The 111,455-nt window shown below is 72.5% G+C and carries 104 protein-coding genes, 1 tRNA gene and 1 pseudogene (1 of these 106 running past the window's edge); 52 read left to right on the top strand and 54 right to left on the bottom strand.

Annotated features, from left to right (window positions below; genetic code table 11):
• Positions 1-271, top strand: the final stretch of a protein-coding gene (locus ACZ7BZ_RS14435; protein WP_380451738.1) for an ABC transporter permease. Its footprint begins 632 nt before the window's first position; the window shows 271 of its 903 coding nt (coding positions 633-903); the start codon falls outside the window, past its left edge; its stop codon occupies positions 269-271.
• An 11-nt stretch (positions 272-282) separates the two neighbouring features.
• A complete protein-coding gene (locus tag ACZ7BZ_RS14430) occupies positions 283-1,014 on the top strand; it encodes a sirohydrochlorin chelatase (RefSeq protein ID WP_470358583.1) in 732 nt (243 codons plus the stop codon).
• A gap of 145 nt (positions 1,015-1,159) precedes the next feature.
• Here ACZ7BZ_RS14430 and ACZ7BZ_RS14425 read toward each other — a convergent pair whose 3' ends face one another.
• Positions 1,160-2,176 carry a hypothetical protein gene (locus ACZ7BZ_RS14425; RefSeq protein ID WP_470358582.1) on the bottom strand — a complete coding sequence of 339 codons (1,017 nt, stop codon included), beginning with the start codon at positions 2,174-2,176 and terminating at the stop codon, positions 1,160-1,162.
• A gap of 115 nt (positions 2,177-2,291) precedes the next feature.
• Between ACZ7BZ_RS14425 and ACZ7BZ_RS14420 the strand changes: the two genes are divergently transcribed.
• The gene (locus ACZ7BZ_RS14420) at positions 2,292-3,164 is read left to right on the top strand and encodes a helix-turn-helix transcriptional regulator (RefSeq protein ID WP_470358581.1); all 873 of its coding nucleotides are present in this window, start codon (positions 2,292-2,294) and stop codon (positions 3,162-3,164) included.
• A gap of 76 nt (positions 3,165-3,240) precedes the next feature.
• Here the strand turns inward: ACZ7BZ_RS14420 and ACZ7BZ_RS14415 are convergent, their stop codons facing one another.
• The 4 genes from ACZ7BZ_RS14415 to ACZ7BZ_RS14400 form a co-directional block, all read right to left on the bottom strand.
• A complete protein-coding gene (locus ACZ7BZ_RS14415) occupies positions 3,241-3,954 on the bottom strand; it encodes a ricin-type beta-trefoil lectin domain protein (RefSeq protein ID WP_380451748.1) in 714 nt (237 codons plus the stop codon).
• Between the two features lie 293 nt (positions 3,955-4,247).
• Positions 4,248-5,981, bottom strand: a complete 1,734-nt coding sequence (locus ACZ7BZ_RS14410) for a DEAD/DEAH box helicase (RefSeq protein ID WP_470358580.1) — start codon at positions 5,979-5,981, stop codon at positions 4,248-4,250.
• 168 nt (positions 5,982-6,149) lie between these two features.
• Entirely contained in the window at positions 6,150-6,356 is a 207-nt protein-coding gene (locus ACZ7BZ_RS14405) for a cold-shock protein (protein WP_196949043.1), read from the bottom strand.
• A gap of 302 nt (positions 6,357-6,658) precedes the next feature.
• A complete protein-coding gene (locus ACZ7BZ_RS14400; RefSeq protein ID WP_470358579.1) occupies positions 6,659-8,797 on the bottom strand; it encodes an MMPL family transporter in 2,139 nt (712 codons plus the stop codon).
• 506 nt (positions 8,798-9,303) lie between these two features.
• Between ACZ7BZ_RS14400 and ACZ7BZ_RS14395 the strand changes: the two genes are divergently transcribed.
• The 3 genes from ACZ7BZ_RS14395 to ACZ7BZ_RS14385 all read left to right on the top strand — a co-directional run bounded on the left by ACZ7BZ_RS14395 (position 9,304) and on the right by ACZ7BZ_RS14385 (position 12,246).
• Entirely contained in the window at positions 9,304-10,197 is an 894-nt protein-coding gene (locus ACZ7BZ_RS14395; RefSeq protein WP_470358578.1) for a phosphotransferase enzyme family protein, read from the top strand.
• Positions 10,198-10,367: 170 nt separating this feature from the next.
• A complete protein-coding gene (locus ACZ7BZ_RS14390; RefSeq protein WP_470358577.1) occupies positions 10,368-11,390 on the top strand; it encodes a polysaccharide deacetylase family protein in 1,023 nt (340 codons plus the stop codon).
• A gap of 52 nt (positions 11,391-11,442) precedes the next feature.
• The gene (locus ACZ7BZ_RS14385; protein WP_470358576.1) at positions 11,443-12,246 is read left to right on the top strand and encodes a YwqG family protein; all 804 of its coding nucleotides are present in this window, start codon (positions 11,443-11,445) and stop codon (positions 12,244-12,246) included.
• A 51-nt stretch (positions 12,247-12,297) separates the two neighbouring features.
• Here the strand turns inward: ACZ7BZ_RS14385 and ACZ7BZ_RS14380 are convergent, their stop codons facing one another.
• The 6 genes from ACZ7BZ_RS14380 to ACZ7BZ_RS14355 form a co-directional block, all read right to left on the bottom strand.
• Positions 12,298-12,810 (bottom strand): GNAT family N-acetyltransferase, encoded by a 513-nt coding sequence (locus ACZ7BZ_RS14380; RefSeq protein WP_470358575.1) that lies wholly within the window; start codon positions 12,808-12,810, stop codon positions 12,298-12,300.
• Positions 12,807-13,526 (bottom strand): exonuclease domain-containing protein, encoded by a 720-nt coding sequence (locus ACZ7BZ_RS14375; protein WP_470358574.1) that lies wholly within the window; start codon positions 13,524-13,526, stop codon positions 12,807-12,809. The genes ACZ7BZ_RS14380 and ACZ7BZ_RS14375 overlap by 4 nt, the downstream gene beginning before the upstream one ends.
• Before the next feature lie 149 nt (positions 13,527-13,675).
• Positions 13,676-15,622, bottom strand: coding sequence for an FtsX-like permease family protein (locus ACZ7BZ_RS14370; protein ID WP_470358573.1), 1,947 nt, complete (start codon positions 15,620-15,622; stop codon positions 13,676-13,678).
• Positions 15,619-16,371: an ABC transporter ATP-binding protein gene (locus ACZ7BZ_RS14365; RefSeq protein WP_470358771.1), complete on the bottom strand. Its 753-nt coding sequence runs from the start codon at positions 16,369-16,371 to the stop codon at positions 15,619-15,621. The genes ACZ7BZ_RS14370 and ACZ7BZ_RS14365 overlap by 4 nt, the downstream gene beginning before the upstream one ends.
• 154 nt (positions 16,372-16,525) lie before the next feature.
• Positions 16,526-16,981 carry a GNAT family N-acetyltransferase gene (locus tag ACZ7BZ_RS14360; protein ID WP_470358572.1) on the bottom strand — a complete coding sequence of 152 codons (456 nt, stop codon included), beginning with the start codon at positions 16,979-16,981 and terminating at the stop codon, positions 16,526-16,528.
• A 61-nt stretch (positions 16,982-17,042) separates the two neighbouring features.
• Positions 17,043-18,320 (bottom strand): SAV2148 family HEPN domain-containing protein, encoded by a 1,278-nt coding sequence (locus tag ACZ7BZ_RS14355; RefSeq protein WP_470358571.1) that lies wholly within the window; start codon positions 18,318-18,320, stop codon positions 17,043-17,045.
• Positions 18,321-18,764: 444 nt separating this feature from the next.
• Between ACZ7BZ_RS14355 and glgX the strand changes: the two genes are divergently transcribed.
• The 3 genes from glgX to treZ all read left to right on the top strand — a co-directional run bounded on the left by glgX (position 18,765) and on the right by treZ (position 25,165).
• Positions 18,765-20,879 carry a glycogen debranching protein GlgX gene (gene glgX / locus ACZ7BZ_RS14350; RefSeq protein ID WP_470358570.1) on the top strand — a complete coding sequence of 705 codons (2,115 nt, stop codon included), beginning with the start codon at positions 18,765-18,767 and terminating at the stop codon, positions 20,877-20,879.
• A gap of 72 nt (positions 20,880-20,951) precedes the next feature.
• A complete protein-coding gene (treY, locus tag ACZ7BZ_RS14345) occupies positions 20,952-23,414 on the top strand; it encodes a malto-oligosyltrehalose synthase (protein WP_470358569.1) in 2,463 nt (820 codons plus the stop codon).
• 2 nt (positions 23,415-23,416) lie between these two features.
• Positions 23,417-25,165, top strand: coding sequence for a malto-oligosyltrehalose trehalohydrolase (gene treZ / locus ACZ7BZ_RS14340; protein ID WP_470358568.1), 1,749 nt, complete (start codon positions 23,417-23,419; stop codon positions 25,163-25,165).
• A gap of 52 nt (positions 25,166-25,217) precedes the next feature.
• Here the strand turns inward: treZ and ACZ7BZ_RS14335 are convergent, their stop codons facing one another.
• On the bottom strand, positions 25,218-26,111 hold the full coding sequence (locus ACZ7BZ_RS14335; protein WP_470358567.1) for a transketolase family protein: 894 nt from the start codon (positions 26,109-26,111) through the stop codon (positions 25,218-25,220).
• Between the two features lie 44 nt (positions 26,112-26,155).
• Positions 26,156-26,881, bottom strand: a complete 726-nt coding sequence (locus tag ACZ7BZ_RS14330) for a thiamine pyrophosphate-dependent enzyme (RefSeq protein WP_380451776.1) — start codon at positions 26,879-26,881, stop codon at positions 26,156-26,158.
• Positions 26,882-26,937: 56 nt separating this feature from the next.
• Between ACZ7BZ_RS14330 and soxR the strand changes: the two genes are divergently transcribed.
• Positions 26,938-27,489, top strand: coding sequence for a redox-sensitive transcriptional activator SoxR (gene soxR, locus ACZ7BZ_RS14325; RefSeq protein ID WP_470358566.1), 552 nt, complete (start codon positions 26,938-26,940; stop codon positions 27,487-27,489).
• A 43-nt stretch (positions 27,490-27,532) separates the two neighbouring features.
• A complete protein-coding gene (locus ACZ7BZ_RS14320; protein ID WP_470358565.1) occupies positions 27,533-28,501 on the top strand; it encodes an aminoglycoside phosphotransferase family protein in 969 nt (322 codons plus the stop codon).
• Here ACZ7BZ_RS14320 and ACZ7BZ_RS14315 read toward each other — a convergent pair.
• From ACZ7BZ_RS14315 to ACZ7BZ_RS14300, 4 genes and pseudogenes are all read right to left on the bottom strand, one after another.
• The gene (locus tag ACZ7BZ_RS14315; RefSeq protein WP_470358564.1) at positions 28,468-28,989 is read right to left on the bottom strand and encodes a GNAT family N-acetyltransferase; all 522 of its coding nucleotides are present in this window, start codon (positions 28,987-28,989) and stop codon (positions 28,468-28,470) included. The genes ACZ7BZ_RS14320 and ACZ7BZ_RS14315 overlap by 34 nt on opposite strands.
• A gap of 64 nt (positions 28,990-29,053) precedes the next feature.
• A pseudogene (locus ACZ7BZ_RS14310) lies at positions 29,054-29,425 on the bottom strand (formylglycine-generating enzyme family protein); the annotation flags it as partial.
• 157 nt (positions 29,426-29,582) lie between these two features.
• Positions 29,583-29,780, bottom strand: coding sequence for a hypothetical protein (locus ACZ7BZ_RS14305; protein WP_470358563.1), 198 nt, complete (start codon positions 29,778-29,780; stop codon positions 29,583-29,585).
• A complete protein-coding gene (locus ACZ7BZ_RS14300) occupies positions 29,777-30,169 on the bottom strand; it encodes an ATP-binding protein (RefSeq protein ID WP_470358562.1) in 393 nt (130 codons plus the stop codon). Before ACZ7BZ_RS14300 ends, ACZ7BZ_RS14305 begins: the two co-directional genes overlap by 4 nt.
• Before the next feature lie 313 nt (positions 30,170-30,482).
• Here ACZ7BZ_RS14300 and ACZ7BZ_RS14295 point away from each other — a divergent pair, with 313 nt between their 5' ends.
• From ACZ7BZ_RS14295 to ACZ7BZ_RS14260, 8 genes are all read left to right on the top strand, one after another.
• Positions 30,483-31,328: a helix-turn-helix domain-containing protein gene (locus ACZ7BZ_RS14295; RefSeq protein ID WP_470358561.1), complete on the top strand. Its 846-nt coding sequence runs from the start codon at positions 30,483-30,485 to the stop codon at positions 31,326-31,328.
• On the top strand, positions 31,325-31,546 hold the full coding sequence (locus ACZ7BZ_RS14290) for a DUF397 domain-containing protein (RefSeq protein WP_470358560.1): 222 nt from the start codon (positions 31,325-31,327) through the stop codon (positions 31,544-31,546). The genes ACZ7BZ_RS14295 and ACZ7BZ_RS14290 overlap by 4 nt, the downstream gene beginning before the upstream one ends.
• Positions 31,547-31,689: 143 nt before the next feature.
• Positions 31,690-31,917 (top strand): hypothetical protein, encoded by a 228-nt coding sequence (locus ACZ7BZ_RS14285; RefSeq protein ID WP_470358559.1) that lies wholly within the window; start codon positions 31,690-31,692, stop codon positions 31,915-31,917.
• Between the two features lie 4 nt (positions 31,918-31,921).
• Positions 31,922-32,413, top strand: a complete 492-nt coding sequence (locus ACZ7BZ_RS14280) for a DUF6879 family protein (RefSeq protein ID WP_470358558.1) — start codon at positions 31,922-31,924, stop codon at positions 32,411-32,413.
• Positions 32,414-32,416: 3 nt separating this feature from the next.
• A complete protein-coding gene (locus tag ACZ7BZ_RS14275) occupies positions 32,417-33,262 on the top strand; it encodes a helix-turn-helix domain-containing protein (RefSeq protein WP_470358557.1) in 846 nt (281 codons plus the stop codon).
• A 133-nt stretch (positions 33,263-33,395) separates the two neighbouring features.
• Complete coding sequence (tgmA, locus tag ACZ7BZ_RS14270; protein WP_470358556.1) at positions 33,396-33,614, top strand: putative ATP-grasp-modified RiPP; 219 nt, start codon at positions 33,396-33,398, stop codon at positions 33,612-33,614.
• A gap of 10 nt (positions 33,615-33,624) precedes the next feature.
• Positions 33,625-34,569 carry an ATP-grasp ribosomal peptide maturase gene (gene tgmB, locus ACZ7BZ_RS14265; protein WP_470358555.1) on the top strand — a complete coding sequence of 315 codons (945 nt, stop codon included), beginning with the start codon at positions 33,625-33,627 and terminating at the stop codon, positions 34,567-34,569.
• Positions 34,562-35,755: a methyltransferase domain-containing protein gene (locus ACZ7BZ_RS14260; RefSeq protein WP_470358554.1), complete on the top strand. Its 1,194-nt coding sequence runs from the start codon at positions 34,562-34,564 to the stop codon at positions 35,753-35,755. The genes tgmB and ACZ7BZ_RS14260 overlap by 8 nt, the downstream gene beginning before the upstream one ends.
• A gap of 63 nt (positions 35,756-35,818) precedes the next feature.
• On the opposite strand, the gene ACZ7BZ_RS14255 is transcribed toward ACZ7BZ_RS14260, so the two are convergent.
• Positions 35,819-36,595, bottom strand: a complete 777-nt coding sequence (locus tag ACZ7BZ_RS14255; RefSeq protein WP_470358553.1) for an SDR family oxidoreductase — start codon at positions 36,593-36,595, stop codon at positions 35,819-35,821.
• A 172-nt stretch (positions 36,596-36,767) separates the two neighbouring features.
• On the opposite strand from ACZ7BZ_RS14255, the gene ACZ7BZ_RS14250 reads away from it, so the two are divergent.
• The 6 genes from ACZ7BZ_RS14250 (at position 36,768) to ACZ7BZ_RS14225 (ending at position 43,294) form a co-directional block, all read left to right on the top strand.
• Positions 36,768-37,625: a helix-turn-helix transcriptional regulator gene (locus tag ACZ7BZ_RS14250; protein ID WP_470358552.1), complete on the top strand. Its 858-nt coding sequence runs from the start codon at positions 36,768-36,770 to the stop codon at positions 37,623-37,625.
• A gap of 28 nt (positions 37,626-37,653) precedes the next feature.
• Positions 37,654-38,586 carry an aminoglycoside phosphotransferase family protein gene (locus ACZ7BZ_RS14245; RefSeq protein WP_470358551.1) on the top strand — a complete coding sequence of 311 codons (933 nt, stop codon included), beginning with the start codon at positions 37,654-37,656 and terminating at the stop codon, positions 38,584-38,586.
• A gap of 102 nt (positions 38,587-38,688) precedes the next feature.
• Positions 38,689-39,213, top strand: a complete 525-nt coding sequence (locus ACZ7BZ_RS14240; RefSeq protein WP_470358550.1) for a DUF6879 family protein — start codon at positions 38,689-38,691, stop codon at positions 39,211-39,213.
• A gap of 281 nt (positions 39,214-39,494) precedes the next feature.
• Complete coding sequence (locus ACZ7BZ_RS14235) at positions 39,495-40,382, top strand: LysR family transcriptional regulator (RefSeq protein ID WP_470358549.1); 888 nt, start codon at positions 39,495-39,497, stop codon at positions 40,380-40,382.
• Between the two features lie 145 nt (positions 40,383-40,527).
• Positions 40,528-41,787: an alpha/beta hydrolase gene (locus tag ACZ7BZ_RS14230; protein WP_470358548.1), complete on the top strand. Its 1,260-nt coding sequence runs from the start codon at positions 40,528-40,530 to the stop codon at positions 41,785-41,787.
• Positions 41,788-42,475: 688 nt separating this feature from the next.
• Positions 42,476-43,294, top strand: coding sequence for a hypothetical protein (locus ACZ7BZ_RS14225; protein WP_470358547.1), 819 nt, complete (start codon positions 42,476-42,478; stop codon positions 43,292-43,294).
• Between the two features lie 145 nt (positions 43,295-43,439).
• Here the strand turns inward: ACZ7BZ_RS14225 and ACZ7BZ_RS14220 are convergent, their stop codons facing one another.
• A complete protein-coding gene (locus ACZ7BZ_RS14220; protein ID WP_470358546.1) occupies positions 43,440-44,048 on the bottom strand; it encodes a hypothetical protein in 609 nt (202 codons plus the stop codon).
• 117 nt (positions 44,049-44,165) lie between these two features.
• Positions 44,166-45,056: a LysR family transcriptional regulator gene (locus ACZ7BZ_RS14215; RefSeq protein ID WP_470358545.1), complete on the bottom strand. Its 891-nt coding sequence runs from the start codon at positions 45,054-45,056 to the stop codon at positions 44,166-44,168.
• Positions 45,057-45,126: 70 nt separating this feature from the next.
• Between ACZ7BZ_RS14215 and ACZ7BZ_RS14210 the strand changes: the two genes are divergently transcribed.
• Complete coding sequence (locus ACZ7BZ_RS14210; RefSeq protein ID WP_470358544.1) at positions 45,127-45,855, top strand: CTP synthase C-terminal region-related (seleno)protein; 729 nt, start codon at positions 45,127-45,129, stop codon at positions 45,853-45,855.
• A 34-nt stretch (positions 45,856-45,889) separates the two neighbouring features.
• On the opposite strand, the gene ACZ7BZ_RS14205 is transcribed toward ACZ7BZ_RS14210, so the two are convergent.
• From ACZ7BZ_RS14205 to ACZ7BZ_RS14195, 3 genes are all read right to left on the bottom strand, one after another.
• Positions 45,890-46,429, bottom strand: coding sequence for a GNAT family N-acetyltransferase (locus ACZ7BZ_RS14205; protein WP_470358543.1), 540 nt, complete (start codon positions 46,427-46,429; stop codon positions 45,890-45,892).
• Positions 46,430-46,504: 75 nt separating this feature from the next.
• Complete coding sequence (gene coaE, locus ACZ7BZ_RS14200) at positions 46,505-47,104, bottom strand: dephospho-CoA kinase (RefSeq protein ID WP_470358542.1); 600 nt, start codon at positions 47,102-47,104, stop codon at positions 46,505-46,507.
• Positions 47,105-47,136: 32 nt separating this feature from the next.
• Positions 47,137-47,778 (bottom strand): MBL fold metallo-hydrolase, encoded by a 642-nt coding sequence (locus tag ACZ7BZ_RS14195; protein WP_470358541.1) that lies wholly within the window; start codon positions 47,776-47,778, stop codon positions 47,137-47,139.
• A gap of 62 nt (positions 47,779-47,840) precedes the next feature.
• On the opposite strand from ACZ7BZ_RS14195, the gene ACZ7BZ_RS14190 reads away from it, so the two are divergent.
• The gene (locus ACZ7BZ_RS14190) at positions 47,841-48,272 is read left to right on the top strand and encodes a MarR family winged helix-turn-helix transcriptional regulator (protein WP_380451807.1); all 432 of its coding nucleotides are present in this window, start codon (positions 47,841-47,843) and stop codon (positions 48,270-48,272) included.
• Positions 48,273-48,304: 32 nt separating this feature from the next.
• On the opposite strand, the gene ACZ7BZ_RS14185 is transcribed toward ACZ7BZ_RS14190, so the two are convergent.
• Both ACZ7BZ_RS14185 and rpsA read right to left on the bottom strand, forming a co-directional pair.
• A complete protein-coding gene (locus tag ACZ7BZ_RS14185) occupies positions 48,305-50,509 on the bottom strand; it encodes an MMPL family transporter (RefSeq protein ID WP_470358540.1) in 2,205 nt (734 codons plus the stop codon).
• Between the two features lie 239 nt (positions 50,510-50,748).
• On the bottom strand, positions 50,749-52,239 hold the full coding sequence (gene rpsA / locus ACZ7BZ_RS14180) for a 30S ribosomal protein S1 (RefSeq protein ID WP_153460312.1): 1,491 nt from the start codon (positions 52,237-52,239) through the stop codon (positions 50,749-50,751).
• A gap of 416 nt (positions 52,240-52,655) precedes the next feature.
• On the opposite strand from rpsA, the gene ACZ7BZ_RS14175 reads away from it, so the two are divergent.
• Positions 52,656-53,558, top strand: a complete 903-nt coding sequence (locus ACZ7BZ_RS14175; protein ID WP_470358539.1) for a class I SAM-dependent methyltransferase — start codon at positions 52,656-52,658, stop codon at positions 53,556-53,558.
• A gap of 4 nt (positions 53,559-53,562) precedes the next feature.
• The gene (hrpB, locus tag ACZ7BZ_RS14170) at positions 53,563-56,073 is read left to right on the top strand and encodes an ATP-dependent helicase HrpB (protein ID WP_470358538.1); all 2,511 of its coding nucleotides are present in this window, start codon (positions 53,563-53,565) and stop codon (positions 56,071-56,073) included.
• Here the strand turns inward: hrpB and ACZ7BZ_RS14165 are convergent.
• Entirely contained in the window at positions 56,001-56,210 is a 210-nt protein-coding gene (locus ACZ7BZ_RS14165) for a DUF397 domain-containing protein (protein ID WP_470358770.1), read from the bottom strand. The genes hrpB and ACZ7BZ_RS14165 overlap by 73 nt on opposite strands.
• 135 nt (positions 56,211-56,345) lie before the next feature.
• Here ACZ7BZ_RS14165 and ACZ7BZ_RS14160 point away from each other — a divergent pair, with 135 nt between their 5' ends.
• On the top strand, positions 56,346-57,383 hold the full coding sequence (locus ACZ7BZ_RS14160; RefSeq protein WP_470358537.1) for a S66 peptidase family protein: 1,038 nt from the start codon (positions 56,346-56,348) through the stop codon (positions 57,381-57,383).
• A 205-nt stretch (positions 57,384-57,588) separates the two neighbouring features.
• Here ACZ7BZ_RS14160 and ACZ7BZ_RS14155 read toward each other — a convergent pair whose 3' ends face one another.
• Complete coding sequence (locus tag ACZ7BZ_RS14155) at positions 57,589-58,245, bottom strand: hypothetical protein (RefSeq protein ID WP_470358536.1); 657 nt, start codon at positions 58,243-58,245, stop codon at positions 57,589-57,591.
• 219 nt (positions 58,246-58,464) lie between these two features.
• Between ACZ7BZ_RS14155 and ACZ7BZ_RS14150 the strand changes: the two genes are divergently transcribed.
• Both ACZ7BZ_RS14150 and ACZ7BZ_RS14145 read left to right on the top strand, forming a co-directional pair.
• A complete protein-coding gene (locus ACZ7BZ_RS14150; protein WP_470358535.1) occupies positions 58,465-59,106 on the top strand; it encodes a dihydrofolate reductase family protein in 642 nt (213 codons plus the stop codon).
• 4 nt (positions 59,107-59,110) lie between these two features.
• Entirely contained in the window at positions 59,111-59,971 is an 861-nt protein-coding gene (locus ACZ7BZ_RS14145; protein WP_470358534.1) for an alpha/beta fold hydrolase, read from the top strand.
• Positions 59,972-60,065: 94 nt separating this feature from the next.
• Here ACZ7BZ_RS14145 and ACZ7BZ_RS14140 read toward each other — a convergent pair whose 3' ends face one another.
• Positions 60,066-60,644 carry a TetR/AcrR family transcriptional regulator gene (locus tag ACZ7BZ_RS14140; protein ID WP_470358533.1) on the bottom strand — a complete coding sequence of 193 codons (579 nt, stop codon included), beginning with the start codon at positions 60,642-60,644 and terminating at the stop codon, positions 60,066-60,068.
• 90 nt (positions 60,645-60,734) lie between these two features.
• Here ACZ7BZ_RS14140 and ACZ7BZ_RS14135 point away from each other — a divergent pair, with 90 nt between their 5' ends.
• Positions 60,735-61,181, top strand: a complete 447-nt coding sequence (locus ACZ7BZ_RS14135; RefSeq protein WP_470358532.1) for an anthrone oxygenase family protein — start codon at positions 60,735-60,737, stop codon at positions 61,179-61,181.
• 147 nt (positions 61,182-61,328) lie between these two features.
• Here the strand turns inward: ACZ7BZ_RS14135 and ACZ7BZ_RS14130 are convergent, their stop codons facing one another.
• Positions 61,329-61,670, bottom strand: a complete 342-nt coding sequence (locus ACZ7BZ_RS14130; protein WP_470358531.1) for a hypothetical protein — start codon at positions 61,668-61,670, stop codon at positions 61,329-61,331.
• 189 nt (positions 61,671-61,859) lie between these two features.
• On the opposite strand from ACZ7BZ_RS14130, the gene ACZ7BZ_RS14125 reads away from it, so the two are divergent.
• Both ACZ7BZ_RS14125 and ACZ7BZ_RS14120 read left to right on the top strand, forming a co-directional pair.
• Positions 61,860-62,567 carry an SDR family oxidoreductase gene (locus ACZ7BZ_RS14125; protein WP_470358530.1) on the top strand — a complete coding sequence of 236 codons (708 nt, stop codon included), beginning with the start codon at positions 61,860-61,862 and terminating at the stop codon, positions 62,565-62,567.
• A gap of 6 nt (positions 62,568-62,573) precedes the next feature.
• A complete protein-coding gene (locus ACZ7BZ_RS14120) occupies positions 62,574-63,149 on the top strand; it encodes a GNAT family N-acetyltransferase (protein ID WP_470358529.1) in 576 nt (191 codons plus the stop codon).
• Here the strand turns inward: ACZ7BZ_RS14120 and ACZ7BZ_RS14115 are convergent.
• Positions 63,103-64,119: a helix-turn-helix domain-containing protein gene (locus ACZ7BZ_RS14115; RefSeq protein ID WP_470358528.1), complete on the bottom strand. Its 1,017-nt coding sequence runs from the start codon at positions 64,117-64,119 to the stop codon at positions 63,103-63,105. The genes ACZ7BZ_RS14120 and ACZ7BZ_RS14115 overlap by 47 nt on opposite strands.
• A gap of 83 nt (positions 64,120-64,202) precedes the next feature.
• On the opposite strand from ACZ7BZ_RS14115, the gene ACZ7BZ_RS14110 reads away from it, so the two are divergent.
• Positions 64,203-65,039, top strand: coding sequence for an NAD(P)H-binding protein (locus tag ACZ7BZ_RS14110; RefSeq protein ID WP_470358527.1), 837 nt, complete (start codon positions 64,203-64,205; stop codon positions 65,037-65,039).
• Between the two features lie 76 nt (positions 65,040-65,115).
• On the opposite strand, the gene ACZ7BZ_RS14105 is transcribed toward ACZ7BZ_RS14110, so the two are convergent.
• A complete protein-coding gene (locus tag ACZ7BZ_RS14105; protein WP_470358526.1) occupies positions 65,116-65,736 on the bottom strand; it encodes a hypothetical protein in 621 nt (206 codons plus the stop codon).
• A 140-nt stretch (positions 65,737-65,876) separates the two neighbouring features.
• The gene (gene polA / locus ACZ7BZ_RS14100; protein ID WP_470358769.1) at positions 65,877-68,561 is read right to left on the bottom strand and encodes a DNA polymerase I; all 2,685 of its coding nucleotides are present in this window, start codon (positions 68,559-68,561) and stop codon (positions 65,877-65,879) included.
• Between the two features lie 233 nt (positions 68,562-68,794).
• Here polA and ACZ7BZ_RS14095 point away from each other — a divergent pair, with 233 nt between their 5' ends.
• The 6 genes from ACZ7BZ_RS14095 (at position 68,795) to ACZ7BZ_RS14070 (ending at position 75,713) form a co-directional block, all read left to right on the top strand.
• A complete protein-coding gene (locus tag ACZ7BZ_RS14095) occupies positions 68,795-69,283 on the top strand; it encodes a PaaI family thioesterase (protein WP_470358525.1) in 489 nt (162 codons plus the stop codon).
• A gap of 626 nt (positions 69,284-69,909) precedes the next feature.
• Positions 69,910-71,154 carry a branched-chain amino acid ABC transporter substrate-binding protein gene (locus ACZ7BZ_RS14090; RefSeq protein WP_380451837.1) on the top strand — a complete coding sequence of 415 codons (1,245 nt, stop codon included), beginning with the start codon at positions 69,910-69,912 and terminating at the stop codon, positions 71,152-71,154.
• A 170-nt stretch (positions 71,155-71,324) separates the two neighbouring features.
• The gene (locus ACZ7BZ_RS14085; RefSeq protein ID WP_380451839.1) at positions 71,325-72,254 is read left to right on the top strand and encodes a branched-chain amino acid ABC transporter permease; all 930 of its coding nucleotides are present in this window, start codon (positions 71,325-71,327) and stop codon (positions 72,252-72,254) included.
• 5 nt (positions 72,255-72,259) lie between these two features.
• On the top strand, positions 72,260-74,191 hold the full coding sequence (locus tag ACZ7BZ_RS14080; protein ID WP_470358768.1) for a branched-chain amino acid ABC transporter permease: 1,932 nt from the start codon (positions 72,260-72,262) through the stop codon (positions 74,189-74,191).
• Between the two features lie 8 nt (positions 74,192-74,199).
• Positions 74,200-75,000: an ABC transporter ATP-binding protein gene (locus ACZ7BZ_RS14075; protein ID WP_380451889.1), complete on the top strand. Its 801-nt coding sequence runs from the start codon at positions 74,200-74,202 to the stop codon at positions 74,998-75,000.
• Complete coding sequence (locus ACZ7BZ_RS14070) at positions 74,997-75,713, top strand: ABC transporter ATP-binding protein (RefSeq protein ID WP_380451843.1); 717 nt, start codon at positions 74,997-74,999, stop codon at positions 75,711-75,713. Before ACZ7BZ_RS14075 ends, ACZ7BZ_RS14070 begins: the two co-directional genes overlap by 4 nt.
• 55 nt (positions 75,714-75,768) lie before the next feature.
• Here the strand turns inward: ACZ7BZ_RS14070 and ACZ7BZ_RS14065 are convergent, their stop codons facing one another.
• On the bottom strand, positions 75,769-76,428 hold the full coding sequence (locus ACZ7BZ_RS14065; RefSeq protein ID WP_470358524.1) for an ANTAR domain-containing response regulator: 660 nt from the start codon (positions 76,426-76,428) through the stop codon (positions 75,769-75,771).
• A 99-nt stretch (positions 76,429-76,527) separates the two neighbouring features.
• Here ACZ7BZ_RS14065 and ACZ7BZ_RS14060 point away from each other — a divergent pair.
• Positions 76,528-76,601 (top strand) — tRNA-Leu (locus ACZ7BZ_RS14060).
• Between the two features lie 51 nt (positions 76,602-76,652).
• Here the strand turns inward: ACZ7BZ_RS14060 and ACZ7BZ_RS14055 are convergent.
• Positions 76,653-76,976 (bottom strand): hypothetical protein, encoded by a 324-nt coding sequence (locus tag ACZ7BZ_RS14055; RefSeq protein WP_470358523.1) that lies wholly within the window; start codon positions 76,974-76,976, stop codon positions 76,653-76,655.
• 102 nt (positions 76,977-77,078) lie between these two features.
• Positions 77,079-78,509, bottom strand: coding sequence for a pyruvate kinase (gene pyk, locus ACZ7BZ_RS14050; protein ID WP_470358522.1), 1,431 nt, complete (start codon positions 78,507-78,509; stop codon positions 77,079-77,081).
• A 337-nt stretch (positions 78,510-78,846) separates the two neighbouring features.
• Between pyk and ACZ7BZ_RS14045 the strand changes: the two genes are divergently transcribed.
• From ACZ7BZ_RS14045 to ACZ7BZ_RS14015, 7 genes are all read left to right on the top strand, one after another.
• Positions 78,847-79,941, top strand: a complete 1,095-nt coding sequence (locus tag ACZ7BZ_RS14045; protein WP_470358521.1) for a hypothetical protein — start codon at positions 78,847-78,849, stop codon at positions 79,939-79,941.
• Entirely contained in the window at positions 79,938-81,593 is a 1,656-nt protein-coding gene (locus ACZ7BZ_RS14040; protein ID WP_470358520.1) for a VWA domain-containing protein, read from the top strand. The genes ACZ7BZ_RS14045 and ACZ7BZ_RS14040 overlap by 4 nt, the downstream gene beginning before the upstream one ends.
• Positions 81,580-82,131 carry a hypothetical protein gene (locus ACZ7BZ_RS14035; RefSeq protein ID WP_470358519.1) on the top strand — a complete coding sequence of 184 codons (552 nt, stop codon included), beginning with the start codon at positions 81,580-81,582 and terminating at the stop codon, positions 82,129-82,131. Before ACZ7BZ_RS14040 ends, ACZ7BZ_RS14035 begins: the two co-directional genes overlap by 14 nt.
• Before the next feature lie 255 nt (positions 82,132-82,386).
• Complete coding sequence (locus ACZ7BZ_RS14030; protein WP_470358518.1) at positions 82,387-84,222, top strand: bifunctional metallophosphatase/5'-nucleotidase; 1,836 nt, start codon at positions 82,387-82,389, stop codon at positions 84,220-84,222.
• Between the two features lie 74 nt (positions 84,223-84,296).
• A complete protein-coding gene (locus ACZ7BZ_RS14025) occupies positions 84,297-84,857 on the top strand; it encodes a Uma2 family endonuclease (protein ID WP_470358517.1) in 561 nt (186 codons plus the stop codon).
• A gap of 137 nt (positions 84,858-84,994) precedes the next feature.
• On the top strand, positions 84,995-85,921 hold the full coding sequence (locus ACZ7BZ_RS14020; RefSeq protein WP_470358516.1) for an NADP-dependent oxidoreductase: 927 nt from the start codon (positions 84,995-84,997) through the stop codon (positions 85,919-85,921).
• A gap of 33 nt (positions 85,922-85,954) precedes the next feature.
• Entirely contained in the window at positions 85,955-86,887 is a 933-nt protein-coding gene (locus ACZ7BZ_RS14015) for an AraC family transcriptional regulator (protein WP_470358515.1), read from the top strand.
• Between the two features lie 63 nt (positions 86,888-86,950).
• On the opposite strand, the gene ACZ7BZ_RS14010 is transcribed toward ACZ7BZ_RS14015, so the two are convergent.
• From ACZ7BZ_RS14010 to hisI, 18 genes are all read right to left on the bottom strand, one after another.
• Complete coding sequence (locus tag ACZ7BZ_RS14010; protein ID WP_380451865.1) at positions 86,951-88,408, bottom strand: aldehyde dehydrogenase family protein; 1,458 nt, start codon at positions 88,406-88,408, stop codon at positions 86,951-86,953.
• A 48-nt stretch (positions 88,409-88,456) separates the two neighbouring features.
• A complete protein-coding gene (locus tag ACZ7BZ_RS14005; protein ID WP_470358514.1) occupies positions 88,457-89,323 on the bottom strand; it encodes a helix-turn-helix domain-containing protein in 867 nt (288 codons plus the stop codon).
• 433 nt (positions 89,324-89,756) lie between these two features.
• Entirely contained in the window at positions 89,757-91,217 is a 1,461-nt protein-coding gene (locus ACZ7BZ_RS14000) for a glutamate synthase subunit beta (RefSeq protein WP_380451868.1), read from the bottom strand.
• Positions 91,210-95,838 (bottom strand): glutamate synthase large subunit, encoded by a 4,629-nt coding sequence (gene gltB / locus ACZ7BZ_RS13995; protein WP_470358767.1) that lies wholly within the window; start codon positions 95,836-95,838, stop codon positions 91,210-91,212. The genes ACZ7BZ_RS14000 and gltB overlap by 8 nt, the downstream gene beginning before the upstream one ends.
• A 444-nt stretch (positions 95,839-96,282) precedes the next feature.
• Complete coding sequence (locus ACZ7BZ_RS13990) at positions 96,283-97,005, bottom strand: VIT1/CCC1 transporter family protein (RefSeq protein ID WP_470358766.1); 723 nt, start codon at positions 97,003-97,005, stop codon at positions 96,283-96,285.
• A 162-nt stretch (positions 97,006-97,167) separates the two neighbouring features.
• Positions 97,168-98,163: a prolipoprotein diacylglyceryl transferase gene (gene lgt / locus ACZ7BZ_RS13985; RefSeq protein WP_470358513.1), complete on the bottom strand. Its 996-nt coding sequence runs from the start codon at positions 98,161-98,163 to the stop codon at positions 97,168-97,170.
• A gap of 120 nt (positions 98,164-98,283) precedes the next feature.
• Positions 98,284-99,147, bottom strand: a complete 864-nt coding sequence (locus tag ACZ7BZ_RS13980) for a DsbA family protein (protein ID WP_470358512.1) — start codon at positions 99,145-99,147, stop codon at positions 98,284-98,286.
• Between the two features lie 58 nt (positions 99,148-99,205).
• Positions 99,206-99,715, bottom strand: a complete 510-nt coding sequence (locus tag ACZ7BZ_RS13975; protein WP_470358511.1) for a MauE/DoxX family redox-associated membrane protein — start codon at positions 99,713-99,715, stop codon at positions 99,206-99,208.
• Positions 99,716-100,747: 1,032 nt separating this feature from the next.
• On the bottom strand, positions 100,748-101,557 hold the full coding sequence (gene trpA / locus ACZ7BZ_RS13970; protein WP_470358510.1) for a tryptophan synthase subunit alpha: 810 nt from the start codon (positions 101,555-101,557) through the stop codon (positions 100,748-100,750).
• 2 nt (positions 101,558-101,559) lie between these two features.
• Positions 101,560-102,810, bottom strand: a complete 1,251-nt coding sequence (trpB, locus tag ACZ7BZ_RS13965) for a tryptophan synthase subunit beta (protein WP_465747591.1) — start codon at positions 102,808-102,810, stop codon at positions 101,560-101,562.
• Between the two features lie 88 nt (positions 102,811-102,898).
• The gene (gene trpM, locus ACZ7BZ_RS13960) at positions 102,899-103,048 is read right to left on the bottom strand and encodes a tryptophan biosynthesis modulator TrpM (protein ID WP_167395798.1); all 150 of its coding nucleotides are present in this window, start codon (positions 103,046-103,048) and stop codon (positions 102,899-102,901) included.
• A 10-nt stretch (positions 103,049-103,058) separates the two neighbouring features.
• Positions 103,059-103,865, bottom strand: coding sequence for an indole-3-glycerol phosphate synthase TrpC (trpC, locus tag ACZ7BZ_RS13955; RefSeq protein ID WP_470358509.1), 807 nt, complete (start codon positions 103,863-103,865; stop codon positions 103,059-103,061).
• Between the two features lie 212 nt (positions 103,866-104,077).
• On the bottom strand, positions 104,078-104,518 hold the full coding sequence (locus ACZ7BZ_RS13950; protein ID WP_470358508.1) for a DUF2752 domain-containing protein: 441 nt from the start codon (positions 104,516-104,518) through the stop codon (positions 104,078-104,080).
• An 86-nt stretch (positions 104,519-104,604) separates the two neighbouring features.
• On the bottom strand, positions 104,605-104,880 hold the full coding sequence (locus ACZ7BZ_RS13945) for an HGxxPAAW family protein (RefSeq protein ID WP_380461678.1): 276 nt from the start codon (positions 104,878-104,880) through the stop codon (positions 104,605-104,607).
• Positions 104,881-105,032: 152 nt separating this feature from the next.
• The gene (locus tag ACZ7BZ_RS13940; protein ID WP_470358507.1) at positions 105,033-105,638 is read right to left on the bottom strand and encodes a TIGR02234 family membrane protein; all 606 of its coding nucleotides are present in this window, start codon (positions 105,636-105,638) and stop codon (positions 105,033-105,035) included.
• A gap of 26 nt (positions 105,639-105,664) precedes the next feature.
• On the bottom strand, positions 105,665-106,126 hold the full coding sequence (locus ACZ7BZ_RS13935; protein WP_470358506.1) for a Uma2 family endonuclease: 462 nt from the start codon (positions 106,124-106,126) through the stop codon (positions 105,665-105,667).
• Between the two features lie 20 nt (positions 106,127-106,146).
• Complete coding sequence (locus tag ACZ7BZ_RS13930) at positions 106,147-107,667, bottom strand: anthranilate synthase component I (RefSeq protein WP_470358505.1); 1,521 nt, start codon at positions 107,665-107,667, stop codon at positions 106,147-106,149.
• A 61-nt stretch (positions 107,668-107,728) separates the two neighbouring features.
• Positions 107,729-108,103 carry a phosphoribosyl-AMP cyclohydrolase gene (gene hisI, locus ACZ7BZ_RS13925; protein ID WP_380461682.1) on the bottom strand — a complete coding sequence of 125 codons (375 nt, stop codon included), beginning with the start codon at positions 108,101-108,103 and terminating at the stop codon, positions 107,729-107,731.
• Positions 108,104-108,225: 122 nt separating this feature from the next.
• Here hisI and ACZ7BZ_RS13920 point away from each other — a divergent pair, with 122 nt between their 5' ends.
• Positions 108,226-108,804, top strand: coding sequence for a hypothetical protein (locus ACZ7BZ_RS13920; protein ID WP_380461683.1), 579 nt, complete (start codon positions 108,226-108,228; stop codon positions 108,802-108,804).
• Between the two features lie 89 nt (positions 108,805-108,893).
• Here the strand turns inward: ACZ7BZ_RS13920 and aspS are convergent, their stop codons facing one another.
• Entirely contained in the window at positions 108,894-110,204 is a 1,311-nt protein-coding gene (gene aspS, locus ACZ7BZ_RS13915; protein ID WP_470358504.1) for an aspartate--tRNA(Asn) ligase, read from the bottom strand.
• A 364-nt stretch (positions 110,205-110,568) separates the two neighbouring features.
• Between aspS and ACZ7BZ_RS13910 the strand changes: the two genes are divergently transcribed.
• Positions 110,569-111,207 (top strand): TIGR03085 family metal-binding protein, encoded by a 639-nt coding sequence (locus ACZ7BZ_RS13910; protein WP_380461685.1) that lies wholly within the window; start codon positions 110,569-110,571, stop codon positions 111,205-111,207.
• The last annotated feature ends 248 nt before the right edge of the window (positions 111,208-111,455 follow it).

The following is a 111,455-nucleotide window of genomic DNA, read 5'->3' as shown; positions in this document are numbered from 1 at the left end:
CGCGCTGCCCGGCTACCTGGCCGGGCTCAAGCAGGGCTGGGCGTTCTCCTGGCGCTCGCTGATGGCCGCCGAACTGGTCGCCTCCTCCCCCGACCTCGGCCGCGGCCTGGGCCGGTTCCTGGAGGACCAGCGCGAGTTCTCCGACATGTCCGGGGTGCTGCTCGGCATCATCCTCATCCTGTTCGTCGGCATCGCCATCGAGCTGCTGGTGTTCACCCCGGTCGAGCGCCGGGTGCTGCGCAACCGCGGCCTGCTGGCCTCCGGCAAGTGAGGCGGCCGCCGGTGCCCGCCCTCCTGCTGATCGCCCACGGCAGCCGCGACCCGCGGCACGCCGCGACCGTGGCCGCGCTGGTCCGGGAGGTGCGGGCACAGCGGCCCGCCCTGGAGGTCGCCACCGCCTACCTGGACCACTGCGCGCCGCGGATCCCCCAGGTGGTCGGCCGGCTCCCGGACGCGGTGGCCGTCCCGCTGCTGCTCAACCGGGCCTTCCACGCCAAGCACGACATCCCCGCCGCGCTGCGCGCCACCGGCGCCGGGCTGCCGGTCGCCGACGTGCTGGGGCCCTCCCCGCTACTGCTCGCCGCCCTGGACCGCCGGCTGGCCGAGGCCGGGCTGGACGTCCGCTCGGCCGAGGCCCGCGCCCGGACCGGCGTGGTGCTGGCCGCCGCGGGTTCCTCCGACCCGGCCGCCGACGCCGCCACCCGCGCCGTCGCCGCCGACTGGTGCCGCACCCGCGGCTGGGCCGCCGTCGAGGTCGCCTACGCCTCGGCGGCCGGCCCGCGCGTCCCCGACGCCCTCGCCGCCCTGCGAGCGGCCGGCGCCGAGCACACGGCCGTCGCCCCGTACCTGCTGGCCCCGGGCCTGCTGCCGGACCGCATCGTGGCGGCGGCCTCGGACGAGGCCGACTTGGTCGCCGGCGTCCTCGGCCCCGCCCCCGAACTGGCCACCCTGCTGCTCCAGCGCTACGACCGGGCCCGCCACGCGGCGCAGGCGCTCCCGGCCCTCACCGCCTGAGCCGTCACGAGGCCTTGCGGTGCTGGTAGGCCCTGCGGTGCTGGTATTCGGCAAGCCAGTTGCGTTCACTCCCTCGAGTGACGGCGCGCGGACGCACCGGCGGCGCGCACGGCCGGGGCCGTGCGCGCCGCCGGGCCGGAGGGTGTCAGACCCGCCGCAGGGTGAAGCTGTCCCCCGGGTGGCCGGCGTTGGCGGCCGCCAGGCCGCCGGAGAGCTGGTAGAGGGCGCCGCCGGGGCCGGTGGTGACGGCGGTGGGGGTGGGGTCGGCGGAGGGGTGGACGGCGGTGAGGCGGGCGGTGTGCCAGTGGTCGTCGGAGCGCAGTTCGACCTCGGCGTCGCGGCCACTGCCGAAGAAGGCGTTGGTGGCGCCCGCGAGGGCGCCGTCGGGGCGGGCGGTGATGCCGTCGAGGTGGAGCAGGGCGCCGCCGTCGGCAATCTCGACGCGGCGCACGGCGGACGGGTCCCGGAGCGGGAGCTGCCACAGGGTGCCGTCGTCCCACTTGCCGAGGACGAGCCGACCGTCGCGGTAGGCGATGCCGTTGAGGCCGTAGGCGCCGGGGGCGGGGGTGAGGCGGTCGTCGCGCAGCAGGACCGAGCCGGTGCCGTCGGGGTCGACCCGGTAGACGACGGGGGCGAAGGAGTCGGTGACGTAGGCGGTGCCGTCGGGGGCGACGGCGATGTCGTTGGCCAGGTGGCTACCGCCGTCGCCGGCGACGGCGGCGAGGTCGGTGTAGTAGAGGCGGCGGCCGGTGTCGAGGTCGTAGGCGGCGATGCCGGCGACCCGGCCGGCGGTGGCGGGGCCGCTGCGTTCGCCGACGCCGTTGTCGAGGTTGGTGACCAGGATGCGGCGGCGGGCCTGGTCGATCCGCAGGCCGGCGATCTCGATCAGGGTGCCGGGGTCGTCGATCAGGGTGCGGACGCCGCCGTCGAGGCCGACGGCGGAGACGGTGCCGTGGCGCAGCGAGCCGACCAGGAAGCGGTGGTGGGCCTGGTCCCAGACCGCGCTCTCGGGGACGAGGGTGGGGGCGTGGCCGTTGATCACGGCCGGGGCCGGGCAGTGGGCGGCCGCGGCGGCGGGTAGCGTGCCGGCGGTGCCGAGCAGGGCGGCGGCCGCCGCGAGGGCGACCACGGTACGGCGGACGGTGTGGTTCTGACGATTCATCTGGCGTTCCTCGGAGCCGGCGCGTTCGGTGACGTGATCAAGCCTCTCTCGGGCGCCGGGGCGGCGGCAGTGCGTGGCGATACTGGTAGTTCGACCACCAGGAAGGACGGGGGAGATGGACGAGTCGGAGGAGCGCCGCACGGAGCTGTCGGGCTTTCTGCGCAGCCGGCGGGCCCGGTTGACGCCGCAGCAGGTGGGGCTGGCGCCGGGGGTGCGGCGGCGGACGCCGGGGCTGCGGCGGGAGGAGCTGGCGCTGCTGGCCGGGGTGGGGGTGACCTGGTACACGTGGCTGGAGCAGGGGCGGGACATCCACCCGTCGCCGGAGGTGCTGGCGAGTCTGGCCCGGACGCTGCGGCTGGACCGGGCGGAGACGGCGTACCTGTTCCGGCTGGCGGGCGGCCACCCGATGGACGGGGAGGTGAGCGCGCCCGCGGAGGTCCCGGCCGCGCTGCTGCGGCTGATGAACGCGCAGTGGCCGGCGCCGGCCTGGGTGATGGACGCCAACTGGGACCTGCGGGCGTGGAATCCGGGCGCGGACGCGCTGTTCGGGCTGACCGGGCGGCCACCGCAGGAGTGCAACCTGGCCTGGGTGGTCTTCGGCAACGCCCTGCACCGCGACCGGGTGGAGCACTGGGAGGAGCACGCCCGGCGGTTCCTGGCCCAGTTGCGTTCGGCCTACGCGGAGCGCGGCGGCGAGGCCACGGCGGTGGGCCGGCACCTGGGCCGGACGATCCAGCAGGTGCGGGACGAGCATCCGGAGGCGGACCGCTGGCTGGACGAGCACCAGGTGGCGGAGCGTTCGGGGGCCGAGAAGGTGGTGCGGCACGAGGAGTTGGGCGAGTTGCGGATCGACCAGCACGTGCTGTTGGCGGCCGAAGGGCTGCAGTTGATCGTGATGGCGCCGCGGGACGCGGAGACGGCGGAGCGGCTGCGCCTGCTGGCCCCGAAGGCAACGGCCACGGCGCCCCCGACGGCGGCGACGGTGTAGCGCGGGGCGTGAGCAGCCCGGTCCGCCGCCCGACGGGGGCGCGGGCGGCGGACCGGGACGCGTTCCTGATGCTCCGTCAGGCAGGCAGCTGCCACTTCTGGTTGGCGGCGCCGTTGCAGTCCCAGATGCCGAGCTGGTTGCCGTTGGCGGTGGAGAAGCCGAGGTCGTCCAGGCAGCGGCCGGACTGCGGGTTGTACAGCGAGCCGTCGGAGCGGGCCTGCCACTGCTGGGCGCCGGTTCCGTTGCAGTCGTAGAGCTGGACCATGGTGTGGTTGGCGGTGCCGCCGCCGGCGACGTCCATGCACTTGCCGAGGGCGCGGACGGTGCCGTCGACGCCGATCCGCCACTTCTGCGCCAGGCTGCCGTTGCAGTCGTAGATCTGGACGGGGGTGCCGTTGCCGAGGTTGGCGCCCTTCACGTCGACGCACTTGCCGACGTAGCCGGTGATCTGGCCGGTCGGGCCGGCCGGCGGGGTGGCGCCCAGGATGACGCGCGGGAACATGACGCTGTCGCCGACGCCGCAGGCCGCGGAGAGGCTGCCGTCCCCGATCGCGATGCCGCCGATGGCCGGGCGGGTGAACTGCACGGTGTGGGTGGAGTTCCAGTAGTAGCAGGTGGCGGTGACGGTCCAGGTCTGCATCGGGTCGAGGCCGCTGCAGCTGCCGATCGCGCTCCAGCCCGCGACGTAGGCGCCGCAGGAGGGCGCGGCCTGGGCGACGGTGGCGGGTGCGGCCAGGGCGGCGGCCCCTGCGAGCAGGGCGGTGGTCAGCAGGGCGGAGGTTCGGCGCATCGGGACGGTGGTCCTTCCGGTTCGGCGAATCACGTCAACTCGACAGCTGTGCACGGATGGTGACTGTGCGACAGTTGTGTGGGCCGTGTAGAAGAATCCGGGTTCGCCGGGGCACCGTCAAGCTCTCGTTCAAGGCGAGCTTCGGCGGATTCACGCCAGCTGTTTGACCACCGGCCGGTCGGACGGGCCCGCGAACGCGGAACGGGCCCCGCGCCCCCCTCGTACGGGGAGGTCGCGGGGCCCGTCCTTCGGGACCGGGATCCGGGAGTCGGGACCGGGAGCCGGGGCGGCCGTCAGTCGAACTTGCGGCGCTGGCGGCCCGTCCCGTAGTTGCCGCCGGACTGGGAGCCGCTGCCCGGCCGGGCCCGGCCGGAGGAGCGCCCGATGAACCCGGCGGCCTGCGGACGCTCGCCCTGGGCGGCGGCGCCGAGGCGCTGCTTGGGGCGCGGGCGGCGCGGGTTGCCGTTCATGTCGACGTCGGTGGGCAGCCCGGAGCGCTTGCCGGAGCGGCGGCGCGCGTTGCCGGACTTGCCGTCGGCGGAGCCGGCCGGGGCGGCGGGCTGGGCGACGACGGGGACGGCCAGCGCGACCGGGACGCCACTGGGGGTGCGGGCGCCGGTGATCCGGGTCAGGTCGGCGTCGCCGGGGCGGATCTTGGTGACGGTCGGGCGGATCCCGGCGACCGTCATCAGCCGGTTGACCTCGCGGCGCTGCTCGGGCAGCACCAGGGTGACGACCGTGCCGGACTCGCCGGCCCGGGCGGTGCGCCCGCCCCGGTGCAGGTAGTCCTTGTGGTCGATCGGCGGGTCCACGTTGACGACCAGGTCGAGGCCGTCGATGTGGATGCCGCGGGCGGCCACGTTGGTGGCGATCAGCGCGGTGACCTCGCCCTCGCGGAACTGGTCCAGGACCCGGTTGCGCTGCGGCTGGGACTTGCCGCCGTGCAGGGCGGCGGCCATCACGCCGGTGGCGCGCAGCTGCTTGGCGAGCCGGTCGGCGCCGTGCTTGGTGTGCACGAACATGATCACCCGGCCGTCGCGGGAGGCGATGTGGGCGGTGGCGGAGGCCTTGTCGGCGGGCTCCAGCTGCAGGACGTGGTGGTCCATGGTGGTGACCGCGCCGGCCGAGGGGTCGACCGAGTGGGTGACCGGGTCGGTCAGGAAGCGCTTGACCAGCCGGTCCACGTTGCGGTCCAGGGTCGCGGAGAACAGCATCCGCTGCCCGCCCTCGGCGACCTGCTCCAGCAGCTTGCTGACCTGCGGGAGGAAGCCCATGTCGGCCATCTGGTCGGCCTCGTCCAGGACGGTGATGGCCACGTCGGACAGGTTGACGTCACCGCGCCCGATCAGGTCGTCCAGTCGGCCGGGGGTGGCGACCAGGACCTCGGTGCCGCGGCGCACCGCGTTGGCCTGCCGGCTGATGCCCATGCCGCCGACGACGGTGGTGATCCGCAGGTTGACGGCGGTGGCGTACGGGGTGAGCGCGTCGGTGACCTGCTGGGCCAGCTCGCGGGTGGGCACCAGGACGAGCGCCAGCGGGTGCCGGGAGTCGGCGCGGCGCCCGGCGGTGCGGGCGAGCAGCGGCAGGCCGAAGGCCAGGGTCTTGCCGGAGCCGGTACGGCCGCGGCCGAGGACGTCGCGCCCGGCGATCGAGTCGGGCAGGGTGGCGCCCTGGATCGGGAACGGCTCGGTGACGCCCTCGCGGGTGAGCGCGGACAGGATCGCCTTGGGCAGGTCGAGCTCGGCGAAGGAGGCCGCCGGGGGCCGGGCCGGGGTGCCCTCGACGACGGTGAAGTCGGTGGGCTCCGGGGTGGCGGTGCGGGTGGCCTTCGGGGCACCGGCGCGGTTGCGGGGCTTGCGCGCGCGGTCCGCGCCCTCGCCGTCGCGGCGGGGGCGCTCGGGGTTGTCCCCGCTGCGGCGGGGGCGGCCGGTGCGGCCCTCGGCGGTGCGCTCGGCCGAACGGGCGGTCGAGCGGTCGCCGGTGGTGCGGTCGCCACGGTCGCGGGGCGTGCGGGCAGGGGTGGTCAAGGGGTCTCCGTACGTCGGTCGGCAGCCCGCGGTCGCGGACTGGTCGGCCGTCGTCTCGAAGTGCGCCGCCCCGGCCGTACGGCGGCATGAACGAGGGCCCGCACCGTGCTCGGTGCGGGCCCCCGCTTCACGAGATCACAAGATCACGCGTCAGCTCGGAGGCTGACGTCAGGCGATGACCTGGATGTTCTCGCCCTGCGGGCCCTTCTGGCCCTGGGTGACGTCGAACTCCACGCGCTGGCCCTCGACGAGCTCACGGAAGCCGTTCGCCTGGATGTTCGAGTAGTGGGCGAACACGTCCGGGCCGCCGCCGTCCTGCTCGATGAAGCCGAAGCCCTTTTCGCTGTTGAACCACTTCACGGTGCCGGTAGCCATAACCGTCTCCTCCTATTGGGGCATCAGGGATCCACACCTCGTGAATCCCCAAGTAGCCGCGATCCCCATCCGGAGACTGAAACACCGGACAAAACAAATGCGCCTGTTGGTTGGAACCAGCAGGCGCACACAAGCGTTCATGGGAACCAAAACTGCAACTGACTCGACTGTAGCACGGCGACACCCCGATTGACCGGGGACTTTTCTGCCCGACAGATCACGTTTGACGCCCCGGGAAAACGGGGACGGCGCCCCGCCGGAGCGGGGCGCCGCCTGGTGTTCGGCCCGTGTTCAGCCCACGATCAACGCCGGCCGACAGGCTCCGGCGACATCGTGGCGCCGACCCGCGGGGCGTGGCCCGCACCCGGACGGGCGTCGCCGCCGTGGCCGGGCCACCACGCGCGCCGGCCGAGCAGCGCCGTGACGGACGGGGTGAAGAACATCGCCATCACGAAGGCCGCCAGCACGATGCCGAAGGCCAGCGAGAAGCCCAGCTCCATGAAGAGGACGTTGCCCGCGAGCATGAAGGTCGCGAACGAGGCCGCCAGGATGAAGCCGGCCGCCGCCACCGTCGGGCCGCCGTGCTTGACGGCCTCGCGGGCCGCCTCGCGCGGGCTGCGGCCCTCCCGGGCCTCCTCCCGGAGGCGGGCGATGATCAGGATGTTGTAGTCGGTGCCGATCGCCACCACGAAGAGGTAGATGAAGATCGGCAGCATGAACATCAGCCCCTCCTCACCCTTGATGTTCTGGAACAGCAGGGTGGTGGCGCCGAGGGTGGCTCCGAAGCCGAGGCCGACCGAGGCCATCAGGTACCACGGTGCGACGAGGCTGCGCAGCTGGAGACCCAGGATGATCATGATGAGCAGCGCGGCGATCGGGAAGACCAGCTTGTAGTCGTGGGCCATCGCGGCGTTGATGTCCTTGAAGACGGACGTCATGCCGCCGACCAGGGCCTTGGTGTCGGCCGGGGCCGCCGCGTGCGCGGCGTCGCGCAGCTTCACCACGGTGTCGATGGCCTCGTTGGTGGCCGGCGCGTCCTTCAGCTCCACGGAGAAGTCGGCGGTGGCGCCGTCCTTGCTGAGGCCGCGCTCCTTGGTGGGCATGACCACGTTGGCCACCCCGGCGACGCCGCCGATCCGGCCGGCGAAGTCCTTCAGCTCGGCGTCGTTCAGCTTGGCGCCGTTGGTGCTGGTCAGGAAGACGTGGCTGGGGTCGGTGGCACCGGCCGAGAAGGCCGTCATCAGCTTGTCCTGGACGACCATCGACTCCTTGTCCTTGGGCATGGAGCTGCCGGCCAGGTCGTAGGTCCCGGTGTAGTTGATGCCGGCCAGGGCGAGGACGACCAGCAGCCCGCCGGAGACCAGGGCGACCAGGCCGGGCTTCTTGCCGGTCATCCGACCGAGCGCGGCGAAGCGGGCGTTCTGGGGCTCCCGCATCCACTTCCGGCCGGGCCAGAACACGGCCCTGGAGGGGATCACGGCGAGCACGGCCGGGGCCAGCGTGAGCATCACGAGCGCGGTGGCGAGGACGGCGATGGCCAGCGCCGGGCCGAGCGCGGTGAACATGCCGAGGCTGGAGAGGATCAGCACCGCGAAGGCGACCGCGACGGCACCGGCGGCGGAGGCGATCGCCTCGCCGACCCGGCCGACCGCGCTGGCCACGGCCTGCTTGCGGTCGTCACCGGCCCGCAGTCGCTCCCGGTAGCGGAACGCCAGGAAGAGGAAGTAGTCGGTGCCGACTCCGAGCACCACGATGATGAGGATCGCCGAGGTCATCGGCGTGGTCTGCAGGTCGAACGCGCTGATCGCGTCGTTGATCAGCCCCTTGGAGACCGGCATCGCGACCACCAGCGAGAGCAGCACCGGCAGCAGGCCGGCCAGGATGCTGCGGAAGATGATGCCGACGATCACGATGACCAGCACCAGACCGCCGAACAGCACGATGGCGTCGGTCGAGCCCGAGGAGTCCTTCTGGTCCAGCTGACTCGCCGCGTCACCGCCGACCCGGAACTTCAGCCCGGTGCCCTCGGCGAGCTTGGTGCCGTCGTCACGCAGCTTCTTGGCCGCGTCGGTGAACTGCGGGTCCTGCTGCTTGGTCTGGTCGATGGCGACCTGGGACAGCGCGTACTTGCCGTCCTTGGACTTCGACTGGTCGAGCACCGGCAGGATCTGCTGGACCAGCGGGATCTGCGCGTCCGTCAGGCCCTTGACGACCTTGTCCATCGAGGCCTGGTCGTCCTTGGTCAGCTGGCCGCCGTCGTTGCGCTCGAAGAGCAGCAGGGCGGACGGCGTGAAGCTGGACGGGAAGGCCCGTGACTGGAGTTCCGAGGCCTGGATGGACTCGTAGTGGGTGGGCAGGAACTTCGACTGGTCGGTCTGGTCGACGACCTTCGCAGCGCTGATCGATATGACGACCGCCCCGACGATCCACGCGGCGATCACCCACCAGGCGCGGCGAACGACGAATTGTCCTAGTCGGTGGAACATGCTCGATGCCTCCTGGGCATGGTTCACCGCAGCCCTTGGGGGACGGGACACTGGGCGACGGCAGGACCGGCGGGTCACACGCGTCGGCGCGCCCTTGCCGGTCGGCAGGTAAGTAGGTCTGGGCGTCGTCCTACGAGTACGTGCTCGCCCTCGGCAAGGCGCCCCCGTGGTCCAACCCCCGTTGCGGGCCGCCCCGAAGCAGCCCCGACCCAGTCTCTCCCGGGCCGTACCCCGTTGACCTCGTACTCCGGGTGGAGTCTCCTCCCCCTCAGGGTGGAGCCGACCCCCTACCTCCGAGGAGGATGGCTCAGGGTCCCGAGTGAGGGATGACCCCGCCCCGCCCCGCCCCGACCCCGGATCGCCGCGGGCCCCGGGGTCCGTCCGTCATCGTGTGCGTCATGATGATCACCGTCCGGAGTCCCCGGACGAGCGGATGAACGACGGCGGAACGGAGCCCAGCCATGATCCCCTTCGACGAGGGCCGCGCCCGACTGCTGCTCACCCGGGCCTGCGAGACCGCCGGACTGCCCTCCCCGGACGGGGCCCGGCTGCTCGCGCTCGGCGAGAACGCCGTCTTCGACCTCGGCGGCCCGGCCGTGGTCGCCAAGGTCGGCCGCGGCCCCGAACTGTACGAGCGGGCGCAGCGCGAACTGGCCTTCGCCCACTGGCTGGCCGACCAGGGCCTCCCGGTGGTCCACCCGTACCGGGCGGTGGCGCCCGGGCCGCAGTCGGCGCACGGGCACCCGGTCACTTTCTGGCACCGGCTCGCCCCCGCCGTCCGCCCGGCCCGCCCGGCCGACCTCGCCCCGCTGCTGCGCACCCTGCACGCGCTGCCGCTGCCGCCGTTCCCGCTCGGCCGGCGTGACCTGCTGGCGCCGGTCGAGCGCTGGCTGGCCTCCGCCGAGGGTCAGGTGGACCCGGCGGACGTCGCCTTCCTGCGTGAGCGCCGGGACGCCTTCGCGGCCGCCCTGCCCGGCCTGGAGCCGCGGCTGCGGCCCGGGGTGATCCACGGCGACGCGCTGCCGCGCAATGTGCACGTCGGCCCGGACGGGCCGGTGCTGCTCGACCTGGAGACCTTCTCGCAGGACCTGCGCGAGCACGACCTGGTGGTCCTCGCGCTCGCCCACGACCGCTACGGCGTGCCCGGCGAGGAGTACCGGGCGTTCACCGAGGCGTACGGCTGGGACGTCCGCGACTGGCCCGGCTTCGCGGTGCTGCGCGGGGCCCGGGAGACCGCCAGCGCCTCCTGGGTCGCCCAGCAGGCGGCCGGGAACCCGGCGGCGCTCGCGGAGTTCCGGCGCCGGGTCGACTCGCTCCGCGACGGGGCGACCGGGGTGCGCTGGTACCCGTTCTGACGGGGCGGCCCTACCCGGCCCGAGCGACGGCCGCCAAGCCGGTCGGGTGTGAGAAGACTCTTAAGCGGGATCGGTCCGGCGCGCAACCGGGACACGTACGATCGGCGTCCTATCGCACAGTCATCCTGACCGATGGATCGGCACCCCTCTCGCCCTCAGGAGCCGCCGCCATGCACCGGACCGCCCCTCGCCACCCCTCCCACCCGGCCCGTTCGGCCACCGGTCGCCGCCGGCTGATCGCGGGCTGCGTCGCGGTGGCCGCCGTCCTGGGGCTGGCCGCCTGCGGCACCGCCAGCGGGGCGCTCCAGCCGAGCAGTTCCAGCAGCGCCACCGGGGCCGCCGGCAGCACCGCGTCGGGCACCGGCACGGGCAGCCCCGCCCCGCAGCAGCCGACCGGCACGGGTGCCGGCGGCGGCGCGCCCACCGCCGGCTCGGACGCCGTCGGCACCGGCACCGACACCGGCAATGGCACCGACCACGCCGCCCCGCCGGCCGGCGCCAAGGCGCGCACCCCCGCGGCCCCGCCGGCGTCCGGCCGGCCCCAGCCCACCGGCACGCCCGCACCGCCCGCACCGCCCGCCCATCCCGGATCGGCCACCAAGGTGATCGGCTCCACCGCCTCCGGCGGCCGCACCGTCGCGCTCACCTTCGACGACGGCCCCGGCCCGGCCACCGGGCAGGTCCTCGACCTGCTCGCCCAGTACCACGTCAAGGCCACCTTCTGCGAGATCGGCCAGAACGCCGCCGCCAACCCGGCCCTGGTCAAGCGGATCCTGGCCGAGGGCCACCGGCTCTGCGACCACAGCGTCCACCACCCGCAGCCGTTCGAGAAGCTCCCGCACGACAAGGCGGTGTACGAGATCGGCGCCGCCCGCGACATGATCGTCAAGGCCGGCGGGCCGGGCACCCGGATCGACTGGTTCCGTGCCCCGGGCGGCGGCTTCAACGCCGACAACGAGCACATCGCGGCCGGCCTCGGGATGGACTCGCTCGGCTGGTCCGTCGACCCTCGCGACTGGTCCCGCCCGGGCGTGTCGGCGATCGTCTCCACCGTGCAGAAGCAGCTCAAGCCCGGCGGGGTGATCCTGATGCACGACGGCGGCGGCGACCGCAGCCAGACCGTGGCCGCGCTCAAGCAGCTGCTGCCCTGGCTGGTCTCCCAGGGGTACACCTTCGACTTCCCCGCCTCCTGAGGCAGTCGGGCCGCCCGACGGAGTCCGGGGCGGCGACCGTAGGGTGGGCGCCGTGACCGCCACCGCGCCCAGCGCCGCCGACCTCGTGGCCGCCGTCCCCGGCCTCGCCCGCTACCTGCGGCCGGCCACCCTGCTGCACCCCCAGCCCGGCCGGCCGCTGCCCGGGGCGAGCCGGATCGGCGGCCCGGCCGAGTGGCCGGCCGGAGCCCCTTGGCCGCACTGCACCGCGCACCACCCGGACGACGACTTCGGATACCCCCGGCCGGCCCCCGTGGAGTCCCCGGCCACCGCCCTCGTCCCGCTCGCCCTGATCCGCGCGGAGGACGCCCCGCACCTGCCCTGGCCGGAGGGCACCGACCTGCTCCAGGTGCTCTGGTGCCCCAACGACCACGACGACCTCCAGGGCGAGCGCTACTACTACGGCCCCGCCGTCGAACTCCACTGGCAGCGCGCCGCCGCACTCGCCCCGGCCGCTCCCCCGCCGCCGCTGCGCAGCGCCGGGGAGTACCTGCCCGAGCCCTGCGCGGTGCGCCCCGAACAGCTCCTCGACCTGCCCGACCGGGACGAACTGCCCGGGGAACTCGCCCGCGCCATCGCGGATTTCGCCGAGCGGCGGGGCGTCGAGTACGAGCGCGACCACGGCCGCGCGGACGGCTGGAAGCTGGGCGGCTGGCCGTCCTGGCACCTCACCGACCTGGTCCCGGTCGACTGCGGCCGCTGCGGCGAGCGGATGACGCACCTGCTGACCGTGGAGAGCGGTGGCGGCCCGGACCTGTCGGTCGGGCGGCACGGCGAACTGCACGTGTTCGTCTGCCCGGTGGACGTGGCGCACCCGGTGGGGCTGGACCTCCAGTAGGACCGGCCGCCCTGATGCCGCCGGTCCGGAGAGCGCCCCCGGGCCGTCAGGTCAGGTCAGGTCGGCTGAGGCCGGGCCGGGCCGGGCCGGGCCGGGTGAGCTCAGACGCAGCCGGTAGACCTGGCGGGAGCCGCCCTCCGGGCCGGGGTCGGTGGGTTCGGCCGGGGTGAAGCCCAGCCGTTCGTAGAACACCCGGGCACCGCTGGTCACCGCCCCCGGGTGGTCCGGGCCGAAGGTGACCACCTCGACGGTGGCCGGGGCGTGGACGTGGCGGCGCAGCACGTCCTCGACCAGTGCCCGGCCGACGCCGGTGCCCCGGGCGCGTTCGGCGACCACCAGCCAGTGCAGGTGGTGCGGTCCGTCCGGCGCGGTGCCGAACAGCAGGCCGCCGAGCGGGCCCCGCTCGTCCTCCGCCACAGTGGCGAGGCCCCGGGCGGCGGTCCTCCGCACCGCGCGGTGGAAGCCGGGCTCGGCCACCATCGGGCCGAACCAGTGCTCGACCTCGGCGGCGAGCGCGAGGAAGCCGGGCAGGTCCTCGGGGCGGGCGAGGCGTACGGCCGTCACCCGTCCCCCGGGTCCGGCCTGGACGGCCAGCGCGGGTCGACCACCGCGAGCGGGTCCTTGCCGCGGCGCAGCCAGTCCTGGAGGCCCTGGGCCCACTCCCGGTACCAGCCGATCTGCCGCCGGTGCAGTTCGTCCGGGGCCACCTCCCCCACCTCGGCCGGGTAGCGGGCGGCCAGCGCGACGGCGACCCGGACGGCGGCCAGTGCGTCGCTGCCCGCCTCGTGGGCATCCGTCAGCTCCACCCCGTACACCTCGCACACCCGCTGGAGGGTGCGGGAGCCCTTGCGGTACTTGTCCACGGTCCGGTCGATCACCAGGGCGTCCAGCACCGGCCCGACCGGGGCGCCGAGGCGCTCGGCGAGCGTGGGCAGCCCGTAGCGGCGCAGCTCGGCGTCGAGCAGTGAGAGGTCGAACGGCGCGTTGAACGCCACCACCGGCCGACCGTCCGCGATCCGCGCGCACAGCGCGGCGGCTATCTCCTCCACCGCCTCCTTGGGCTGCCGGCCCCTGCTGCGCGCGACCGCGTCGCCGATGCCGTGGATCGCCTCCGCCTCGGCGGGGATCGGCACTCCGGGATCGATCAGCCAGTGGGCGGCCTCCACCCGGACGGCGCCGACGGTGTCCACGAGGGCGGCCGTGACGATGCGGTCCACGGCCGGGTCGGTGCCCGTGGTCTCCAGGTCGAAGCCGACCAGTGGCTGCTGCCACCAGGTCATCAGGTCTGTCCTTCCGTCCGCCAGCGAAACAGCCCCTATCATCACCCGCCCCACCGACAACCCGGCCGTCAGGGCGGCCGTCACGGTCCCGGCCGACCGGCCAGGGTCAGGGGCGCGTCTGACAACTCCCGCTGATCCGACGCGAATTGTCAGACACGCCCCGGCCGCCCGGCCAGCGCGAGCCGGCTGGGCAGCACACTGGCCGCCACGGCGAGCAGCAGGCACACGGCCGCGCCCGCGCCCAGCGGCAGCCAGGGCAGCCGCAGCGCCACGCTCGCCTGCCCGGCCAGGATGCGGTGGTTGAGCAGCGCGGTGGTGCCGTACTGGGTGAGGGCGGTGACGGCGAGGGCCAGCACGGCGGCGGTGGCCACCACCAGGACGGCCTCCAGGGCGACCATCTGGAGCACCTGGCGGCGCACCGTCCCGGTCAGCCGCAGCACGGTGAAGTCGCGGCGGCGGTCGGCGGCGCTCATCACCATGGTGTTGACGATGGCGATCAGCGCGTAGAGCAGGGCGGGGCCGAGGATCGTCGTGGTGGCGATCCAGGCGTAGTGGGCGTTGGGGTCGGGCCCGGGGTCGTGGGCGTCGGTGAGGGCGCCGCCGAGCCGGTCGGCGGGCTCGGCGCTGAGGTGGACGGCGCCGGGGCGGGCGCCGCCCAGGTGGCCGGCGACGGCCTCGCCGCTGAGCAGGACCTCGTCCAGGCCGAGCTGGGTGCGGTAGACCAGGGCGAGCCGCAGGCCGGTGACGGTGCCGTCGGCGAGGCGCAGGTTGACCTGGTCGCCGAGCTTCCAGCCGTGGCCGCGGGCCTGGTCGGTGGAGGCGGCGAGGGTGGCGCCGTGCAGGTCGGCGGGGCTGCCCTGGACGGCGGGCAGGGTCCAGGCGGTGGCGAGGTCCCCGTCGACGACGGTGGCGGCGGACGGCACGGTGGCGGGCGAATCCTCGCCGTGGTCGTCGAAGGCGGGCCGGTCGGCGCCGAGCCCGGTGACCACGGTGGCGGTGGTGGCGGTGGCGCGCAGACCGGGCTGGGCGGCGGTGAGCCGGTGGGCGGCGTCGGCGGGCAGCGGCTGGCCGCCGGGGCGCAGCACGTACCGGGCGGCGGCGGTGGCCCCGGCCTGGGCGGTCATGGCGTCGGCGAAGGCGGCGGTGGAGCCGACGACGGTGCCGGCGAGCGCGATGGTGAGGAAGGCCGGGGTGGCGGTGGAGACGGTGCGACGCACCGCGGTGAGCGCGTTCTGCCGGGCGAGCAGCGGGGCGGCGGCGGTGAGCCGGGCCAGCGGGGCGCTGAGCAGCCGGACCAGGGCGGGGACGACCACGGGCGCGAACAGGGCGAGCGTGGTGATGGTGATCAGGTCGGCGCCGAGCACCCACTGGGAGGCGAGTTGGGGGTCGTCCGGCTGGTCGCCGGGGGCGGGCGGCATGGTGGCCGCGGACAGGTAGTAGGCGACTGCCCCGGCCAGGGCGAGCAGCGAGAGCAGGGCGAAGGCCCAGCGCGGCTTGGTCATCACCGTGCGGTCGACGGCGGCGTCACCGAGCGCCTCGACGGCCCGCACCCGCCCGGCCCGGACCGCCGCGGTGACCGCGCCGAGCAGGGCGACCAGCAGGCCGACGGCGGCGGCCAGCAGCATCGGCCCGACGGCGGGCCGGGCGCTGAACCCCTCGGGGGCGGCGCCGCGGGCGACCAGCCAGGCGGCCAGCGCGGGTGCGCCGGGCAGCGAGAGCAGGCAACCGCTGACGGCGGAGACCAGGGCGACGACGGCGGCCTCGCCGGTGATCAGCCAGACGATCTGGCGGGGCGTGGCGCCGACGGCGCGCAGCATCGCGATCTCCTGGCGGCGCTGGGCGACGGCGAAGGCGAAGGTGCCGGCGACGACGAAGACGGCGACGAACGCGGCCATCGCCGAGGTGAACTGGAGCACCTTGTGCAGGGAGGGGGCCCCGAGCGGGGAGTCGTCCCCGGCGGTGTCGCCCAGCAGGGTGCCGGTGGTGGCGACCAGGGTGACGCCGAGGGTGAGGGCGACGTAGGAGCCGGCGAAGGCGGCCTTGCGGCGGCGCAGGCTCGCGGCGGCGACGGGCAGCAGGGTGCCGAGGGACGTCATGCCGGCGTCCCCGCCGTCTCCAGGGCGGTCATCCGCTCGGCGATCCGCTGGGCGCTCGGGCTGGTCAGGTCGTCGACGATCCGGCCGTCGGCGAGGAAGAGCACCCGGTCGGCGCGGGAGGCGGCGACCGGGTCGTGGGTGACCATGACGGTGCTCTGGCCCTCACGGTCGACCAGTTCGCGCAGCAGGGCGAGCACGTCGCGGCTGCTGGAGCTGTCCAGGGCGCCGGTCGGCTCGTCGGCGAACAGCACCCGGGGCCGGGTGATCAGGGCGCGGGCGATGGCGACGCGCTGCTGCTGGCCGCCGGAGAGCTGGGACGGCAGGTGGCCGGTGCGCTCGCCGAGGCCGACCTGGGCGAGCGCGCGGTGGACCTCGGCGCGGTCCGGCCGGCGCCCGGCCAGGCGCAGCGGCAGGCCGACGTTCTGCTCGGCGGTGAGCGAGCCGACCAGGTTGAACGCCTGGAAGACGAAGCCGAGTCGCTGCCGGCGCAGGACGGTCAGCTGGGTCTCGGTCAGCCCGGCGAGGTCGGTGCCGTCCAGGACGACCCGGCCGCTGTCGGGGCGGTCGAGGCCGGCGCCGCACTGCAGCAGGGTGCTCTTGCCGGAGCCGGAGGGGCCCATCACGGCGGTGAAGGTGCCCCGCTCGAAGGTGACGTCCACCCCCCTGAGCGCTCGCACGGCCTCCGGGCCGGTGCCGTAGGTGCGGTGTACGTCTTCGAGGCGCAGTACGGCCCCGTCATCCCCCGTGATCTTCACGGGGCCTACACCTACCACGGCCGTGACCGCGTCGACCAGGGGCTTTGGGAGAATCGTTACTCCACGTGATGAGCCCGCGTCGGCCGGCGGGCCTCGGCGCGGACGTCCTCGTCCCGTTGGTCCCGGCTCCGGCGGGCTTCGGCGGGGGTCACCCGGCCGGCTCCCGGAGCATGAAGACGTCGATCGGGTCCTCGTGGACGACCGTGAAGCCGTGCCGCTGGTACAGCCGCTGGGCGGCGCTGCCCTGCAGGACGTTCAGGCGGACCGGTTCGCCCGCCGCGTCCGCCTCGGCGAGGAGGTGGCGCAGGACGGCGGTGCCGAGGCCGCGGCCCTGGAGGTGCGGGGCCAGGTAGAACAGCTCCAGGTGGCGCCCGCCGTGCTCGTCGGGTCGGATCGTCACCGAGCCCGCGAAGGCTCCTCCGACCCGCAGCACGGACGTGTGCCGGGTGGAGAAGGACTTCCGCACGCGGTCCCGGGAGCGGTCCGGGTCCCAGCGCCCGAGGCGTTCCAGGTCGGTGCGCATGACCTGGGCCTTGAGCTCGACGATGGGTTCGAGGTCCTTGGGTCCGGCGGGTTCCAGGGTCCAGGCGGGGAGGCTGTTCACGGTGCGCAGTGTTCCACCGCCCGCACGGCCTCCACCAGCGGTTATCTCATGATGCGGACCGTCAGGAGACGTTCCGGGCGTCCGCCCAGACCCCCTCGAACTCCTCCCGGTACACCTCCAGCAGCCCCGGCTCGGTGCCGCCCGGCTGCTGGCCGGCGCCGCCGCGCAGGATGAGTGCCGGGGACTCCATGCCCCGGGAGCGGCGCAGGTAGGGCTGGATGACGCCGAGGTCGCGGCTCTGCCGGCGGCCGGCCACCGGGCCGGTGGGGCGGGGGCCCTCGACCAGGTAGGCGGTGAAGCGCGGAGTCTCGTCGAAGACCCGGATCTCGAATCCGCCCTGGTCCCGCAGCCGGGCCCGGACCCGTCGCACGTGCATGATGTTCATCTCGATCGAACGGGACAACTCGCCGCGCGAGAGCCCGAGTTCGCGTTCGCGGCGGCGCACCGCGCTGCTCGCCGGATTGAGGAACAGCAGCCGGACCCGGCAGCCCTCGCCGGCGAGGCGGACCAGCCGTTTGCCGGTGTAGTTCTGGCAGAGCATGCCGAGGCCGATGCCGAGCGCGTCCAGGCGTCGGGCGCCGTCCAGCAGGTCCTCCACCGGCAGGTCGCGCTGCAGCCGGACCCGGTCGGCGTGCACCGCGACCACGTCCGCGTAGCGTCCGGCGACCAGTGACTCCACCACGTCGGCGGGCACCCCGCCCGCGCCGCCGTCCAGGACGGCGAGCAGCCGGGCGGCGGCGCGTTCGGTCTGGGCCAGCACGGTCTGGGTGAGCACCCGGTTGCGGGAGACCACGTGCCGGGCCACCTCCAGTTCGTCCAGGGCGAGTTCGATCTCGCGCCGGTCGGCGAGGAAGGGCTCGAAGCAGGGCCAGTGCTGGACCATCAGTTCGCGCAGCTGGGGCAGGGTGAGGAAGACCAGCGGGTCGTCGTCGGCCGGGTCGAGGAGGTAGCCCTTGCGGCGGCTGACCTCGCGCACCGCACCGGCCCGGTGGGCCCACTCCTCGCCGGCCGGACCGGCGGCGGCGGTGACCCAGTCCTCGCCGTGGGCGGGGGCGTAGATGGGGTGCAGCACCTCGTCGACCAGGGAGCGCAGCCGCTGCTCGACCAGGTTGAGCCAGACGTACGCGCGGCCGGACAGCCGGACCCGCTGGTAGGCGTCCTCCCACTCGCCGGCCGACCAGGCGAGCGCGGGGACCTCCACCGGGCCGCTCTGGGCCGGGACGAGCGCGCGGCCGGTCATGGCGGGGCGCATGACCACCGTGGGCGCCTCGCTGCGGGCACCGCCCCGGTCGGGGCCGTCGGGCCCGGAACCACGGCCGCCGCCAGCGGGGAACACCATGCGCCACCTCATCTGCGGCTGACCCCCCGCGGGCGCGGGGACCATTGACGGGCCGTTGACTAGCACCGGTCGGCCGGGGCGGCCGGACGATCAAGGGTACTGCCCGCCGCGAGCCGCCCGCAGCCGGATGGCCGACGGGCTCCCGCGCACCACCGGCCCGGCTCCCGCGCACCACTGCCGCCGGACGGGCCCCGACCCCACTCTTCACACGAATGCCCGCCGGACACCCGTTCGGCCCAACCCCGGCGGTACCTCCCGGCCGTCGGGGAAGGGCTCGGGGAGTATCTCCGGGAGTGTGCGGGCTGTGCCGCGCGTCACGGCGCGCGGGCGCCGCACATGCCCGGCCGCCCGGCCGGGAAGAGAGCGTCCGGGTCCGGGCAGTTTGTCGGACCACCTGTCGGACCACACATCAGTTTCCGCATGTCACAAGGAAGTTGAGGACTCATGCAGGTCTGGCCCGGAAAGCCCTACCCCCTCGGCGCCACCTACGACGGGGCCGGTACCAACTTCGCGGTGTTCTCGGAGAGTGCCGACCGGATCGAGCTGTGCCTGATCGACGAGGACGGCTCGGAGACCGCCGTCGAACTGCGCGAGACGGACGCCTTCGTCCGGCACGCCTACCTCCCCGGCGTCCAGCCCGGCCGGCGCTACGGCTTCCGGGTGCACGGCCCGCACAACCCGGGCCTGGGCCAGCGGCACAACAGCGCCAAACTGCTGCTGGACCCGTACGCCAAGGCGATGAGCGGCCACATCGACTGGGACGAGTCCGTCTACGGCTACCACTTCGGCGCCCCCGAGCGCCGCAACGACCTCGACTCCGCCCCGCACACCATGCACTCGGTGGTGATCAACCCGTACTTCGACTGGGGCACCGACCGCCCGCCGCGCACCGACTACCACCGCACCGTCATCTACGAGGCCCACGTCAAGGGCCTCACCCGGCTGCACCCCGGCATCCCCGAGGAGATCCGCGGCAGCTACGCGGCGCTGGCCCACCCGGCGGTGATCGAGCACCTGGCCAAGCTCGGCGTCACCGCGATCGAGCTGATGCCGGTGCACCAGTTCGTCCGCGACCATCGACTGCGCGACCTCGGCCTGGCCAACTACTGGGGCTACAACACCATCGGCTTCTTCGCCCCGCACTCCTCCTACTCCTCCACCGGCGACCGCGGCCAGCAGGTGCAGGAGTTCAAGTCCATGGTGAAGGCGCTGCACGCGGCCGGGATCGAGGTGATCCTGGACGTCGTCTACAACCACACCGCCGAGGGCAACCACCTCGGGCCGACGCTGTCGCTGCGCGGCCTGGACAACGTCTCCTACTACCGCCTCGCCAAGGACCAGCGCTTCTACGAGGACACCACCGGCACCGGCAACAGCCTGCTGATGCGCAGCCCCCACGTGCTCCAGCTGATCATGGACTCGCTGCGCTACTGGGTCACCGAGATGCACGTGGACGGCTTCCGCTTCGACCTCGCCGCCACCCTGGCCCGGCAGTTCCACGAGGTCGACCGGCTGTCCTCGTTCTTCGACCTGGTCCAGCAGGACCCGGTGGTCTCCCAGGCCAAGCTGATCGCCGAGCCCTGGGACCTCGGCGAGGGCGGCTACCAGGTCGGCAACTTCCCGCCGCTGTGGACGGAGTGGAACGGCATGTACCGGGACACCGTGCGGGACCTGTGGCGCGGCGAGAACGCCACCCTCGCCGAGTTCGGCTCCCGGCTCACCGGCTCCTCCGACCTCTACCAGGACGACGGCCGCCGCCCCATCGCCTCCATCAACTTCGTGACCTGCCACGACGGCTTCACCCTGCGCGACCTGGTCTCCTACAACGACAAGCACAACCAGGCCAACGGCGAGGACAACCGGGACGGCGAGTCCTTCAACCGCTCCTGGAACTGCGGCGTCGAGGGCCCCACCACCGACCCGGCCGTAGAGGAGCTGCGGGCCCGCCAGCAGCGCAACTTCATCGCCACCCTGATGCTCTCCCAGGGCGTGCCGATGCTCTCCCACGGCGACGAACTCGGCCGCACCCAGCTCGGCAACAACAACACCTACTGCCAGGACAACGAGCTGTCCTGGGTGCACTGGCCCGACGGCGACGGGCCGGCCGCCCGACTGCTGGAGTTCACCCAGGGGATGATCTGGCTGCGCCGCGACCACCCGGTGTTCCGGCGCCGGCGGTTCTTCCACGGGCGGGCGGTGAGCGGCTACGACGACCTCACCGACATCGCCTGGTTCACCCCCGCCGGGGAGGAGATGACCAAGCGCAACTGGGGCGCCAGCTACGCCAAGTCGCTGACCGTCTTCCTCAACGGCTACGCCATCTCCGAACCGGACCGGCGCGGCGGGCGGATCGTCGACGACTCCTTCCTGCTGATGTTCAACGCCCACTTCGAACCGCTGGAGTTCACCGTGCCCGCCGACCACGGGCAGGAGTGGCAGGTCGTGGTCGACACCGCCCAGCCCCGGCTGCCCGCCCCCGGCACCGGCACCCGGGTCAAGGCCGGGGACGCGCTGTGGCTCACCGACCGCTCGCTGCTGGTGCTGCAGCGGCCCGCCTGATCCCCCGGGCGCTCACCTGTTCGGATCAGCAGCGGGTCTTGGCGGCGGGCCGGGCCGGGTACCTATGGACCTATGACCTCCGCCGCCGAGCCCGCGCAGCCCCGCCCGGCCGCTACCCACCCCACCGCCACCCACCCCACCGCTCCTCACCCCACCGCCAGCTACCGCCTCCAGCTCCAGCCCGGCTTCACCCTCCACCACGCCACCGCCGCCGTCCCCTACCTGGCCGCACTCGGCGTCTCCCACCTGCACCTCTCCCCGCTGCTGGAGGCCACCCCCGGCTCCACCCACGGCTACGACACCGTCGACCACACCCGGATCAGCGAGCAGCTCGGCGGCGAGAGCGCACTGCGCGCCCTGGCCGCCGAGGCCCACCGGCACGGCCTGCGGCTGATCGCCGACGTGGTGCCCAACCACATGGCCGTGCCCGTCCCCGAGCGGCTCAACCGGCCGCTCTGGCAGGTGCTGCGGGACGGGCCCGACTCCCCGTACGCGCGCTGGTTCGACATCGACTGGACGGCGCAGCCCGGCCCCGCCGACGCCCCCGGCCGCGGGCGGGTGCTGCTGCCGCTGCTCGGCGACCGGCTCGGCGCCGTCCTCGACCAGCTGGTGGTGGACGGCGAGGTGCTGCGCTACCACCGGCACGAGCTGCCGCTGCGCCCCGGGACGGCCGGGCTGCCGCTCGCCGACCTGCTCGCCCGGCAGTGGTACCGGCTGGCCTGGTGGCAGCTGGCCCGCACCGAGCTCAACTACCGGCGGTTCTTCACCGTCAACGAGCTGATCGCCGTCCGGGTCGAGGACCCGGAGGTCTTCGCCGCCACCCACGCCGTACTGCTGCGACTGCACGCCGACGGCGTCCTGGACGGCTTCCGGATCGACCACCCGGACGGGCTCGCCGACCCGCGCGGCTACCTGCGCCGCCTGGCCGACGTCACCGGCGGCGCCTACACGGTGGTCGAGAAGATCCTCACCGGCGCGGAGCGGCTGCCCGAGGACTGGCCGGTGGCCGGGACCACCGGCTACGACGCGCTGCGCCGGATCGACGGCGTGCTCACCGACCACGCGGGCGCCTGCCGGCTCGCCGGGGCGTACGAGGCCTTCCGGCACGGCGGGCCCGCCGCCGGGCTCTGCGCCGACCCGCACCCGGCGGTGGCCGCCGCCCGGCGCGGCCGGGCCGACATGACCGGGCCCGGGGGCGAGCTGGCCGCCGAGATCGAACGGCTGGTCCGGATCGCGCTGCGGATCGGCGCCGCCGACCCCGCGCACGCCGACCACGCGCCCTGGCAGCTGCGCGCGGCGCTGCGCCGACTGCTCACGGACTACCCGGTGTACCGGCCGTACGCGCGGCCCGGGGAGGCGGCGCTCGACTTCGGCGGGGTGCTGGGGGCGGATTTCGAGGATCCGACCGAACGCCTGATCGCCGCCCTCGCCCTCGGCCGGCTGGGGCCCGGCCCCGACCGGGACGAGTTCTGCGCCCGGTTCGCCCAGACCGCCGCCGCGGTGGCCGCGAAAGGGGTCGAGGACACCGCCTTCTACCGCTGGAACGCGCTGCCCGGCCTCAACGAGGTCGGCGGCGAGCCGGGCCGGCCCGGACTGCCTCCGGCCGAGTTCCACGACTGGTGCCGCCACCTGGAGCGCACCTGGCCGCACAGCATGACGGTGCTCTCCACCCACGACACCAAGCGCAGCGCCGACGCCCGGGCCCGGCTCGCCGTCCTCGCCGAGCAGCCGGAGGCCTGGGCCGCCGAGGCCGCCGCCTGGTCCGCGGCCGCCGGGCCGCCCGCGCCCGGCCTCGACCGGGACGCCGACTGGCTGCTCTGGCACACCCTGGTCGCCGGCTGGCCGATCGGCCCCGACCGGCTGGTCGCCGCCCTGCTCAAGGCCGTCCGCGAGGCCAAGCTGCACACCTCCTGGACCGCCCCCGACGCCCGGTACGAGCAGGCCCTGGAGCAGCGGGCCCGCGCCGTCTTCGGCAACGCCGGACTGCTCCCCCGGATCGAGGGCCTGGTGCACGCCCTCACCCCGTACGCCCGCTCCAACACCCTGGCCGCCGCGCTGCTGCACCTGACCGTCCCGGGCGTGCCCGACCTCTACCAGGGCAGCGAGGAGCCGCTGTACACCCTGGTGGACCCGGACAACCGGGGCGTGGTCGACTTCGGCGCACTCGCCGTCCGGCTCACCGACGCGGCCACCGCGCGCCCCGGCGACCTCGCCCGGGAGAAGCTCCACCTGACCGCCACCGCCCTGCACCTGCGCCGCTCCGGCCCGCTCGGCGCCTACCGGCCGCTGGCCGCCGTGGACCTCTCCGGTGACCACCTGCTGGCCTTCGCCCGGGGGGAGGACGTGGTCACCGCCGTCACCCGGCTGCCGTACGGGCTGGCCAAGGCCGGCGGCTGGCGGGACACCGTACTGGACCTGCCGGCCGGCGGCCCCTGGACGGACCGGCTGTCGCTGCGCACCTTCCCGGCGGGCCCGGTGCCGGTGGCGGAGCTGCTGGCGACGTACCCGGTGGCACTGCTGACGAGGAGGGGTTGAGGGTGTCGCACTACGAGGTGTGGGCGCCGAGCGCCGCCAGCCAGGTCGCCGTCGAAGTCGACGGCGTGGCCCATGAGTTGGCCCGCTGTCCGGACCGGGACGGGTGGTGGGCCGGCGAGGCCCCGGAGGGGGACTACGCCTTCCGGCTCGACGGCGGCCCGCCGCTGCCCGACCCGCGCTCGCCCCGGCAGCCGCACGGCCCCGATGGCCCCAGCCGGGCGGTGGACCACGGCGCCTTCCGCTGGTCGCGGACCGGCTGGCACGGCCGCGCACTGCCCGGCGCGGTGCTCTACGAGCTGCACATCGGCACCTTCACCGCGCGCGGCACCTTCGACGCGGCCGCCGAACAGCTTGACCACCTGGTCGAGTTGGGCGTGGACTTCGTCGAGCTGATGCCGGTCTGCCCGTTCCCCGGCCGGCACGGCTGGGGCTACGACGGAGTCTCCCTGTGGGCCGTGCACGAGCCCTACGGCGGACCGGAGGGCCTCAAGCGCTTCGTGGACACCGCGCACCGCAAGGGCCTCGGGGTGGTGCTCGACGTGGTGCACAACCACCTCGGCCCGTCCGGCAACCACCTCCCCGCGTACGGCCCGTACTTCACCGACCGGCACCACACCCCGTGGGGCTCGGCGGTCAACCTGGACGCGCCCGGCTCGGACGAGGTGCGCGACTACCTGATCGGCAGCGCGCTGGCCTGGCTGCGCGACTACCGGATCGACGGCCTGCGGCTGGACGCCGTGCACGCCCTCGCGGACGACCGGGCCGTCCACTTCCTGGAGGAACTGTCGTACGAGGTCGAGAAGTTGGCGGTATCGGTGAACCGTCCGCTGTTCCTGATCGCCGAGTCCGACCTCAACAGCCCGCGCACCACCGCCGCCCGGGAGGCCGGCGGCCAGGGCCTCACCGCCCAGTGGAGCGACGACTTCCACCACGCCCTGCACTGCGCGCTCACCGGCGAATCCCAGGGCTACTACGGGGACTTCGCGCGCCGGCCGCTCGCCGCACTCGCCAAGGCGCTGCGGCACGGGTTCTTCCACGACGGCGGCTGGTCCTCCTTCCGGGGCCGCAGCCACGGGCGGCCGTTCGACTCGGGCGAGGGCCACCGGCTGCTCGGCTACCTCCAGACCCACGACCAGGTCGGCAACCGGGCGCTCGGCGACCGGATCTCCACCTCGCTGCCCCCCGGCCGGCTCGCCTGCGGCGCGGCCCTGGTGCTCACGTCGCCGTTCACCCCGATGCTGTTCATGGGCGAGGAGTGGGGCGCCGCCACCCCCTGGCAGTACTTCACCGACCACACCGACCCGGCCCTGGCGGAGGCCGTCCGGCGGGGCCGGCGGCGGGAGTTCGCCGAGCACGGCTGGGCCGCCGAGGCCGTCCCGGACCCGCAGGAGCCGGCCACCCTGCTGCGGTCGGTGCTCGACTGGACCGAGCTCCGGCGTGGCCCGCACCGCGAACTCCTCGACTGGTACCGGACGTTGATCCGGCTGCGGCGCGAGCGGCCGGAGCTCGCCGACCCGGACCTCGGCGCGGTGCGGGTCGAGTACGACGAGGCCGCGGGCCAACTGGTGGTGCACCGGGGGCCGTACCGGGTCGCCGTCAACCTCGGCCCGGCCGAAGCGGCGCTGCCGCTGGGGGGCGCCGGGCAGGAGGTGGTGACGGCCTTCGGGGCGGCCGCGCTGGAGGGCGCGGCGGTGCGGCTGGCGGCGGACTCGGTGGCGGTGGTGCTGGTCGCCCGAGGGATCACGGGCTGAAGGCGAGGGCTCACCGGAGGTGCCTGGGGGCCCACCCGAGGAACCGGAGGGATCACCAGAGGAAGGTGCCGATCCGCTCCTTGAGCGAGCCGGCGTCCAGGCCGTAGGCGGCCAGGTGCTCGGCCATCGAGCCGTACTGCCGGTGCTCGCCGCGCGGCACGCCCAGGCCCAGCACCCGGTGCGGGCGGTCGGCCAGCGCCGCGTGCGCCTCGTTCGCCGATGTGCCCGCCAGGTACGGCTCCACCAGCACCACGTCCGCCCGGTCGCCCAGCGCGGCACGCAGCCCGGCGGCGTCGAAGGGCCGCACCGTCGCCGCGTACAGCACGGTGACGTCCAGGCCCTCGGTGGCCGCCAGCACCGCGTCCAGCGTCGGGCCGACGGCCAGCACCACGCCGCGCGCGCCGGTGCGCACGGTGGTGAAGCGGCCGGGCTCGACGGCGAGCGGCGCGGTGTTCTGGTGGTTGGAGAGCCGGACGTACACATTGCGGTCGCCGTCGGCGACGGCGTGGCGCAGCAGTTGCTCGGCCTCGTCCGGGTGGCCGGGGACGTGCACCGTCCAGTCGGGGAGGGTGTCCAGCAGGGCGACGTCGCCCGGGGACATGTGGGTGCGCCCGGCCGCCGGGTTGTCGTAGGAGCCGCCCGCGCTCACCAGGACGGCGCCGACACCCTGGTGGACCAGACTCAACTTGATCTGCTCGAAGGGCCGTTCGACCAGGAAGCTGGCGAAGGTGTGGGCGATCGGGCGCATCCCGCTGAGCGCCAGCCCGCCGGCCGCGCCGACCAGCAGCTGCTCCCGGATGCCGACGTTGACCACCCGGTCGGGGTGGCGCTCGTGGGCGGGCTCGAAGGCGGCGGCGCTGATGTCGGCGAGCACCACGGCCAGCCGGGGGTCCTCGTCCAGCAGGCGGGTGGTGACGTCGACGAAGCGCTCGCGCATGGTGTCCATCGGTGAAGTGCCTTTCGTGTGCGCTGACTCGGGGGGGGTGTGGTTCAGGAGTTCTTCGGCTCGACCCGGGCGACGACCACGTGCGGGCGGCCCGGGTGCGCGGTGGTGTAGGCCCGGTGCAGCGCCTCGTGGTCGCGGCCGTCCACTGTCGCGGTCGACCAGCCCGCGGCGGCGAAGCGCTGGGCGATCCCGCCCTGCCAGCCGTGGGTGGCCGAGGAGTTGTCGATCACCACCGCGTGCAGCCGGTCCAGCCCGTAGGCGCCGGCGAAGGCCACCGCCTCGTGGTTGGAGCCCTCGTCGAACTCGGCGTCGCCGACCAGCACCCACACCGCCGGGTCGGTCAGCCCCTGGGCCCGCAGGCCGAGCGCGGTGCCGACGGCCAGCGGCAGGCCGTGCCCGAGCGAGCCGGAGGAGATCTCCACGCCGGACAGCAGGGTGCGGTCCGGGTGGTAGCCGAGCGGCGAGTCGTAGCCGCCGAAGCTCGGCAGCACGGCCGGGTCGAGGAAGCCCTTGGCGGCCAGCACGGCGTAGTAGGCCATCGGGCCGTGGCCCTTGGAGAGCAGGAAGCGGTCGCGGTCCTGGGCCTCGGCGGTGTCCGGGGCGACCCGCAGCACCCGGTCGTACAGCACCCAGAGCGCGTCCAGGGTGGAGGTGGCCGCGACGTCGTGCTTCTCGTCGCCGGTCATCAGGGCCATCAGCGGCTGGAGGTCCTCGAAGCGGGCCGGAGCTGCGGTTTCCGCCGGGGCTTCGATGTCGGTGTGCGTCGTCATGCGTCGATCGTGCAACTTGAAGCCGACTTGAGGTCAAGCGGCTACAGTGAGTTCCCATGACCGCGATACCCGACGCCGGCCGCACCCGCGGCCCGCGCCCCGGCGACCTCCTCACCATCGGCCAGCTCGCCGCCCGCAGCGGACTCGCCGCCTCCGCGCTGCGCTACTACGAGAGCCTCGGGCTGATCCACGCCACCCGCACCGCCGGCGGCCAACGCCGCTACCCGCGCGGCACCCTGCGCCGGATCGCCTTCGTCCGGGCCGCCCAGCGGGTCGGCCTCTCCCTGGACGAGGCCCGGGTCGCCCTCGACCGGCTGCCCGAGCGCCCCGCCCCCAGCGGCACCGAGTGGGACGACGTCGCCGCGTCCTGGCAGCACCGGATCGACGAGCAGATCGCCGAACTCGAGCGGCTCAAGGCCAAGCTCAGCGGCTGCATCGGCTGCGGCTGCCTCTCGCTCACCCGCTGCGCCCTCTACAACGCCGACGACCGGGCCGCCCAGGCCGGCCCCGGCGCCCGCTACCTGCTCACCCGCGACCCGGACACCGGCCCGGAGCCCGTCCCGGCGGACCTCCCGAGCGGCTGCGGCACCCGGCGGGAGACACGCTGAAAAGCCTTTGCCACCGTGCTGTTGGCGTGCCTACGGTGCAGGCATGCTGCCCCTGGTGGAGACGGACGATCAGTGGGACGCGGTCGTGCCCGACGAGTCGGTGATGCGCCCGGGCGCCGAGGCCCTGTGCGCGCGCCTCGGCGTCGGCGGGCTGCCGCTGGAGCGCTTCGCGGAGGGGTCCGTCCCGGTCTACGCGGTCGGCCCCGAGCACGTGCTCAAGCTGTTCCCGGCGTCCTCCGCCCGGGACGGCCTGGCCGAGCAGCGCGTCCTGGCCTTCCTGGACGGCGCGCTGCCGATCCCCACCCCCGCGGTCCGGGCGGCCGGCGAGTACGTCAACGGCTGGCGATACGTGCTGATGTCCCGCCTGCACGGCGAGGGCCTGGCCCCCGCCTGGCCGCGCGTCCCGCAGGCCGAGCGCGAGCGGATCGCCCACGACTGCGGCGAGGCGCTCGCCGCCCTGCACGCCCTGGACGCGGAGCCGCTCGCCGCCGCCCTCGCGCCCGGTGACTGGCCGGCCTTCCTGGCCCGGCAGCGCGCGGGCGCCGTCGCCCGCCAGCGCGGACACGGCCTGCCGGAGGCCTGGTCGGAGCAGATCCCGGACTTCCTCGCCGCCGCCCCGCTCCCGTTCACCCCACAACGCTCCCTGCTGCACACCGAGTTCATGCGCGAGCACCTGATCACCGACCCGACCCGCGGCTGGCGGCTCACCGGCCTGATCGACTTCGAGCCCGCGATGGTCGGCGACCCGGCCTACGACCTGGTCGCCGTCGGCCTGTTCACCACCCGCGCCGACCCGCACCTGCTCGGGCGGCTGCTCACCGGCTACGGCCGCCCCTTCGAGCCGCGCCTGCTGATGGCGTACACGCTGCTGCACGTCTACAGCAATCTGCCTTGGTACCTACGGGAGTTGAAGCCATCGGCACGGACGCTGGACGACCTCGCCGAGGAGTGGTTCGGGGTCGACCGAGGGGCCTCGCGTCAGGGCCTCGGGTCGGTGCGCAGCAGGCCGTAGAGCACCGCGTCCCGCCATCGCCCGGCCCGGAAGGTCACCGCGCGGTGAACACCCTCACGAATGAAGCCGGCCTTCTCCAGGGCGCGCTGCTCCGCGATGTTGTCGACGTCGGTGTCCGCCTCCAGCCGCATCACCGGCGTGTGCGCGAACAGGTAGTTCACCAGCAGGCGTTGGGCCTGGGTGCCGATGCCCCGTCCGCGCGCCTGCGGCATCAGCTGGATGCCGATGCTCCAGTACGGCGCCGTCGGCACGGCCGCCTTGCGCCTGGCGGCGACGAAGCCGCAGAACTCGCCGCCCGCGACGACCGCGAAGATCCACTGGTCGTCCCCGAGCAGTCCGTTCTCCGCCCAGGTGCGCCGGAACCGCTCCGGGTCCCGCCAGCCGAACCACTGGAACTCGCCGCTCTCTTCGGGGTCGTTGACCAGCCGGCCGAACGCGGGGAGGTCGGCTTCGGCTATCGGACGCAGGGATACCTCTTCATCGCTCATGCAGGCGCCAACGCGCGGCCCGTCGCGGGGGTTCCACCAGTGTTCACCTGGGTGTTCACCCGGATCAGGGGCCGATCGAGCGGGCGAGCCGGAAGCCGACGTCGTCGATCCGCAGGGTCGGGTGGCTGCGGCGGCGGACGGAGGCGCGGCAGCTCCAGTGCTCGTCGAACCAGCCGCCGCCGCGCAGGACGCGGTAACTGCCGTACACCTCGGGGTCGTAGAGCTCCCAGCACCACTCCCACACGTTGCCGAGCAGGTCGTACAGCCCGTATCCGTTGGGCCGCAGCCCGCCGACGGCGTGCGGGCGCTCGCCGGAGTTGCCGCGGTGCCAGGCGATCTCGTCCAGCGGGCCGTAGCGCGGACCGTCCGTCCCGGCGCGGCAGGCGTGCTCCCACTCGGCCTCGGTGGGCAGCCGGTAGCCGTGGGCGGCGTCCTCACCACCGGCCCGGCCGCCCTGCGGGAGCGCTTCGCGGGCTGAGCCGGGCGGACGGGCAGACGGGCAGACGGGCAGACGGGCAGACAGCAGGGACTGCACGAGAAGTCGACCCGGTCGACTTCTCGTGCGCAGGCCGCCCGCCCGGCAAGCCCCCGCCCTACGCCAGCGGCGCGTCCTCACCCGTCGCGGTCCGGCGGTGCCGGGCCGCGGCGAGCAGCTGACGACGGACGGCGGCGGCTTCGGGCCGGCGTCTGGCCAGCTCGACTTCGAGGCGGCGGCGTTCGGTTCGGAGAAGGCGGGCGACGGGGGCGCGGGAGCAGCGCAGGAACCACCAGTCACGGAGCCGGTCGATCACGCGGCCACCTCGCCCCACACGATCTTGCCGATGGGCCGACGCGGGCAGCAGCCCCAGCGCTTGGTGAGGGAGTCGACGAGTTGGAGTCCTCGCCCGGTCTCGCCGTCGAGACCGGGCGAGGAGAGGGAGGGGAGGCGGTCACCCCGGGCGTCGTGGACCTCGATGCGGAGGCGGATGGGGTCGACGTCGAGGGCGAAGTAGATGAGGTGGCCGATGGGGGTGCCGTGCAGGACGGCGTTGGTGACGAACTCGGTGGTCACGACGAGCCCGGAGTCGAGGAAGCGGTCCCCGTGCAAGGTGGAGGAGAGGAGGGCCGCGAGCCGCTGGCGCGCGATCGCGGGCGAGCGGCGGCTGCGCGGGAGCCAGATGGTGGAGGAGGTTCGAGACATGGCGAAGTCACCTTCCAGGCACACGAAATGAGTGGAGAAGGCCGGGCAGCCGCGACGGCAGCCCGTACACGTCCAACACGAAGCGCCCCCATGAGAGGGCAGGACAGTCTTACGCCATGCATGTCACACACAGCCAGCGCTTCGTTACGCACAGCATGGAGCACCATCGCCAGAGATAGCAAGGCAAGTCGCTGAAATATGAAAACTTTCAGATCTGACGGCAAGGTGCGCCCTCTAGGCTGCTGTCGATGGTGGCGAACCGTCACCACTCGCATGCACACTGGTCCCTGAACGTCCTGGAGGGGTTACGTAGATGGCAGTCGCAGTGCCAGCCGTGCGGTACCGGCGCATCGCCGCCGAGCTGAGAAGGCTTCGCGAGTTGAAGAACCTCTCCGCCGAAGAGGTCGCCGCCCAGGTCGACGGCATCAACCTGGTGAAGCTCAGCCGGTACGAGAACGCCCGCGTCCAACTGAAGCCGGATGTCGTCCGTGCCCTACTCGACTTCTACGAGTGCGATGAGGAGCTCAAGGAGGTCCTCGTCGAGATCCTCCGGGACAAGCGTCGTCCGGGCTGGATTGCGGGCTACGAGCAACTGAACCCGCTCTACACGGACCTGATCCGCCTTGAAGAGACGGCTGTTGGCAACAAGTCGTACCAGTCCGCCTACATCCCGGGTCTCCTCCAGACCCGCCAGTACGCGCACGCCATCATCTCCAGCGGCGTGATAGACAAGCCCAGCGTCGAAGAGCGCGTAGAAGTCCGGATCAACCGGCAATCCGTCCTCACCCGATCCGAGAACCCACTGAAACTGTGGGCCGTGATCCACGAGGCGGCCCTGACCATGAGCGCCGCCCCAGGCGCCATGGCCGACCAGTTGGACAAACTGCTGCAGTTCAGCCAGCTCCCCAACATCAGGGTTCAGATCATGCCGTCCATGGCTCCGCCGCACCCTGGAATGACCGGCTCGTTCGCACTGCTGGAGTTCCGGCAGCGAGATCTCGATCTGGTCCTACTCAGCGGCATGCTCAGCAGCGATTGGGTTGAAGACCCGGGCCAAGTCGATATCTATCGAGCGGCGTTCGACGAAATCATGGCAACCGCCTTGGACCTCGACCAGTCTCGTAGCCTCATCGCACAGAAGAGAGACACGCTCAAGTGACCCATTTTCCTGTCGCCTCCGCACTCCCCGTCCAGTGGAGGAAGGCAAGCGCCAGCAACCCCAACGACGACTGCATCGAAGTAGCCAACGCCATCACCGGCATCGTCCCGGTGCGCGATAGCAAGGACCCCAATGGACCGGCCCTCGCGTTCAGCCCTACGGCCTGGCACGCGTTCATCGCCGGGATCCGCTCCGACGACTTCCCCGCCACCCCCTGAAACACCACGGGCGGCCCCGCGCACCACACGGGGCCGCCCGAGCAGAGCACTTGGGAGCAAGTTCGGGCACGTTTGTCGTCCGAGGATCCGTCCGTGCGGAACGATCGTTCAAGGCAATCATCTCCGGCCGCCAGGAGGCCACCATGGCACTGCACAAGCTGGGTCAGGACCCGGACAGTCCCGAGGGCAAGTCCCCGACCGTCTACTTCGACGACGTGACGGGCAACTACGTCCTCCAGGGCTGGAAGGTGCTCGACCCGGAGCGACTCGCGCACATGGACATCCCCGAGCACGAAACCGTGATCGAATTCCCCAGGCGCATGATGCAGTTCTTCCCGGAGGTGAACGGTGTCGGCGGCACCCACTCTTGAGGACTTGCTGCGGAACTCCACCCGCTCCGCTCTCCATCTGGAGATGCGCGACGGCTACATGCGCGACGACCCGATGTTCCTCCGATGGCTCAGCGGGCACCGAGACGACCGGGCCGACCGGTCGTCCTGGTGGAGCCCCTGGCTGCAGCTGATCGAGGAGACCACCAGCCGCGGAGTGGACGTACGGCGGGCCCGCATCGTCTCCGAACCGGCCAGCGAGTACATCCGGTTCGAGCACGAGATCACCTTCCGGAACACCGGCTCAGGCGAGCGCGTCAGATGGCTCCCCCGCCGGCAGGCAACCGACCTGGCCCTTCCCGGCAACGACTTCTGGCTCGTCGACGGAGAACGTCTCCTCGTCCACCACTTCAGCGGCGAGGGCGACTTCGTGGAGCACGAACTCGTCACCGACCCGCACACCATCGCCCTCTGCGCCTCGGCGTTCGAGGCCGTCTGGGCGCGTGCCCTCCCCCACGAGGACTTCCGGCTCACCTGACCCATGTCCGCGTCAAACAGCGTCCAGCAAGCCAAGCAGGCTCTCGGCCAGCGTCTGCGCGACATCCGGCGGGATTCCGGACTCAGCGCGCGGGCACTGGCCGAAGCTGCCGGCTGGCACGAGTCGAAGTGCTCCAAACTCCAGAGCGGTCGCGTGATGCCGTCGGAAGCCGACATAAGGACCTGGACTGCCATCTGCGGCGTTCCCGGTCAGGCGGCGGACCTCATTGCGACCGCACGGAACATCGACGGCATGTACGTCGAATGGCGCCGACTCGAGAGGTCAGGCCTCAGGCGGGCGCAGGAGTCCGTTCTCCCGCTCTTCGAGCGAACACGCCGGTTCCGCATGTACCAGTCGTGGGTGGTCCCCGGCCTGCTCCAGACAGCGGCCTACACGCGCGCCGTGCTCAACACGATCGTGGCACTGCGCAGCACTCCCGACGACGTCGACGACTCCGTCGCGGTTCGGATGGAGCGGCAGAAAGCGCTACACGCCGGGGATCACCGCTTCGCCGTCCTGGTCGAGGAGTGGGTGCTTCGAACGGTCATCGGCACCCCGGACGTCCTGATCGGTCAGCTCGGCCATCTGATCACCGCCAGTGCCTTGCCGTCCGTCAGTCTCGGAGTGATTCCGCTCGGCTCAACCAGAGGTCCGGGCTGGCCCGTTGAGTCGTTCACGATGTACGACGACGCCCAGGTGAACGTCGAACTCGTCTCCGCTCACCTGACCATCACCCAGCCGGCTGAGATCGCCGAGTACAGCCGTACCTTCGCCGAACTCGCAGGCATCGCGGTCCATGGGGCCGCGGCGAGATCACTGATCGCCAGCGCCATCAACGCGCTCGGGTGAATTCGAGCAAGCTCAAGCAAGTTGGTCGACCGCATACGCACTCGCTCCCTACCGTCTCAATGCGCCACCACCGCCGCCCTCGCTCTTCCAGCCAGGGCGGCCGCATCCACTTCAAGCACGGGAGGAGACCACCATGACCACCACCGCCCCGGCGGACCGGCAGCCGTTCGCCATGCGCTACGCCGCGCGCCAGACCAGCGAGCCGGCCGACACCACCGGCGTCACGTACGACCGCGAGTTGCAGATCGCCGTCACCTCCGACGGCAACCCGTGGGCGCACACCGCCCACGGCGAGACCAGCAGCAACACCAACTCCGACAGCAAGAACGACGAAGGCACCGACTTCTACTAGGAGTGCCGAGGTGACGGAACCTCACGGCGAGGCGGTGCTGGTTCTCACGAGCCAGCTCGACTCCACTGCGGATCTGGTGGTCGAGCACCTCAACGACCGGGGCGTCCCGGTGTTCCGGTGCGACACCGCCGAGTTCCCGATCGAACTCAGCCTGACCGCAACGCTGGAGAACAGGTGGGCCGGTCTGCTCGACAACGGGCGCCACACGCTCGACCTGGCCCGTGTCCGGTCGGTGTACTTCCGCAGGCCCGAGGAATTTCGGCTGCCTGACGGCATGTCCGAGGCTGGGCGGCGGTTCGCCGCCGCCCAGTCCCGGGCCGGCTTCGTCGGCGTCGCCGTCGCTCTCCCCTGCCTGTGGATCAACCACCCGGCGCGGGAACTGGACGCCAACCACAAGCCCTGGCAACTCGCTGCCGCCCGACGCCTGGGGTTGGCTCCACCACGCAGCATCATCACCAACGACCCGCACGCGGCAAGGAAGTTCGCCGCCGACCTCGGCAGCCCGGTCATCACCAAGAGCCTGGGCGCGCCCGTGGACACGGTCGTCATCGACCCCGCGGACCTGGACGACTCCGTACGCCTGTGCGCCCACCTCTTCCAGGAGTGGATCGACAAAGCCCACGAGGTCCGGCTGACCGTGGTCGGCGACCGCTTCTTCCCCGTCGAGATCCACGCCGGGTCGGAGGCCGCCCGCGTCGACTGGCGCACCGACTACCGGAGCCTCACGTACCGGCCGACGGCCATCCCCGACCTGGTACGCGAGCGCGTGTCCACGTTCATGCGCGAGTTCGGACTCGTCTTCGGGGCCTTCGACTTCATCGTGACGCCGGCCGGGGACTGGCGTTTCCTCGAGGTGAACCCCAACGGCCAATGGTCGTGGATCGAGCACAGGACCGGCGTGCCCATCTCGCGCGCCATCGCGGATCTTCTGGAGAAGGGCAGCACAGGTGAGTGACATCCTGGCCGGGACCGGGGAAGCTGCGCGCGGACTTCGCGCCGCACTGGCCGAGGAGCTGGAGCGCGACGGCTCACTGCGCACCCCGCAGTGGCGGGACGCGGTGTTGGCGGTGCCCCGCCATGTCTTCCTGCCGACCTTCTACACCACCGTGGACGCTCCGGACGGCATCACCCGGTACACAGCCGTCAGCCAGGACACCCACGCACAGCAGTGGCTACGGCTCGCCTACGACAACACGACGTGGGTCACCCAGCTCGACCGGGGCGCCACCCTGCCGAACAGCGAACCCTGCCCCGGGACGCCCACCAGTTCCTCGACACGACCCGGCGCCGTGGTGCGGATGCTCGAAGACCTCGACGTCCCGGACGGCGTGAACGTGCTCGAAGTCGGAACCGGCACCGGCTACTCCACAGCGCTGCTGTGCGCCCGCCTCGGCGACCGCTACGTCACCAGCGTGGAGCACGACGCCGCCCTGTCCGCCGCAGACGGCGAACGGCTCGCCGCCATCGGCTACCGGCCCCGCCTGATCGTCGGCGACGGCGCCGAGGGCAGCCCCGACGGCGGACCGTACGGCCGGATCATCGCCACGTACTCGCCCAGCCGTGTTCCGTCCGCATGGCTGGCCCAGGCGCTACCCGGCGCGATCATCCTGGTGTCGTTGGTCGGCAGCCTCGACGCCTACGGCTACGTAAAACTGCACGTCGTCGACGGCGAAGCGCAAGGTCGGTTCCTCAACTCCGAGGTCTCGTTCATGCTCTCCCGCGAGACCCGGCGCCCGGCGATCGGACCCCTCATGCGCGCCGCCGTCCAAGCCCGCGACAACACCGCCAGCCTCGACACGGCCGTCCACCCCGACCTCCTGGACGACCCGGCGTTCCTGTGGAGCGCCCAACTCGCCATGCCGGGCACGACCCGGCTGCACCTGACAGCCGACCGCGCCGCAGGCCAGTGGTTCCTCCACCCAGACGGCTCCTGGGCCGTACTGGAGAGCTGGAACGACGGCACCACACGCGCCTTCCAGGGCGGCTCGCGCGCCCTCTGGACCGAGCTGGAGGCGACCGCTTCGACGTGGTTGTCCAACGGGCGCCCCGGGCTGGAGCGTTATGGGCTCACGGTGACCCCGGGGGCCAACACGGTCTGGCTGGACGACCCCGGCAACCCGGTCGGCGTTCTTGGGGAGTGATCACCGTCCGTCCGGCCCTGCGCAGCGCGCGGGGCCGGACGTTTCCATCACCTGCACCCCCGGTCAGCTGGGCTGGCCGGTCGGCATGATGGTGACCTGCTGGAGGTTGACCCGGGGCGGGAGGGTGGCGACGAAGCCGACGGTCTCCGCCACGTCCTCCGGCGTCAGCCACTCCATGGCGTCCTTCGAGCCCTCCAGCCACTCCAGCGCGCCCTGATCGGTCACGTGGCTCTGCAGCTCCGTCGCGACGATGCCGGGCTCGACCGCCGACACCCGGACCTTCTTCGGCCCCAGCTCCGCCCGCAGGGTCCGCGACAGGTGGCTGACGTACGCCTTCGTGCCGGAGTACACCGCGAAGGTGGGGAAGATGTTCTGCGCCGCGATGGACGAGGTGTTGATCAGGTCGGCCACGCCGCGCTCGGCGGCCGCCTTCACCAGCTGCGGGGTGAACACACCGATCGCGTTCATCAGGCCGGTGATGTTGAGGTCGATCTGCTGCTTCCACTGGGCCGTCGCCAGTTCCTCGATCGGGGCGGGCAGCATGACGCCGGCGTTGTTCAGCAGCAGGTCGGTGCCGCCGAGTTCGGCCGCCACCCGGTCGGCGGCGGCCTGCATCGCCTCGACGTCAGTCACGTCGGCGGCGATGGCGACCGCGCTGCCGCCGTTCTTCTCGATCCGCTCGACCAGCTCCGCCAGCCGCTCCGCCCGCCGGGCCAGGACGACGACCCGGGCGCCCAGCGACGCCAGCTTCTCGGCGGACGCCGCACCGATGCCGCTCGACGCACCGGTGACGACGGCGACGCGACCGGCGAGGGGCAGGGACGTGGTGTTCGTGGACATGTCTCTTACGCTCCAAGGGTGTTGGTTCCGGCCTCCGATCCCCGTCGGCCGCAGATCCAGTACAACCCCCGCGCCACCCCTTCGGGACGCCATAACTGGCCCTGCCCAGGCAGGTACTGCCAGGGCCACCCAGGACCGCCCGCCACCCCGCTCCCGCGACGACAATGGAGCCATGGACCGCACCAAGGAGATCGCCGGCTTCCTCCGCTCCCGCCGAGCCCGGGTCACCCCGGAGGAGGCCGGACTGCCCGCCGACGGGCGCGTCCGCCGGGTGCCCGGCCTGCGCCGGGACGAGGTGGCCCGGCTCGCCGGCGTCAGTACGGAGTACTACACCCGACTGGAGCAGGGCCGGGCCCTCAACCCCTCCACCGAGGTGGTGGAGGCGATCACCCGCGCCCTGCGCCTGGACGGCACCGAGCGCGAGCACCTCACCGACCTCCTCCGCTCCGACACCCGCCCCGCCGCCCGCCGCGCCCCGGCGAGGGCCCAACGGGTGCGCCCGGGACTGTACTTGATGCTGGAGACGCTCGACCACGTGCCGGCCTTCATCCTCGGCCGGCGCACCGACGTGCTGGCGTCCAACCGGCTCGCCCGGGAGGTCCTCACCGACTTCGACGCCCTGCCCGCCAACCGCCGCAACCTGGCCCGCTTCTACCTCCTGGACCCCAAGGCCCGGGAGACCGTGGGTGATTGGGAGAGGATCGCCGCCGAGACGGTGGCCATGCTCCGGTTCGAGGCGGGCCGCTACCCCCAGGACCGCCGACTCGCCGACCTGGTCGGCGAACTCACTCTCCAGTCACCGGAGTTCACCGACTGGTGGAACGACCACAAGGTACTGCGGCGCACCCACGGCGCCAAGCACTACCACCACCCCCTGGTCGGGGAGCTGCACTTCTCCTACGAGTCCTTCCAGGTGCCGGGCGACGCGGAACAGACCCTGTGCGTCTACAACGTCGAGCCGAACTCCCCGACCGCCGAGGCCCTCCGGGTCCTGGCCAGCTGGACGGCGCCCACGATCCCGGCGCCTTAGTCCACGGCGCCCAACTAGCCTTCCCTCCATGACCCATACCGCGATCGAGATCACCGAGGACCTGGTCCGGCAGCTCCTGCGCGACCAGCACCCCGACCTGGCCGACCTCCCGCTCCGGCTCGGCGCGCGCGGCTGGGACAACCAGATGTGGCGGCTCGGCGACGACCTCGCCGTCCGGCTGCCCTGGGCGACGGAAGCCGCAAGTGCGCTGCTGCGCAAGGAACATGCCTGGCTGCCCGCCCTCCCACGACCCCTCCCCCTGCCGATCCCGGCACCCCGGCGCCTCGGTGAGCCGTCCGAGCGTTTCCCCCACCCCTGGATGGTCACCACCTGGGTGCCGGGCACGCCCGCCGACCGCGCCCCCGTCACCCGCGCCGCAGCGTCAGCCGAAACCCTGGCCGCCTTCCTGACCGCCCTCCACCGGCCCGCCCCGGGCTCGGCGCCCACCGGCGCCAGGGGCGGGCCGCTGTCCGGCCAGGCCGAGCACGTCATCCAGGGGCTCGCCTCGGCCGCCGCCCTGGGGCTGGTCCCCGACCCGGAGGCCGTCCGCGCCGTCTGGGACGACGCCGTCACGGCGCCCGCCTGGACCGGCCCGGCGCTGTGGATCCACGGCGACCTCCACCCGGCCAACGTCCTCACCGCCGAGGGCACCCTCTGCGGCATCATCGACTTCGGCGAACTCTGCGCGGGCGACCCGGCCGGCGACCTCGCCGCCGCCTGGTCCCTGCTCCCGGAAGGCGGCGCCGACCTCTTCCACCGGGCCTACCGGCCCACCCAGGACCCGGCGACCCTGCGCCGCGCCCGCGGCTGGGCCGTCGTGCGCGCCCTCGGTGGCATCCACATCGGCGAGGCCGGCCGCCACGGCCGCCCGGGCGGCAAGGCCACCTGGGGCCCGCCCGCCTACGCCGCCCTCCGCCGCCTCACCGCCGACGCCCGCGCCCGCGCCCGCGCCCGGCTGTAGCCAACGCCCACACCCGACGCCCGACGCCCGACGCCCACACCCGACACGCGCGCCCGACACGCAGCCGACGCCCGTAGCCGACCACCCCACGAAAGGCCCGCGATGACCGAGCACCTGCCCGACTTCTCCGCCCTGCTGAGGGGCGCCCGCCGTACGGCCGTCCACCTGGAGATGCGGGACGCCTACGGAGTCGGCGGCGAGGCCGCCGAGTTCGCGGAGTTCAAGCGCTCCGGCGCGGTCGACACCGACCCGGACTCCGGCTGGTGGGCCGGCTGGGTGCCGCTGGTCCGGGAGACCGTCGGCCGGGGCGTGCGGATGCGCCGGGCCCGGATCGTCTCCGAGCCGGTCACCGACTACATCCGCTGGGAGCACGCGCTCACCCCGGTGAACCTCGCGGCCGGCGAGCAGGTGCGCTGGCTGCCGCGGCGGCTGGCCTCGGACATCCCGCTGCCCGGCAACGACCTGTGGCTGATCGACGACCGCCTGGTGCTGTTCCACTGGTTCACCGGCGACGGAGACTGGGCCGGGCACGAGTACTGCGAGGACCCGGCCGTGGTGAAGCAGGTGTCCGACGCCTTCGAGACCGTCTGGGAGCGCGGCACCCCGCACGCCGAGTACACCGTCTGAGCCCGACCCCGCTCCCAGCCGCCTCCCGGGCCGTCCGCCCGAAGACGCGCGCCGCCGAGGATTCCCGTCCCGCCCCACCCGCCGACTGACGGGGCGGCGGGTGGGGCCGGAACGGCATCGGCCAAGCGCACACAGAAGGCCGAATGACGTGCACGCCGAGACGTCACTCGGCATACCCCCGTCGCCATTCGCGATGGCCCGTTGCACCGCGCCCACTCTGGGTTCGATCACCGGGAAGCACAAGTGAATGTTTCTCGACTGCATCTCGTAGCATCACTGAGATGTTGAACCTCGAACGCTTGCGGGTGCTGCACGCGGTGGCGACGACCGGATCCGTCGTGGGCGCAGCCCGGCTCCTGCACGTCACCACCTCGGCGGTCTCGCAGCAGATGGCGCGGCTGGAGCAGGAGACCGGCACTCACCTGGCGGAACGTCAAGGCCGGGGCATTCGCCTGACCGAGGCCGGCACCCTGCTCGCCGGGGAGGCCGCGGAACTGCTCGCGCACGTGGAACGCGTCATGGCGACCATGGCGCAGCACCGCGGACTGGTGACCGGCGACCTCACGATCGCGGCCTTCCCCACCGCCGCCCGCGCGCTGCTCCCCTCGGCCCTGCGGGCCCTGCTGGCCCGGTACCCGGACCTGACGGTGTCGGCGCGGGAGCAGGAACCGTACGAAGCCGTCCCGGCGGTGCGGCGCGGGCTGCTCGACCTGGCCGTCGTCGAGGACTGGACCGGTGATCCGCTCGCCCTGCCCCAGGGGCTGGACCACCGCGCCCTCCTCGACGACATCTACGACATCGCCCTGCCCCCGGACCATCGGCTCGCCGACTGCCCGACGCTGAGCCTGGCCGACCTCGGCGATGAGCACTGGATCACCTCGAGCGACGGGCAGCTGTGCCATGAGTGGCTGGTGCGCAACATCAAGCCTGCCCGCATCGCCCACACCGCATCGGAGCACCCCACGCAGTTGGCGCTGGTCGCGGCGGGACTGGGAATCGCCGTCATCCCGCGCCTGGGGCGTGAACCGGCCGCCGCTCCGGTCCGGTTCGTGCCCCTGGTGGACGCCCCACGGCGCCGGGTCTTCGCCGTCTGGCGTTCCACCTCGACCGCGCGTCCCTCGATCGGCGTCGTGGTCGATGCGCTGATCGAGGCCTGTCCGGTCGGCTGAGAGCCGTCTCGTTCAGGCCTGCGCCCGGCGGACGGGTGATGCTACGAAGGCGACCACACCCGGCCTCCCAGCCGGCTCCCAGACCCCGCCCGGCAAACGGTCAGCCTTTAAGCCCCTTCTCATTCGCCGCCCCTAGCCTCCGCGCATGAACGTCTCGCTGCTCGACGGCTGGTTCCCCTGGACGGTCCAGGCCGCCGCCTTCGCCCTGTTCCTGACCGCGGTGGGCTGGCGGGACCGGACGTGGCAGCGCAAGTGGGGGCCGATCGCGCTCGGTACGGCGCTGGCGATCACCGCGGTGGTCGCCGTCGCCGTGCTCACCCTGGCCGGGATCACCGATCCGATCCCGTTCGGGGTGTGGCTGTGGAGCGGGGTGGCGATCGCCTCGTTCGCCGTGCTCGGCTTCGGCTGGCGGGGCGCGCGGTGGTGGCGCCGGGCGCTGGTCGCGCCGACCGTACTGCTGGCGCTGTTCTGTGCCGCGAACAGCGTGAACATCGCGACCGGCTACTACCCGACGGTGGACGACGCGATCGGCGAGCTGAGCGGTCAGCCGCTGCCGGACCAGATCACCGTGTCCGAGGTGTCGTCGATCCACGGCAAGACCAAGACCGGCCGCATCGTCCAGGTCGACATCCCGGACACCGCGAGCGGCTTCGCCCACCGCCAGGAGCTGGTCTACCTGCCGCCCGCCTGGTTCCGCAGCCAGAGCCGGCCGAAGCTGCCGGTGCTGGAGATGATCGGCGGCGAGTTCGCGGCGCCGGACAACTGGATCCGCTCCGGCAACGCGGTGAAGACCGCCGACGAGTTCGCCGCGAAGCACAACGGCTTCGCCCCGATCCTGGTCTTCGTGGACGCCACCGGCGGCTTCCGGGTGGACACCGAGTGCGTGGACGGCCCGCACGGCAACTCCGAGAGCCACCTGCTCAAGGACGTCCCGCCGTACATCGAGAAGATCTTCAACGCCGCCACCGACCCGCACAAGTGGGGCCTGGCCGGCTGGTCGATGGGCGGCACCTGCGCCTTCGACATGGTCGTCGAACACCCCGGCCGTTTCGCCCACTTCGGTGACTTCTCGGGTGACAAGGGCCCGTACATCGGCGACAAGGAGCACACCGTCCAGGAGCTGTACGGCGGCGACGCGGCCGCCTGGGCCGCCCACGACCCGCTGACCGTGCTCGCCCACCACGCCAAGTACCAGGGCGTCTCCGGCTACTTCGGCCAGGGCGACGAGGAGCACGGCCAGATCGAGTCCGCCAAGGCCCTGGAGGCCGCCGCCAAGAAGGACGGCATCCGCACCACCAACGTGGTCGGCTCCGGCAAGCACACCTGGCAGACCGGCTCGGCGACCTTCGCCCAGGCCCTCCCCTGGCTCGCCGCCCAGCTCGGTGTCCCGGGCACCCACGCGTAACCGTCACGGGCCCGTCCCGGTCCGGTCCGGATCGGGACGGATCCGCCCTCGGTTCCGACCCCGCCCCTCGGTCCGGCCCCGGTCCCGCCCTCGGTTCCGCCCCCGGATCCGCGCCAGCTCCCGGCCGTACCCGAACCGCACCCCCCGCGCGGACCGTCCGGAACCGGAGCGTGGGTGGGATCACATCCGTCCGCCGCCGGGGGAAAGCCTTGGTGTCGGCCGCCCGTTCACACCCGGCCGGCTCCGCCCCGAACGGGCACGATCCACCGCCGAACCGCCCGCGCGGCATGGAAATCCACTGCGCACGGTGGGTTCCGGGCACCGGCCCGTCCGCCGGAGCCGGCTCTCCCGTCGCGCATGGCTTCCTCGGCGCTCGCACACATGTTCACCACCAGCTCGCTGCAACTGCCGCACGCCCCCGGCGCCCGGGAGAAATCCCGCTTTGCTCCGGGCGCCGCCGTGTCATAGGTTTCGTCCGCCGTCGACGCAGCAACCGCTCTGACCGTGCCTCAGACCTGCGGTGAGCTGCGGAGCCAGGGGGCCTGGCGGCTGCACCAACGGGGGAGGAACAGCCATGCCGAGTGCCCGCAGCCACGGGTCGACCGGTCGGCGAGGACGGGCGGTCGACGCACCACCGGCCCCCGCCCCGGCCCAGACCCATGACACCGGACACCCGAGGGATCGTCACTTGCGCAACAGCACCCGCCTGGCCACCGCCACCGCCACCGCCGCCGCCCTGCTCTGCGCGGGCGCCCTGAGCGCCTGCGGCCCGGACAACAGCGGCCAGGACGGCGGCAAGAGCGCCGCCCCGTCGGCGCCCGCCACCGCGGCACCCACCGCGGGCGGCACCAACGCCGGCACCGGCACCGGCACCGGCAAGCCCACCGCCGGCGCCGACAAGGACAAGGGCGTCCCGGCCAAGGCCTGGATGGACACCAAGAGCATCCCGATGGACGAGGCCTACCACTTCGCCCCGCTGGCCGCCAACGCCAAACCGGTCACCGGGTCGGTCGACTTCAAGGGCATGGAGCTGTGCCACGCCGCGCCCCCCAAGGGCGAGGAGTACATGTACACCGACGGCGCTGCGCGGGCCAAGGCCGCGGTCGGCTTCGGCGGGGACCGCTGGACGGCCCAGCAGACCGTGGACTTCTGGGGCGACCCGACCCACAGCAGCGGCAACGCCCAGACCGCCGGCGCGATCAAGCGGGGCCTGGTCGACGCCGTGACGAACTGCGCCAAGACCGCGCCGGGCGCCACGGTGAAGGTGACCAGCGCGGGCGACGCACCGTACTTCGCCGCCACCGTGACGGCCCCGCAGCCCGACGGCTCCACCGCCACCTTGCACGAGTACGTCGTGCTGAGCGCCGGGACGGTCAGCGAACTGTCCGTCTGGGCGACCACCAAGGGCGGCGCCCAGCCCAAGGACGCCTGGAAGGCGCCCGAGGACAAGTACGTCGCCACCGGCATGACGGCCCCGCTCTGCGAGGCCTTCCCGGGCTGCGGCTGACGCACCCGCTGCGGCCGGCGCACCCGGGTCCACTGACGCACGACCCGCAGCCGACGCACCAGCCACAGCTGACGCACCCACAGACGGCCGCCAGGCCCGTCCGGCACAGGGGACCGGACGGACCTGGCGGCACCATTTCAGCCGCTCACAGCCCCAGGCGGCTGAGCGCCGTGGTCCAGTCGCTCGCGATCGCGCTGCGGGCGGCGTCCAGGGTCACCTTGTGGCCGCACACCGCGTTCTTCAGTCTGGTCTCGACCGAGTCCTTGCTCTGCGCCGGCTCGTTGCCGTAGCGCGGCTCGGGCCACAGGTTGCGCGGGTCGCGCGGCGCGCCGCCGAGCTCCAGCGGGACGAAGTGGTCCTCCTCGTAGTCGGAGAGGTTGGTGTCCGAGTAGCCGTACTGGGCGATCTGCTGGGCCTTCAGCGCGTTCGTGTAGCTGGTCGGCGGGCGCACGGTGGCGGTCCAGCCGGAGACGCAGATGGTCTGCCCGATGGTGGCCTGGGTGACCGCCGGGTTGTACGCGCCGGGGGTGCAGGACGGGTCGGGCAGCGGCAGGTTTGCCTGCGAACAACTCGCCGCGAAAGTAAGGGACTTGAGCGGTTCGTGGTTCCCCGAGACGGCGGCCTGCGCGGTGCCGGCGGCGAGGCCGGCGACGGCGAGGGTGGCCGCCGCGGCGACGACGGTGAAACGCTGACGGAGCATCATGGTGGCGCTCTCCTGGGCCGGCCCGGCCGATCGCCGGGCGACTGTGCCCATGACAGCACCGTTCGCTCGACCTCCGTCAGGCCCGGGACGTGAACGAGTGGTGTCCACGCCTCCACACCGGCACGACACGACGGCCGACGGGCGGCGACCGGCCACCGGCGAAGGCCCCTACTCCACCAGCAGCCGCGCCAGCAGCGCCGCCGGCCCCTCCGGCAGGCTGCCGTGCACCAGTTCCGTGCGGTGCACCAACCGCGGTGCGGCGATCGGCGCGTGGGCGATGCCTGGGGCGCGGACCACCGCCGGTTCGGGCAGCAGGGTGAGCCCGTGCCCGGTGGCGACCAGGGCGAGCAGCCCGTGCAGGTCGGTGCCCCGGTAGCGGGTGGCGGCCCGGAAGCCGTCGGTGCCGGCGGCGGCGCGCAGCCGAGCGGCGGTCGGGGTGAGGTCGGGGGCGTCGAGCCAGCGCGCGGCCGAGAGGTCGGCGAGGGCGACGCCGGTGCGGCCGGCCAACGGGTGCCCGACGGGCAGGGCGACGGCGACGGGCCGTTCGTCGACGGCGACGGTGGTCAGCGGGCCGACCTCGGGCAGCGGCAGCGGGTCGCTGGGCGCGGCGAGGCCGTCGATCAGGGCGAGGTCGACCTCGCCGGTGGCGACCTGAGCGGGCAGCACGTCCTGGGCGAGTACCCGGACGACCGGTTCGACCTGCGGGTACACCCGGCGCACTTCGCCGAGTGCGCGCCCCAGGGTCGCCCCGACCGTCAGCGGGGTGGCGCCGAGCACCAGTCGGGCGCTCGGCGCGTCGGCCAGGCGCGCGACGTCGGCGCGCGCCGCCTCCAGCCGGACCAGCAGCGGTGCGGCGTGCTCCAGCAGCCGCCGCCCGGCCACCGTCGGCCCGACCGGGCGGCGGACCAGCAGCGCGGTGCCGAGGTCCGCCTCCAGTGCGGCGATCTGCTGGGAGACCGCGGACTGGGTGTAGCCGAGGTCCCGGGCGGCCTCGGAGAAAGAAGCGAGCCGGGCGACGGTGACGAAGGTGCGCAACTGCTGCGGATCCACGGCGGTCATCAACCGATCTGATCGATGGGTAAGAAATCATCGTTGGCGCTGATCTCGGGTGCGGGGTCAGGATAGCCGCATGACCTACCTGACCCCGCGGATCGCCCTGGTCGGCGACCGCTCCCCCGCCGTCCGCTCGCACGCCCGCATCCCCGGCCTGCTCGACTCCCTCGCCGAACGCGACCGGCTCGTCCTGGACGCCTACTGGATCCCCACCGAGGACGCCGGAGCGCCCGGCGCGCTGGACGGCTTCGACGCCGTCTGGCTGCTGCCCGGCAGCCCGTACCGCAGCGAGGCGGGCGCCCTGGCCGCGATCCGGACCGCCCGCGAGCGGGGCATCCCCTTCCTCGGCACCTGCGCCGGGTTCCAGCACGCGGTGCTGGAGTACGCCCGCGACGTCTGCGGCATCACCGACGCCGTCCACGGCGAGGAGGACCCGGACCGCGACCAGCAGGTGATCGTGCCGCTGTCCTGCTCCCTGGTCGGCCACGAGGGCACCGTCGTGATCACCCCCGGCTCCCTGGCCGAGCGGGCCCTCGGCACCACCCGCACCCTGGAGCGCTACCACTGCAACTACGGCCTCAACGCCGACTACCTGGACCGGCTGCGCGCCCACGGGCTGAACTTCACCGGGGCGGACGAGTCCGGCCAGGTCCGCGTCCTGGAGCTGCCGGACCACCCGTTCTTCCTGGCCTCGCTGTTCCAGCCCGAGCTGTCCGGCGACGGCACCCGGGCCCACCCGATGATCCGGGCCCTGGCCGCGGCCGCCGTCGCCCACGCGGCCGAGGGCGAGCCGACGCCCGCCTGAGCGACGACCCCGCCGGGGAGCCGTCGCCCACCCGTCACATCGGCAGCGACCGCAGCCGCACCGGCCCCTCCGGCCACCCGGCGCCCTCCGCCAGCGGCCGCCACATGGTGCGCAGCGGCATGACCGCGAGCCGCCCCTCCGGCTGTTCGACCGTCACCTCCTCGGCGACCTCCCGGAAGCCCAGCCCCCGGTAGAACGCGGCCAGCGGCGGGCGGCAGAACAGCAGCGCGTACCGGAGGCCGAGCGCGCGCCCGTGGCCCAGGGCGGTTTCGACCACGGCGTGCGCCAGGCCCTCGCCGCGCCGGTCGGCGGCGACGCAGACGCCGCCGACGCCCACCGCCGCCAGGTCGGTGCCGCCGACGGTGAGCGGTATCGGGAGCAGCCCGGCGTGGGCGACGAGCCGGCCGTCGGCGGCCCGGATGCCGAAGTGCACGTCCTTGGAGCGGAAGGTCAGCCCGGTGTAGGCGACGCCGTATGGATCCTCGCCGGGGCCGAGGATCTGCTCCTGTTCAGCGCGGGTGTAGCGCTCCAAGCGTTCGACGGCCAGCGGTTCAGCGGAGAAACGATCATTCATCACTCCATGCTCCCTTCCCCGCGGACGGGCCTCCGAGTCCCCTCCCGACCACCGGATCGGTCACATGGTCCGAGCCTAGGAAGCCGCCCGCTCCTCCAGCTCCGCCCACACCTCGTCGACCCGCGCCACCAGCGCCTCCAGCGACCCGCCGTTGTCGATCACCAGATCGGCGATCGCCAGCCGGTCCGCCCGCGCGGCCTGGGCGGCCATCCGGGCCCGGGCCTCCTCCACGGCCATCCCGCGCAGCCGGACCAGCCGGTCCAGCCGCACCTCGTCGTCCACGTCGACGACCACGACCAGGTCGAACAGCGGCGCCAGCCCGTTCTCGGCGAGCAGCGGCACGTCGTGCACCACCACCGCGTCCGGCGCGGCCGACGCCTCCAGTTCGGCGGAGCGGGACCGCACCAGCGGGTGGACGATCGCGTTCAGCGCCCGGAGCTTCTCCGGGTCGGCGAACACGATCGCCCCGAGGGCCGGGCGGTCCAGCGCGCCGTCCGCCCGCAGCACCTGCGGGCCGAACTCGGCGACCACGGCGGCCAGGCCGTCCGTCCCGGGGGCGACCACCTCGCGGGCGATCAGGTCGGAGTCCACGATCACCGCGCCGCGCGCGGCGAACAGCCGGGACACCTCGCTCTTGCCCGCGCCGATACCGCCCGTGAGTCCGATCTTCAGCATGGCGCCAGGCTACCGGCGCACCACCGCGGGCGTCAGGCCAGGTCCAGGCTCTCGCCCTCGCCCAGTACGGTCAGCTCGGCAGGGCTGCCCGGTCCGTCCGGCCCGAGCAGCCGGGTGGCGATCATCTGCCCGATCGGGCTGAGCGTGGCCTCGTGCACGGGCACCGCCACCCGCGGGCCCGCCTCCCGGACGTAGTCGACCACTTCACCGGCTTTGCTCCAGGGCGCGGCGAGCGGCAGCAGCAGGGTGTCGACGGCCTGCGGCGGCACGGTGAAGGCGTCGCCGGGGTGGAACAGCCGGCCGTCCAGCAGGAAGCCGATGTTCTTCACGAGCGGGATGTCCCGGTGGATCTCCGCGTGCCACTCGCCGTGCACGCTCACCCCGACCCCGCCGATCTCGAAGGCGTCGCCCTCGCCGACCGCGGTGATCCGCTGCCCGAGGCCCTCCAGTTGGCCGGCGACGTCGCCGTTGGTCCACACCCGCAGCGCCGGGTCGGCGTCCAGGGCGGCGCGCAGCCGGGACGGCTCGAAGTGGTCCATGTGCTCGTGGGTGATCAGGACGGCGTCCGCCCCGGCCAGGGCGGCGGGGTCGGTGAAGGCCCCGGGGTCGATGACGAGGGTGGTGCCGTCGTGCTCGATGCGTACGCAGGCGTGTCCGAACTTGGTGATTCGCATGTGGAAAACCATACAGCAGGGCTGTACAGTTTTGCTGCACATCTTCCGGATAGACTTCTCCCATGACCAGCGACGCCCCGCACCGGGACACCTTGGACCTCGCCGCCGACCTGCGCGCCGCCCTCGGCAGCCTGGTCCGCACACTGCGCGACAGCGACGACCTGCCGCCCAACCAGGCCGCCGTGCTCGGCCTGCTGGTCCGCGACGAACGCTCCTACACCGTCGCCGAACTCGCCGACCGCCGACGCGTGCGCCACCAGTCGATGGCCCGCACCGTCGCCCTGATGTCCGAGGCCGGCCTGGTCGCCCAGCAGCCGCACCCCACCGACGGCCGCAAGCAGCTGATCGCCGCCACCGAGGCCGGCCGGCTCGCCCTGCTGGATCAGCGCGCCCGCCGCGAGCACCACATCGCGACCGCCATCGAGTCCCGCCTCAGCACCGCCGAACGGGAGCAGCTGCGCGCGAGCGTCGAACTGCTGCAGCGCCTGAGCTGACCCGCCGCCCCAGCGCCCGAAACGACCCGCCGCTACCGCACCTGAGCCGACCCGACCGGCTCCGGCCGCGGCGCCGGGACGGCCGGCCGCCCGAGCTCCGGCAGGTCGACGTGCTCGCTCAGCCCGAACCGCCGGTGCAGCCGCCGCAGCGGGGCGGGCGCCCACCAGTTGAACTCGCCGAACAGGCTCATCGCGGCGGGCACCAGCAGGCATCGCACCAGGGTGGCGTCCACCGCGACGGCCACGGCCAGCGCGATGCCCATCTGCTTGACCATGAGCATGTCCCCGAGCGCGAAGCCCGCGAAGACGATCACCATCAGCAGCGCCGCCGAGGTGATGATCCGACCGCTGCGCTGGACGCCCAGCTCCACCGCCCGGACGCAGCCGTGCCCGCGCTCGGTCAGTTCCTTGATCCGGGAGAGCAGGAACACCTCGTAGTCCATCGACAGCCCGAAGGCGAAGGCGAAGACCAGCACCGGGATGAAGGTCTCCAGCCCGCCGGTCGAACTGAAGCCGAGCAGCCCGCTCAGCCAGCCGTCCTGGAACACCAGGGTCAGCGCGCCGAGCGAGGCGCCCAGCGAGAGCAGGTTCATCAGCAGCGCCTTGACCGGCATCACCACCGAGCCGGTCATCAGGAACAGCAGCACCAGCGTCCCGGCCGCGACCAGGCCCAGCGCCCACGGCCCGCGGGACATCAGCTCGTCCTGGAAGTCCACCACCGAGGCCGCGCCGCCGGTGACGTAGGTCTTCAGTCCGCCCCGGTCGGCCCGCAGTTCGTCCACCACCTGCTTGGCCGTGGCGCCCTGCGGGTCCCCGTGCACCAGCACGTCCACCGTCGACACCTTGTCGCCGACCGGCGTGACCGCCTGCACCCCGCTCACGCCGGGCAGCTTGGCGACCACCTCGTCCGCGTACGCCTGCGCCACCGGCGCGCCGCCCTCGACCACCACCGTGATCGGCGCGGCCGCGATCTGCGGGAACCGCTGGTCGATCGTCTCGGCGACCTGCCGCCCGGCCGAGGAGGCGGGCAGCACGGCGGCGCCGGAGCTGCGCATCTCGGCGTGCAGGAAGGGGGCGCCGGCCGCCAGCAGCAGCCCCACGCAGGCGAGCGTGACCAGCACCGCCCGCTTGCGGACCCGGCGGACGGTCCGGCTGAAGAAGCCCTCGTCCGGGACGGGCGCGGTCGGTGTCCGGATCCGGCCGCCTGCGAAGCCGAGCAGCGCGGGGATCAGGGTGAGGGCGGCAGCGACCGCGATCACCACCACGCTCACCCCGGCCGCGGCGACGGCGCCCAGCACCGGGCTGGTGAAGACGAACAGGCCCGCGAGCGCGACGGCCACGGTCAGTCCGGAGAAGGCGACGGTGCGCCCGGCGGTCGCGGCGGTGCGCTCGACGGCGGCGGCGATGTCCGCGCCGTGGCCCCGTTCCTCACGGAAACGATTCACCATCAGCAGCGCGTAGTCGATCGAGAGCCCCAGCCCCAGCACGGTGGCGATCGGCAGCACGCTGGTGTCGATGTCCATGATCCGGCTGAAACCGAACATGGCCAGCAGGGCCCCGCCCACCGAGGCGACGGCTCCGATCACCGGCAGGGAGGCCGCGGCGAGCCCGCCGAAGACCAGCACCATGACGACCAGGGTGAGCGGCAGGGTCACCATCTCGCCGAAGCGGGTGTCCTGCTCGGTCTGCTTCTTGACCTCCTGTTGGAGGACGAGGTCCCCGCCGACGGTCACCTGCGCCCCGCCCGCACCGTTCAGCGCGGTGAGGCGGTGGACGACCCCGTCGGTCTGGGCGGAGGTCGCGGTGTCGGCCATCCGTACGCTGATCAGGCTGGCCGTCCCGTCGGCGGCCCGTAGCGCAGCCGGGCCGGGCCCGGCGCCGTAGCCGTCCTGCGCGCCGGCCACCCCGGGCAGTGCGGTGATCTCGGCGGTGGCCTTCTGCACGGCGGCGCGCACCACCGGGTCGTCCACCGGCCTGCCGTCCACCACCGCGGTCACGGTGCCCTTGACCGGATCGGCCGCGGTGACCACGGCGCCGCCCCGGTCCGCCTCGGCGGAGGCGGAGGAAGCCCCGGCCACCGAGCCCTCGAAGACCCGCCCGCCGATCAGCACCCCGACCACCAGGACGACGGCCCAGAAGCCGAGCACCCAGCGCCGGCGGCGGAAGCAGAACCGGCCGACGGCGGCGAGCCGGCCGCCGACCAGAGCGGCGGGGACGGCGGAGGTGGGGTTGACCATGAGGAGCCTTTCGGGCAGTTCAACTCAATGTAGGTGCAACCCGAACTCCGGCCTATAGCAGGGCGATGAGCCCCATCTCACACTTTCCTTCACATAAAACGCACATAAGTCAAACCGAAAAACGAAGGCCCGTCGGCGGGGGTTGGAAAACACGACCCGGAAAACACGAAACGGGCTCCACCCGGACGAATCCGGGTGGAGCCCGTTCCCTAGCTGTCAGCTAGCGGGGGGCGAGAGCCTCAGCTCTGGCCACCGGCCAGCTTCTCGCGCAGGGCGGCCAGGGCCTCGTCGGAGGCCAGGGCGCCCGAGCCCTCGTCGCTGCTGGACGAGTAGGAGCCACCGGCAGCGGCGGCGACGGCGTCGCCACCCTCGGCAGCGGCCTCGGCGTCGGCCTCGCGGCTCTTGATGACCTGGGCCTGGTGCTGCTCGAAGCGGGACTGCGCCTCGGCGTACTGGCGCTCCCACTCCTCACGCTGCTTCTCGAAGCCGGGCAGCCAGTCGTTCGCCTCGGGGTCGAAGCCCTCCGGGTAGATGTAGTTGCCCTGGTCGTCGTACGAGGCGGCCATGCCGTACAGGGTCGGGTCGAACTCGACCTCGGCCGGGTTGGCACCCAGGGCCTCGTTGGCCTGCTTCAGCGACAGGCTGATGCGGCGACGCTCGAGGTCGATGTCGATGACCTTGACGAAGATCTCGTCGCCGACCTGGACGACCTGCTCCGGGATCTCGACGTGGCGCTCGGCCAGCTCGGAGATGTGGACCAGACCCTCGATGCCCTCGTCCACGCGGACGAACGCACCGAACGGAACCAGCTTGGTGACCTTACCCGGAACGACCTGGCCGATCTGGTGGGTACGGGCGAACTGCTGCCACGGGTCCTCCTGGGTCGCCTTCAGCGACAGGGAGACGCGCTCGCGGTCCATGTCAACGTCGAGAACCTCGACGGTGACCTCCTGGCCGACCTCGACGACCTCGGACGGGTGGTCGATGTGCTTCCAGGACAGCTCGGAGACGTGCACGAGGCCGTCGACGCCACCCAGGTCCACGAAGGCACCGAAGTTGACGATCGAGGAGACGACGCCGGAGCGCACCTGGCCCTTCTGGAGGGTGGTGAGGAAGGTCTGGCGGACCTCGCTCTGGGTCTGCTCCAGCCAGGCACGGCGGGACAGGACCACGTTGTTGCGGTTCTTGTCCAGCTCGATGATCTTGGCCTCGAGCTCCTTGCCCACGTAGGGCTGGAGGTCGCGGACGCGGCGCATCTCGACGAGCGAGGCCGGCAGGAAGCCACGGAGGCCGATGTCGAGGATGAGACCACCCTTGACGACCTCGATGACGGTACCGGTGACGATGCCGTCCTCTTCCTTGATCTTCTCGATCGTGCCCCAGGCACGCTCGTACTGAGCGCGCTTCTTGGACAGGATGAGACGACCCTCCTTGTCCTCCTTCTGGAGAACCAGGGCCTCGATGTTGTCACCGACGGCGACGACCTCGTGCGGGTCAACGTCGTGCTTGATCGAGAGCTCGCGGGACGGGATGACGCCCTCGGTCTTGTAACCGATGTCGAGGAGGACCTCGTCACGGTCGACCTTCACGATGACGCCCTCGACGATGTCGCCATCGTTGAAGTACTTGATGGTCTCGTCGATGGCGGCGAGGAAGGCCTCCGCGTCGCCGATGTCGTTGACCGCGACCTGCGGGGTGGTGCTGAGGGAGGAGTCGGTGGGGCTCGTCATTAGGAAAAGGGCTCCGGTACGGACATGAAGTCGTAGGTAATGCCACGCGGAGGGCCCGTATCGCTCCCACCGAAAGCCGGACAGCCAAGAACACGGCGCACCGGGATCCCGTCGAAAACGAGGAATCCGGCGTCCGTCTTGCGACCGTGGGGTCTTCGACAGATGCGAGCGCGACCTGCTCCGTCCGAGGCGCGCAGGCCCGCAGCGCAACTTGTAGCATACGGGGACGGCCAGGCACGGTCAACGCCAGAAGAGGCAAGACGGTGGAGCCCGGTACGGATCAGGCCATATCCTCCGATTGCGCACCTCGCGGTGGCGCTCGCAGGGGCCCTTCTCCCCGGATGCCACCGCCAGGACCCGACCCTGAACGAGTCGGTTCGCGGCAGCGGCGCTTCCGCAGTTCCATACCCTACGCGATGGGCATTGTCACCGTGGCCACCACCCCCCAGTCCTCCCTTCACGATCTTGACACCTCCCCGGCGGGGACCGGTGAGTCCGAGGAGGTCGAGGAGTCCGAGGAGGACGGCGACGACGCGGTACGGCGCGAGGCCGGCGTCGGGGAGAGCAGCCGGGCCAGCCGGCACTGGTGGGACCGCAACGCGGACGAGTACCAGGACGAGCACGGCGAGTTCCTCGGCGACGACCGCTTCACCTGGTGCCCCGAGGGCCTGGACGAGGCCGACGCCCACCTCCTCGGCGAGGTCGCGGGCAAGGACGTGCTGGAGATCGGCGCCGGCGCCGCCCAGTGCTCCCGCTGGCTCGCCGCCCAGGGCGCCCGCCCGGTCGCCCTGGACATCTCCTACCGCCAGCTCCAGCACTCCCGCCGGATCGACCTCGGCCGGGGCGTCGAACCCGTCGCGGTGGTCCAGGCCGACGCCGCCGTCCTGCCCTTCGCCGACGGCTCCTTCGACCTCGCCTGCTCCGCCTACGGCGCCGTCCCGTTCAGCGCCGACACCGAGCGGCTGATGCGCGAGGTGCACCGGGTGCTGCGGCCGGGCGGGCGCTGGGTGTTCTCGGTCACCCACCCGATCCGCTGGGCCTTCCCCGACGAGCCCGGCGTCGAGGGCCTCACCGCGATGTCCTCGTACTTCGACCGCACCCCGTACGTCGAGCAGGACGAGAACGGCCACGCCACCTACGTCGAGCACCACCGCACCGTGGGCGACCGGGTCCGCGAACTCGTCGCCGCCGGCTTCCGGTTGGTCGACCTGGTCGAGCCCGAGTGGCCGGCCGGGCTGGAGCAGGAGTGGGGCGGCTGGTCCCCGCTGCGCGGTCGGCTGATCCCCGGCACCGCGATCTTCGTCGCCGAGCGGGGCTGACGCCTTGCACCCGTCGTGGCGCGAACTGCCCGTCCGCACCGCCCTGCCCGCGCTGCGCGAGGCCCTGGACGGGGTCGGCACGGCCGTCCTGGCCGCCCCGCCCGGGACCGGCAAGACGACGCTGGTGCCGCTCGCGCTCGCCGGGCTGCTCGCTGACGGCCGGCCGGTACGGCGGGTGCTGGTCGCCGAGCCCCGGCGGCTCGCCGTCCGGGCCGCCGCCCGGCGGATGACCTGGCTGCTCGGCTCGTCGGTGGGCCGCGAGGTCGGGTACACCGTTCGCGGGGAGCGTCACGTCGGGCCGCAGACCGTCGTCGAGGTGGTCACCACCGGGGTGTTGCTGCAACGGCTCCAGCGCGACCAGGAGTTGCCCGGCGTCGACGTGGTCGTCCTGGACGAGTGCCACGAACGGCACCTGGACGCCGACACCGCCCTCGCCTTCCTGCTGGACGTCCGGGCGGCGCTGCGGCCGGAACTGCGGCTGGTCTGCGCCTCGGCCACCTCCGACACCGCGGCCTGGGCCGAACTGCTCGGCGGCGCACCGGTGGTGGAGGCGCACGGGACGTCCCACCCGGTGGACGTGGTCTGGGCGCCGCCGCCGCGCGCCGTCCGGCCCGCGCACGGGACGCGGGTCGACCCGGCGCTGCTCGACCACGTCGCTTCCGTCATCCGGCGGGCGCTGGGCGAGCGGGACGGGGACGTGCTCTGCTTCCTGCCCGGCGTCGGCGAGATCTCCCGCGTGGCGGGGCAGTTGGCGGGAGTCGGCGCCGAGGTGCTGCAACTGCACGGGCGCGCTCCGCAGACGGTGCAGGACGCCGCCCTCACTCCGTCCACGGCGCGGCGGGTGGTCCTCTCCAGCGCCGTCGCCGAGTCCTCCCTCACCGTGCCCGGCGTGCGGATCGTGGTCGACGCCGGGCTCGCCCGCGAGCCGCGCACCGACCACGCCCGGGGCCTGGCCGGGCTGGTCACCGTACGGGCCTCGCTCGCCGCCGCCCGGCAGCGCGCGGGACGTGCCGGGCGCGAGGCCCCCGGCACGGTGTACCGCTGCTGGCACGAGGCCGAGGACGCGCGCGCGGCCCGGTTCCCGACGCCCGAGATCGCGCTCGCGGACCTGACCTCGTTCGCCCTCCAGGCAGCCTGCTGGGGCGATCCGGACGCCACCGGGCTCGCCCTGCCCGACGCCCCGCCCTCGGGGGCGATGGCCGCCGCCCGGCAGACGCTCCAGGCGCTGGGTGCGGTGGATGCGGGCGGTCGGGCGACGCCGCGCGGGGTCCGGCTCGCCCGCACCGGGCTGCACCCCCGACTGGGCCGGGCCCTGGTCGACGGCGCGGCGGCGGTCGGGGCGCGGCGAGCGGCCGAGGTCGTCGCGCTGCTCTCCGAAGAGCCGCCGCGCGCCCTCGGGGACGACCTCGGTGCGGTCTGGCGGACGGTGAAGGACTCCCGGGATCCGTACGCGGGGCGCTGGCGCGACGAAGTCCGCCGGTTGCGGCGCGGCACCTCCGACGAACCCGCCACCCAGCTGTCCGACGCCACGGCCGCCGGGCTGGTCGTCGCCCTCGCCTTCCCCGAGCGCATCGCCCGGGCGAGGGTGGAGCGGCCCGCCCCCGGGGAACGCAGCCCGTACCTGATGTCCTCCGGCACGGCCGCCGAACTCGCCCCGGACACCCGGCTCGGCGCCCTGCCCTGGCTCGCCGTCGCGGTCGCCGACCGCCCGGCGGGGTCGCACTCGGCGCGGATCCTTGCCGCTGCCGCGCTGGACGAGTCCACCGCCCGGCTCGCGGGAGCACCCCTTCTCGCCGCCCGCGAGGAAGTCCACTGGGACACCCGCCGCGACGAGGTCACCACCCGCCGGGTGGAGTCCCTCGGCGCCATCGAACTCGCCGAGAAGCCCCTCAACCGCCCCGACCCGGCGCTGGTCCGGGGCGCGCTGCTGGAGGGCCTCGCCCGCGAAGGCGTCAGTACGTTGCTGACGTTCCCCTCGGGCCTGCGCGAACGGCTCGCGTTCCTCCACGGCGCGATCGGCGAGCCTTGGCCCGACGTCCGCGACGAAGCGTTGCTGGAGCGCGCCGAGGAGTGGCTGGAGCCCGAGTTGTCCCGCGCCCGCCGCCGCGCCGACCTGGCGAGGATCGACACCACGTCGGCGCTGCAACGCCTGCTGCCGTGGGCCACCGGCGAGGCGGGCAGACTGGACGAACTCGCCCCCGAGCGCATCACCGTGCCGTCCGGCTCGAAGATACGAGTCGACTACGCGAGTGAACGCCCGGTGCTGGCGGTGAAGTTGCAGGAACTCTTCGGCTGGACGGCGGCCCCCGCGCTGGCCGGCGGCCGCGTCCCGCTCACCATCCACCTACTGTCGCCCGCAGGCCGCCCCGCCGCCGTCACCGGCGACCTGGAGAGCTTCTGGCGCGACGGCTACCGAGCCGTGCGTGCCGAGTTGAGAGGTCGCTACCCGCGCCACCCCTGGCCCGAGGACCCGACGACGGCAGAGCCGACCCGTCGCCTCAACTCCCGGAAATAGCTACTCCGGAAGCCACCGGCCTGGACGGAGGAGAGGAAGGACGTCCAGGCCGAGGCCGGGAAGACGAGGACCGGGCCGTGCGGGTCCTGGGAGTCACGCACGGGGACGAGGCCGGGGAATCCGGGGGCCACCTCGATGCGGTCCCCGCCTCAAGCCCGCCCTCACCCACTGCCGCACCCGGGCAGCCACCCTCACCCCCCGCCCCTGAGCAACAGGTTTCGGGGTGGCGAAACCCGCGTGACCCGCCCGAGGGCACCGGCGACACTGACGCCATGACCGATTCCGCAGCACCTCGACCACTCCGGCCGCGTGCCCTGAGGCCCGGCGATCTCGTCGTCATCGCATCGCTGTCCGGTCCACTGCCGGCCGCTTACGAGCCCAACGTGGAAGAGACGGTGACGGTGCTTCAGCGGATGGGCTTCCGCGTGCGGCGGGCCCCGCTGCTCGAAGCAGGGCGCCGCCACTGGTGGAGCGCGGCCACGCCTGCGGAGATCGCCGGGGAGCTCAATGATCTTCTGCGTGATCCCGAGGTGCGCGCGATCGTCGCGAGTGACGGCGGCCAGACGGCGATCGGCTACCTCGACCTCATCGACATCGAGGCGATCAGGGCCGACCCCAAGCCGATCCTCGGCTACAGCGACATCTCACTGCTGCATCTGGTGCTCTACGCGCGCACGGGCCTGGTCGGGTTCCACGCCGACATGGCCGTCCCCGGTTTCGGCGGACACTGGCAGGCCGCGCCCGTGGCCCGCCGAACCGAACTCGAACAGCTCTACTCCGCGTTGCTGACCGGTACCGAGGCGATCGGCGCGCTGCCCACCACCCCGTCCTGGGAGTGCTGGCGCCCCGGTCGTGCCGAGGGCCCGCTGATCGGCGGGGTGATCAACCGCATCGTGCTGGCGCAGGCGACGCCCTTCGGGCTGCCGCTCGAACGGTTCGACGGTGCGGTGCTGTTCTGGGAGGAGATGGGCGGCCAGGCGTCGCACGTGTGGAGCTATCTGCAGGTGCTGCGGCACTGCGGCATCCTCGACCGGATCTCCGGCATGGTCGTGGGCGTGCCCCGCGAGATCGGCGGACTGGACCCCGGAGCATCCCCCACCCTCCCCGAGATCGTCCTCGACGTCCTCGGGGACCGTGACATCCCGGTCCTGGGCAACGTCGAGTTCGGCCACGCCGGCCCGAACCTGCCGATGCCGGTCGGCATCCGTGTAGCGCTCGATGCGCGACAGCGGACACTGTCGCTGCTCGAACCGGCGGCAGGGCCGCCCCGTGTCACCGCGGCTCCGCACACACCGCCTCAACCCCGTTGAGGCGGATGCTCGTTCGGGCGGCCTTCCGGGGTCGGGCAGCGGCCCCCTGACCGTCACCACCGCGAGGATCACAACCACTCGGCGCACAGGAAGTCGACCTCACCGACTTCCTGTGCGGCACCAGCCCGGCTACCGCTTCTGGTGCGGATTGCCTGATCTTGGTGGGGCCGGCTCGCGGATGCCCGACTGCGACTGCGATCCCGTCCTATGACCGCGGTGCGCTGTGCCAGCGCCACGTGGTGAGACGAGGGTGCCCCGGCAGTTCGGCGCGGCCAGTGGCCCACAACAGGGTGAGCCAGGGATCCGCGCCGCCGGGAGCCTCAGGAAACAGACGGGCGAGCACCCGCGAGCAGAGAGCGGCGGGCGGGGTCCAGGCAAGCCCGAAGCCTTCCGCCACATCGTGCGTGTGTACCAGCGTCTCCACCACCCCCATCGCCGCAAAGCCTTCAGGATCCGACACCCCGGCGGCGTGGTGGGCGCGGACCCGGGGCGGCGTCGTACGCACCATGGCGACCAGCAGCGCGCCGCACGCCTCCAGCACCTGCACCAGGCCGGCCGGACCCGCATCACGCTCCGCGAAGAGGAAGTACGCGGGTCCGTCCGGCCTCTTCCGGTGCAACGCGAACGGCACATGGGTGTCCAGCGGCGGGCTCTGCGGTCCCAGCTGCACGGCGTAGTACAACAGGTCGTTGGCGAGATGCTCGACGGTCTCCCAGCAGTCCCAGTCCAGCGAACCGGCCTTGCCGGTCCACCCTTCTGCGGGTGCGTCCGGAAGCATGCCCACCGCGAGCCGCACGGCAAGGTCGACGTCGTCCGCGGTGACGGGAGACAACACTGATCCCGTTTCGACTGATCGAGGCATGGCAGCACCGTACCGCGAGGAAAGAGGGCGACCCCTTCCGGCTTCCAGGGATCCAGGACCGGCTCGACGGGTCGATCCGCAACCGCCCGGCGGCAGCCCCCCGAAAACCGGATGTCGGCGTGGCGATGAGTTTTCCGACCCCGACCGGTCTACATCTCGACCGGAACACCCGGAACACCCGGAACACGACCGGACGACCGACGCATCGGGAGCACAGACATGGGCCTCATCCAGATCGAACTGTTCGCGACCCTCGACCTCGTCGGGCAGGCGCCCGGCGGCCCCGACGAGGACCCTGAGGGGTTCCCGTTCGGCGGCTGGCAGGCGCCCCTGCTGAACGAGGTCACGGGGGCGCAGATCCTCGCCGCGTACGAGGGCACGGACGCGCTGCTGCTCGGCCGGCGCACATACGACCTCTTCGCCTCCTACTGGCCGCAGCAGAAGGAGGGCGAGATCGCCGAGCTCTTCAACCGCGTCCCGAAGTACGTGGCCTCCCACGGCACGCCCGACCTTCCGTGGGCCGGCTCCACCCAGCTCGGCCCGGACCTCGCCGGCGCGGTGCGCGAGCTGCGCGAGCGGCACGAGCAGGTGAGGGTCGTGGGGAGCCTGAACCTGGTGCAGTCGCTGCTGCGGGAGAAGCTCTTCGACCGGCTCGACCTCTGGGTGCACCCGATCGTGCTCGGTGTCGGGAAGAAGGTCTTCGACGACGGCGCGGTGCCCTCGAACCTCACGCTCCTCGCGCCGCCGGTGGCCGGTCCGCAGGGCACCGTGTACCTGCGGTACGGGCTCGCCGAGGGCACGCCCAGGACGGGCGACATGAGCCTGCCCGACCGCGGTCTCGGGTCCGACGGCGCCCGGTGATCCGATGACCACCGTCCACGCCAACGGGGTCGCCCTCGGCGTCGAGTCGTTCGGTGCCGACGACGCGCCGCTCGTCCTGCTCGTGGGCGGGCCGACGATGCTCTCCTGGCCCGACGCGCTGTGCGAGCACCTCGCCGCCGGCGGGCGCCGGGTGGTGCGCTACGACCTGCGCGACAGCGGGGAGTCGACGACGAAGGACCCGGAGGCGCCCGACTACACCCTGCGCGACCTCGCCGCCGACGCGGCGGCCCTGGTCGACGCGCTCGGTGGGGGGCCCGCGCACCTGGCGGGGACCGGCGTCGGTGGGATGGTCGCCCAGGTGGCCGTGCTCGACCGTCCGGGCTCGTTCTCGGCCCTCACCCTGGTCGGCACCCGCCCGGTCGCCCCCGGCCCGCCCGACGACGACCTCCCCGACCACGACCGGGCGACGATGGACCGGCTGTTCGCGCGCCCGATGCCCGACTGGGGCGACCGCGGAGCGGTCATGGAGTTCGCCGCGGCCGGCGCGGAGATCCGCGGCGACGACCCGGCCGCCGCGCGCGCACTGGCCGCGCGCATCTGGGACCGTACGCCCGGTGTCGCGCCGCCGGTCCAGCTGGCCAACCAGCTGGGCCTGGTGTTCTCCCGGTTGGACTGCCGGCCCCGCTGGCGCGAGCGCCTGCCCGGGATCGACGTCCCCACGCTCGTCGTCCACGGCCGCCACGACCGGTTCTTCCCGGTCGGCAACGCCGAGGCCATCGCGCGCGAGGTCCCCGGGGCGCGGCTGTTGGTCCTCGACGGGGCCGCCACCACGATCCCCGCCGCGGCGGTCGGCGAGGTCGCCGGGGCGATGCTCTCCCTCGGGCCGGGGGCCGGGGCCCGGTAGGCGCGCGCGGCGCGGCGCCATGGTGCCGCACAGGAAGTCGGGCAGGCCGGCTTCCCGTGCGGCACCGCGTACGGCCGCCCCGGGGCGGTGCGCGTCAGACCACGGCGAGCCGGTCCACCAGCAGCCCCACCCGCTGCTCGGCGTACTCCGGCGGGAGCCGTCCCGCCCGGGTCAGGGTGGCCAGTCCGTGCAGGGAGGCCCAGAACATCTCGGTGAACACCCCCGGGTGGACGCCCTCCCCGGCGACCTCGCCGAGGCTTTCCAGCAGGGCGGCGAAGGCGTCCTTCAGCGGCTCGGGGGTGGACTCCTGCGCGAAGGCCAGGCCGCCGTCGAGCTGGAACAGTGCGTCGTAGACCGCCGGATTGCGGGCGGCGAAGTCGAGGTAGGCGCGGGCGAGGGCGGTGACCCGGGCGCGCGGGCCGTCCGCGGCGGAGGTCGCGGCCCGCAGTGCCGCGGCCATCTCGGTGGCGCCTTCGAGGGCGACGGCGCCGATGATCTCGCGCTTGCCGCGGAAGTGGCTGTAGAGGACGGGCTGGCTGTACTCGATGCGCTCGGCGAGCCGGCGGGTGGTGACCGCGTCCCAGCCCTGCTGCTCGGCGAGTTCGCGGGCCGTCGCCACGATGAGGCGTTCCCGCTCGGCCCGTTCGCGCTGCTTTCGTTCCTGTACCGACATGACTCGATTCTAGCACCGCTAGACATTCAAGCGGCAGCAGGACTAGCATTGCCTCAACAGCTAGCAGCGCTAGATTCCCGGAGGGTCATCATGCTCGACGCACTCAAGGTCGTCACCGTCGTGGTCGTCGGAGTGATGGTGGGGGTGGAGTTCTCCGTCGCCTTCATCATCAACCGGATCTTCAACGCGCTCCCCGAGGACAGCGGCCAACTCGGCCGCGCCCACGGGGGCCGGATGCTCGGCGCCCTGATGCCGTTCTGGTACATCGGCTCGCTCGTCCTCGCCGCGGTCTGGGCCGTCGCCGGCTGGCACCGGCACGGCACCGGCCTCGTCCTCACCGCCGCCGGGCTGCTGATCGTCAGCGTGCTCATGTCGGTCCTGCTGCTCGTCCCGATCAACAACCGGAGCAAGACCTGGACCCCGGAGAACCGGCCCGAGGACTGGAAGGAACAGTCCGACCGCTGGGACCGCTACCACTACGCCCGCGTCGCCGTCATCATCGCCGCCTTCGCCCTGCTCGCCGCCGCCCTCGCCTGAGCCCGCGGGCCGACAGCGCACTCGTGGCCACCCCGTTCGACCCGGCCCGCGCCGCCCCCAGACACCCAAGACGCCCCACTCGCACGGGAAGTCGGCCCCGCCGACTTCCCGTGTGGCAGTTCCGGGGCTCAGCCGCAGCCAGAAGCCTCAGGCCGACTGCTGGGACTTCCAGCTGAAGGCATACTCCGTCCGCCGCGCCAGTGCCCCGGCCCGCCAGGAGTCCGTGATGTCGGTCCACCTGTCCAGGCGCGCATCGAGGGCGCCGCTTTCAACCGTCTGGTCGTACCAGAGGGTGAAGGCGTAGACCCGGCCCTCGGCGGAGACGACCTGGCCGTCCTCGTGGTCGTAACCGCCCTGCAGGAGGTCCACCACGACGGTCTCGTCAGGGTCGAGCCCCTGCTCCCGCAGCAGCTCGCGCAACCGGACCCAGAGGCCATGAGGGCTGGTCCGCAGGAGTTCGGTGTACTGCACCACGATGCTCGCTGTCACGGGCCGAGTCTTCCAGCCACCACCGGCCGGATCTCCGCCACCTCCCCCGGTGAAGGGGAGGCCGGCGCCCTCCGGGAGGATGTGACACCGCATCGCCCCACCAAGTCCGGCCGCACGAGCAGGAGTTCCGACCTGAGATCCGACCTGAGATCCGGCCCGGGTCTCGACCCGACTTTCTCCGACCACCGGGTGGTCATCACCGCGGCCGGCCACGACTTCGGGCGCACCCTGGCCATCCGGCTCGCGGACCTCGGCGCCGAGGTCCACCTCTCCGCCCGCACCTCCGCCGCCGCCGAGCGGGTCCGGGACGAGATCCGCGGCCGGGGGAACCAGCGCGTCCACGCCTTCGCCTGCGACCTGACGGACCCCGCCTCGATCCGCGCCTTCGCGGCCGAAGTCGGCCGGCACACCGACCACGTCGACGTACTGATCAACAACGGCTCCCGCCACCTCGCCGGCCCGGACCTCCTGTCCGCCGCCGACGACGACGTCATCGACACCATCGCCTCCGGCGCCATCGGCACCGTCCTGACCGTGAAGAACTTCCTCCCCCTCCTGCTCAACTCGGACAAGCCGGACGTGGTGACCGTGGTCTCCGCCTGCGGAACCACCGGGCACCACCGGTCCGAGGCGCACGACGCCTTCCACGCGGCCAAGAGCGCCCAGGCGGGGTTGGTCGACATCCTCTCCAAGCGCCTGCGGCCGCAGGGAGTTCGGGTGATCTCCCTCTACCCGCCCGACTTCGACAACCCCGACCCGCTCACCGAGGAGTGGGAGACCACACCGCGCGGGGCCGAGGACGCCCTCACCGCGCAGTCACTCGTGGACTGCGTCCTCTTCGCCGTCGGTCAGCCCCGCGACTGCTTCATCAAGTCGTTCCACTTCGAGCAGGTCTGAGAGCCCATGCCCTACATCATCCGCCGGATCGACAGCAGCGAGCACCGGCAGCTCCGGGCGATCAGGCTGGCGGCGCTGCGCGACGCCCCCACCGCCTTCAGCTCCTCCTACGCCGACACCGCCGCCCTCCCCGACGACACCTGGCGCCGGCAGGCCGCCGTCGAGGCCTCCGCCGAGGAGTCCGCCACCTTCGTCGCCACCTTCGTCGCCACCGACGCGACAGACACGACCGACACGACCGACACGACCGACGGGGACTGGATCGGCATCGCCGGCGTCGGGCCCCTCCCGGACGTCCCGGACCACGTCCACGTCCACTCGGTCTACGTGGCCCCGCAGCACCGCGGGCCCGCCGGCCCGGCCGCCGACCTGATGCGGGCGGTCATCCGCCACGCCCAGGAGCACACCGCCGTACGGTGGTTGACCCTCGGCGTGCGCGAGGACAACCAGCGGGCGTTCGCCTTCTACCGGCGGCTCGGCTTCGAACCCACCGGCAAGGTGGTGCCCTTCGGCCCCAACCCGGCCGAGCAGCTCATCATCCTGGGCTACCCGGACTTCCGGACCGCTCCGGCGTCCGCCTGAGCGAGCCGGCCGACTCCACCCCGGAGGCTCGGGCCCCGAGTTGCCGCCGCCACTCCGACGGGCTGGCCCCGCGGGCCCGTTTGAACGCCACGCTGAACGCGAACGCGTCCGCGTACCCCACCTCGTGGGCCACGGCGGCGACGGTCGCCTCGGTGTCCCGCAGCAGGTCCGCCGCCAGGACCATCCGCCAGCCGGTCAGGTACGTGAGCGGGGGCTCGCCGACCGCGGCGGTGAAGCGTGCGGCGAATCCGGCTCGGGACCGGCCGACCCGGGCAGCCAGTTCGGCGACCGTCCAGCGGTGCGCCGGGTCCTCGTGCAGCAGGCGCAGCGCGTCGCCGACCGCCGGGACCGCCAACGCACCGCACCAGGAGGGGAGTTCGGCCTGTGGTCGGGCGCACCAGGCGCGCAGGGCCAGCACCAGGACGAGGTCCAGCAGCCGGTTGAGCACGGCGTCCTGCCCGGGCTCCTCCTGGGCAACCTCGGCGGCGAGCAGGTCCAGCGCCGCCCGGGTGCGGGGCCCGGCGGGCGCCACGGCCAGCGGCGGGAGCATGCCCAGCAGCCGCTCGCCCACGTCGCCGCGAAGCTCGTACGCGCCGCGGAGCAGGGTGGTGGCACCGGGCAACCCGTCACCGAAGGTCCGGGGGGCCAGGCTCTGCTGGACCGGTCCCGGCCCGTGGACGAAGTGCTTGGTACCGCCACGGATCACCACCTGCGGCGGGGTGTCCGGGGCGTCGGCGATGGTGTACCGGCCGGTGCCGCTGACCAGCGCGATGTCCCCGGCCGCCAATCGCACCGGCGCGACCCCCGGCACGTCCTCGAGCCGGACCGACGCCTGCCCGCCGAGGGCGGCCACGACCGTGAGCGGAGGGGCGTCGGCGAAGGTCATCGACCACGGCGGCCGCTGGATCAACTGCCGGATCCGCGCGTTCCTGGCACGGGCCCGGTGCAGCAGATCGCTCAGGACGTCCATGACGGCCCAGGCTAGACGATCACAAAGGGATCGGCGACGTTCGCCCATGGATCGTCTGCCCGCACCGGAGTTGTCTGGATGGCATGACGAACATCCTCATCCTCGGCGGCACCGGCACCACCGGCCGCCGCATCGCCCGCCGCCTGACGGCCCAGGGCCGGCCGGTCCGTACGGCCTCCCGCACCGGTGGCGACGTCCGCTTCGACCTGGCCGACCCCGTGACCTGGGCGCCCGCGCTCGACGGCGTCACCGCCGCCTACCTCCTGGAGCCCGAGCCGAGGCCCGGCCGGGACCCGCGGGCCCGCATCCCGCAGCTGGTCACCGAGGCGGTCGCGGCCGGCGTACGACGGCTGGTGCTGCTCTCCGCCCACGGCGTCGACGAGGCCGACGACGTCCACCCGCTCAAGGCCGCCGAACGGGCCGTGCGCGAGAGCGGCGTCGACTGGACCGTCCTGCAACCCGGCTGGTTCGCCCAGAACTTCACCGAGTCCTTCTGGCTCTCCGGCGTCCTCTCCGGCACCCTCGCGATGCCCACCGGCGACGGGCGCACGCCCTTCATCGACGCCGAGGACATCGCCGAGGTCGCCGCTGTGGCACTCACCGACGAGCGCCACAGCGGCCGGACGTACCAGCTGACCGGCCCACGGGCGCTCAGCCTCGGCGAGGCGGCCGACCTGATCACCGCAGCCACCGGCCGGCCGGTCCGCCACCTCGACGTCGACCCGGACGCCTTCACGGCCGGCCTGGTCGCCGACGGCACGCCCCCGGACGTCGCCGCCTTCCTCACCGGCCTGCTGCTGCACATCCGCGACGGCCGGGTCGCGGGCGTCACCGACGGCGTGGAACGGGCCCTCGGCCGGCCGGCCCGCTCCTTCGAGTCCTTCGTCACCGAGGCCGCCGCCGCAGGCCACTGGAACTGAGCGGTACCGCCGACCCCGGCCGCACAGGTAGTCGACTCCGCCGACTTCCTGTGCGGCCGCCCGGTCGGTCGCGCCGTCAGTGCGTCTGCGAGGGCGGCGTGGGGGTACCCATCGACTGCCCCGGGCGCAGGATCGGGATGCCGGCCTGAACGGGGCTGCAGGTCAGAACCCTGCCGGCCGCGTCGTGGATGCAGGCCGCATCCGGGTCCGGCCCCTGCCGCTTGGTCGCACAGTCGGTACACGCCACCGGCGGCTCGTTCTGCGGCTCGATCCCGGACTCCGCCTTGGGCCTCGCGGCTGCAGCGCTGCCCTGCGGCTTGGTGGGAGGAACTGCGGTGCCCTTCGCAGCCTTCGCAGCCGGCTTCGGGGGCGCGGCCGGAGCGCTGGTCTCCGGCTCGTCCGCCTCCGGGGAGGCCGGCGCCTGCACCGGCTCCGGCGTCGCGGTCGGCGCCGTTGTCGGCATCACAGCCGCAGTCGGCGTCGCAGTCGGCATCGCAGTGGCCGTAGCCGTCGGGCTCACCGCTGCACCGGGCGTAACCACCGCAGCCGGCCCCGCCGCCCCGCCACCGCCCGACAGCGCCCACACCGACCCCCCGACCACCAGCACCGCCGCCAGCGCCGCCGGACCCACCACCCGGGCCCGCAGGAACCCCCGCTGCTCCGCCGTACCCGCTTCCGGCGCCACCGCTCCACCCATCGCCACTCCCCCTGCTCCACTCCGCACCGCACCCCTGCGCGACGGACTGCCAGATCGTAGCGGCGGGCCCGGACACTCCTCGTGCCCGGGCCCGCCCGAAGATCACCGCGTCAGTGACCACCGCGGCAGTGATCACCGCGTCAGTGTGCGGCGGCCTCCCAGTTCGCCCCGACGCCCACGGAGACGTCCAGCGGGGCGCGCAGCGGGTAGGCGCCGGCCATCTGCTCGCGGACGATCGCCTCGACCGGCTCGCGCTCGCCCGGGGCCAGCTCCAACACGATTTCGTCGTGCACCTGGAGCAGCATCCGGGAGCCGAGCCCGGCCTCGCGCAGCGCGTCGTCCACCCGAAGCATGGCGATCTTGACGATGTCGGCGGCCGAGCCCTGGATCGGGGCGTTGAGGGCCATCCGCTCGGCCATCTCGCGGCGCTGGCGGTTGTCGCTGTTGAGGTCCGGCAGGTACCGGCGGCGGCCGAGCAGGGTCTCGGTGTAGCCGGTGGCGCGGGCCTCCTCGACGACCCGGTGCAGGTAGTCCCGCACGCCGCCGAAGCGCTCGAAGTAGGTGTCCATCAGGCCCTGGGCCTCGGCGGGCTTGATGTTGAGCTGCTGCGAGAGCCCGTACGCCGAGAGCCCGTACGCGAGGCCGTAGGACATCGCCTTGATCTTGCGCCGCATCTCCGCGTCCACCGAGCCGCCGGGGACCTCGAAGACCTGGGAGGCGACGGTGGTGTGGAGGTCCTCGCCGGAGGCGAAGGCCTCGATCAGGGCCTCGTCCTCGGACAGGTGCGCCATGATCCGCAGTTCGATCTGCGAGTAGTCGGCGGTGAGCAGCGACTCGTAGCCGGTGCCGACGACGAAGGCGCGGCGGATGGCCCGGCCCTCCTCCGTCCGGACCGGGATGTTCTGCAGGTTCGGGTCCTGGGAGGAGAGCCGACCGGTGGCGGCGACCATCTGGTTGAAGGTGGTGTGGATCCGGCCCTGCGGCGAGACCGTCTTGAGCAGGCCCTCGACGGTGGTGCGCAGCTTGGCCTGGTCGCGGTGGCGCAGCAGGATGACCGGCAGCTCGTTGTCGGTCTGGGTGGCGAGCCAGGTGAGGGCGTCGGCGTCGGTGGTGTAGCCGGTCTTGATCTTCTTGGTCTTGGGCAGGGCGAGTTCGCCGAAGAGGATCTCCTGCAGCTGCTTGGGCGAGCCGAGGTTGAACTCGCGCCCGGCGGCGGCGTGGGCCTCCTCGACGCAGCGCTGGATCTCGGCGGCGAACTGGGCTTCGAGCCGGGTGAGCCAGTCGCGGTCGGCGGCGATGCCGTAGCGCTCCATCCGGGCGAGCAGCGCGGCGATGGGCAGTTCCATGTCGTGCAGCAGTCCGGCGGCGCCGACCTCAGCGAGGCGGGTGTCGAAGAGCGCGGCGAGGTCGAGGACGGCGCGGGCCTGGAGCATCAGCGCCTGGGCGTGCGCGGTCGGGTCCTCCTCGGGGGCGTCGAAGGCGAGTTGGCCGCTCTCGGACGCCGGGGCGGGGGTGAGGGAGCGGGCCAGGTACTCCTCGGCGAGCACCTCCAGGGTGAAGGTGCGGCGGCCGGGCTTCTCCAGGTAGGCGGCGAGCGCGGTGTCGGCGGCGACGCCGGCGATGGTCCAGCCGCGCTCGGCGAAGGCACGCATGACCTGCTTGGCGATGTGCAGGGCCTTGGGGGCGGCCGGGTCGGCGAGCCAGCCGGCGAAGGCACGCTCGTCCTCCTCGGCGAGCTGCGCCGGGTCGAACCAGGCAGCCGACTCGCCTACGGCGAGGGCGACTTCGGTCACCTCGCCGGCGCCGAGGGCCCACTGGTAGACGGCGGCCAGCGCGACCGGCGCCTTGCCGTCGGAGGCGTGCTCGCGCAGCCAGGCGGCCAGCGTGCCCGGATCGGTGAGCAGTTCGCCGTCGACCTCGACGCCGGGGGCGAGTTCGGCGGCCTCCTCCTCGCCGGCGGACGGGTCGACCCCGAACACCCGGTCGCGGAAGTTGGCGTTGCGGAACTCCAGCGACTCCATCAGGGTGCCGACGGCGGCCCTGTCGAAGGGCTGCCGGGCCAGGTCGGGGACGCCCAGCGGGAGTTCGACGTCGCGGACCAGCTCGGTGAGCACCCGGTTGCGCTTGACCGAGTCGAGGTTGTCGCGCAGCTTCTCGCCGATCTTGCCCTTCACCTCGTCGGCGCGGGCGACGAGTTCGTCGAAGGAGCCGAACTGGTTGACCCACTTGGCGGCGGTCTTCTCGCCGACGCCGGGGATGCCGGGCAGGTTGTCGGACGGGTCCCCGCGCAGGGCCGCGAGGTCGGGGTACTGGCGGGGGGTGACGCCGTACTTCTCGGTGACCTTCTCCGGGGTGAAGCGGGTGAGTTCGGAGACGCCCTTGGTCGGGTAGAGCACGGTGACGTGGTCGGTGACCAGCTGGAGCGAGTCGCGGTCGCCGGTGACGATGTCGACGTCGTAGCCGGCCGCCTCGGCGGCGGTGGCCAGGGTGGCGATGATGTCGTCGGCCTCGAAGCCCTCGACCGTCATCCGCGGGATGTTCATGGCGTCGAGCAGTTCGCCGATCAGGCCGATCTGGCTCTTGAACTCGTCCGGCGTCTTGGCCCGGTTGGCCTTGTAGTCGGGGAACTCGGCGGAGCGGAAGGTCTGCCGGGAGAGGTCGAAGGCGACGGCGAGGTGGGTGGGCTGTTCGTCCCGGACGGTGTTGGCGAGCATCGACGCGAAGCCGTAGACCGCGTTGGTGGGCTGGCCGGTGGAGGTGTTGAAGTTCTCCACGGGCAGGGCGTAGAAGGCCCGGTAGGCCATCGAGTGCCCGTCGAGCAGCATCAGCCGGGGCCGCGGGCCGGCCCCGCCGCCACCCGTCGCGCCCTTGTCCGTACTCTGCGTAGCCACGTCAACGTCCGTTCCTGCCGATTCCACTACCGGCCCCCGATCCTATGGCCCGGCACCGACAAAAGGGGCGCCGCGCCGGTCCGGCCGGGCCCGCTACCAGCGAGTAGGACGGTCGTACGATCTCAGGCAGCACGACCACGCGAACCCCGAACGGCAGGAGCTCCCCCATGACCGACGCGGCCCCCGGCAACGCCCCCGAGAGCGCTCCCGGCAACGCCTCCGTCCTCAAGGTCCCGCAGGACGTGCTGGACCACTTCGCCAGGCTCGGGGTCGACCCGGAGACCTTCTCCGGCGGCCACCTCGGCGAGAAGCTCGGCATCCGGATCGTCGAGGCCTCCGGCGACCGCGTGGTCGGCACCATGCCGGTCGACGGCAACCAGCAGCCGTACGGACTGCTGCACGGCGGCGCGTCGGCCGCGCTGGCCGAGACGCTCGGCTCGATCGGCGCGATGCTGCACGCCGGTCCGGGCCGGTACGCGGTGGGCGTGGACCTCAACGCCACCCACCACCGCTCGGCCACCTCCGGCCTGGTCACCGGGGTGGCGACGGCGGTGTTCAAGGGCCGCACGGCCGCCACGTACGAGATCGCGATCACCGACGACACCGGCAAGCGGGTCACCAGCTGCCGCCTCACCTGCATGCTGCGCGACCTGTAGGGCGCGTCGTCGAACTCCCTGGTCGGATCCCAACAGTCCTGCGCCCGCGAACAGTTGCGGTCCGGACATCATCAAATCCCTTTCCCGCCCCCTTGTTTGACCTTCCGCCGCCCTGGGCAGGCGTTGGTCTGGACAAGGGGGCGTCGGCATGCCCGGCCGCTGCTCGGCGGTGCGCCCGGCGCTCTTCCCGTGTCTGTAACACTGCGTAACAGGTAGGAAATCCAAGCAAGCGGCGGTTCCGCGGCCCGTAGCGCCCGGGGGACCCTTCGCCGCGCCCCCCTCGTCCGAAATGCGGACGTTCACGGTCGAAAGCAGCACACCGGACGGCAGTGTCCGATTATCGACCATGCCAGCTGCAACCCGCATTTCTGGCCCTTACATCTCTCTACCAGCAAGTAAACGCCCGGGAGTTCAGGATCGGTCGAGCCAAAACTTCCACATGCTGAGACAATTGCTCCGTGTGCTCATAACAAGAGAATCACAGCCTGCTCGCAGCACTGCCCGAGCCGCCCAACGACGCCTAGAGTCACGGCCAGTCACCGCGCCACCGGATTGGGCCAGGCCCTCCGCGCACCCCGGCTCCCGCCACTCAGGCGCGGGCGCCTCCTGAACCGAAGGGGACCCTCGTGCGTCATCGTTCAGCCGTTGTCGTGAGCATTGCCGTGATCGGCGCCCTCAGCCTCACCGCCTGCGGCTCCCGCGGCGGGAAGTCCGGCGACAACGCCGGCGGCAAGGACAGCAACGCCTCCACCACCGTCGTCATCGGTGTCGACGCCCCGCTCACCGGCGACCTCTCCGCCCTCGGCCTCGGCATCCGCAACTCCGTCGACCTCGCCGTCAAGAACGCCAACGCCAACAACGAGGTCCCCGGCGTCAAGTTCGAGGTCAAGGCCCTGGACGACACCGCCAAGCCCGCCCCCGGCCAGCAGAACGCCACCCAGCTGGTCAGCGACGCCAAGGTGCTCGGCGTCGTCGGCCCGCTCAACTCCAGCGTGGCGCAGTCGATGCAGCAGATCTTCGACGACGCCAACCTGACCGAGATCTCCCCCGCCAACACCGGCGTCGCCCTCAGCCAGGGCGAGAAGTGGGCCAGCGGCGACAAGAAGCGCCCCTTCAAGTCCTACTTCCGCACCGCCACCACCGACGCCGTCCAGGGCCCCTTCGCCGCCCAGTTCCTCTACAACGACGCCAAGAAGACCAAGGTCTTCCTGATCGACGACCAGAAGACCTACGGCGCCGGCCTCGCCTCCACCTTCAAGGGCGAGTTCACCAAGCTCGGCGGCACCCTGGCCGGCGAGGAGCACGTCAACCCGGACGACCGCGACTTCTCCGCCATCGTCACCAAGGTCAAGGCCTCCGGCGCCGACGCCGTCTACTACGGCGGCGAGTACCCGGCCGCCGGCCCGCTCTCCCTCCAGCTCAAGGACGCCGGCGTCAACATCCCGCTGATGGGCGGCGACGGCATCCAGAGCGCCGACTTCATCAAGCTCAACCCCAAGAGCCAGGGCGACTTCGCCACCGCCGTCGGCCTGCCCGTCGAGTCCCTGGACACCGCCAAGAAGTTCATCGCCGACTACAAGACCGCCGGCTACAAGGACGCCTACGAGACCTACGGCGGCTACTCCTACGACAGCGCCTGGGCCATCATCCAGGCCGTCAAGAACGTCGTGAAGGACAACAACGGCAAGCTCCCGAGCGGCAGCAACCTCCGCGCCACCGTCCGCGACGCGGTCCAGAAGGTCTCCTTCGACGGGGTCACCGGCAAGGTCTCCTTCGACGAGTTCGGCGACACCACCAACAAGCAGCTCACGGTCTACACCGTCAAGGACGCCAAGTGGGCCGTGGAGAAGTCCGGCACCTTCAACGGCTGAACCGACCGCAGCAGCTCACGGACTGACGGCCCGGAGCCCGCAACGGGCGATCCCACAGCCGCCGTTCCGACCCACCGCAGCACCCGCGCGGGGGCGCCACGAGTGCCCCCGCGCGCGCCCACATCCACCACCCACGCGGACACCCCCGAACGCACTACGGAGGCCCAGCGGTGCACGACCTACCGCAGCAGCTGGCCAACGGCCTGATCCTCGGCGCCCTCTACGGACTCGTCGCGATCGGCTACACGATGGTCTACGGCATCGTCCAGCTCATCAACTTCGCCCACGGCGAGATCGTCATGGTCGGCGGCTTCGGCGCCCTGACCGCCTACCTCGCCCTCCCCGGCGGCACCACCCTGTGGCTGGCCCTACCCCTCATGCTGATCGCCGGCATCCTGGTCTCCACCCTCACCGCCGTCGCCGCCGAGCGCTTCGCCTACCGGCCGCTGCGCAACGCCCCCCGGCTCGCCCCGCTGATCACCGCGATCGGGCTGTCCATCTTCCTGCAGCAGCTCGTCTTCTCCTTCTACCCCGACGCCAAGAAGGCCCGGGTCTTCCCCAAGATCCCCGGCGACCCCTTCAGCCTCGGCTCCGTCAGCATCCAGCGCAGCGACCTCTTCCTGATCATCGCCGCCCCGCTGTGCATGCTCGCCCTCGGCTGGTTCGTCACCCGGACCCGCTCCGGCCGCGCCATGCAGGCCACCAGCCAGGACCCGGACACCGCCAAGCTGATGGGCATCGACACCGACCGCATCATCGTCCTGGCCTTCGCCATCGGCGCCGCGTTCGCCGCCGTCGCCGCCATCGCCTACGGGCTGCGCACCGGCCAGATCGACTTCCGGATGGGCTTCATCCTCGGTCTCAAGGCCTTCACCGCCGCCGTCCTCGGCGGCATCGGCAACATCTACGGCGCCATGCTCGGCGGCCTCGCCCTCGGCCTCGCCGAAACCATCGCCACCGCCTACATCCAGCACCTGCCCGGCATGCACCTCTTCGGGGGCGGCGCCTGGAAGGACGTCTGGGCCTTCGTACTCCTCATCCTCGTGCTCCTCCTCCGGCCGCAGGGCCTGCTCGGCGAGCGCGTCGCGGACAGGGCGTGACCACCATGACCACCACCAGCACCGAGACCACCCCGGTCATCCCCCTGCCCGCGATCGCCGCCACCGCCCTCACCGGCCTCGGCGCGCTCCTCACCGCCGGCTCCGCCGCCATGTCCTGGACCTGGACCAGCGACTTCCCCGGCGACCTCACCTACTTCGGCTCCCCGGCCGGCCTCCAGTGGCTGGCGATCGTCGCCGGCGTCGTCACCCTCGTCCTGCTGCTCGCCGGCCGCGGCGTCCCCGGCCTGCGCTGGGCCGCCCCCAGCCGCAGCGACAACGCCGTCCTGTACGCCGCCACCGGCGCCCTGGCCGTCGCCGCCTACTCCGTCGCCGCCATCTCGGTCGAACTCGGCGGACTGGCCAACCTCGAACCCGGCGGCTGGGTCCTCGCCGCCGGCGGCCTGCTCGGCGTCCTCGGCGCCCTCGGCCTCCCGCTCGACCGGCGCACCGCCGTCCCGCTGCGGATCCTCGACAAGCGACTGTTCCTGCTCGTCCCGGCCGCCCCCCTCGGCTGGCTCGGCGCCCACGCCATCCCCGAGGACAAGCCCGTCGCCCCGGTGATGACCGCCCTGGCCGGCGCCCTCGCCATCGCCGCCGGCGCCGTCCTGCTGCTCCAGCTCGGCCACCTCGCCAACACCTGGCTGCGCCTCGGGAAGATCGACCGCCCGCTGCCCGCGGCGCGCGAACTCCCGTCCTGGGTCGAGGTCCTGCTCATCGTGCTGGCCTTCGGGATCGGCCTGTTCGCGATCACCTTCGGCATCGACACCGAGTACGGCGAGCTCTTCGTCGGCTACCTGCTGCTGGCCGGCCCGACCATCGGCGCCCTCGCCAAGTCCGGGCTGCTGGGCCGGCTGCGCGCCCTGACCATCAAGTACCGCCCGGTCACCACCGGCGCCGCCTTCGCCGCCGCCGCGAGCTTCCCGTTCACCCAGAACAGCGACCAGTACACCTCCGTCGCCACCAACATCCTGATCTTCGCCACCGTCGCCCTCGGCCTGAACATCGTCGTCGGCCTGGCCGGCCTGCTCGACCTCGGGTACGTCGCCTTCCTCGGCGTCGGCGCCTACGCGGCCGCCCTGGTCTCCGGCTCCCCCGCCTCGCCGATCCACGTCCAGTTCCCGTTCTGGGCCGCGATGCTCACCGGCGCCGCCGTCTCCATGGTCTTCGGCGTCCTGATCGGCGCCCCCACCCTGCGGCTGCGCGGCGACTACCTCGCCATCGTCACCCTCGGCTTCGGCGAGATCTTCCGCATCACCATGCTCAACCTCAACGGCACCACCGGCCCCAAGATCACCAACGGCTCCAACGGCATCCCGCGCATCCCCGACCTGGAGATCCTCGGCTTCGACCTCGGCAAGCCGCACACCATCGGCGGCATCGAACTCGGCCGCTTCTCCAACTACTACCTGCTGATGCTGCTGGTCACCGCCGTGGTCGTGCTGATCTTCGCCCGGGTCGGCAACTCCCGCATCGGCCGCGCCTGGGTCGCCATCCGCGAGGACGAGACCGCCGCCGAGGCCATGGGCATCAACGGCTTCCGGCTCAAGCTGCTCGCCTTCGCCCTCGGCGCCTGCCTGGCCGGCCTGGCCGGCACCGTCCAGGCGCACGTCAGCTACACCGTCACCCCCGACCAGTACACCTTCGCCGAGGCCCTGCCGCCCAACTCCGCCTTCCTGCTCGCCGCCGTCATCCTCGGCGGCATGGGCACCATCAGCGGCCCGCTGGCCGGCGCCACCCTGCTCTTCCTCATCCCGAAGAAGCTCGAATTCCTCTCCGACTACCAGCTCCTCGCCTTCGGCGCCGCCCTCATCATCCTGATGCGCGTCCGCCCCGAAGGCCTCATCCCGAACCGCCGCCGGCAGCTGGAGTTCCACGAAGCCGCCATCCCGGCCCAGTCCACCGGCGAACCGGGCGCACTCACCAAGGCAGGGGCGTGACCGACCAGATGACCACCGCAACGCCACTGCTCGACGTCACCGGCGTCACCATGCGCTTCGGCGGCCTCACCGCCGTCAACGACGTCTCCCTCACCGTCGGCGAGGGCGAGATCATCGGCCTCATCGGCCCCAACGGCGCCGGCAAGACCACCTTCTTCAACTGCCTCACCGGCCTGTACGTCCCCACCGAGGGCACCGTCCGCTACCGCGGCACCCAACTGCCGCCCAAGCCCCACCTGGTCACCCAGGCCGGCATCGCCCGCACCTTCCAGAACATCCGGCTCTTCGCCAACATGACCGTCCTGGAGAACGTCCTCGTCGGCCGGCACAGCCGCACCAAGGAAGGCATCTTCACCGCAATCCTCCGCGGCCCCCGCTACCACCGGGCCGAAGCCGAGAGCCGCGAGAAGGCCATGGAACTCCTCGCCTTCACCGGCCTCGCCGACAAGGCCGACCACCTCGCCCGCAACCTCCCCTACGGCGAACAGCGCAAGCTGGAGATCGCCCGCGCCCTCGCCTCCGACCCCGGCCTGCTGCTGCTCGACGAGCCCACCGCCGGCATGAACCCCCAGGAGACCCGCGCCGCCGAGGAACTCGTCTTCGCCATCCGGGACCAAGGCATCGCCATCCTCGTCATCGAGCACGACATGCGGTTCATCTTCAACCTCTGCGACCGCACCGCCGTCCTCGTCCAGGGCCAGAAGATCGTCGAGGGCGACCGCGAGACCGTCCAGAACGACGAACGCGTCATCACCGCCTACCTCGGCGCCCCGCTCGAAACCCCCGCAGCACCGGAGGACCCCAAGTGACCGCGCTCCTCGAAGTCCAGGACCTCCGCGTCGCCTACGGCAAGATCGAGGCCGTCAAGGGCATCAGCTTCACCGTCAACCAGGGCGAGGTCACCACCCTCATCGGCACCAACGGCGCCGGCAAGACCACCACCCTGCGCACCCTCTCCGGCCTGCTCAAGCCCACCGCCGGCCGGATCACCTTCGACGGCCAGGACCTCTCCGCCGTCCCCGCCCACAAGATCGTCGCCCTCGGCCTCGCCCACTCCCCCGAAGGCCGGCACATCTTCCCCCGCATGACCATCGAGGAGAACCTCCTCCTCGGGGCCTTCCTGCGCAGCGACACCGCCGGCATCGCCGCCGACGTCGAGCGCGCCTACAGCCTCTTCCCCATCCTCGGCGAACGCCGCAAGCAGGCGGCGGGCACCCTCTCCGGCGGCGAGCAGCAGATGCTCGCGATGGGGCGGGCGCTGATGTCCCAGCCCAAACTGCTGATGCTGGACGAGCCCTCGATGGGTCTCTCCCCACTGATGATGCAGAAGATCATGTCCACCATCGTCGAGCTCAAGGCCTCCGGCACGACCATCCTGCTGGTCGAGCAGAACGCCCAGGCCGCCCTGTCACTGTCCGACCAGGGCTACGTCATGGAGACCGGACGCATCGTCCTCTCCGGCACCGGCGCAGACCTCCTCCACGACGAGTCCGTCCGCAAGGCCTACCTCGGCGAGGACTGACCCCCACGCGAGAGGGGCCCGGCAGATCCGATCTGCCGGGCCCCTCTCGTCTTCGCTACTCCGCCTTGTCGGGCTCCTCGGCCTTCTTGCGGTCCTGGGCCTCGCCCTCCTCGATGACGGCCTCGGCCACCGCGGCCATCGTCATCCGGCGGTCCATCGAGGTCTTCTGGATCCACCGGAAGGCCGCCGGCTCGTTCAGCCCGAACTTGGTCTGCAGCACACTCTTGGCGCGGTCCACCAGCTTCCGGGTCTCCAGCCGCTGGGTGAGATCCCCGATCTCCTTCTCCAGCTCCCGCATCTCGGTGTACCGCGACACCGCCATCTCGATCGCCGGCACCAGGTCCGCCTTCGAGAACGGCTTCACGATGTACGCCATCGCCCCCGCGTCCCGTGCCCGGTCCACCAGCTCCCGCTGCGAGAACGCCGTCAGCATCAGCACCGGCGCCAGGTGCCGCTCATGGATCTGCTCAGCGGCGGACAGCCCGTCCAGCACCGGCATCTTCACGTCGAAGATCGCCAGATCCGGCTTCAGCTCCTCAACGAGCCGGACCGCCGTCGCCCCGTCCCCGGCTTCGCCGACGACGGTGTACCCCTCCTCCTCCAGCATCTCCTTCAGGTCGAGGCGGATCAGCGCCTCGTCCTCGGCGATCACAATCCGGGTGATCTGGGGCGATTCGGTCTCAAGCGGCTGTGCCTGCTCGTCGGCGGTGCTCACGGGGCTCCTAGTTCCGGCGGGGTACTGCATGCACGAGGGTACCTAGACACGGTATGTTTGAGCCCATCAGGGTCGGGGTCCAACCTTCGAATCCGTGATGCCCCGGTAGCCCAGTGGTTAGAGGCACGGCGCTCAAACCGCCGACAGCGTGGGTTCGAATCCCACCCGGGGTACTTTTCCTTCGATTTCAAAGCCACTTAGGCAAACCTAATCGTTGGCGACCTTCATTCGTCCGGGTGGAAACTGTCGCATTCGCCCGCATATTCGGCACTTCCGCACTCGAGATCACCCGGATGGCCGTTCGATCCACTCGCGAAGAAGCCGTCCGCCTGTTGCGCAAAGGCATCCGCAACTGCGAAGTAGCCCGGCGCCTCGGAGTTCCACAAGGGACGATCGGCGCATGGAAACATCACGATCTCGCCGAACGCGACAAGCTCCCCGGCCGCAAGCGGTCCGCACGCCTGCATTGTTACGGTGACCCCCCTCGACGCCGTCGGCGTCCAGTGGAAGCCTGCCTCCAGGTCCAACGGCGGCCCCAACATCTCCATCGCCCGCAAGTCCTCCGTCGCCCTCATGGACGCCCGCATCGGCCCCAAGTACCGACGGCGGTGCGGCCCTTCCAACGGAAGGCCCGCACCGCCCGAGGATCGTCAGACGTCCAGGGTCCCCACGTGGTGCACCCGCACCAGGTTGGTGGACCCGGCCAGGCCGGGGGGCGAGCCCGCCGTGATGATCACGGTGTCGCCCTTCTGACAGCGGCCCAGCGAGAGGAGTGCCGCGTCGACCTGTTCGACCATCTGGTCCGTGGTCGGGGCGAACGGGCCGAGGAAGGTCTCCACGCCCCAGGTGAGGGCGAGTTGGCTGCGTACGGCCGGTTCGTAGGTGAAGGCGAGCACCGGGATGGGTGAGCGGTAGCGGGTGAGCCGCCGGGCGGTGTCGCCGGACTGGGTGAAGGCGATCAGGTACTTGGCGTGCAGGAAGTCGCCGATCTCGGCGGCCGCGCGGGCGACGGCGCCGCCCTGGGTCCGCGGCTTGCTGCCGGTGGTCAGCGGGGGCAGTCCGGCGGCCAGGATGTCGTTCTCGGCGGCTTCGATGATCCGGCCCATGGTCTTGACCGTCTCGACCGGGAACTTGCCCACCGAGGTCTCCCCGGAGAGCATCACCGCGTCCGTCCCGTCGAGCACCGCGTTGGCGACGTCGGAGGCCTCGGCGCGGGTGGGCCGGGAGGCGTTGATCATCGAGTCGAGCATCTGGGTCGCGACGATGACCGGCTTGGCGTTGCGCCGGGCCAGTTTGATGGCGCGCTTCTGGACGAGCGGGACCTGTTCGAGGGGCATCTCCACGCCCAGGTCTCCGCGGGCCACCATGATGCCGTCGAAGGCGTCCACGATGGAGTCCAGGTTCTCTACGGCCTGCGGCTTCTCGATCTTGGCGATGACCGGGACGTACCGCCCCTCCTCGGCCATCACCCGGTGCACGTCCTCGATGTCGCGCCCGCTGCGGACGAAGGAGAGCGCGATCAGGTCGGCCCCGGTGCGCAACGCCCACCGCAGGTCGGCGACGTCCTTGTCGCTGAGTGCGGGGACGGAGACGGCGACGCCGGGGAGGTTGAGGCCCTTGTGGTCGGAGACGAGTCCGCCTTCGATGACGAGGCACCGCACCCGCGGTCCGTCGACGGCGACGACCTCCAGGGTGACGCGGCCGTCGTCGACGAGGATGCGTTCGCCGTGGCTGACGTCGCCGGCGAGGCCGGCGTAGGTGGTGCCGCAGATGTCCTTGTCCCCCACGACGCCGTTGTCGGTGGAGATGGTGAACTCGTCGCCGCGTTCGAGAAGTACGGGGCCGTGGGCGAAGGTGTCGAGCCGGATCTTCGGGCCTTGAAGGTCGGCGAGGACGCCGACGCTCCGGCCGGTTTCGTCGGCGGCCTTGCGGACGCGACGGTAGCGTTCCTCGTGTTCGGCGTGGGTGCCGTGGCTGAGGTTGAATCGGGCGACGTCCATCCCGGCGTCGACCAGCATCTTGATCTGGTCGTACGAGTCGGTGGCAGGCCCGAGGGTGCAGACGATTTTTGCTCGGCGCATACTGCTGAGGGTAGGCATTACCGGCGCGTAACCTCGACGTGGGTCCGGTCTGCGGGATGACCGTTGTACCAAGGTGAGTTGAACAATCTGACACAGGCTCGGACCGGTGTGCGAGGGCCGCTTCGGAGCCCGCGCGGGAGCCCGCACCGGAGCCGTGCGGGAGCCCCGCGAGGGCTGCCCGGAGCACCGCGGACGCCCGGCCGATGCGATTCCGTGAAGCGGTGTTCACCCCCGGTTCACCGCACCTTCCGGCCGCGCTCCCTCCCCGGCGGGACGCTCGTCACCCCCGGGTGTCGCACCCGGGGGTGACGCAGCGACGAGGGGGGAGGCGCTCGCGATGAGACGACGCGCCCTGGGAGTGCTCGCGGCCCTGGCCCTGTTGGGCGGGGTGACGTACGCGCTGGTTCCGGACGACGAGCCGGGCCGGAAGACGGTCACGGTCACCGGGCTGATCGGCTCGGAGAAGCGGGCGTTCTTCGAAAGCCCCGATGTGAAGGAGGAGTTGGCGAAGCAGGGCCTGGAGGTGCACGCCGACTCCACCGGCTCCTGGACGATGAGCGAGCAGGCCAAGAGCAGCTCCGGCCTGGACTTCGCGTTCCCGGCGAGCACCGCGCCGGCCCGTGTGATCCAGCGCAACTGGGGGCAGCAGGACTCCCCGCTGGTGCCGTTCTACTCGCCACTGGTGATCGTCACCCACGGGGACGTGGCGAACATCCTCAAGAAGAACGGCCTGGCCACGCCGGACGATTCGGGCGTCTGGACGTTCAAGATGGACGAGTACGTCAACGACCTGAAGCTGAACCGCAAGTGGCAGGAGCTGAAGGGCACCGAGGACCACAGCGAGCTGGCCGGTCCGTTGTTCGTCACCACCACCGACCCGGAGAGCTCGTCCTCGGGCGCCCTGTACGTCGCCCTGTTGTCGTACATCCTGAACAACCACTCGGTGGTCTCCGACGACCCGGGCGTCGACGCCGCCCGGCAGGTGCTGCACACGGCGACCGCCCTGCAGGGCGGTCAGAAGAGCAGCAGCGACGAGCCGTTCCGGGACTTCCAGGCGGGCGTCGGCAATCCGCTGATCTTCGGCTACGAGTCGCAGGTCGCCGCGATGGCGGTGCAGGGCCAGTCGACCGGGGACATGGTGGTGATGTACCCGGACACCACCGCGTACTCCGACCACACCATCGTCGCCCGTACCGACAACGGCCGGAAGCTCGCCGGGCTGCTCCAGAACGACGAGGCGCTGCGCAGCCTGGAGGTCCGGTTCGGCTTCCGCCCGCAGGCCCGCAGCGAGGCCTTCGCCGGGCAGGTCAAGGGCATCAAGCAGCCGGTCTTCGCCCAGGACCTGAACGCGGCGAAGGTGAAGCAGGCGACCGTGCCGTCCCTGGACAACCTGCTCAAACTGACCGCCGCGGCCAAGGGGGCCCAGAAGTGAACGTCCGTGCGAAGCATCGCGGTTGGGCCGCGGCCGGGTTGGCGGCCGTCCTCGCGGCGGCCTCCGCCTGCACCTCCTCGCCGGCTCCCGCGCCGCGCCCGAACCCGACCGGGGCGATCGCCGGCACGCCCACCCCGGGGGTGCTGCGGGTCCTGGCCGGCAGTGAGCTCCAGGACCTCCAGCCGGTGCTGGACGACGCCCGGAAGGCCACCGGGGTGACGGTGCAGCTCGCCTTCCGCGGCACCCTGGACGGCGCGGACACCGTCTCCACCGGCCGGGCGGACGGCAAGTACGACGCGATCTGGTTCCCGTCCAACCAGTACCTGCGGCTCGACCAGGCCGGCAAGTCCAAGGTGCTGTCGGAGACCCCGGTGATGGTCTCCCCGGTGGCGGTCGGGGTGCGCTCGTCCGTCCTCGACGACCTCGGGTGGGGCGACGGTTCGAAGGTCACCTGGGCGCAGATCGGCGACGCGGCCGCGGCCGGGAAGCTGTCCTACGGGATGTCCGACCCGTCGCGCTCCAACTCGGGCTTCTCCACCCTGGTCGCGGTGGCCTCGGCGTTCTCCGGCGCGGGGGCGGCGCTGACCGAGGCGGACGTGCAGAAGGCGACGCCGCAGCTGAAGCAGTTCTTCACCGGCCAGAAGCTGACCTCCGGCTCCTCCGGCTGGCTGGCGCAGGCCTACACCCGGGCGGAGCCGGGCAAGGTCGGCGCCCTGGTGAACTACGAGTCGGTACTGCTGTCCCTGAACAAGACCCTTCCGCCGGACCAGCGGCTGACGGTGGTGCGCCCGCTGGACGGCGTGGTGTCGGCGGACTACCCGCTGTCGCTGCTGTCCTCGGCGCAGCCGAGCGAGCGCGACTCCTTCCAGCGGCTGGCCGGCTACCTGCTGAAGGAGGACGTGCAGAAGCGCATCTCCGAGCTGACGCTGCGCCGCCCGGTGACGACCGGGGTGGCCCCGGCCGCGGGCCTGCCCACCGACCGCCGCCGCGAGCTGCCGTTCCCCGGCACCAGGGCGGTGGCGGACGGCCTGCTGTCCTCGTACCAGAACGAACTGCGCCGCCCGTCCAGGACGGTGTACGTGCTGGACACCTCGGGCTCGATGGACGGCAGCCGGCTGGACTCGCTGAAGGCGGCGCTGGGCCGGCTGACCGGCACCGACGACACCCGCGGACTGCGCCGGTTCCGGGACCGCGAGGAGGTCACACTGATCTCGTTCGCCTCGAAGGTGAAGTGGACGAAGACCCATGTCGTCCCGGCCTCGGGCAGCCGGCCGGGGCCGGAGACCGAGCTGGCGTCGATCGACTCCGACGTCCAGTCCCTGCGGGCCGAGGGCGGCACGGCGCTGTACGACTCGCTGGAGCAGGCGTACCGGGTGATCGAGGACCAGCAGAAGGCGACCGGCGACGACCGCTTCACCTCGATCGTGCTGATGACCGACGGGGAGAGCAACGAGGGCGCCGGCGACGCCGACTTCAAGCGCTTCCACGACGGGCTGCCGGCGGCGGAGAAGTCCATCCCGGTGTTCCCGATCAAGTTCGGCGAGGCGGCGGTGAGCCAGCTGCAGGGCATCGCGGACGCCAGCGGCGGCAAGCTGTTCGACGGCGGCGGCTCGCTGGACGGCGTGTTCGAGGAGATCCGTGGCTACCAGTGACGGGTACGGCGGGCGGCTGCTGCGCTACCTGGAGTCGACCCGCAACCTGGTCGGTTGCGGCGGCGGCGCCATCGGGCTGGGGCTGCACTTCGCCGGGCTGGGCGGGTCCTGGTGGCCGGCGGTGGTGGCGGGGCTGTACGGCGTCGGCGCCCTGCTGACGCCCGGCACGACGGACTCGCCCGACTCGCCCGGCTCGACGGATCCGACACCGCCGCTGGTCCCGCCATGGCCGGCGGAGCCGTCGCCGCCACCCCGGCCCAACCCCGAACTGGACCGGCTCGCCGCCTACCTGGACTCGGTCCCGCTGCCGGCCTCCGCCGGGGTGGACGCCCTGCTGGCGGCGCTGCGAAAAGCCGGGCCCGGTCCCACGGCGGACCCGATCGTCCGGCACGGCCTGCCGGTCACGGTCGACGGCTACCTGCGGGCGCGCACCTGGCTGCCCTGGGCGGACCAGGGCACGCCGGACCCCGCGGCCGAGTTGGGCCGGCGGGTGAAGCAGCTGTCCGCCGGACTCGACTGCGCGTCGGACTCGACGTGAACCCGGCGGGACGGCCGGAAATCGACCGTCCCGCCCCCATACCACCCTCTTTTTCCCCCGCCCCGGTCACGAACGAGTCGCCAAGATCTCACCTGCTGGAAACGTCGGAGGGCTATCCAGCGGCCCGGCCCGCACGGCAAACTTCTACGCGCGTCCTTCTACGCGCGTCACCGCATCCGCGGACGCGCCACGCACCTCACAAGCACACAAATTGACGGCCCATCCGCCGTCATTCCCCACTCGGGAGAGTCGTCCATGTCGCTGAACCGCCGTGACTTCGTCACCCGGTCCGCCGCCACCGCCGCCGGTGCCGCCCTGGCCGGCGGAGCCGTCGTCGCCGCCGCCCCCGCCGCCGCGGCCGCCGAGCCGGACACGGCGGCCGCCAAGGGCAACAAGCACAAGCCCCGCCGCCAGGCCTTCACCGTCATGGGCACCACCGACCTGCACGGCCGGGTGCTCAACTGGGACTACTTCACCGACGCCGAGTACGTCGACAAGGCCCACAACGCGGTCGGCCTCGCCAAGATCTCCACCCTGGCCAACCAGGTCCGCGAGGACAAGGGCTGGGACCGCTGCCTGCTGATCGACTCCGGCGACATCATCCAGGGCACCCAGCTGACCTACTTCTACGCCCGGATCGAGCCGATCGCCACCGACGGCGACAACGTGCCGGACCACCCGATGGCTGTCGCCATGAACCTCATGGGCTACGACGCCGCCGCGCTCGGCAACCACGAGTTCAACTACGGCATCCCCACCGTGAAGGCCTTCGAGGACCAGCTGGAGTTCCCGCTGCTGGGTGCCAACGCGCTGCACGCGAAGAACGAGAAGCCGGCCTTCAAGCCGTACGTGATCAAGGAGGTGTGGCTGGACGAGGACACCCCGCTCAAGGTCGGCATCCTCGGCCTCACCAACCCGGGCATCGCGATCTGGGACAAGGCCAACGTCGCCGGCCAGATGGTCTTCCCGGGCATCGTCGAGACCGCCGCCAAGTACGTGCCCCGGATGAAGGCCGCGGGCGCGGACGTCATCGTGGTCTCCGCCCACTCCGGCATCGACGAGGCCACCACCTACGGTGACCAGCTGCCCTGGCCCGAGGACGCCTCCGGCGAGATGGCCGAGACCGTTCCGGACATCGACGCGGTGCTGGTGGGCCACACCCACAAGGAGGTCGCGCAGCGCCTCATCGTCAACAAGAAGACCGGAAAGACGGTCGTGCTCTCCGAGCCGCTGTGCTGGGGCCAGCGCCTGAGCTGCTTCGACTTCGAGGTCGAGTTCGCCGACGGCCACTGGAAGGTCGCCTCGGTCTCCTCCCGGGTGCTGAACTCCAACACCGTGCCGGAGAACCCGGAGATCAGCGACGCCATCGTCGAGCAGCACAAGAAGGTCGTGGCGTACGTCAACCAGAACATCGGCACCAGCAAGATCGAGCTGTCGATCGCCGACGCCCGGTTCAAGGCCACCCCGATCGTCGACCTGATCGGCAAGGTCCAGGCCGACGCCGTGAAGGCCGCCCTGGCGGGCGGGCAGTACGCCAACCTCCCGGTCCTGGCCCAGGCCGCCCCGTTCAACCGCACCGCGCTGATCCCGGCCGGCCAGGTCAAGCTGCGCGACGCGGCCGGCCTGTACATCTACGAGAACACCCTGGAGGCTCGCATCCTGACGGGTGCCCAGCTCAAGGACTACCTGGAGTTCTCGGCCAAGTACTACAACCAGCTCGCCGTGGGCGCCCCGGTCAACAAGGACACCCTGACCAACGCCGAGGACACCCCCGACTACAACTACGACTCGGTGTACGGCCTGAGCTACGACATCGACGTCTCCCAGCCCAAGGGGAGCCGGATCGTCAACCTCGGCTTCCAGGGCAAGCCGATCGACCCGACCGCCCAGTTCGTCCTCGCGGTCAACAACTACCGCGCCAACGGCGGCGGCAACTTCCCGCACGTCGCCACCGCCAAGGCCGTCTGGACGAACTCCGACGAGATCCGCAACACCATGATCTCCTGGGTCAAGGCCAAGGGCGTCATCGACCCCGCCGACTTCTTCACCGACTCCTGGCGCCTCGTCCGCGCCGGCCAGCCGGTGTTCTGATCAGACCTTTCCACGAAGGCCGTCTGCCCCCGGGCAGACGGCCTTCGTGCCGTTCCCGGTGGAAGCATGGGGCCATGAGCGAGTTCCAGGTTCCCAACCGCCACGCCCGGCTGCTCGAATACGCGCAGAGCCTGACGCCCCCGGACGGATGGAAGATCGAGATCTCCGGTGACGAGATCATCATGATGGCCGGACCGTCCGCGATCCATCAGCGCAACCTCCTGCAGATCCGCGAGCAGTTCGACGCACACCGCCCGTCCGACACGATGCCGAGCGAGAACTCCGACCTCGCCTCCCCCAACGTGGGGAAGTTGCGCAACCCCGACCTCACCTACATCCCTCTGGAGTCGAGCGGTAGCCAGATCCCGGCCGAACAAGCGCACATCGCGGTCGAGATCGCCTCGCCGTCGAACCCGGAGAACAACCTGGTCGGCAAGGTCCGCGACTACCCGCTGATGGGCATCCCGCTCTACCTGCTCATCGACCCGCGCGAGGGCGACATCACGCTCTACTCCGAACCGTCCGACAGCGGCTACCACCAGCAGTGGAACGGCAAGTTCGGCGACCGCGTGCCGATCCCCGCCCCCTTCGACTTCGAGCTCGTCACCAACGGCCTCGTCCGCTATCCCACCTGAGCCGCTCCCACCGCGAGACGATCGGACATCCAGCGAAGACTTGAGGATATTCAGCCGCTCGCCCAACCCCCCTACCGTTGAACACATCGAGAACGGCCCCACGGGGGGCCGGTGTTGACCGGATGAGGGAGAGTTCGATGCGGGCGATCGTGCAGAAGGAGTTCGGCGGCCCCGAGGTCCTGCAGCTGGCCGAGGTGGAGCGCCCGAAGCCGCTCAGCGGCGAGGTGCTGGTGCGGGTGAAGGCCGCCGGGGTGAACCCGGTGGACGTGGCGGTGCGGGCCGGGGCGTTCCCGCTGCTGGGCGAGCCGCCGTTCACGGTGGGCTGGGACGTGTCCGGGGTGGTCGAGGAGGCCGGCCCGGGGGCCCGGTACCGGGTGGGCGAGGAGGTCTACGGGATGCCGTTCTTCCCCCGCGCGGCCGGCGGCTACGCCGAGTACGTGGCCGCACCGTCCCGCCAACTGGCCCGCAAGCCCGCCACCCTGGACCACACCCGGGCCGCCGCGCTGCCGCTGGCCGCGCTGACCGCCTGGCAGGGCCTGGTGGACCTGGCGAAGGTCGGCGAGGGCGACCGGGTGCTGGTCCACCGCGCGGCGGGCGGCGTCGGCCACCTCGCGGTGCAGATCGCCAAGGCCCGTGGGGCGTACGTGATCGCGCTGGCGAGCGAGCCCAAGCACGCGTTCCTCAAGGAGATCGGCGCCGACGAGCTGATCGACTACCGGACCACGGACTACACCGAGGCCGTCCGGGACGTCGACGTCGTCTTCGACTCCTCCTCCGAGGGCACCCGCGCACTGGAGGTGCTGAAGCCGGGCGGCACCCTGGTCAGCATCATGGAGCACTGGAACCAGGAGCTGGCCGCCGGGATCGAGGCCGCCGGGCGCCGCTTCGCCGGTGTCTCGGTCGAGCCCGACTACGCCGGGCTGGAGGCGATCGCCGCCCTGGTGGACGAGGGCCTGATCCGCCCGTACGTCGCCGAGGTGTTCCCGCTCGCCGAGGCCGGCCGGGCGCACGAGCTGGTCGGCTCCGGTACCGTCCAGGGCAAGATCGTACTGACCGTTGACTGACCGGAACCGACTGTACGGGGGCGGGGGCGGACCATGGACATCCTGACCGAGGCGCTGGGTTCGATGCGGACGGCACATCCGTCCTCCGTACGCACCGAGGGCCGGGCACCGTGGGCCCTCCGCCTGCCCCCGGTGCTCGGCGCCGGGTTCCACGTGGTGCTGTACGGCACCTGCTGGCTGCTCCCGCTGGGGCCGGGGGAGCACGAGCCGGTGCCGCTCAGTCCCGGCGACATCGTCTTCCTGCGCGACGGCGGCGGCCACGTACTGGCCGACCACCCGGACACCCCGCCGGTGGACTCCCATGCCTGCCGGGTCGACAACGGCTCGCCGATCGGCACCCTGTCGGTCGGCGGCGACGGCGCCCGCACCAGCCTGCTGTGCGGCAACTACCACCTGGACCAGGGCCGCCCGCACCCGATGGTCCGCCAGCTGCCGCCCCTGATCCACCTGCCGACCCGGCACGGCCGCCACCCCGAACTGGCCGCCGCCGTCCAGCTGTTGGGCGCGGAGCTGGAGAACCCTCGGATCGGCTCGGTCGGGATCGTCCCGGCACTGATCGACTCGCTGCTGCTGTACATCCTGCGGGCCTGGTTCGAGGACCAGCCCGCCGCGGCCGCCGCGGGCTGGGCGGCGGCGCTGCGGGACACCGCCGTCGCCCCCGCCCTGACCGCCATCCACGAGGCCCCGGCCACCCCGTGGACGGTGGAGTCCCTGGCGGACCGGGCCGGCCTGTCCCGGGCCGCCTTCGCCCGCCGCTTCACCACGATGGTGGGCGAGCCGCCGATGGCGTACCTGACCCGTTGGCGGATGACCACCGCCGCCCGGCTGCTGCGCGAGTCGGAGGCACCGCTGACGACGGTGGCCGCGCGGACCGGGTACGGCTCGGAGTACGCCTTCGCCAAGGCGTTCAAGCGGGAGTTCGGCCTGGCCCCCGGCGGCTACCGCCGGGAGGCCCGCATCGCCTGACCCCGCAGAACGGATCCGAACACGAACCCGAGCACGACCCGAGCACGAACCCGGGAACAGCCCCTAGAACGGGAACGGCGCCCGCCCGTGCTGCACCGAGATCCACTTCAGCGTGGTGAAGGCGTCCACCGTGGACTCCCCGTTGAGCCGCCCGACCCCGGAGCTCTTCTCCCCGCCGAACGGCACCCCGGGCTCGTCCGCGATGGTCCCGCCGTTGACGTGGATCATGCCGGTCTCGATCCGCTGGGCGACCCGCACCCCGCGCTCGATGTCCGCGGTGTGCACGGCGCCGCTGAGCCCGAACGGCGTGTGGTTGGCCAGCCGGACGGCCTCCTCCTCGCCGTCGAAGGGCACCAACAGGGCGACCGGGCCGAAGAGTTCGCGCTGCAGGATGGGCGCGTCCTCGGCCAGCCCGGTGAGCACGGTGGGCGCCATCAGGCTGCCGGTCGTGGCGCCGCGCAGCAGCACGGTGGCGCCGCCGGCGATCGCCTGGTCGACCTGGGCGTTGATGGCGTCGGCCTGGACGGCGTTGATCAGCGGGCCGAGGTGGGTGGCCGGGTCCCTGGGGTCGCCGACGGTCAGCGAGGCGACCTTGGCGACGAACTTCTCGGTGAACTCGGCGAGCACGCTGCGGTCGACCAGCACCCGGTTGGCGGCCATGCAGACCTGGCCCTGGTGGACGAAGCGGCTGAACACGGCCGCGTCCACCGCGTAGTCGACGTCGGCGTCGTCCAGCACGATCAGCGCGCTGTTGCCGCCGAGTTCCAGCACGGACCGCTTGAAGTGCGCGGCGGCCACGGTGGCGACGTGTCGGCCGATCTGGTCGGAGCCGGTGAAGGAGATCACCTTGGGCACCGGGTGTTCCAGGAAGCTGTCGCCGATCTCCGCGATGTCGGTGATGACGACGTTCAGCAGGCCGGGCGGCAGGCCCGCGTCCTCGAAGAGCTTGGCGATCAGGCTGCCGCCGACGATCGGGGTCTCCTGGTGCGGCTTGAGCACCACGCCGTTGCCGAGCGCGAGCGCCGGTGCGATCGCCTTCAGGGCCAGGAACAGCGGGAAGTTGAACGGGCTGATCACGCCGACCACGCCGACCGGCAGCCGGTGCAGGCGGTTCTCCTTGCCGGGCGCGGTCGAGGGCAGCAGCCGCCCCTCGGAGGCCACCGACAGGTGCACGCACTCCCGCAACATGTCCTTGACCAGGCCCAGTTCGAAGCCGGCCTTGAGCGCGGTGCCGCCGAGTTCGGCCATGATGGCCCGGACGATCTCGCCCTCGCGCTCCTCGACCAGCCGCAGCGCGCGCTCGAACACCAGCCGTCGCTGGTACGGGTTGGTGGCGGCCCAGGAGCGCTGGGCGCGTTCGGCGGCGCGGTAGGCCCGGTCGACCTCGGCCACGGTGGCCACGGTGATGGTGGCCAGCTTGTCGCCGGTGTAGGGGTCGACGTCGACGATGTCCCAGGAGCCGCTGCCGCTGCACCACTCACCGTCGATGTACTGCAGCGCCAACTCGGAGAAGTACGACATCTGATCCCTCTCGTGCCCGACCTGATGGGAGCTCATCGTACTGATGTGTCAGAGCTCTTGGCGTACCGAGTGCAGAAGATCGCGGGTCTGTTCGAGTCCGAGGCTCTCGGCGATCAGCCCGTCCATCGCCTGCCGGTACGAGGCGACCTCGGCGGGCTTGTCCACGTAGAGCGCGGTGGTGAACAGCTCCAGGTAGACGACGTCGGCGAGTTCGGCCTCGGCGAAGCCCAGCACGCTGAACGCGCCGCTCTCGGCGCCGAGCGCGGCGCCGCCGAGCGGCCGTACCTGCAGCCGTACGTTGGGCAGTTCGGAGAGTTCGAGCAGCCGGTCGAGCTGGCCGCGCATCAGCTCGGGCCCGCCCCAGGGGCGGCGCAGCGCGGCCTCGTCGAGGACGGCGAGCAGCTGCGGCGGGTGGTCGGCGGTGAGCAGGTCCTGGCGGGTGCGCCGCACCTCCACCCGGCGTTCGATCTCACTGTCCTCGACGGCGTGGCCGCCGGCGGTGATCACGGCGCGGGCGTAGTCGGCGGTCTGCAGCAGCCCGTGGACGAACTGGACCTCGTAGCTGCGGATCTCGGCGGCGGCCTCCTCCAGCCCGAGGTAGTTCTGGAACCAGGCGGGCAGCACGTCGCCGTAGTCGTGCCACCAGGAGGTGGCGTTGGCCTCCCGGACGAGGCCGAGGACGTTGGCCCGCTCCTGCTCGGCGTCGACGCCGTACAGGGTGAGCAGGTCGGCGACGTCGCGTTCCTTGAAGCCGACCCGGCCGAGTTCCATCCGGCTGATCTTGGACTCGGAGGCGCGGATCGAGTACCCGGCCTCCTCGCGGCTGACGCCTCTGGCCTCACGGAGCTTGCGCAGCTGGCTGCCGAGCAGCAGGCGCCGTACGGTGGCACCCCCGCCTGCCTGAGTCGTGCCCATCGAAGTCACCCTCCGCACTCGCGCAGCCCCCCGGCCGTCGGCCGCAGTCTGCCACCTGGCACCGACGAACAACAGCCCGTCCCGGGACGCATTCCGGCCGGGGGGCGAAGCCTGGGAGAACGCTGTGAGCGGACCTTCGGTGCACGGACGCAACCGCAGGTGGGAGCGCCGGTAAGAGGCAGGTGAGGGCCCTGGCGGCAGGGACGTGAGGGGCGGGTGGGGCGCCAGGTGAGAACCACCTGGGAACACCGCCGGGACACCCCTCGAGACGGCCGTCCGGAAACGCGACGGCGCCCGCCCTCCAACTGGTCGGGGAAGAGGGCAGGCGCCAGGAGACCGCGTTGGCCCGGCGACGCTGGCGGGGGCAGCGGGTTGAGCTCCCGGCGATGCGGCGCCGGGGGTTCGGGGGGGCCGGTCGAACCGTCAGGGCCCGTCAGACCACCAGGGGGCGGTCCGTGGGCCGGATCGGGGCGGGAAGCGGGGTCTTGCCGCCCAGGTACGTGTCCACCGCGGCGGCGGCCGAACGGCCTTCCGCGATGGCCCAGACGATCAGCGACTGGCCTCGGCCGGCGTCTCCGCAGACGTACACGCCATCGACATTGGTGGCGAACCGGCCGTCGCGGGCAATGTTACCGCGCGCGTCGAGGTCCACTCCCAGCTGCTCGACCAGCCCGTTCCGCACGTCCGTCCCGGTGAAGCCCATGGCCAGGGTGACCAGCTGGGCCGGGAGGGCACGCTCGGTGCCCGGGACGGGCTCGAACCGACCGTCCTTGAACTCGACCTCGACCAGGTGCAGTTCCTGGACGTTGCCGTCCTCGTCGCCGGTGAAGTGGGTGGTGTTCACGGAGTAGATCCGCTCGCCGCCCTCCTCGTGCGCGGAGGTGACCTTGTAGGTCATCGGCATGGTGGGCCAGGGCTGGTGCCCGGGCCGCTCCTCGCCGGGGCGCGGCATGATCTCCAGCTGGGTGACGGAGAGGGCGCCCTGGCGGTGGGCGGTGCCCACGCAGTCCGCGCCGGTGTCGCCGCCGCCGATGACGACCACGTGCTTGCCCTTGGCGCTGACCGGGGAGTCGACGAGGTCGCCCTCCTGCACCTTGTTGGCCAGCGGCAGGTACTCCATGGCCTGGTGGACGCCCTTGAGCTCGCGCCCGGGCACCGGCAGGTCGCGGGCCGTGGTGGCGCCGGCGGCGACCACGACGGCGTCGAAGCGCTCGCGCAGCTGCTGGCCGGTGATGTCCTCGCCGACGTGCACGCCGGTGCGGAACCGGGTGCCCTCGGCCCGCATCTGCTCGATGCGGCGGTTGATGTGGCGCTTCTCCATCTTGAACTCGGGGATGCCGTAGCGCAGCAGTCCGCCGATGCGGTCGGCGCGCTCGTACACCACCACGGTGTGCCCGGCCCGGGTGAGCTGCTGGGCGACGGCCAGGCCGGCCGGGCCGGAGCCGACCACGGCGACGGTCTTGCCGGAGAGCCGCTCCGGGACCTGCGGGGTGACCCCGCCGCGGTCCCAGGCCTTGTCGATGATGGTGACCTCGACGTTCTTGATGGTCACCGCGTCCTGGTTGATCCCCAGGACGCACGCGGACTCGCACGGGGCCGGGCACAGCCGGCCGGTGAACTCCGGGAAGTTGTTGGTCGCGTGCAGCCGCTCGATCGCGCCGGTGAAGTCGTCCCGGTAGGCGAGGTCGTTCCACTCGGGGATGAGGTTCCCGAGCGGGCAGCCGTTGTGGCAGAACGGGATGCCGCAGTCCATGCAGCGGCCGGCCTGCTTGGTGATGATCGGCAGGAGGCTGCGCTCGACGTAGACCTCGTTCCAGTCCCTGATCCGGACGTCGACCGGGCGGCGCTCCGCCAGCTGCTTGGGCGTGGTCAGGAAGCCCTTGGGGTCAGCCATTAGCCGCCTCCATCATCTTGCGAGTGGTCTCGGCCTCGGAGAGGCCATCGCGCTCAGCGGCGTCCTTGGCGGCGAGCACTGCCTTGTAGTCGGTCGGCATGATCTTGGAGAAGCGGGAGACCCCGCCGCCCCAGTCGGCCAGGAGCTCGGCGGCCACCGTGGAGCCGGTCTCCTCGTAGTGCTGCTGCACGGTCTCGCGCAGCCATTCGCGGTCCGCGGCGGTGGGGGCCTCGATGCCCACCAGGCCGTCGTTGACGTTCGCGGGGCGCAGGTCCAGGACGTACGCGATGCCGCCGGACATGCCGGCCGCGAGGTTGCGTCCGGTCTCGCCGAGGATGACGACCCGGCCGCCGGTCATGTACTCCAGGCCGTGGTCGCCGACGCCCTCGACGACGAGGGTGGCGCCGGAGTTGCGGACGGCGAAGCGCTCACCGGCCTTGCCGCGCAGGTGGATCCGGCCGGAGGTGGCGCCGTAGCCGATGGTGTTGCCGGCGATCACGTGGTTCTGGGCGTCGTTGCCGATGGCCGCCGCCTCGCGGGCCGGGCGGACGACGATCACGCCGCCGGAAAGCCCCTTGCCCACGTAGTCGTTGGCGTCGCCCTCCAGCCGCAGGGTGACCCCCTTGGGCACGAAGGCCCCGAAGGACTGCCCGGCCGAGCCGGTGAAGGTGACGTCGATGGTCCCCTCCGGCAGGCCCTCGCCGCGGTACCGCTTGGTCACCTCGTGGCCGAGCATGGTGCCGACCGTACGGTTGACGTTGCGGATCGGCAGCTGGATCCGGACGGTCTCGCCGCGCTCCAGGGCGTCCTCGGCCAGTGTGATCAGCTGGTTGTCGAGGGCCTTGTCCAGCGCGTGGTCCTGGTCGGTGGTGCGGTGCCGGGCGGTGCCCTCGGGCAGCTCCGGCACGTGGAACAGCGGGGCCAGGTCGAGCCCGGCGGCCTTCCAGTGGTCGATCGCGGTCTGGGCGTTGATGTGCTCGGCGCGGCCGACGGCCTCCTCGATCGAGCGGAAGCCCAGCGAGGCCAGGATCTCCCTGACCTCCTCGGCGATGAACTCGAAGAAGTTGACCACGAATTCGGGCTTGCCGGAGAAGCGCTCGCGCAGCACCGGGTTCTGGGTGGCGACGCCGACCGGGCAGGTGTCCAGGTGGCAGACCCGCATCATGATGCAGCCGGAGACCACCAGCGGGGCCGTCGCGAAGCCGAACTCCTCGGCGCCGAGCAGCGCGGCGATGACCACGTCGCGGCCGGTCTTCAGCTGGCCGTCGGTCTGGACCACGATCCGGTCCCGCAGCCCGTTGAGCAGCAGGGTCTGCTGGGTCTCGGCGAGCCCCAACTCCCAGGGCCCACCGGCGTGCTTGAGCGAGGTCAGCGGCGAGGCGCCGGTACCGCCGTCGTGCCCGGAGACCAGCACCACGTCGGCGTGCGCCTTGGAGACACCCGCCGCGACCGTGCCCACGCCCACCTCGGACACCAGCTTCACGTGGATGCGGGCGGCCGGGTTGGCGTTCTTGAGGTCGTGGATCAGCTGGGCGAGGTCCTCGATCGAGTAGATGTCGTGGTGCGGCGGCGGAGAGATCAGGCCGACGCCCGGGGTGGAGTGCCGGGTCCGGGCGACCCACGGGTAGACCTTGTGGCCGGGCAGCTGGCCGCCCTCGCCGGGCTTGGCGCCCTGGGCCATCTTGATCTGGATGTCGTCGGCGTTCACCAGGTACTCGGAGGTGACGCCGAACCGGCCGGAGGCGACCTGCTTGATCGCCGAGCGGCGCTCGGGGTCGTACAGGCGCTCCGGGTCCTCGCCGCCCTCACCGGTGTTGGACTTGCCGCCGAGGCGGTTCATCGCGATGGCGAGGGTCTCGTGCGCCTCCATCGAGATGGAGCCGTACGACATGGCACCCGTCGAGAAGCGCTTGACGATCTCGGAGACCGGCTCGACCTCCTCCACCGGGATCGGCTCCCGGCCGAGGCCGTCCAGCTGGAACAGGCCGCGCAGCGTCATCAGCCGCTCGGACTGCTCGTTCACCCGGTCCGTGTACTGCTTGAAGATGTCGTACCGGCGGTTGCGGGTGGAGTGCTGGAGCCGGAAGACGGTGTCCGGGTCGAACAGGTGGGGCTCGCCCTCGCGGCGCCACTGGTACTCGCCGCCGATGTCCAGCGCGCGGTGCGCGGCCGGGATGCCGGAGGCCGGGTACGCCTTGGCGTGCCGGGCGGCGGTTTCGCGGGCGATCTCCTCCAGCCCGATCCCGCCGAGCTTGGTGGTGGTGCCGGCGAAGTAGCCGTCGACCAGGTCCTGCGAGAGGCCGATGGCCTCGAAGACCTGGGCGCCGCGGTAGGAGGCGACGGTGGAGATGCCCATCTTGGACATCACCTTGAGCACGCCCTTGCCGAGCGCCTTGATCAGGTTCTTGATCGCCTTCTCGGGCTCGACGCCCTGGATGCCGTCCGGGCCGGTGAGGGCGTTCCGGGCGACCAGGTCCTCCACCGACTCCATCGCCAGGTACGGGTTGACCGCCCCGGCGCCGTAGCCGATCAGCAGCGCGACGTGGTGCACCTCGCGCACGTCGCCGGCCTCGACCAGCAGCGACACCTGGGTGCGCTGCTTGGTGCGGATCAGGTGGTGGTGGATGGCCGAGGTGAGCAGCAGCGAGGGGATCGGCGCGTGCTCGGCGTCGGAGTGCCGGTCGGACAGCACGATGATCCGCGCGCCGTCGGCGATCGCGGCGTCCGCCTCGGCGGCGATCTCGGCGAGCCGCGCGGCCAGCCCCTCGCCACCGCTCGCGACCTTGTACAGGCCGGACAGCGTGACGGCCTTCAGCCCGGGCTGGTCGCCGTCGGCGTTGACGTGGACCAGCTTGGCCAGTTCGTCGTTGTCGATCACCGGGAAGGTGATCCCGACCGAGCGGCAGGAGGCGGACTCGGCGACCAGCAGGTTGCCCTCGGGGCCGAGGTTGGACAGCAGCGAGGTGACGAGCTCCTCGCGGATGGCGTCCAGCGGCGGGTTGGTGACCTGCGCGAAGAGCTGCACGAAGTAGTCGAAGAGCAGCCGCGGCTTCTCGCTCAGCGCCGCGATCGGCGAGTCGGTGCCCATCGAGCCGAGCGCCTCGCCGCCGGTCCTGGCCATCGGCGCCAGGATGACGCGCAGCTCCTCCTCGGTGTAGCCGAAGGTCTGCTGGCGGCGGGTGACGGAGGCGTGGGTGTGGGCGATGTGCTCGCGCTCGGGCAGCTTGGCGAGCTGGATCTGCCCGGCGGCGACCCACTCCCCGTAGGGGTGCTCGGCGGCGAGGGCGGACTTGATCTCCTCGTCCTCGACGATCCGGCCCTGGACGGTGTCCACCAGGAACATCCGGCCGGGCTGGAGACGGCCCTTCCGGACGACCTTCTCCTGGTCGATGTCGAGCACGCCGACCTCGGAGGAGAGGACGACCAGGCCGTCCTCGGTGATCCAGTAGCGGGCCGGGCGCAGGCCGTTGCGGTCGAGCACGGCGCCGATCTGGGTGCCGTCGGTGAAGGTGACGCAGGCCGGGCCGTCCCAGGGCTCCATCAGGTTGGAGTGGTACTGGTAGAACGCCCGCCGGGCCGGGTCCATGGTGGCGTGGTTCTCCCAGGCCTCCGGGATCATCATCAGCACCGAGTGCGGCAGCGAGCGGCCGCCGAGGTGGAGCAGCTCCAGGACCTCGTCGAAGGAGGCCGAGTCGGAGTGGTCCGGCGTACAGATCGGGAAGATCCGGCTCAGGTCGCCGGGGATCAGGTCGGTCGCCAGCTGCGACTCCCGGGCCCGCATCCAGTTCCGGTTGCCCTTGACGGTGTTGATCTCACCGTTGTGCGCGACGAAGCGGTACGGGTGGGCGAGCGGCCAGCTCGGGAAGGTGTTGGTGGAGAACCGCGAGTGCACCAGGCCGACGGCGGACGTGTAGCTGCGGTCCGACAGGTCGGGGAAGAACGGCTCCAGCTGCCCGGTGGTCAGCATGCCCTTGTAGACGATGGTGCGGGCGGACAGCGACGGGAAGTAGACGCCGGCCTCGCGCTCGGCCCGCTTGCGGACCACGAAGGCGACCCGGTCCAGCTCGATCCCGGCCAGCCCCTCCCTGCTCAGGCTCTGTCCGACAGGCGCTGATGCGAGAAAGACCTGCCGGAACCGCGGCATCACGCTGCGGGCGGTGGAGCCCAGCAGGTCCGGGGTGACGGGCACGTCGCGCCAGCCCAGGACGGTCAGGTCCTCCTCCGCCGCGATCGCCTCGATCCGGGCGACGGCGGCGGCAGCGGCGGTGTCCTCGTCCGGCAGGAAGGCGATGCCCACCGCGTAGGCCCCGGCGGCCGGGAGCTCGAAGTCGACCTTGCCGCGCAGGAAGGCGTCCGGGACCTGGGTGAGGATGCCCGCGCCGTCACCGGAGTCCGGCTCGGCGCCGGTGGCGCCGCGGTGCTCCAGGTTGCGCAGGACGGTCAGCGCCTGCTCGACGATCGTGTGGTCGGCGATGCCGGTCAGCGTGGCGACGAAACCGACGCCACAGGCGTCGTGCTCGTTTCGCGGGTCGTACAGGCCCTGAGCAGCAGGTCGCGCATCCGGCACGAGCGCGTACGGCTGGCGGGCGGCGCCGGCCTGAGGCTCGTTGGCGGAGTGCATGGATGCAGACAGCATCGGCTCTCCCGTCGTCGTCTTTCGGCAAGTTGGTGCAAGTAGGGACGACGTTGGCCCTGATGCGATGGTGCGGTTTCATGCGAGTTACATGATGCCCAGGATCCCGAGAAGCGGAATATCCCGTCCACATGGCGGACGGACACGCAGGTCAGGGGGCTGGGAGAGGGGGCGTGCCACAGTGCACGCTCAGACGATTGTGCCCAACGACCCTCTGCCTGAAACAGAGGCGAAACCGGATCGCCACACAAGCCGATCATGGACGCCTGGGATTCCATCCCGAGAACCCCGCCAACGGATGCGAATCCGCGGCTCCGAGGCCCGGATGATGAGACGATGCCGGGCAACCCGCGACGTCCATGTGTGAAACGTCACGCATTGCCCGGCATAGTCATGCAGCGCTGTCGGCCCGGAACAAGGGCGTGTCCGGCCCTAGCCCACGTGCCCGCCGATCAGCCATCCCAGCAGGTACGTCACCCCGGCCGCGGCCCCGCCCAGCACCAGCTGCCGCAGCCCGCTGAACCACCAGCTGCGCTCCGTCACCCGGGCCACCACCGCGCCGCAGCCGAACAGCCCGATCGCCGCCAGCAGCAGCGCGGGCAGCAGCGAGGTCGCACCCAGAAGGTACGGCAGCAGCGGCAGCAGCGCGCCGAGCGCGAAGCACAGGAAGGACGAGCCGGCCGCGACCAGCGGCGAGGGCAGGTCCGTGGGGTCGATCCCCAGCTCCTCCCGGGCGTGGATCTCCAGGGCCAGCTCCGGATCGCGGGACAGCTGCCGGGCCACCTCGTGGGCCAGTTCCGGCTCCACCCCGCGCGAGACGTACAGCTGCGCCAGCTCGGCCAGCTCGCCCTGCGGGTTGCGGCTCAGCTCCAGCCGCTCGGCCTCGATCTCGGCCTGCACCAGCTCCCGCTGCGAGGCCACCGAGGTGTACTCCCCCGCCGCCATCGAACAGGCCCCGGCCGCCAGGCCCGCCAGCCCGGTCAGGATCACGGTGCCGTTGGACGCCGCGCCGCCGACCACCCCGGTCATCAGCGCGAAGTTGGACACCAGGCCGTCCACCGCGCCGAACACCGCGGGCCGCAGCCAGCCGCCGTTGACGTCCCGGTGGTGGTCGGCCGCGGGTATCCGCGGGTGCTGGGCGGGCTCGGCTTCCAGGGTGCTCGCAGTCACGGTCGTTCCCCTCCGTCTTTCGTTCGTCGCCCTGACCGTAGCCCCCTTGACCTGGGCATTTCCAGCAAAGTAAGGCTTCCCGAACGATGCTGAGGCTGCCCTTCGCAGCTCTCGCGAAGGGCAGCCTCAGTCAGCGAACGTGCCTGCTCAGATCGGGTTCTTGGCGTCCTTGCCGGTCTTCTCCGCCACCGCGGCGGCCGGCTCCGGCGCCGCGTCGCCGTCCACGATCCGGGACGCCTTCTCGCCGTCCACCGTCTCGCTCTGCTTCTCGGCCCCGGCCTTCTCCCCGTCCGCGCCCCCGACCACCCCGACGTACGTCTCCGGGTCGATGCTCGCCGGGTCCTCGCGGCCCGGCCGCGTCTTCCCCACGACCACCAGGTACACCACGGCACCGATGAACACCACGATCGACGTCCAGTCGTTCAGCCGCAGGCCGAAGTAGACGTGCGCCTCGTCGATCCGCAGCCACTCGGTCCAGAACCGGCCCACCGTGTAGGCGGCCACGTACAGCGCGAAGGCCCGGCCGTGCCCCAGCTTCCAGCGCCGGTCCGCCCAGATCACCAGCAGCGCGACACCGACGTCCCAGATCGACTCGTACAGGAAGGTCGGGTGGAAGACCCCGCTCACGACCTGGCCGTCGGGCATCGTCTTGTGGATCTCCAGGCCCCACGGCAGCGTGGTGGCCCGCCCGTACAGCTCCTGGTTGAAGTAGTTGCCCCAGCGGCCCATCGCCTGCGCGAGCACGATGCCCGGAGCGATGGCGTCCGCGTACGCGGGCAGCGGCACGCCCCGGCGGCGGCAGCCGATCCAGGCGCCGACCGCGCCCAGCGCGACCGCGCCCCAGATCCCGAGGCCGCCCTCCCAGATCTTGAAGGCGTTCCAGGGGTTCTTCCCCTCGCCGAAGTACAGCTGGTGGTCGGTGATCACGTGGTAGAGCCGGCCGCCGACCAGGCCGAAGGGCACGGCCCAGACGGCGATGTCACCGACGGTGTGCTTGGCACCGCCCCGGGCGACCCAGCGCTTGCTGCCGAGCCAGACGGCCGCGACGACCCCGAGGATGATGCAGAAGGCGTAGGCGCGCAGCGGGATCGGTCCGAGGTACAGGACGCCCCGCGACGGGCTGGGAATGTAGGCGATATCCATGGCAGTTCCGACGCTACAGGGTCCGACGTCCCCATCGGGTACCCCCGGGGTCACAGAAACCGAACAACGAAAGCCGCCGTCCCCTCCCGACCGGGAGGGGACGGCGGCGTTGGGCCCGTCTCAGCCGGCGGTCGGCGAAGGGTTGTTGGCCTCCGAAGCGGCGGCGGTGGGCGCCGGGCTCTGCCCGTTCGAACCCGCCGTACCCAACTGCTTGCCCTGGTTGGCGGCGTCCACCCACTTCACCAGGTTCGCCGGGGTGATCTCCTCGTCGCCGTTCTTCGGGTAGATCGGCTTGCCGTTGAGCAGCACCGTCGGCGTCGACTTGTAGCTGGACTTGTCGAAGTCCTGCTGCACCGCGGACACCCACCCGCCGTACTTGTTGTCGTTGACGCACGCCTGGAACTCCGGCGTGTCCAGCCCGTTCACCTGCTTCGCCAGGTTCAGCAGCACGGCCTTGTTGCCGAAGGCGTCGTTCGTCTCGTCCGGCTGGTTCCGGTACAGCACGTCGTGGAAGTCCCGGAAGTGCCCGGCGTCCTGGGCGCAGGCCAGGGCGTTGGCCCCGTTCTTCGACCCCTTGCCCGGCACCGCCCGGTCGATGAACGACACCACATGGGCGTTCGTGTAGATCTTCCCGGCGTCCTCCAGCTGATCGACGGTCGACGAGAACTCCCGCTCGAAGATCCCGCAGGCCGGGCACCGCGGGTCCTCGTACACCGTGAGCACCGACGGCGCGTTGCTCGCGCCGACCGGCACCACCAGGTTCTTGTCACCGATCGTCCCGGCCGGGGCGGCGGTCGGGGTCTCCGGCTTCGAGCGCTGGTTCTGCACCACCACGCCGGTGACCACGGCGGCGGCGATCACCGCGAGCACGGCCCCGCCGACGATCAGCTTCTTCCTGCGCCGGGAGGTCGCCTCCTCGGACGCCCGCTGCTCCAGCATCCGCTCACGGGCGGTGCGCTTGCCTTCTCGGTTCTTCTCGCTCATTGCCTTGACATCCACGGTCGGGGGGCCTTCGTCAGGTGCGGGAATGGGGATGTGGCGGTCAGCTCGCCAGCCAGCCGTCCGCCGAGAGCCGGGTGCGCGGCCGCCACAGCAGCCACCCGGCCAGCAACAGGAACCCGGTGTCGCGCAGGATCTCCTGCAGGTACTCGGTCTGCGAGGCGTCGACGTGACCGCCACCGCCGAAGCAGCCGCAGTCGATCGAGATGCCGCGCGCCCAGGCCGAGCCGATCCCGGCGATGAAGGTGAGCAACAGCAGCGCCGACACCCCGGCGACCAGCCGGACACCGAGGCCGATCACCAACAGCAGGGCGAGCGCCAGCTCCAGGAACGGCAGCCCGTAACCGATCGGCTTGACCAGGCCCTCGGGCAGGATCTCGTACGCCCGGACCGCCTGCGCGGCCTCCGCCGGATCGGCGATCTTCGCCAGCCCGGCCCACCCCCAGACCACCGCCAGACCGAGCCGCGCCGCAGTACCGACCCATTCGCTCCAGACCGGCACCCGCCGCGGCGCGGGCGCGGAGCCAGCGGACTGCACTGCCGGCCCGGCCATCAGGGAACCCCCCTCGGGAAACTCATTCACTTCCTGACGAACCGTAGGGGATGATCCCCGGTTCCTCCGGATTCACGAATTAAGCCGGACGAGTGACGTTCCGTCCGATTCCCTCGAACACCCCTCCGTCACCGGCACCCCGGAACCCGGCCCGGATCGAACACCTCCGGCCGCCCCTCCCGCGGCCCCCGGGCCGCCCGCTCCGCCGCATCCCACCGCGCCGCCTCCGCACAGGCCACCGCATCCCGCTCCGCCCGCTCGGCCCCCCGCTTGGCCAACGCCTGCCCCACCTCCGTATGCGCCCCGACCGCCGCCCCCAGGGCCAGCGCAGCCGCCGCCGCCCGCAGCAGCACGGCCCGATGCAGACCAGCCACCGGCTCACCCCTTCGCTAGCTCGGCAACCCCCGTACACGTGGTTCGTGCACTCGTCCCTCCACTCAACGCCGGTCAACCCCGCCTGATGCGTGTCGCCGCCGCTGTTCACCCGTTCGGGGCCGCCCCCACACTGACGCCCCCACTCACCCCACCCCCAGCGCCCCGCACCCACCCCCCACCTCCCCCGCACCCACCCCCCACCTCCCCCTCACCCTCGACCAGGCGAGAGGGACGCGCTGCGGGAGGGGGCGGTGGAGGGGGTGGGTGCGGAGAGGGGCGTGACGGGTGATTTTCAGACCGCCAACGGCGCCCGGCCCCCCACCCACAGAGTCGGCGGTCCGAAAATCACCCAGCCCCCGGAGCACCCACCCCCGGAACCGCCCCCGGAACCACCCACCCTCCCGAAAGCCCCCCACACCCCCCAGCCCCGCGCAGCGCCCCCACCCCCGGAACCGCCCCCGGCACACCCACCCTCCCGAGAGCCCCCACACAACAGCCCCCCGCAGCGGCCCCCACCCCCGGAACCGCCCCCGGCACCACCCACCCTCCCGAAAGCCCACCCCCCGACAACAGCCCCCCGCAGCGGCCCCCACCCCAACAACCCAACGGCCCGCCACCCCCCAAGGGGCAACGGGCCGTCAGCCATCCACCTAGACGTCAGCGCCTACGAACCCCAGCCGCCAACTCCCCCGCCAGCCCTCGCACCGCATCCAGCGCAGCCCCCTCGTCATCCCCCGCGGAGAGGATCCGCTTCACGAAGGCCGACCCCACGATCACCCCGTCCGCGAACCGGGCGACCTCCGCCGCCTGCTCCGCATCGGAGACCCCGAGCCCGACACACACCGGCAGGTCCGTCGTGGCCCGGGTCCGAGCCACCAGGTCCTCGGCCAGCGACCCGACCGCCGACCGGGTCCCGGTCACCCCCATCACCGCGGCCGCGTACACGAACCCGCTGCCCGCCGCCGTGACCTCCGCCAGCCGCGCGTCCTTGCTGCTCGGCGCGACCACGAACACGGTGTCCAGCCCGTGCGCGTCCGCGGCCTTGCGCCACTCCGCGGACTCCTCCACCGGCAGGTCCGGCAGGATGCACCCCGCCCCGCCCGCCGCCGCCAGGTCGGCCGCGAAGCGGGCCACCCCGTACCGGTCGACCGGGTTCCAGTAGGTCATCACCAGCACCGCCGTCCCGGGGTTGGCGGCGGCGACCTCCTGGACGGTCCGCAGCACGTCCTTGATCCGCACCCCGCCCCGCAGCGCGATGTCGTCCGCGGTCTGGATGACGGCCCCGTCGAGGACCGGGTCGGAGTGCGGCAGCCCGATCTCGACGACGTCGCACCCGCCCTCGATCAGCGCGTTGACCGCCCGGATCCCGCCGTCCACCGAGGGGAACCCGGCCGGCAGGTAACCGATCAACGCCGCCCGCCCCTCGGCCTTGGCACCCGCCAGCACGGCACTCAGCTTCGAAGCCATGATCACTTACCCCCCTCGGCCGCGCCGCCGGCCGGCGAATCGTAGAGCCCGAAGTACTGGGCCGCGGTGTGCATGTCCTTGTCGCCGCGCCCGGAGAGCGAGACCAGGATGGTCGCCTCCGGCCCGAGCTCGCGACCCAGCTCCAGCGCCCCGGCGAGCGCGTGGGCGCTCTCGATCGCCGGGATGATCCCCTCGGTGCGCGACAGCAGCCGCAGCGCCTGCATGGCCGCGTCGTCGGTCACCGGCCGGTACTCGGCCCGCCCGCTGTCCTTCAGCCAGGCGTGCTCCGGCCCGACCCCCGGGTAGTCCAGCCCCGCCGAGATCGAGTGCGACTCGATGGTCTGCCCGTCCTCGTCCTGGAGGACGTACGTCCGGGACCCGTGCAGCACCCCGGGGTCCCCCTTGGTCAGCGTGGCCGCGTGCCGGGGGGTCTCGGCCCCCTCCCCCGCCGCCTCGCAGCCGATCAGCCGCACACCGGCGTCCGGGATGAACTCGTGGAAGATGCCCATCGCGTTGGAACCGCCGCCCACGCACGCCACGACGGCGTCCGGCAGCCGCCCGGTCCGGTCGAGCACCTGCTGGCGGGCTTCGACGCCGATCACCCGGTGGAAGTCCCGGACCATCATCGGGAAGGGGTGCGGGCCGGCGACCGTCCCGAACAGGTAGTGGGTGGAGTCGACGTTGGCGACCCAGTCACGGAAGGCCTCGTTGATGGCGTCCTTGAGCGTCCGCGACCCGGACTTGACCGCGATGACCTCGGCCCCGAGCATCCGCATCCGGGCGACGTTGAGCGCCTGGCGCTCGGTGTCGACCTCGCCCATGTAGATGGTGCAGTCGAAGCCGAACAGGGCGCAGGCGGTGGCGGTGGCCACTCCGTGCTGCCCGGCGCCGGTCTCGGCGATGATCCGGGTCTTGCCCATCCGCCGGGTGAGCAGCGCCTGGCCCAGCACGTTGTTGATCTTGTGCGAGCCGGTGTGGTTGAGGTCCTCGCGCTTGAGCAGGATCCGCGCCCCGCCCGCCTCGGCGGAGAAGCGGTGCACGTCGGTCAGCGGGCTCGGGCGCCCGGTGTAGTCCTTGAGCAGCCCGTCGAGCTCGGCGGTGAAGGCCGGGTCGGTCTTGGCCTTCTCGTACTCCTCGGCGACCTGTTCGACCGCGGCGACCAGGGCCTCGGGGATGAAGCGGCCGCCGTACGCGCCGAAGTAGCCGCGCGCGTCCGGTACCTGGGCACCGGGCAGGTAGTCCTTCTCGGACATGGTGGTTTCCCTTGGACGGAGATGGATGACAGTGACGTCCGATCGGCCGGATCCCGGATCCAGCCGCTCTGGTCGGCTGGACTCGGATTCAGCCGTGGGTCACGCGCCATCGCCGCCCCGGGACCTGCCCGGGCTCGCAGCCGATCACGTACCGCACCCGACGCCCCAGCACCCGGCGTGCGGGCGCGCGGCAGCCGCGCGGGCGGCAGCCGGGGGCGAGTCGGGTGGCGATCTTCATCGGGGCGGTGTCAGTCCTTGTGCCGGAGGGCGGGGTGGGCCCCGGCCGCGACCAGGTCGGCGACGGCGGCCCGCGGGTCCTTGCCGGTCACCAGCGACTCGCCGACCAGCACCGCGTCGGCGCCCAGGTTGGCGTAGTTGATCACGTCGAGCGGGCCGCGCACACCGGATTCGGCGATCTTGACGATGCTGTCCGGGATGGCGTGGGCGACGTTCCCGAAGGTGTTGCGGTCGACTTCGAGGGTCTTCAGGTTGCGGGCGTTGACGCCGATGATCCGCGCCCCGGCGTCCACCGCGCGCTTGATCTCCTCCTCGTCGTGCACCTCGACCAGCGGGGTGAGGCCGATCGACTCGGCGCGCTCGATCAGCGACACCAGGGCCGGCTGGTCGAGGGCGGCGACGATCAGCAGCGCGAGGTCGGCGCCGTGGGCGCGAGCCTCCCACAGCTGGTAGGCGGTGACGATGAAGTCCTTGCGCAGCAGCGGGGTGTCCACCTCGGCACGGACGGCGTCCAGGTCGGCGAGCGACCCGCCGAAGCGGCGCCGCTCGGTCAGCACGCTGATCGCGGCGGCACCGCCGGCCGCGTAGTCGCGGGCCAGGGCCGCCGGGTCGGCGATCGAGGCCAGCGCGCCCTTGGACGGGCTGGAGCGCTTCACCTCACAGATCACCCGGACCCCGTCGCCCTTGAGGGCGGCGACGCCGTCCTTGGCCTCCGGGGCCTTGGCCGCGAGCGCCTTGAGTTCGTCAAGGGAGACCCGGACCTGCCGCTCGGCGAGGTCCTCACGGACCCCTTCGATGATCGAGTCGAGCACACTCACTCAGGAGCCCCCATCAGTCCTGCTGGTTCGCCAGCGCGAGCCGAGCGGGCGGGGGCCCGTCGGCCCTTCGATGGTATCGGCACCCGGGTGGGCCCGGCGCATCCGCCCGGTCCGCGTCTCGCGGAACGGGACGCCGTACGACGGCTCTCAACTGCGGTTTCACCGGCTCTCCACCGGCGGGGCGGCCCGAACTCCGCACCGACCGGGGCCGCTCAGACCACCGGCGGCGCCAGCCCGGCCCCCACCGGCAGGTTGCGCACCACTGCGAACACCAGCACCAGCAGGGCGATCAGCGCCCAGCGGCGGCCCCCCACCGACACCTGGACCGGCGGCCCGCCGGTCAGCGCGGCCCAGGCCCAGCGCAGCCACAGCAGCGCCAGGACGCCGAGCAGCAGAACGGCCACCGCGTTGTCGTGCAGCGCGCCGGTCAGGTCCCCGTGGGCCAGCGCGTGGACGCAGCGCAGGCCCCCGCAGCCGGGGCACCACCAACCGGTGGCGGTCAGGAAGGGGCAGTCGGGGTAGTGTCCGGGGGCGTTCGGGTCCACCACCGCGACGTACCCGGCGGGGGCGGCCACCGCCGCCAGCGCGGCCAGCGGCGGGCCCATCCGGCGCTGCACGGGCGGTGGGGCGGAGGCGGTGGGGGCGGCGTTCACGCCCCGATTGTGCCGGTGCCGGGCCCGGACAGCACGAAACGGCGGGCGTGGCGCGCCCGCCGTTCGGTTGTACGAATCCGCGCCGGTCAGGCGGCGACGGCCTCCCGGGCCTCGATGGCCGCCTTGCGCGCCGCGGACTGCTCGGCGGCCGACTTGTAGACGTTGGTGCTCGCCTGCTTGCCCATGCCGGCCATCGACATGGCCTTGCCGACGATGCCACCCACCAGGACGACCGCCAGGCCGGCCCAGACCAGCAGCGGGGACGGCAGGATCATCGCGACGCCCGCGATGCCGAAGCCGACGAAGGAGATGACGACACCGGTCCAGGCGGCGGGGTTGTGGCCGTGTGCTGCTGCTGACATCGATGGTGCTCCTAGGCTCTCGGGGCCCGGCCGGGCCTGCGGGGCCGCCGGCGGGTTGACGGTTCCCATTGTGCCGGGCCACACACGGGCGCCCCAAAGCGGGTGGCGGGTCTATCGCGTCACACCCCGCCGGTCGGCACCCCCCGAGGCCGTCAGACGGCCGTCGGGTCCTCGCCCCGGTCCAGGGCCTTCCACAGGTCACCGGGGGTGTCGGCGGTCGCCGGGGCCTTGCGGGTCGGCGCCTCGTAGCGGCTGCCCATGGCCGGCCAGCCACGGCCGTAGCGCAGGGTGATCAGCCCGGCGACGGCGAGCAGCAGCCCGCCGGCCAGGGCGACCCAGGGCCAGGCGGTGTGCGAGACCTCGGTGGCGGTCGAGCCGGCCAGCGCCAGCTTGCCGGAGGCGGCGGAGTCCAGGGCGGCGGTGTCGGAGGCCCCGGCCACCGAGGCGGCGGCCGCGCCCAGCCCGGCCAGCAGGGTCAGCGCGCCGACCGCGAGCCGGCCGGTGCCGCGCACCGCGAACACCGCGACGGCCGCGGCCAGGCCCACCAGGGCCAGCCCGCCGGGCAGTTCGGAGATCTTGCCGCCGGTGACGGACACGTCCAGGGTGCCGGCCCGGCCCTCGGCCCAGACCCGTCCGACCGCGGTCAGCACCAGCACCGCGCTCAGCACGGTCAGCAGCAGCATCACACCGAGGGTGCGGCGGCCTGCCTTGGGCGTCGCGGGAGCGTCAGGGGCGGGGGTCTGGTCTGCAGCGGTCACCGGTCCACTATCCCCCGGGCCACGCCCTACGCCGTACCCGGGGTGGGGAACCCGTCCGTCCGCAGCACCACCGTGCGCCCGCCCAGCGGCAGGAACAGGTCGTTGCCGAAGGGCACCCGCTCGGCCTCCCGGTAGACCCCGCCGGGGGACGGCGCGGTGTGCACGGTGCAGGCGGCGGCCGCCGGGTCGACCACCACGTACAGCGGCACGCCGCTCTCCGCGCAGGCCCGCGCCCAGGCGTGGTCGCGGCCCGGGTGCGACACCTCCAGCACCGCCTCGACGTCGGCGGCGGCGTACCGGCCCCGGGGGCGGTGGACGGCGCCCGGGGCAAGCACCGCGAGGTCCGGGGCGAGCGGCCCGTGCGCGGCCGGGAAGTCGATCATGACCTGGGACAACACCCGCCCCCGGCCCCCGAGTTCGTCCCCGACCTGCACGGCGGCGGCGAACACGACCCCCCAGCGCAGCTCGTCGTACGGCACCTCGGGCATCCCGGCCGCCTCCTCACGCCTCAGGACAGTTCCGGCCTCCGCAGCGTATTGGCGGTGGCGACGGCCCGCAGCACGGCGGCCGCCTTGTTGCGGCACTCGGTGTCCTCGCCGTGCGGGTCGGAGTCGGCGACCACGCCGGCGCCCGCCTGCACGTACGCGGTGCCGTCCCGCAGCACCGCGGTGCGGATCGCGATCGCGGTGTCCGAGGCACCGGCGAAGTCCAGGTAGCCGACGCAACCGCCGTACAGGCCGCGCCGGGTGGGCTCCAGCTCCTCGATGATCCGCATCGCCCGCGGCTTGGGCGCGCCGGACAGGGTGCCCGCCGGGAAGCAGGCGGTCAGCACGTCGAAGGCGCTCCGCCCGGGGGCCACCTTGCCGGTCACCGTCGAGACGATGTGCATCACGTGGCTGTAGCGCTCGATCTGCATGAAGTCGACCACCTCGACGCTGCCCGGCTCGCAGACCCGCCCGAGGTCGTTGCGGCCCAGGTCGACCAGCATCAGGTGCTCGGCCCGCTCCTTGGGGTCGGCGAGCAGCTCGGCGGCCAGCGCCGCGTCCTCGTGCGGGGTGGCGCCGCGGTGCCGGGTGCCGGCGATCGGGTGCAGCATCGCCTCGCCGTCGGTGACCTTGACCAGTGCCTCCGGGCTGGAGCCGACCACGTCGAAGCCGCCCTCGGCGCCGCCGTCCGGGCCGGGGAAGCGGAACAGGTACATGTACGGGCTGGGGTTGGTGGTGCGCAGCACCCGGTAGACGTCCAGTGCGGAGGCCGGGCAGGGCGCCTCGAAGCGCTGCGAGGGCACCACCTGGAAGGCCTCGCCGGCCCGGATCCGCTCCTTGATCTCCTCCACCGCGGCCCGGTACGGCGCCCCGCCGAACGGCGAGTGCACCTCGCCGGGTCCGACCGGGGTGAACGTCGCCAGGCCCGGGTCGACCGGCTTGAGCAGGCCGGCCTCCATCGCGTCCAGCCGGGCCACCGCGTCCGCGTACGCCTCGTCCACGCCACTGGCCAGGTCGTTGTGGTTGACGGCGTTGGCGATCAGCAGCACCGTGCCGTCGGAGTGGTCGAGCACGGCGAGGTCGGTGGCCAGCAGCATGGTCAGCTCGGGCAGCCCGAGGTCGTCCGGGTTGAGGTCGGGCAGCTTCTCCAGCCGGCGGACGATGTCGTAGCCCAGGTAGCCGACCAGGCCGCCGGTCAGCGGCGGCAGGCCGTCGTCGGCGTGCCGCGGGGTGTGCAGCGCCTCCAGGGCGGCGCGCAGCACCTCCAGCGGGTCGCCGCCGGTCGGGATGCCCACCGGCGGGGTGCCCAGCCAGCGGGCCTGGCCGTCCGGGCCGGCGGTCAGCGCGGCGGCGCTGCGCACGCCGACGAAGGAGTAGCGCGACCAGCTGCCCTGCTCGGCGGACTCCAGCAGGAAGGTGCCGGGCCGCTCCTCGGCGAGGCTGCGGTACAGGCCGATCGGGGTGAGGCCGTCCGCGAGGAGCCTGCGGGTGACGGGGATGACCCGGGTGTCGACGGCGAGCTTGCGGAAGGCTTCGAGGTCCATGCGGGGCGGCACCTTCTGGGGTGGTGGACGGGGTGTCAGGAGGTGGGGTCAGGAAGTGGGGTCAGGAGGTCTGGAGCAGCACGTCGGCGTCGAAGCAGGTCCGGTCGCCGGTGTGGCAGGCCGCACCGGTCTGGTCGACCTTCACCAGCAGGGTGTCGCCGTCGCAGTCGAGCGCCACCGACTTGACCGCCTGCGCGTGGCCGGAGGTGTCGCCCTTCACCCAGTACTCGTTGCGGCTGCGGCTCCAGTAGGTGCAGCGGCCGGTGGTGAGCGTGCGGTGCAGCGCCTCGTCGTCCATCCAGCCCAGCATGAGCACCTCGCCGGTGTCGTACTGCTGCGCGATGGCCGGGAGCAGGCCGTCCTCGGTGCGCTTGAGACGGGCGGCGATCGCCGCGTCGAGGGAGGTGGTACCGGGGGCGGCGGGTGTGGTGGACATGGGGCCATTGTGTCAGCCCGTCCGGGGGGCGAACCGTCCGCGGGCCGTTCGCAGGCGTCCCGTTCGGACCCACTTCCGCCAACCGCCTGCCGGGCACGGCCCCGGTGGGCCATCCTCGGGCCATGACCTCCGAGCAGCAGCCGCCCGACGCCGCCGCCACCCGTCCGCCCCGGAGCCTGGTGATCACCGTCGCCGCCGTCCTGGCCGTACTGCTCGCGGTGGTGGCCACCGTGCTGCTCTGGCCGGAGGACGACCGGGAGCCCGCCGCGGCCCCGCCCCCGCCCACTCCCAGCGCCACCCCCACCCCGAGCCCGACCCCCACGCCCACCCCCAGCAAGCCGCAACCCCCGTACGCCTTCTTCCCGGTCGGCACCTGCTTCGACCACCCCCAGCTCAGCCCCGTCATCACCAAGGCCGAACAGCGCCCCTGCACCGGCGACCACGACGGCGAGGTCATCGCCGACCTCAAACTCCCCGACAACCTCACCGGCGAGATCCCCATCGCCCTCGCCATGCGCGACGGCTGCAAGGACGCCGAAACCACCGCCAAGTCCCACCAACCCGCCGGCAGGACCTACTACCCCCGCCAGTTCGGCCCCGCCATGGCCAACTACCAGCAGGGCTGGCGCGACTACACCTGCACCCTCACCGCCAGCAACAAACAGGGCGGCCCCAAACTCACCGGCCAGCTCCACCCCTGACCCGCCCCACCGGCCCCCGCTGCACGGGAAGTCGAGCGACCCGACTTCCCGTGCAGCGACGAGGCGCCGTGGAACGACGCCCAACCGCCCTACGGGGTGAGCCGGTTGGGGCCGCGGAAGAGGAAGGTGGCCTCGCGAATCGAGGGCAGGCCGAGCAGGACCATCAGGATCCGGCCGAGGCCCATGCCGAGGCCGCCGTGCGGAGGGCAACCGTAGCGGAAGGTGTTGAGGTAGTCCCGAATCGGCTCCGGGCTCATGCCCTTCTCGGCGGCCTGCTCCAGCAGTACGTCGTAGCGGTGTTCGCGCTGGGCGCCGGTGGTGACCTCCAGGCCGTTCCACAGCAGGTCGAAGCTCAGGGTGACGCTCGGGTCGTCGGCGGGCCGCATGTGGTAGAAGGGCCGGATGCCGACCGGGTAGTGGGTGATGAAGGCGAACTCGTGCCCGGTGGCCTTCTTGAGGTGGGCGGAGATGGCCCGTTCGCCCTCCGGGTCGAGGTCGTCCTTGACTCCCTCCGGGTCCCAGCCGCCCTCGCGCAGGATCCGTTGCGCCTCGGCCATGGTGATGCGGGGGAAGGGCGTGGTGGGGACGGTGACCTCGACGCCGAAGTGTTCGGCGATCGCCTCGCCGTGGGTGTCGGCGACCTTGGCGATGGCGTGGGCGAGCATCCGCTCCTCGAAGGCCATCACGTCCTCGACGCCGTCGATCCAGGCCAACTCCACGTCGACACCGGTGAATTCGGTGGCGTGCCGGGAGGTGAAGGACGGTTCGGCACGGAACACGGGGCCGATCTCGAAGACCTTGTCGACGCCGGCCGCGATCGCCATCTGCTTGTAGAACTGGGGCGATTGCGCCAGGTAGGCGCTGCGGCCGAAGTAGCCGACCTCGAAGACCTCGGCGCCGGACTCCGAGGCGGTGCCCATGAGTTTGGGGGTGTGCATCTCGGTGGCGCCCTGCCCGTGGGCGTACTCGCGCATGCCCTGTTCCAGGGTGGTCTGCACGGCGAACACCAGTTGGGCGGCGGGGCGGCGGCGCACGTCCAGGAAGCGCCAGTCGAGGCGCTGTTCCAGGCCGGTGTGCTCGTCGATCGGCAGCGGCGTGGCGGCCGGGTTGAGGACCTCGACGGCCTCGGGGACGATCTCCAGGCCGCCGAGTTTGACCTGGGCCGCGTCGACGACGCGCCCCGTGATCCGTACGGCGGACTCGGGGGTGAGGGCTTCGAGGCGGGCCTCCAGCGGCCCGCCGTCCCGCTTGTGGGTCACCTGCACCAGGCCGGTGGCGTCCCGGACGAGGACGAACTGCATGGTGCGCTGCAGGCGGAGGGTGTTCACCCACCCGCAGACGGAGACGGTACGACCGACGTGTTCTCGCAGCTCGGAGACACGGACGCGGCTGTGGATCATTGAGGTCCTCCGGAGGACATCGTCATGATCCCTTGGGAGTGCGGGCGAGAAGGGTGACTCGCGGTACCACCGCACTTTCGCCGCCACACAGTGGCGGCCTCGTTCGGGCCCGATGACGGGGGCCGGCCGGCGGGGCATTGGACCACCGGACGGGGGTCGTTCCTCCCCGCGCTCAGGAGGGTCTTCACCTCGGGGCGCGAGGCCGCCTTCCCAGCTTCCGGCGGCTCTCTCTGCTCACGTGATCCCTGGCTACTCGTCTCCGTCGACGCGTTGCCCAGCACGATACGGAGCCCGTGACGGCCGCGCAATCGAGAATCCCCCACGGGCGAGGGCAACCATTCGACCGCACGCCTAGGCTGGCGGCATGTCGAATCACGCACTCGCCGAACGCCACCGCCTCGCCCAGCTGCTCACCGACGCCGGACCGGACGCGCCCACGCTGTGCGCCGGGTGGAGCACCCGGGACCTGGCCGCCCACCTGGTGATCCGGGAGCGCCGGGCCGACGCGGCGGCGGGGATCCGGGTCGGCGCCCTGGCCGGCCACACCCAGCGGGTGCAGGACGGCTACGCCCAGCGGCCGTACGAGGAGCTGGTGCGACTGTTCCGGGCCGGGCCGCCGGTGTTGTCGCTGTTCGCGCTGCCCGGCGCGGACGAGGTGGCGAACACCGTGGAGTACTTCGTGCACGCCGAGGACGTCGCCCGGGCCGGCGAGGACTGGACGGCCCGGCCGGTGCCGCCCGGCCGGGCCGAGGCACTGTGGCGGCGGCTGCCGATGATCGCCCGCTTCGAGGCGGGCCGCCGCTCCCCCGTACGCCTCGACCTGAACCGCCCGGACGGGCAGTCGCTGACGGTCGGCCCGGCCGGCGCCCCGACGGTCCGGATCACCGGCGAACCGGGTGAGCTGGTCCTGTTCGTCTACGGCCGCGGCGCCCGCACCGACCTCACCGTGGACGGCGACCCGGACGCCGTCGAGGCCCTGCGCCACGTCCTGCCGCTGCCTTAGGACAGAACAGGAGGGCACTGGACGGGTAGGCCGACGTACGCGCGCCACTGTCGCACCGGTACGGCGGCGGGCCCGCCGGTCAGGAGATCCCCTGACCGACGGGCCCGCCGTGCTGAACCCCGCCACCGGGTCGGCGCCGTCCGCCTCCGGCTACCAGCCGCCGGAGCCGATCTCGCTGCGGGAGCCCAGGCCGTTGCCGGTGCCCTTGTACAGGTAGAGCTTCCCGGTCTCGCCCGGGGCGGACTCCA

This window comes from Kitasatospora sp. NPDC036934 (assembly GCF_055608425.1).
Note: the sequence above shows the minus strand (reverse complement) of the source record. Positions and strands in the feature narration are given on the sequence as shown.

Excerpts from the sequence above, each read along its gene's own strand:
- ACZ7BZ_RS14030 (WP_470358518.1), top strand. The coding sequence starts at position 82,387 with ATGTCGCTGAACCGCCGTGACTTCGTCACCCGGTCCGCCGCCACCGCC.
- ACZ7BZ_RS14370 (WP_470358573.1), bottom strand. The coding sequence starts at position 15,622 with ATGACGTCCCTCGGCACCCTGCTGCCCGTCGCCGCCGCGAGCCTGCGC.
- ACZ7BZ_RS14105 (WP_470358526.1), bottom strand. The coding sequence starts at position 65,736 with ATGGGTGGAGCGGTGGCGCCGGAAGCGGGTACGGCGGAGCAGCGGGGG.
- ACZ7BZ_RS14025 (WP_470358517.1), top strand. The coding sequence starts at position 84,297 with ATGAGCGAGTTCCAGGTTCCCAACCGCCACGCCCGGCTGCTCGAATAC.
- ACZ7BZ_RS14005 (WP_470358514.1), bottom strand. The coding sequence starts at position 89,323 with ATGGGCACGACTCAGGCAGGCGGGGGTGCCACCGTACGGCGCCTGCTG.
- ACZ7BZ_RS14245 (WP_470358551.1), top strand. The coding sequence starts at position 37,654 with ATGACCCATACCGCGATCGAGATCACCGAGGACCTGGTCCGGCAGCTC.
- ACZ7BZ_RS14045 (WP_470358521.1), top strand. The coding sequence starts at position 78,847 with ATGAGACGACGCGCCCTGGGAGTGCTCGCGGCCCTGGCCCTGTTGGGC.
- polA (WP_470358769.1), bottom strand. The coding sequence starts at position 68,561 with ATGCTGCTCGACGGGCACTCGATGGCCTACCGGGCCTTCTACGCCCTG.
- ACZ7BZ_RS14055 (WP_470358523.1), bottom strand. The coding sequence starts at position 76,976 with ATGGAGATGTTGGGGCCGCCGTTGGACCTGGAGGCAGGCTTCCACTGG.
- ACZ7BZ_RS14160 (WP_470358537.1), top strand. The coding sequence starts at position 56,346 with ATGACCGATTCCGCAGCACCTCGACCACTCCGGCCGCGTGCCCTGAGG.
- trpM (WP_167395798.1), bottom strand. The coding sequence starts at position 103,048 with ATGAAGATCGCCACCCGACTCGCCCCCGGCTGCCGCCCGCGCGGCTGC.
- ACZ7BZ_RS14110 (WP_470358527.1), top strand. The coding sequence starts at position 64,203 with ATGACGAACATCCTCATCCTCGGCGGCACCGGCACCACCGGCCGCCGC.
- ACZ7BZ_RS14230 (WP_470358548.1), top strand. The coding sequence starts at position 40,528 with ATGAACGTCTCGCTGCTCGACGGCTGGTTCCCCTGGACGGTCCAGGCC.
- ACZ7BZ_RS14255 (WP_470358553.1), bottom strand. The coding sequence starts at position 36,595 with ATGTCCACGAACACCACGTCCCTGCCCCTCGCCGGTCGCGTCGCCGTC.
- ACZ7BZ_RS14020 (WP_470358516.1), top strand. The coding sequence starts at position 84,995 with ATGCGGGCGATCGTGCAGAAGGAGTTCGGCGGCCCCGAGGTCCTGCAG.
- ACZ7BZ_RS14155 (WP_470358536.1), bottom strand. The coding sequence starts at position 58,245 with ATGCCTCGATCAGTCGAAACGGGATCAGTGTTGTCTCCCGTCACCGCG.
- ACZ7BZ_RS14120 (WP_470358529.1), top strand. The coding sequence starts at position 62,574 with ATGCCCTACATCATCCGCCGGATCGACAGCAGCGAGCACCGGCAGCTC.
- ACZ7BZ_RS13945 (WP_380461678.1), bottom strand. The coding sequence starts at position 104,880 with ATGTCAGCAGCAGCACACGGCCACAACCCCGCCGCCTGGACCGGTGTC.
- ACZ7BZ_RS14010 (WP_380451865.1), bottom strand. The coding sequence starts at position 88,408 with ATGTCGTACTTCTCCGAGTTGGCGCTGCAGTACATCGACGGTGAGTGG.
- ACZ7BZ_RS13930 (WP_470358505.1), bottom strand. The coding sequence starts at position 107,667 with ATGGACCTCGAAGCCTTCCGCAAGCTCGCCGTCGACACCCGGGTCATC.
- ACZ7BZ_RS14095 (WP_470358525.1), top strand. The coding sequence starts at position 68,795 with ATGACCGACGCGGCCCCCGGCAACGCCCCCGAGAGCGCTCCCGGCAAC.
- ACZ7BZ_RS14220 (WP_470358546.1), bottom strand. The coding sequence starts at position 44,048 with ATGGGCACAGTCGCCCGGCGATCGGCCGGGCCGGCCCAGGAGAGCGCC.
- ACZ7BZ_RS14190 (WP_380451807.1), top strand. The coding sequence starts at position 47,841 with ATGACCAGCGACGCCCCGCACCGGGACACCTTGGACCTCGCCGCCGAC.
- aspS (WP_470358504.1), bottom strand. The coding sequence starts at position 110,204 with ATGATCCACAGCCGCGTCCGTGTCTCCGAGCTGCGAGAACACGTCGGT.
- hisI (WP_380461682.1), bottom strand. The coding sequence starts at position 108,103 with ATGTCCACCACACCCGCCGCCCCCGGTACCACCTCCCTCGACGCGGCG.
- ACZ7BZ_RS13980 (WP_470358512.1), bottom strand. The coding sequence starts at position 99,147 with ATGAGCGAGAAGAACCGAGAAGGCAAGCGCACCGCCCGTGAGCGGATG.
- ACZ7BZ_RS14140 (WP_470358533.1), bottom strand. The coding sequence starts at position 60,644 with ATGTCGGTACAGGAACGAAAGCAGCGCGAACGGGCCGAGCGGGAACGC.
- ACZ7BZ_RS14000 (WP_380451868.1), bottom strand. The coding sequence starts at position 91,217 with ATGGCTGACCCCAAGGGCTTCCTGACCACGCCCAAGCAGCTGGCGGAG.
- lgt (WP_470358513.1), bottom strand. The coding sequence starts at position 98,163 with ATGGATATCGCCTACATTCCCAGCCCGTCGCGGGGCGTCCTGTACCTC.
- pyk (WP_470358522.1), bottom strand. The coding sequence starts at position 78,509 with ATGCGCCGAGCAAAAATCGTCTGCACCCTCGGGCCTGCCACCGACTCG.
- ACZ7BZ_RS14355 (WP_470358571.1), bottom strand. The coding sequence starts at position 18,320 with ATGGTGTTCCCCGCTGGCGGCGGCCGTGGTTCCGGGCCCGACGGCCCC.
- ACZ7BZ_RS14300 (WP_470358562.1), bottom strand. The coding sequence starts at position 30,169 with ATGTCTCGAACCTCCTCCACCATCTGGCTCCCGCGCAGCCGCCGCTCG.
- ACZ7BZ_RS14375 (WP_470358574.1), bottom strand. The coding sequence starts at position 13,526 with ATGACCTGGTGGCAGCAGCCACTGGTCGGCTTCGACCTGGAGACCACG.
- ACZ7BZ_RS13910 (WP_380461685.1), top strand. The coding sequence starts at position 110,569 with ATGTCGAATCACGCACTCGCCGAACGCCACCGCCTCGCCCAGCTGCTC.
- ACZ7BZ_RS14395 (WP_470358578.1), top strand. The coding sequence starts at position 9,304 with ATGATCCCCTTCGACGAGGGCCGCGCCCGACTGCTGCTCACCCGGGCC.
- ACZ7BZ_RS14075 (WP_380451889.1), top strand. The coding sequence starts at position 74,200 with ATGACCACCGCAACGCCACTGCTCGACGTCACCGGCGTCACCATGCGC.
- glgX (WP_470358570.1), top strand. The coding sequence starts at position 18,765 with ATGCAGGTCTGGCCCGGAAAGCCCTACCCCCTCGGCGCCACCTACGAC.
- ACZ7BZ_RS14145 (WP_470358534.1), top strand. The coding sequence starts at position 59,111 with ATGACCACCGTCCACGCCAACGGGGTCGCCCTCGGCGTCGAGTCGTTC.
- trpB (WP_465747591.1), bottom strand. The coding sequence starts at position 102,810 with ATGTCCGAGAAGGACTACCTGCCCGGTGCCCAGGTACCGGACGCGCGC.
- ACZ7BZ_RS13920 (WP_380461683.1), top strand. The coding sequence starts at position 108,226 with ATGACCTCCGAGCAGCAGCCGCCCGACGCCGCCGCCACCCGTCCGCCC.
- ACZ7BZ_RS14080 (WP_470358768.1), top strand. The coding sequence starts at position 72,260 with ATGACCACCACCAGCACCGAGACCACCCCGGTCATCCCCCTGCCCGCG.
- ACZ7BZ_RS14420 (WP_470358581.1), top strand. The coding sequence starts at position 2,292 with ATGGACGAGTCGGAGGAGCGCCGCACGGAGCTGTCGGGCTTTCTGCGC.
- ACZ7BZ_RS14240 (WP_470358550.1), top strand. The coding sequence starts at position 38,689 with ATGACCGAGCACCTGCCCGACTTCTCCGCCCTGCTGAGGGGCGCCCGC.
- ACZ7BZ_RS14315 (WP_470358564.1), bottom strand. The coding sequence starts at position 28,989 with ATGAGCGATGAAGAGGTATCCCTGCGTCCGATAGCCGAAGCCGACCTC.
- trpA (WP_470358510.1), bottom strand. The coding sequence starts at position 101,557 with ATGGCTTCGAAGCTGAGTGCCGTGCTGGCGGGTGCCAAGGCCGAGGGG.
- ACZ7BZ_RS14135 (WP_470358532.1), top strand. The coding sequence starts at position 60,735 with ATGCTCGACGCACTCAAGGTCGTCACCGTCGTGGTCGTCGGAGTGATG.
- coaE (WP_470358542.1), bottom strand. The coding sequence starts at position 47,104 with ATGCTGAAGATCGGACTCACGGGCGGTATCGGCGCGGGCAAGAGCGAG.
- ACZ7BZ_RS14210 (WP_470358544.1), top strand. The coding sequence starts at position 45,127 with ATGACCTACCTGACCCCGCGGATCGCCCTGGTCGGCGACCGCTCCCCC.
- ACZ7BZ_RS14320 (WP_470358565.1), top strand. The coding sequence starts at position 27,533 with ATGCTGCCCCTGGTGGAGACGGACGATCAGTGGGACGCGGTCGTGCCC.
- ACZ7BZ_RS14330 (WP_380451776.1), bottom strand. The coding sequence starts at position 26,881 with ATGACGACGCACACCGACATCGAAGCCCCGGCGGAAACCGCAGCTCCG.
- ACZ7BZ_RS14250 (WP_470358552.1), top strand. The coding sequence starts at position 36,768 with ATGGACCGCACCAAGGAGATCGCCGGCTTCCTCCGCTCCCGCCGAGCC.
- ACZ7BZ_RS14015 (WP_470358515.1), top strand. The coding sequence starts at position 85,955 with ATGGACATCCTGACCGAGGCGCTGGGTTCGATGCGGACGGCACATCCG.
- gltB (WP_470358767.1), bottom strand. The coding sequence starts at position 95,838 with ATGCACTCCGCCAACGAGCCTCAGGCCGGCGCCGCCCGCCAGCCGTAC.
- ACZ7BZ_RS14150 (WP_470358535.1), top strand. The coding sequence starts at position 58,465 with ATGGGCCTCATCCAGATCGAACTGTTCGCGACCCTCGACCTCGTCGGG.
- ACZ7BZ_RS14295 (WP_470358561.1), top strand. The coding sequence starts at position 30,483 with ATGGCAGTCGCAGTGCCAGCCGTGCGGTACCGGCGCATCGCCGCCGAG.
- ACZ7BZ_RS13935 (WP_470358506.1), bottom strand. The coding sequence starts at position 106,126 with ATGCCCGAGGTGCCGTACGACGAGCTGCGCTGGGGGGTCGTGTTCGCC.
- ACZ7BZ_RS14285 (WP_470358559.1), top strand. The coding sequence starts at position 31,690 with ATGGCACTGCACAAGCTGGGTCAGGACCCGGACAGTCCCGAGGGCAAG.
- ACZ7BZ_RS14425 (WP_470358582.1), bottom strand. The coding sequence starts at position 2,176 with ATGAATCGTCAGAACCACACCGTCCGCCGTACCGTGGTCGCCCTCGCG.
- tgmA (WP_470358556.1), top strand. The coding sequence starts at position 33,396 with ATGACCACCACCGCCCCGGCGGACCGGCAGCCGTTCGCCATGCGCTAC.
- ACZ7BZ_RS14415 (WP_380451748.1), bottom strand. The coding sequence starts at position 3,954 with ATGCGCCGAACCTCCGCCCTGCTGACCACCGCCCTGCTCGCAGGGGCC.
- ACZ7BZ_RS14390 (WP_470358577.1), top strand. The coding sequence starts at position 10,368 with ATGCACCGGACCGCCCCTCGCCACCCCTCCCACCCGGCCCGTTCGGCC.
- ACZ7BZ_RS14115 (WP_470358528.1), bottom strand. The coding sequence starts at position 64,119 with ATGGACGTCCTGAGCGATCTGCTGCACCGGGCCCGTGCCAGGAACGCG.
- treY (WP_470358569.1), top strand. The coding sequence starts at position 20,952 with ATGACCTCCGCCGCCGAGCCCGCGCAGCCCCGCCCGGCCGCTACCCAC.
- ACZ7BZ_RS14175 (WP_470358539.1), top strand. The coding sequence starts at position 52,656 with ATGGGCATTGTCACCGTGGCCACCACCCCCCAGTCCTCCCTTCACGAT.
- ACZ7BZ_RS14405 (WP_196949043.1), bottom strand. The coding sequence starts at position 6,356 with ATGGCTACCGGCACCGTGAAGTGGTTCAACAGCGAAAAGGGCTTCGGC.
- ACZ7BZ_RS14275 (WP_470358557.1), top strand. The coding sequence starts at position 32,417 with ATGTCCGCGTCAAACAGCGTCCAGCAAGCCAAGCAGGCTCTCGGCCAG.
- ACZ7BZ_RS13975 (WP_470358511.1), bottom strand. The coding sequence starts at position 99,715 with ATGGCCGGGCCGGCAGTGCAGTCCGCTGGCTCCGCGCCCGCGCCGCGG.
- ACZ7BZ_RS14235 (WP_470358549.1), top strand. The coding sequence starts at position 39,495 with ATGTTGAACCTCGAACGCTTGCGGGTGCTGCACGCGGTGGCGACGACC.
- ACZ7BZ_RS14185 (WP_470358540.1), bottom strand. The coding sequence starts at position 50,509 with ATGGTCAACCCCACCTCCGCCGTCCCCGCCGCTCTGGTCGGCGGCCGG.
- ACZ7BZ_RS14335 (WP_470358567.1), bottom strand. The coding sequence starts at position 26,111 with ATGGACACCATGCGCGAGCGCTTCGTCGACGTCACCACCCGCCTGCTG.
- ACZ7BZ_RS14205 (WP_470358543.1), bottom strand. The coding sequence starts at position 46,429 with ATGAATGATCGTTTCTCCGCTGAACCGCTGGCCGTCGAACGCTTGGAG.
- soxR (WP_470358566.1), top strand. The coding sequence starts at position 26,938 with ATGACCGCGATACCCGACGCCGGCCGCACCCGCGGCCCGCGCCCCGGC.
- ACZ7BZ_RS14195 (WP_470358541.1), bottom strand. The coding sequence starts at position 47,778 with ATGCGAATCACCAAGTTCGGACACGCCTGCGTACGCATCGAGCACGAC.
- rpsA (WP_153460312.1), bottom strand. The coding sequence starts at position 52,239 with ATGACGAGCCCCACCGACTCCTCCCTCAGCACCACCCCGCAGGTCGCG.
- ACZ7BZ_RS14215 (WP_470358545.1), bottom strand. The coding sequence starts at position 45,056 with ATGACCGCCGTGGATCCGCAGCAGTTGCGCACCTTCGTCACCGTCGCC.